The sequence below is a fragment of the Devosia elaeis genome (assembly GCF_001650025.1).
Classification (GTDB): domain Bacteria; phylum Pseudomonadota; class Alphaproteobacteria; order Rhizobiales; family Devosiaceae; genus Devosia; species Devosia elaeis.
This window is the reverse complement of record NZ_LVVY01000074.1, coordinates 1-111,103: the sequence shown is the minus strand read 5'-3', so window position 1 is coordinate 111,103 and position 111,103 is coordinate 1. Positions and strand designations below refer to the sequence as shown.

At 64.6% G+C, this 111,103-nt stretch carries 113 protein-coding genes; 58 read left to right on the top strand and 55 right to left on the bottom strand.

Features of this window, described 5'->3' with window-relative positions; translation table 11 throughout:
- The first annotated feature begins 10 nt into the window (after positions 1–10).
- From A3840_RS07890 to A3840_RS07880, 3 genes are read left to right on the top strand one after another with little or no spacing between them, the layout of a single operon-like run.
- Positions 11–490 (top strand): MaoC family dehydratase, encoded by a 480-nt coding sequence (locus A3840_RS07890; protein ID WP_067454448.1) that lies wholly within the window; start codon positions 11–13, stop codon positions 488–490.
- On the top strand, positions 487–1,044 hold the full coding sequence (locus A3840_RS07885) for a MaoC family dehydratase (protein WP_067454444.1): 558 nt from the start codon (positions 487–489) through the stop codon (positions 1,042–1,044). Before A3840_RS07890 ends, A3840_RS07885 begins: the two co-directional genes overlap by 4 nt.
- Positions 1,045–1,075: 31 nt before the next feature.
- A complete protein-coding gene (locus tag A3840_RS07880; protein WP_067454441.1) occupies positions 1,076–1,420 on the top strand; it encodes a hypothetical protein in 345 nt (114 codons plus the stop codon).
- A 260-nt stretch (positions 1,421–1,680) separates the two neighbouring features.
- Here the strand turns inward: A3840_RS07880 and A3840_RS07875 are convergent, their stop codons facing one another.
- A complete protein-coding gene (locus A3840_RS07875; RefSeq protein WP_067454439.1) occupies positions 1,681–2,166 on the bottom strand; it encodes a hypothetical protein in 486 nt (161 codons plus the stop codon).
- A 171-nt stretch (positions 2,167–2,337) separates the two neighbouring features.
- On the opposite strand from A3840_RS07875, the gene A3840_RS07870 reads away from it, so the two are divergent.
- Together A3840_RS07870 and A3840_RS19665 are read left to right on the top strand one after the other, a co-directional pair.
- Entirely contained in the window at positions 2,338–3,357 is a 1,020-nt protein-coding gene (locus A3840_RS07870; protein WP_067454436.1) for a TerC family protein, read from the top strand.
- Between the two features lie 341 nt (positions 3,358–3,698).
- The gene (locus A3840_RS19665) at positions 3,699–3,875 is read left to right on the top strand and encodes a hypothetical protein (RefSeq protein ID WP_165603145.1); all 177 of its coding nucleotides are present in this window, start codon (positions 3,699–3,701) and stop codon (positions 3,873–3,875) included.
- Between the two features lie 56 nt (positions 3,876–3,931).
- On the opposite strand, the gene A3840_RS07865 is transcribed toward A3840_RS19665, so the two are convergent.
- Positions 3,932–4,537, bottom strand: a complete 606-nt coding sequence (locus tag A3840_RS07865) for a TetR/AcrR family transcriptional regulator (protein ID WP_067454433.1) — start codon at positions 4,535–4,537, stop codon at positions 3,932–3,934.
- A 123-nt stretch (positions 4,538–4,660) separates the two neighbouring features.
- Between A3840_RS07865 and A3840_RS07860 the strand changes: the two genes are divergently transcribed.
- The 3 genes from A3840_RS07860 to A3840_RS07850 all read left to right on the top strand — a co-directional run bounded on the left by A3840_RS07860 (position 4,661) and on the right by A3840_RS07850 (position 6,861).
- Positions 4,661–5,875, top strand: coding sequence for an MFS transporter (locus A3840_RS07860; RefSeq protein ID WP_067454430.1), 1,215 nt, complete (start codon positions 4,661–4,663; stop codon positions 5,873–5,875).
- A gap of 114 nt (positions 5,876–5,989) precedes the next feature.
- On the top strand, positions 5,990–6,382 hold the full coding sequence (locus A3840_RS07855) for a VOC family protein (protein WP_067454427.1): 393 nt from the start codon (positions 5,990–5,992) through the stop codon (positions 6,380–6,382).
- Positions 6,383–6,462: 80 nt separating this feature from the next.
- On the top strand, positions 6,463–6,861 hold the full coding sequence (locus tag A3840_RS07850) for a GFA family protein (RefSeq protein WP_067454424.1): 399 nt from the start codon (positions 6,463–6,465) through the stop codon (positions 6,859–6,861).
- Between the two features lie 370 nt (positions 6,862–7,231).
- On the opposite strand, the gene A3840_RS07845 is transcribed toward A3840_RS07850, so the two are convergent.
- The 5 genes from A3840_RS07845 to petA all read right to left on the bottom strand — a co-directional run bounded on the left by A3840_RS07845 (position 7,232) and on the right by petA (position 10,926).
- Positions 7,232–7,765, bottom strand: a complete 534-nt coding sequence (locus A3840_RS07845) for an adenine phosphoribosyltransferase (RefSeq protein WP_067454422.1) — start codon at positions 7,763–7,765, stop codon at positions 7,232–7,234.
- Between the two features lie 25 nt (positions 7,766–7,790).
- A complete protein-coding gene (locus tag A3840_RS07840) occupies positions 7,791–7,985 on the bottom strand; it encodes a hypothetical protein (RefSeq protein ID WP_067454419.1) in 195 nt (64 codons plus the stop codon).
- A 276-nt stretch (positions 7,986–8,261) separates the two neighbouring features.
- A complete protein-coding gene (locus A3840_RS07835) occupies positions 8,262–9,119 on the bottom strand; it encodes a cytochrome c1 (protein WP_165603144.1) in 858 nt (285 codons plus the stop codon).
- A 14-nt stretch (positions 9,120–9,133) separates the two neighbouring features.
- Complete coding sequence (locus A3840_RS07830) at positions 9,134–10,384, bottom strand: cytochrome b (protein ID WP_067454416.1); 1,251 nt, start codon at positions 10,382–10,384, stop codon at positions 9,134–9,136.
- A gap of 14 nt (positions 10,385–10,398) precedes the next feature.
- Positions 10,399–10,926 carry a ubiquinol-cytochrome c reductase iron-sulfur subunit gene (petA, locus tag A3840_RS07825; RefSeq protein WP_067454413.1) on the bottom strand — a complete coding sequence of 176 codons (528 nt, stop codon included), beginning with the start codon at positions 10,924–10,926 and terminating at the stop codon, positions 10,399–10,401.
- A 234-nt stretch (positions 10,927–11,160) separates the two neighbouring features.
- On the opposite strand from petA, the gene A3840_RS19280 reads away from it, so the two are divergent.
- Positions 11,161–11,625 (top strand): tRNA (cytidine(34)-2'-O)-methyltransferase, encoded by a 465-nt coding sequence (locus A3840_RS19280; protein ID WP_067454488.1) that lies wholly within the window; start codon positions 11,161–11,163, stop codon positions 11,623–11,625.
- Between the two features lie 18 nt (positions 11,626–11,643).
- Entirely contained in the window at positions 11,644–12,516 is an 873-nt protein-coding gene (gene hemF / locus A3840_RS19275) for an oxygen-dependent coproporphyrinogen oxidase (RefSeq protein WP_067454410.1), read from the top strand.
- Positions 12,517–12,519: 3 nt separating this feature from the next.
- On the opposite strand, the gene A3840_RS07810 is transcribed toward hemF, so the two are convergent.
- On the bottom strand, positions 12,520–13,062 hold the full coding sequence (locus A3840_RS07810; protein WP_067454408.1) for a DUF2062 domain-containing protein: 543 nt from the start codon (positions 13,060–13,062) through the stop codon (positions 12,520–12,522).
- Positions 13,063–13,108: 46 nt separating this feature from the next.
- Here A3840_RS07810 and A3840_RS07805 point away from each other — a divergent pair, with 46 nt between their 5' ends.
- The gene (locus A3840_RS07805; protein ID WP_067454403.1) at positions 13,109–14,245 is read left to right on the top strand and encodes an AAA family ATPase; all 1,137 of its coding nucleotides are present in this window, start codon (positions 13,109–13,111) and stop codon (positions 14,243–14,245) included.
- 68 nt (positions 14,246–14,313) lie between these two features.
- A complete protein-coding gene (locus A3840_RS07800; RefSeq protein ID WP_067454401.1) occupies positions 14,314–14,511 on the top strand; it encodes a DUF1059 domain-containing protein in 198 nt (65 codons plus the stop codon).
- Between the two features lie 245 nt (positions 14,512–14,756).
- Here A3840_RS07800 and A3840_RS07795 read toward each other — a convergent pair whose 3' ends face one another.
- The 3 genes from A3840_RS07795 to A3840_RS07785 all read right to left on the bottom strand — a co-directional run bounded on the left by A3840_RS07795 (position 14,757) and on the right by A3840_RS07785 (position 17,338).
- Positions 14,757–15,938 (bottom strand): CCA tRNA nucleotidyltransferase, encoded by a 1,182-nt coding sequence (locus A3840_RS07795; protein ID WP_067454397.1) that lies wholly within the window; start codon positions 15,936–15,938, stop codon positions 14,757–14,759.
- Positions 15,935–16,561, bottom strand: coding sequence for a CoA pyrophosphatase (locus tag A3840_RS07790; RefSeq protein ID WP_067454394.1), 627 nt, complete (start codon positions 16,559–16,561; stop codon positions 15,935–15,937). The genes A3840_RS07795 and A3840_RS07790 overlap by 4 nt, the downstream gene beginning before the upstream one ends.
- A 240-nt stretch (positions 16,562–16,801) precedes the next feature.
- Complete coding sequence (locus A3840_RS07785) at positions 16,802–17,338, bottom strand: GNAT family N-acetyltransferase (protein WP_067454393.1); 537 nt, start codon at positions 17,336–17,338, stop codon at positions 16,802–16,804.
- Between the two features lie 359 nt (positions 17,339–17,697).
- On the opposite strand from A3840_RS07785, the gene A3840_RS07780 reads away from it, so the two are divergent.
- On the top strand, positions 17,698–18,657 hold the full coding sequence (locus tag A3840_RS07780) for a glutathione S-transferase family protein (protein ID WP_067454392.1): 960 nt from the start codon (positions 17,698–17,700) through the stop codon (positions 18,655–18,657).
- 146 nt (positions 18,658–18,803) lie between these two features.
- On the opposite strand, the gene A3840_RS07775 is transcribed toward A3840_RS07780, so the two are convergent.
- The gene (locus A3840_RS07775; RefSeq protein ID WP_082903728.1) at positions 18,804–19,277 is read right to left on the bottom strand and encodes an NUDIX domain-containing protein; all 474 of its coding nucleotides are present in this window, start codon (positions 19,275–19,277) and stop codon (positions 18,804–18,806) included.
- Positions 19,278–19,390: 113 nt separating this feature from the next.
- Here A3840_RS07775 and A3840_RS07770 point away from each other — a divergent pair, with 113 nt between their 5' ends.
- Positions 19,391–20,281, top strand: coding sequence for a metallophosphoesterase family protein (locus tag A3840_RS07770; protein ID WP_067454390.1), 891 nt, complete (start codon positions 19,391–19,393; stop codon positions 20,279–20,281).
- On the opposite strand, the gene arsB is transcribed toward A3840_RS07770, so the two are convergent.
- From arsB to A3840_RS07750, 4 genes are all read right to left on the bottom strand, one after another.
- A complete protein-coding gene (gene arsB, locus A3840_RS07765; RefSeq protein WP_067454388.1) occupies positions 20,278–21,333 on the bottom strand; it encodes an ACR3 family arsenite efflux transporter in 1,056 nt (351 codons plus the stop codon). The two genes, A3840_RS07770 and arsB, sit on opposite strands and share 4 nt — an antisense overlap.
- Complete coding sequence (locus A3840_RS07760) at positions 21,333–21,860, bottom strand: arsenate reductase ArsC (RefSeq protein ID WP_067454385.1); 528 nt, start codon at positions 21,858–21,860, stop codon at positions 21,333–21,335. Before A3840_RS07760 ends, arsB begins: the two co-directional genes overlap by 1 nt.
- Positions 21,853–22,209: an ArsR/SmtB family transcription factor gene (locus tag A3840_RS07755; protein WP_067454382.1), complete on the bottom strand. Its 357-nt coding sequence runs from the start codon at positions 22,207–22,209 to the stop codon at positions 21,853–21,855. Before A3840_RS07755 ends, A3840_RS07760 begins: the two co-directional genes overlap by 8 nt.
- Positions 22,210–22,288: 79 nt before the next feature.
- Positions 22,289–23,503: a D-amino acid dehydrogenase gene (locus A3840_RS07750; protein WP_067454379.1), complete on the bottom strand. Its 1,215-nt coding sequence runs from the start codon at positions 23,501–23,503 to the stop codon at positions 22,289–22,291.
- 189 nt (positions 23,504–23,692) lie between these two features.
- On the opposite strand from A3840_RS07750, the gene A3840_RS07745 reads away from it, so the two are divergent.
- From A3840_RS07745 to murD, 4 genes are all read left to right on the top strand, one after another.
- Entirely contained in the window at positions 23,693–24,661 is a 969-nt protein-coding gene (locus A3840_RS07745; protein ID WP_067454376.1) for a TAXI family TRAP transporter solute-binding subunit, read from the top strand.
- Positions 24,662–24,751: 90 nt separating this feature from the next.
- Positions 24,752–27,397 carry a TRAP transporter permease gene (locus A3840_RS07740; RefSeq protein ID WP_067454375.1) on the top strand — a complete coding sequence of 882 codons (2,646 nt, stop codon included), beginning with the start codon at positions 24,752–24,754 and terminating at the stop codon, positions 27,395–27,397.
- A gap of 78 nt (positions 27,398–27,475) precedes the next feature.
- On the top strand, positions 27,476–28,807 hold the full coding sequence (locus tag A3840_RS19270) for a MurL-like N-terminal domain-containing (RefSeq protein WP_131798272.1): 1,332 nt from the start codon (positions 27,476–27,478) through the stop codon (positions 28,805–28,807).
- Positions 28,797–30,092 (top strand): UDP-N-acetylmuramoyl-L-alanine--D-glutamate ligase, encoded by a 1,296-nt coding sequence (murD, locus tag A3840_RS07730; protein ID WP_067454371.1) that lies wholly within the window; start codon positions 28,797–28,799, stop codon positions 30,090–30,092. The genes A3840_RS19270 and murD overlap by 11 nt, the downstream gene beginning before the upstream one ends.
- Before the next feature lie 448 nt (positions 30,093–30,540).
- Here the strand turns inward: murD and A3840_RS07725 are convergent, their stop codons facing one another.
- Positions 30,541–32,256 carry a hypothetical protein gene (locus A3840_RS07725; RefSeq protein ID WP_067454369.1) on the bottom strand — a complete coding sequence of 572 codons (1,716 nt, stop codon included), beginning with the start codon at positions 32,254–32,256 and terminating at the stop codon, positions 30,541–30,543.
- A gap of 272 nt (positions 32,257–32,528) precedes the next feature.
- Between A3840_RS07725 and A3840_RS07720 the strand changes: the two genes are divergently transcribed.
- The gene (locus A3840_RS07720) at positions 32,529–32,975 is read left to right on the top strand and encodes a hypothetical protein (protein ID WP_067454368.1); all 447 of its coding nucleotides are present in this window, start codon (positions 32,529–32,531) and stop codon (positions 32,973–32,975) included.
- A gap of 246 nt (positions 32,976–33,221) precedes the next feature.
- Here the strand turns inward: A3840_RS07720 and A3840_RS07715 are convergent, their stop codons facing one another.
- The 3 genes from A3840_RS07715 to A3840_RS19660 all read right to left on the bottom strand — a co-directional run bounded on the left by A3840_RS07715 (position 33,222) and on the right by A3840_RS19660 (position 35,114).
- Entirely contained in the window at positions 33,222–33,743 is a 522-nt protein-coding gene (locus A3840_RS07715) for an MgtC/SapB family protein (RefSeq protein ID WP_067454367.1), read from the bottom strand.
- A gap of 74 nt (positions 33,744–33,817) precedes the next feature.
- Positions 33,818–34,864 carry an NAD(P)-dependent alcohol dehydrogenase gene (locus A3840_RS07710; RefSeq protein ID WP_067454482.1) on the bottom strand — a complete coding sequence of 349 codons (1,047 nt, stop codon included), beginning with the start codon at positions 34,862–34,864 and terminating at the stop codon, positions 33,818–33,820.
- A gap of 91 nt (positions 34,865–34,955) precedes the next feature.
- Positions 34,956–35,114 (bottom strand): hypothetical protein, encoded by a 159-nt coding sequence (locus A3840_RS19660; RefSeq protein ID WP_165603143.1) that lies wholly within the window; start codon positions 35,112–35,114, stop codon positions 34,956–34,958.
- Between the two features lie 109 nt (positions 35,115–35,223).
- Here A3840_RS19660 and ade point away from each other — a divergent pair, with 109 nt between their 5' ends.
- Together ade and A3840_RS07700 are read left to right on the top strand one after the other, a co-directional pair.
- Positions 35,224–36,951 carry an adenine deaminase gene (gene ade, locus A3840_RS07705; RefSeq protein ID WP_067454366.1) on the top strand — a complete coding sequence of 576 codons (1,728 nt, stop codon included), beginning with the start codon at positions 35,224–35,226 and terminating at the stop codon, positions 36,949–36,951.
- A 391-nt stretch (positions 36,952–37,342) separates the two neighbouring features.
- Entirely contained in the window at positions 37,343–39,007 is a 1,665-nt protein-coding gene (locus A3840_RS07700; RefSeq protein ID WP_067454364.1) for a tannase/feruloyl esterase family alpha/beta hydrolase, read from the top strand.
- Positions 39,008–39,424: 417 nt separating this feature from the next.
- Here A3840_RS07700 and A3840_RS07695 read toward each other — a convergent pair whose 3' ends face one another.
- The 11 genes from A3840_RS07695 to uraH all read right to left on the bottom strand — a co-directional run bounded on the left by A3840_RS07695 (position 39,425) and on the right by uraH (position 54,750).
- Positions 39,425–41,587 (bottom strand): malate synthase G, encoded by a 2,163-nt coding sequence (locus A3840_RS07695; RefSeq protein WP_067454361.1) that lies wholly within the window; start codon positions 41,585–41,587, stop codon positions 39,425–39,427.
- Positions 41,588–41,776: 189 nt separating this feature from the next.
- On the bottom strand, positions 41,777–43,078 hold the full coding sequence (gene guaD / locus A3840_RS07690; protein ID WP_067454358.1) for a guanine deaminase: 1,302 nt from the start codon (positions 43,076–43,078) through the stop codon (positions 41,777–41,779).
- Positions 43,075–44,301 (bottom strand): urate hydroxylase PuuD, encoded by a 1,227-nt coding sequence (locus A3840_RS07685; RefSeq protein ID WP_067454480.1) that lies wholly within the window; start codon positions 44,299–44,301, stop codon positions 43,075–43,077. Before A3840_RS07685 ends, guaD begins: the two co-directional genes overlap by 4 nt.
- Positions 44,302–44,543: 242 nt before the next feature.
- Positions 44,544–45,629, bottom strand: coding sequence for a BMP family ABC transporter substrate-binding protein (locus A3840_RS07680; RefSeq protein WP_067454355.1), 1,086 nt, complete (start codon positions 45,627–45,629; stop codon positions 44,544–44,546).
- 55 nt (positions 45,630–45,684) lie between these two features.
- A complete protein-coding gene (locus tag A3840_RS07675) occupies positions 45,685–46,614 on the bottom strand; it encodes an ABC transporter permease (protein ID WP_067454351.1) in 930 nt (309 codons plus the stop codon).
- Positions 46,611–47,690 (bottom strand): ABC transporter permease, encoded by a 1,080-nt coding sequence (locus A3840_RS07670; RefSeq protein ID WP_067454349.1) that lies wholly within the window; start codon positions 47,688–47,690, stop codon positions 46,611–46,613. Before A3840_RS07670 ends, A3840_RS07675 begins: the two co-directional genes overlap by 4 nt.
- Positions 47,690–49,204: an ABC transporter ATP-binding protein gene (locus A3840_RS07665; protein WP_067454346.1), complete on the bottom strand. Its 1,515-nt coding sequence runs from the start codon at positions 49,202–49,204 to the stop codon at positions 47,690–47,692. The genes A3840_RS07670 and A3840_RS07665 overlap by 1 nt, the downstream gene beginning before the upstream one ends.
- A 1-nt stretch (position 49,205) precedes the next feature.
- Positions 49,206–50,063, bottom strand: a complete 858-nt coding sequence (xdhC, locus tag A3840_RS07660) for a xanthine dehydrogenase accessory protein XdhC (protein ID WP_067454343.1) — start codon at positions 50,061–50,063, stop codon at positions 49,206–49,208.
- Positions 50,064–50,214: 151 nt separating this feature from the next.
- Entirely contained in the window at positions 50,215–52,545 is a 2,331-nt protein-coding gene (gene xdhB, locus A3840_RS07655) for a xanthine dehydrogenase molybdopterin binding subunit (protein ID WP_067454342.1), read from the bottom strand.
- Positions 52,546–52,771: 226 nt separating this feature from the next.
- Positions 52,772–54,238, bottom strand: a complete 1,467-nt coding sequence (xdhA, locus tag A3840_RS07650) for a xanthine dehydrogenase small subunit (RefSeq protein WP_067454341.1) — start codon at positions 54,236–54,238, stop codon at positions 52,772–52,774.
- Positions 54,239–54,399: 161 nt separating this feature from the next.
- Positions 54,400–54,750: a hydroxyisourate hydrolase gene (gene uraH / locus A3840_RS07645; RefSeq protein WP_067454339.1), complete on the bottom strand. Its 351-nt coding sequence runs from the start codon at positions 54,748–54,750 to the stop codon at positions 54,400–54,402.
- A gap of 153 nt (positions 54,751–54,903) precedes the next feature.
- Here uraH and puuE point away from each other — a divergent pair, with 153 nt between their 5' ends.
- Complete coding sequence (gene puuE / locus A3840_RS07640; protein ID WP_067454336.1) at positions 54,904–56,322, top strand: allantoinase PuuE; 1,419 nt, start codon at positions 54,904–54,906, stop codon at positions 56,320–56,322.
- On the opposite strand, the gene A3840_RS19655 is transcribed toward puuE, so the two are convergent.
- Together A3840_RS19655 and A3840_RS07635 are read right to left on the bottom strand one after the other, a co-directional pair.
- The gene (locus tag A3840_RS19655; protein WP_165603142.1) at positions 56,319–56,495 is read right to left on the bottom strand and encodes a hypothetical protein; all 177 of its coding nucleotides are present in this window, start codon (positions 56,493–56,495) and stop codon (positions 56,319–56,321) included. The two genes, puuE and A3840_RS19655, sit on opposite strands and share 4 nt — an antisense overlap.
- Positions 56,496–56,628: 133 nt before the next feature.
- Positions 56,629–57,087, bottom strand: coding sequence for an SRPBCC family protein (locus A3840_RS07635; protein ID WP_067454479.1), 459 nt, complete (start codon positions 57,085–57,087; stop codon positions 56,629–56,631).
- 50 nt (positions 57,088–57,137) lie between these two features.
- Between A3840_RS07635 and A3840_RS07630 the strand changes: the two genes are divergently transcribed.
- From A3840_RS07630 to A3840_RS07610, 5 genes are all read left to right on the top strand, one after another.
- The gene (locus A3840_RS07630; protein ID WP_067454333.1) at positions 57,138–57,470 is read left to right on the top strand and encodes an ArsR/SmtB family transcription factor; all 333 of its coding nucleotides are present in this window, start codon (positions 57,138–57,140) and stop codon (positions 57,468–57,470) included.
- A gap of 100 nt (positions 57,471–57,570) precedes the next feature.
- Complete coding sequence (locus A3840_RS07625; protein ID WP_067454330.1) at positions 57,571–58,689, top strand: baeRF8 domain-containing protein; 1,119 nt, start codon at positions 57,571–57,573, stop codon at positions 58,687–58,689.
- Positions 58,690–58,762: 73 nt separating this feature from the next.
- Positions 58,763–59,581, top strand: coding sequence for a bifunctional allantoicase/(S)-ureidoglycine aminohydrolase (locus A3840_RS07620; RefSeq protein WP_067454321.1), 819 nt, complete (start codon positions 58,763–58,765; stop codon positions 59,579–59,581).
- A gap of 3 nt (positions 59,582–59,584) precedes the next feature.
- On the top strand, positions 59,585–60,079 hold the full coding sequence (locus A3840_RS07615) for an ureidoglycolate lyase (RefSeq protein WP_067454316.1): 495 nt from the start codon (positions 59,585–59,587) through the stop codon (positions 60,077–60,079).
- Between the two features lie 83 nt (positions 60,080–60,162).
- On the top strand, positions 60,163–60,924 hold the full coding sequence (locus A3840_RS07610; protein ID WP_067454313.1) for an META domain-containing protein: 762 nt from the start codon (positions 60,163–60,165) through the stop codon (positions 60,922–60,924).
- Positions 60,925–60,934: 10 nt separating this feature from the next.
- Here A3840_RS07610 and A3840_RS20140 read toward each other — a convergent pair whose 3' ends face one another.
- Entirely contained in the window at positions 60,935–61,063 is a 129-nt protein-coding gene (locus tag A3840_RS20140) for a hypothetical protein (protein WP_281180560.1), read from the bottom strand.
- 160 nt (positions 61,064–61,223) lie between these two features.
- Here A3840_RS20140 and otsB point away from each other — a divergent pair, with 160 nt between their 5' ends.
- Positions 61,224–62,015, top strand: a complete 792-nt coding sequence (gene otsB / locus A3840_RS07605; protein WP_067454307.1) for a trehalose-phosphatase — start codon at positions 61,224–61,226, stop codon at positions 62,013–62,015.
- 44 nt (positions 62,016–62,059) lie between these two features.
- Positions 62,060–63,472, top strand: a complete 1,413-nt coding sequence (locus tag A3840_RS07600; protein ID WP_067454302.1) for an alpha,alpha-trehalose-phosphate synthase (UDP-forming) — start codon at positions 62,060–62,062, stop codon at positions 63,470–63,472.
- 421 nt (positions 63,473–63,893) lie between these two features.
- Here A3840_RS07600 and A3840_RS07595 read toward each other — a convergent pair whose 3' ends face one another.
- The 4 genes from A3840_RS07595 to A3840_RS07580 form a co-directional block, all read right to left on the bottom strand.
- The gene (locus A3840_RS07595; RefSeq protein WP_245676569.1) at positions 63,894–65,333 is read right to left on the bottom strand and encodes a DEAD/DEAH box helicase; all 1,440 of its coding nucleotides are present in this window, start codon (positions 65,331–65,333) and stop codon (positions 63,894–63,896) included.
- Between the two features lie 475 nt (positions 65,334–65,808).
- Positions 65,809–66,600, bottom strand: a complete 792-nt coding sequence (locus A3840_RS07590; RefSeq protein WP_067454297.1) for a molybdopterin-dependent oxidoreductase — start codon at positions 66,598–66,600, stop codon at positions 65,809–65,811.
- Complete coding sequence (locus tag A3840_RS07585) at positions 66,597–67,451, bottom strand: cytochrome b/b6 domain-containing protein (protein WP_067454292.1); 855 nt, start codon at positions 67,449–67,451, stop codon at positions 66,597–66,599. The genes A3840_RS07590 and A3840_RS07585 overlap by 4 nt, the downstream gene beginning before the upstream one ends.
- 74 nt (positions 67,452–67,525) lie before the next feature.
- Entirely contained in the window at positions 67,526–68,176 is a 651-nt protein-coding gene (locus A3840_RS07580; protein ID WP_067454473.1) for a ThuA domain-containing protein, read from the bottom strand.
- A gap of 223 nt (positions 68,177–68,399) precedes the next feature.
- On the opposite strand from A3840_RS07580, the gene A3840_RS07575 reads away from it, so the two are divergent.
- Both A3840_RS07575 and A3840_RS07570 read left to right on the top strand, forming a co-directional pair.
- Complete coding sequence (locus tag A3840_RS07575; protein ID WP_067454289.1) at positions 68,400–70,004, top strand: bifunctional metallophosphatase/5'-nucleotidase; 1,605 nt, start codon at positions 68,400–68,402, stop codon at positions 70,002–70,004.
- Between the two features lie 166 nt (positions 70,005–70,170).
- On the top strand, positions 70,171–70,596 hold the full coding sequence (locus tag A3840_RS07570) for a hypothetical protein (protein ID WP_067454286.1): 426 nt from the start codon (positions 70,171–70,173) through the stop codon (positions 70,594–70,596).
- Positions 70,597–70,680: 84 nt separating this feature from the next.
- Here the strand turns inward: A3840_RS07570 and A3840_RS07565 are convergent, their stop codons facing one another.
- On the bottom strand, positions 70,681–70,932 hold the full coding sequence (locus A3840_RS07565) for a GlsB/YeaQ/YmgE family stress response membrane protein (RefSeq protein WP_067454283.1): 252 nt from the start codon (positions 70,930–70,932) through the stop codon (positions 70,681–70,683).
- Positions 70,933–71,098: 166 nt separating this feature from the next.
- Between A3840_RS07565 and A3840_RS07560 the strand changes: the two genes are divergently transcribed.
- Positions 71,099–71,590, top strand: a complete 492-nt coding sequence (locus tag A3840_RS07560) for a hypothetical protein (protein WP_067454280.1) — start codon at positions 71,099–71,101, stop codon at positions 71,588–71,590.
- Positions 71,591–71,816: 226 nt separating this feature from the next.
- Here the strand turns inward: A3840_RS07560 and A3840_RS07555 are convergent, their stop codons facing one another.
- The 6 genes from A3840_RS07555 to A3840_RS07530 all read right to left on the bottom strand — a co-directional run bounded on the left by A3840_RS07555 (position 71,817) and on the right by A3840_RS07530 (position 78,423).
- Positions 71,817–72,860, bottom strand: a complete 1,044-nt coding sequence (locus A3840_RS07555; protein ID WP_067454273.1) for a Gfo/Idh/MocA family protein — start codon at positions 72,858–72,860, stop codon at positions 71,817–71,819.
- 211 nt (positions 72,861–73,071) lie between these two features.
- On the bottom strand, positions 73,072–73,860 hold the full coding sequence (locus A3840_RS07550; RefSeq protein WP_067454270.1) for a ThuA domain-containing protein: 789 nt from the start codon (positions 73,858–73,860) through the stop codon (positions 73,072–73,074).
- Between the two features lie 168 nt (positions 73,861–74,028).
- Positions 74,029–75,033, bottom strand: coding sequence for an ABC transporter ATP-binding protein (locus A3840_RS07545; RefSeq protein ID WP_067454267.1), 1,005 nt, complete (start codon positions 75,031–75,033; stop codon positions 74,029–74,031).
- A 12-nt stretch (positions 75,034–75,045) separates the two neighbouring features.
- Positions 75,046–75,891 (bottom strand): carbohydrate ABC transporter permease, encoded by an 846-nt coding sequence (locus tag A3840_RS07540; protein WP_067454264.1) that lies wholly within the window; start codon positions 75,889–75,891, stop codon positions 75,046–75,048.
- Positions 75,891–76,871 carry a carbohydrate ABC transporter permease gene (locus A3840_RS07535; RefSeq protein ID WP_067454262.1) on the bottom strand — a complete coding sequence of 327 codons (981 nt, stop codon included), beginning with the start codon at positions 76,869–76,871 and terminating at the stop codon, positions 75,891–75,893. The genes A3840_RS07540 and A3840_RS07535 overlap by 1 nt, the downstream gene beginning before the upstream one ends.
- A 283-nt stretch (positions 76,872–77,154) precedes the next feature.
- Positions 77,155–78,423 (bottom strand): ABC transporter substrate-binding protein, encoded by a 1,269-nt coding sequence (locus A3840_RS07530; RefSeq protein WP_067454259.1) that lies wholly within the window; start codon positions 78,421–78,423, stop codon positions 77,155–77,157.
- Positions 78,424–78,916: 493 nt separating this feature from the next.
- On the opposite strand from A3840_RS07530, the gene A3840_RS07525 reads away from it, so the two are divergent.
- From A3840_RS07525 to A3840_RS07515, 3 genes are all read left to right on the top strand, one after another.
- A complete protein-coding gene (locus tag A3840_RS07525; protein ID WP_067454256.1) occupies positions 78,917–79,933 on the top strand; it encodes a substrate-binding domain-containing protein in 1,017 nt (338 codons plus the stop codon).
- 96 nt (positions 79,934–80,029) lie between these two features.
- Complete coding sequence (sseA, locus tag A3840_RS07520; RefSeq protein WP_067454252.1) at positions 80,030–80,863, top strand: 3-mercaptopyruvate sulfurtransferase; 834 nt, start codon at positions 80,030–80,032, stop codon at positions 80,861–80,863.
- 204 nt (positions 80,864–81,067) lie between these two features.
- Positions 81,068–81,472 (top strand): VOC family protein, encoded by a 405-nt coding sequence (locus A3840_RS07515; protein ID WP_067454249.1) that lies wholly within the window; start codon positions 81,068–81,070, stop codon positions 81,470–81,472.
- Here the strand turns inward: A3840_RS07515 and A3840_RS07510 are convergent.
- The gene (locus A3840_RS07510; RefSeq protein WP_067454246.1) at positions 81,469–82,146 is read right to left on the bottom strand and encodes a class I SAM-dependent methyltransferase; all 678 of its coding nucleotides are present in this window, start codon (positions 82,144–82,146) and stop codon (positions 81,469–81,471) included. The genes A3840_RS07515 and A3840_RS07510 overlap by 4 nt on opposite strands.
- Positions 82,147–82,395: 249 nt before the next feature.
- Here A3840_RS07510 and A3840_RS07505 point away from each other — a divergent pair, with 249 nt between their 5' ends.
- Positions 82,396–83,118 (top strand): DNA helicase, encoded by a 723-nt coding sequence (locus A3840_RS07505; RefSeq protein ID WP_067454243.1) that lies wholly within the window; start codon positions 82,396–82,398, stop codon positions 83,116–83,118.
- 76 nt (positions 83,119–83,194) lie between these two features.
- On the opposite strand, the gene mmsB is transcribed toward A3840_RS07505, so the two are convergent.
- From mmsB to chvE, 3 genes are all read right to left on the bottom strand, one after another.
- Positions 83,195–84,472, bottom strand: a complete 1,278-nt coding sequence (gene mmsB / locus A3840_RS07500; RefSeq protein ID WP_067454239.1) for a multiple monosaccharide ABC transporter permease — start codon at positions 84,470–84,472, stop codon at positions 83,195–83,197.
- A complete protein-coding gene (gene mmsA / locus A3840_RS07495; protein WP_067454471.1) occupies positions 84,469–86,001 on the bottom strand; it encodes a multiple monosaccharide ABC transporter ATP-binding protein in 1,533 nt (510 codons plus the stop codon). Before mmsA ends, mmsB begins: the two co-directional genes overlap by 4 nt.
- A gap of 275 nt (positions 86,002–86,276) precedes the next feature.
- The gene (gene chvE / locus A3840_RS07490) at positions 86,277–87,353 is read right to left on the bottom strand and encodes a multiple monosaccharide ABC transporter substrate-binding protein (protein ID WP_109442297.1); all 1,077 of its coding nucleotides are present in this window, start codon (positions 87,351–87,353) and stop codon (positions 86,277–86,279) included.
- Between chvE and A3840_RS19405 the strand changes: the two genes are divergently transcribed.
- The 13 genes from A3840_RS19405 (at position 87,331) to A3840_RS07435 (ending at position 99,268) form a co-directional block, all read left to right on the top strand.
- Entirely contained in the window at positions 87,331–87,519 is a 189-nt protein-coding gene (locus A3840_RS19405) for a hypothetical protein (RefSeq protein WP_131798271.1), read from the top strand. The two genes, chvE and A3840_RS19405, sit on opposite strands and share 23 nt — an antisense overlap.
- A 275-nt stretch (positions 87,520–87,794) precedes the next feature.
- Positions 87,795–88,541 (top strand): FadR/GntR family transcriptional regulator, encoded by a 747-nt coding sequence (locus A3840_RS07485; protein ID WP_067454236.1) that lies wholly within the window; start codon positions 87,795–87,797, stop codon positions 88,539–88,541.
- A 26-nt stretch (positions 88,542–88,567) separates the two neighbouring features.
- The gene (locus A3840_RS07480; protein ID WP_067454233.1) at positions 88,568–89,521 is read left to right on the top strand and encodes a sugar-binding transcriptional regulator; all 954 of its coding nucleotides are present in this window, start codon (positions 88,568–88,570) and stop codon (positions 89,519–89,521) included.
- A 265-nt stretch (positions 89,522–89,786) separates the two neighbouring features.
- Positions 89,787–91,097 carry an ABC transporter substrate-binding protein gene (locus A3840_RS07475; RefSeq protein WP_067454231.1) on the top strand — a complete coding sequence of 437 codons (1,311 nt, stop codon included), beginning with the start codon at positions 89,787–89,789 and terminating at the stop codon, positions 91,095–91,097.
- Positions 91,098–91,316: 219 nt separating this feature from the next.
- Entirely contained in the window at positions 91,317–92,189 is an 873-nt protein-coding gene (locus A3840_RS07470; RefSeq protein WP_067454228.1) for a carbohydrate ABC transporter permease, read from the top strand.
- Positions 92,190–92,375: 186 nt separating this feature from the next.
- Complete coding sequence (locus A3840_RS07465) at positions 92,376–93,206, top strand: carbohydrate ABC transporter permease (RefSeq protein ID WP_067454227.1); 831 nt, start codon at positions 92,376–92,378, stop codon at positions 93,204–93,206.
- A 200-nt stretch (positions 93,207–93,406) separates the two neighbouring features.
- The gene (locus A3840_RS07460) at positions 93,407–94,402 is read left to right on the top strand and encodes an ABC transporter ATP-binding protein (protein WP_067454224.1); all 996 of its coding nucleotides are present in this window, start codon (positions 93,407–93,409) and stop codon (positions 94,400–94,402) included.
- A 208-nt stretch (positions 94,403–94,610) separates the two neighbouring features.
- Entirely contained in the window at positions 94,611–96,083 is a 1,473-nt protein-coding gene (locus A3840_RS07455) for a mannitol dehydrogenase family protein (protein WP_067454220.1), read from the top strand.
- A 55-nt stretch (positions 96,084–96,138) separates the two neighbouring features.
- Complete coding sequence (locus A3840_RS07450) at positions 96,139–97,722, top strand: FGGY-family carbohydrate kinase (protein ID WP_067454217.1); 1,584 nt, start codon at positions 96,139–96,141, stop codon at positions 97,720–97,722.
- A gap of 102 nt (positions 97,723–97,824) precedes the next feature.
- Positions 97,825–97,992: a hypothetical protein gene (locus tag A3840_RS19650; RefSeq protein ID WP_165603140.1), complete on the top strand. Its 168-nt coding sequence runs from the start codon at positions 97,825–97,827 to the stop codon at positions 97,990–97,992.
- Positions 97,993–98,082: 90 nt separating this feature from the next.
- Positions 98,083–98,241, top strand: a complete 159-nt coding sequence (locus A3840_RS07445; RefSeq protein WP_067454214.1) for a DUF3309 family protein — start codon at positions 98,083–98,085, stop codon at positions 98,239–98,241.
- A 233-nt stretch (positions 98,242–98,474) separates the two neighbouring features.
- Complete coding sequence (locus A3840_RS07440; RefSeq protein WP_082903725.1) at positions 98,475–98,834, top strand: ElaB/YgaM/YqjD family protein; 360 nt, start codon at positions 98,475–98,477, stop codon at positions 98,832–98,834.
- Between the two features lie 2 nt (positions 98,835–98,836).
- On the top strand, positions 98,837–99,268 hold the full coding sequence (locus tag A3840_RS07435; RefSeq protein ID WP_067454212.1) for a hypothetical protein: 432 nt from the start codon (positions 98,837–98,839) through the stop codon (positions 99,266–99,268).
- Positions 99,269–99,275: 7 nt separating this feature from the next.
- Here A3840_RS07435 and A3840_RS07430 read toward each other — a convergent pair whose 3' ends face one another.
- The 3 genes from A3840_RS07430 to A3840_RS07420 all read right to left on the bottom strand — a co-directional run bounded on the left by A3840_RS07430 (position 99,276) and on the right by A3840_RS07420 (position 102,448).
- Positions 99,276–100,184, bottom strand: a complete 909-nt coding sequence (locus A3840_RS07430) for a diacylglycerol/lipid kinase family protein (protein ID WP_067454209.1) — start codon at positions 100,182–100,184, stop codon at positions 99,276–99,278.
- A gap of 1 nt (position 100,185) precedes the next feature.
- Positions 100,186–101,604, bottom strand: coding sequence for a sensor histidine kinase (locus tag A3840_RS07425; RefSeq protein ID WP_067454464.1), 1,419 nt, complete (start codon positions 101,602–101,604; stop codon positions 100,186–100,188).
- Between the two features lie 91 nt (positions 101,605–101,695).
- On the bottom strand, positions 101,696–102,448 hold the full coding sequence (locus A3840_RS07420; RefSeq protein WP_067454207.1) for a Crp/Fnr family transcriptional regulator: 753 nt from the start codon (positions 102,446–102,448) through the stop codon (positions 101,696–101,698).
- A 128-nt stretch (positions 102,449–102,576) separates the two neighbouring features.
- Here A3840_RS07420 and A3840_RS07415 point away from each other — a divergent pair, with 128 nt between their 5' ends.
- Entirely contained in the window at positions 102,577–102,957 is a 381-nt protein-coding gene (locus A3840_RS07415) for a response regulator transcription factor (protein ID WP_067454204.1), read from the top strand.
- On the opposite strand, the gene A3840_RS07410 is transcribed toward A3840_RS07415, so the two are convergent.
- Both A3840_RS07410 and A3840_RS20135 read right to left on the bottom strand, forming a co-directional pair.
- Positions 102,945–103,499, bottom strand: a complete 555-nt coding sequence (locus A3840_RS07410) for an RNA polymerase sigma factor (RefSeq protein ID WP_067454203.1) — start codon at positions 103,497–103,499, stop codon at positions 102,945–102,947. The two genes, A3840_RS07415 and A3840_RS07410, sit on opposite strands and share 13 nt — an antisense overlap.
- A gap of 3 nt (positions 103,500–103,502) precedes the next feature.
- The gene (locus A3840_RS20135; RefSeq protein WP_425388840.1) at positions 103,503–103,706 is read right to left on the bottom strand and encodes a NepR family anti-sigma factor; all 204 of its coding nucleotides are present in this window, start codon (positions 103,704–103,706) and stop codon (positions 103,503–103,505) included.
- Positions 103,707–103,876: 170 nt separating this feature from the next.
- Between A3840_RS20135 and A3840_RS07400 the strand changes: the two genes are divergently transcribed.
- Both A3840_RS07400 and A3840_RS07395 read left to right on the top strand, forming a co-directional pair.
- Positions 103,877–104,671 (top strand): response regulator, encoded by a 795-nt coding sequence (locus tag A3840_RS07400; RefSeq protein ID WP_067454198.1) that lies wholly within the window; start codon positions 103,877–103,879, stop codon positions 104,669–104,671.
- Positions 104,672–104,785: 114 nt separating this feature from the next.
- Positions 104,786–104,950, top strand: a complete 165-nt coding sequence (locus tag A3840_RS07395) for a DUF1328 domain-containing protein (RefSeq protein WP_046142315.1) — start codon at positions 104,786–104,788, stop codon at positions 104,948–104,950.
- Positions 104,951–104,996: 46 nt separating this feature from the next.
- On the opposite strand, the gene A3840_RS07390 is transcribed toward A3840_RS07395, so the two are convergent.
- Positions 104,997–105,788: a YdcF family protein gene (locus A3840_RS07390; RefSeq protein ID WP_067454195.1), complete on the bottom strand. Its 792-nt coding sequence runs from the start codon at positions 105,786–105,788 to the stop codon at positions 104,997–104,999.
- A 145-nt stretch (positions 105,789–105,933) separates the two neighbouring features.
- Here A3840_RS07390 and A3840_RS07385 point away from each other — a divergent pair, with 145 nt between their 5' ends.
- From A3840_RS07385 to A3840_RS07360, 6 genes are all read left to right on the top strand, one after another.
- A complete protein-coding gene (locus A3840_RS07385) occupies positions 105,934–106,731 on the top strand; it encodes an ABC transporter ATP-binding protein (RefSeq protein WP_067454461.1) in 798 nt (265 codons plus the stop codon).
- A gap of 64 nt (positions 106,732–106,795) precedes the next feature.
- The gene (locus tag A3840_RS07380) at positions 106,796–107,548 is read left to right on the top strand and encodes a transporter substrate-binding domain-containing protein (protein WP_067454191.1); all 753 of its coding nucleotides are present in this window, start codon (positions 106,796–106,798) and stop codon (positions 107,546–107,548) included.
- A gap of 155 nt (positions 107,549–107,703) precedes the next feature.
- Positions 107,704–108,516, top strand: coding sequence for an ABC transporter permease subunit (locus A3840_RS07375; protein ID WP_067454188.1), 813 nt, complete (start codon positions 107,704–107,706; stop codon positions 108,514–108,516).
- A complete protein-coding gene (locus A3840_RS07370) occupies positions 108,516–109,250 on the top strand; it encodes an ABC transporter permease (RefSeq protein WP_067454186.1) in 735 nt (244 codons plus the stop codon). Before A3840_RS07375 ends, A3840_RS07370 begins: the two co-directional genes overlap by 1 nt.
- 7 nt (positions 109,251–109,257) lie before the next feature.
- Entirely contained in the window at positions 109,258–109,557 is a 300-nt protein-coding gene (locus A3840_RS07365; protein WP_067454184.1) for an MTH1187 family thiamine-binding protein, read from the top strand.
- Positions 109,554–110,693: a succinylglutamate desuccinylase/aspartoacylase family protein gene (locus tag A3840_RS07360; protein ID WP_067454182.1), complete on the top strand. Its 1,140-nt coding sequence runs from the start codon at positions 109,554–109,556 to the stop codon at positions 110,691–110,693. The genes A3840_RS07365 and A3840_RS07360 overlap by 4 nt, the downstream gene beginning before the upstream one ends.
- Positions 110,694–111,103: the final 410 nt, after the last annotated feature.

The following is a 111,103-nucleotide window of genomic DNA, read 5'->3' as shown; positions in this document are numbered from 1 at the left end:
GGGCAAGCGAATGACCAATCCCGTCACCAAAGATCGGCGCCATTTCGAGGATCTTTCGCCCGGCGAAGTCATCGACCTGGGCAAGACCCAGGTCAGCCGCGAGATGATCACCACCTTTGCCGGCGAATTCGACCCCCTCCCCTTCCATCTCGACGAAGACGCCGCCAAGGCGAGCCTGCTGGGCGGGCTGGCATCCAGCGGCTGGCAGACCGGCGCGCTCAGCCTGCGCATGCTGGTGGATAATTTCCTGTCCAAGATCGCGTCCTGCGGCGGCCTCGGCTTCCGCAATCTCAAATGGAAGAACCCGGTCATGGTGGGCGACATTATCGGCGGCACGGTGACCATTGCCGAGCTCCGCCGTTCGTCCAGCCATCCGCAATGGGGCATCGTTACCCTCGATTTCGACATGCGCAACCAGCACGGCAAGCCGGTGCTGACCATGCGGCTGGCCAATCTGGTGGAATGCCGCGACCCGGGAGCCCCGGCATGACCCGCTGGTTCGAGGACATCGTCATCGACGAACCCTTTCCCCTGGGCAGCCACACTTTCAGCGCCGAGGAAATCATCCGCTTCGGCCGGGCCTATGATCCGCAATATTTCCACACCGATCCGGACCTGGCCAAACACAGCCATTTCGGCGGCCTGATCGCCTCGGGCTGGCACACGGTGAGCGTGGGGCATCGCAAGATGGTCGATGCGCTCTTCGCCGAGGAAGAGCGCCTGCGCGGCCTCGGCCAGGAGCCGGGCGTTTCGGGCCCCTCCCCCGGCGTCAATTCCATGGACTTCAAGGCCCCGGTGCGCCCCGGCGATACGGTGACCTACCAATTGGTGGTGACCGACAAGCGCCGTTCCAATTCCATTCCCGGCTGGGGCCTACTGTTCAACCGGCTCACCGCCACCAACCAGCATGGCGACCTGGTCTACGAGGCCGACCTGGTCGGCTTTTCCAAGCTGCGCGATTATCGCATGCCCTGGCGGCTGACACTGTTGCTCGCCCTCACCAGAGTGCCTGTTCTCGGGAAACTGATCCGGCGCGGCTCTTGAAACCGCTCCGGCGCATCGGCACTCTGCCTGCATGCGCCGATTCGCCCTTGCCCTCGCCCTCACCGCCCTTTCCGCAGCCCCTGCCCTGGCCCAGGTCTATCAGGGTAATTGGAGCTGCCGCGACGCCAGTACCGAGCGCGTCGGCATCCTCACCCTCTATGGCCAGGCCTATGGCTGGGCCGCCCGCGCCGCCGGCGATCCCAATTCGGGCTCGGGCACGCTGACCCCCTACCAGGACGGCGTCGGCCTCAATGACGGCAATCTGCGGGCCAAGGGCAATGTCCAGGCCGTCCGCGTGGTGAACGACCCGACCCACGGCGTGGCCCTGCAAATGGAAACGCCCGAAGCCATCGTCATGCTCTGCACGCCGCGATAGCCTGAATCGACATTCAAGATTTGCCAAGTGGATCGAGAGCCCCGATCCAGTCCCCTCCCCCTTGAGGGGAGGGTTAGGGTGGGGGTTCTGAACCATCAAGCGCTTATACCCCCGTTGAGTCGGCGGACAGTCCAGCACCCCCACCCCGGCCCTCCCCTCAAGGGGGAGGGTGCAGATCGGGGCTCACCAAATTCGGTGGAACACTGAATGTCGATTGGCCCTGGCCGGTTTCATATCTGCCGCCTCGCGGTTCCGGACGCTCAGCGCATCATTTCCGGGAGATGTTCGGCAATCTCGGCGGCGTCGAACACGGCCAGCGCCTCGCGCGCCTTGGCGGCATAAGATTCGGAAACCCCAAAACCCTCACCCGGCAGATGGAGCCGCCCCTCGCAGAAGACGAAGATGTCCGTCTCCTGCCGGATCGTGGACGCCCCGGAGACATAGATGGGCGCCGAATAGCTGAACTCTGTCGTGGTAATGGCATAGGCATCGGGCGCGACCACCACCAGCCGGGACGCCGATCGCCCCATCTCGCCGTAATCGACACGAACCATTTCGACCGAGCCGGCTTCGTCCGGCCAGATTTGCCATTCCCCGCCCTCGGTCGAGCCGATTTCAGTGACGTCAATAGAAACGCCGGGTTCGGTTCCCGGCGGCGCATCGAGGCGCACGAACAGCGCCTCGTTACAGGCCAGAACAGGCGAGGCCGTCAGGGCCAGCAGGGTTGAAGCAGCCAACAGGTTCATGGCTGCACGTTACGTCTCCAAAGGCCGACCGCGCAATGCCGCGGCAGCGGGGGGTTGAAACTTTCCGGCAATTCGCGCATTTTCATGGGGCAGTGCCGGGCCCCTCTGGTCATAGCCCCTTGCTATGGCGATGTCGGAACTGCTCCAACTTTTCATGGAGAAGGTCCGGCGATGGAATCGCTTGTTGCCGCCCTATCGGGCGATTTTCTGGGTACACCCGTCTATTTCTGGATCGCGTTCATTTCGATCGTGATCGGCCTGCTTGTCTTCGACCTTGGCATCCTGCATCGGGATGAGCATGAGATCGAAGCCAAGGAGAGCCTGCTGCTCTATGGCATGTATGTCTGTATTGCCCTGGCCTTCGGCGCCTGGGTCTGGTTCCAGCGCGGCGCACAGGCGGGCCTGGAATTCTATACCGGCTACCTGATCGAGCAATCGCTGGCGATGGACAACATGTTCGTCATCGCCACCATATTCGGCTTCCTCGGCATTCCCCGGCTCTACCAGCACCGCGTGCTGTTCTGGGGTATTCTCGGCGTGATCCTGTTCCGCGCCGTGCTGATCGGCGTGGGCGCCGCCCTGGTCAACAATTTCAACTGGGTCCTGTTCTTCTTCGGCGCCTTCCTGGTGTTCACCGGCATCCGCATGTTCAGCCATTCCGACGATGAGCCGAACATGGACGACAACAAGATCCTGAAATTCCTGCGCAAGCGCTTCCGCATCACCAATACGCTGCGCGGCCGCAATTTCACCGTCCGCGAGCCCGATCCCAAGACCGGCAAGGTCGTCCTGTGGCTGACCCCGCTGGCCGTGGCCCTGATCATGGTCGAGATCGTCGACCTGATCTTCGCCGTCGACTCGGTGCCGGCCGTCTTCGCGGTGACGCAGGACACCTTCATCGTCTACACCTCCAATATCTTCGCCATTCTCGGCCTGCGGGCGCTCTATTTCGCGCTGGCCGCGGCGATGAACCGCTTCCGCTACCTGCAGATCTCGCTGGCGATCATCCTGGTGCTCATCGGCATCAAGATCTTCCTCGTGCCGCTGCATATCCACATCGACACCCTGCTCTCGCTGGTGGTGACCATCTCGATCCTGGCCGGTGGCGTGCTGTACTCGCTGTGGAAGACCCGCAACGAGCCCAATATCAGCGCCGAAGAGGACCCCAAGACGGGCCAATTGGAGCCCTAAGCGGCATCTGCGAGCGCAATTCGGAAAGGGCCGGCGGTTGACGCCGGCCCTTTTGCCTGTCTATGGTCCGCCCATATCTATGGAGGTTCGCACCGAAATGAACTGAGAACTCGCCCCGGACGCCCGACCTTTTGCCGTTCCGCGCCTTGCGCGTGACCGGCTTATATCGGCTGCGCAGTTCGGCGAGATCGACAGATCAGGTGCCTATCCGGCTTGAGCCGGCGACCTCGTTTCCTGCCCATCCCCGGCGTCCTCCCAAAACCGCTTCACCGCGCGGCTTTCCGCGCCTGTTTCATTGCAGCCAGCCCGCAGCCCCCTGCCGGGCGGGAAGGATTTTCCTCATGCCCAAGAACCAGTTCCAGCGTCCGCTGCCCATCCGCCACAACGGCAATGTGCCGCGCCACGGCAAGCCATTGCCGCCAAGCAGGATCGAAACCCCGCATGCGGCCCAGCCCCGGCGGGAAAAGGACGCGCTGCCGCCGCTCCAGACCCTGCTCGCCCGCAGCAAAAGTCCCTGACACCAACGGCCCCGGCTTCGGCCGGGGCCGGCAAGGGCCGTCGCCGATGGCGGCGGCTAGTCCCGTCCGGATTGCGCGCGCCGCAAGCCTTCGACAAGGCGGCGATATCCGGCGCAGGCGCGTTCGACAGCTTGCGGGGGATCTTCGGAATTGGCGATCCATGTCGCGCAATAGCTCGATGCCCCGGCCAGCATGCGCGCCGTCGCCTCGGTATCCATGTCCACGACGAGGCCTTGCGCAAGTAACCGGTCGAGGCCTTCCCTGATGGCGGTGATACAGCCATTCGTGGTCGGCCAGCTGGCCGGGTCGCCCAATATTGCCGGGCCGTCCCGCAGGACGATCCGACTGATCTCCGGCTCCAGCGCCATTTCGATATAGCCGATCCCGTCCTGTATGAACGCTTCCCAGGCATCCGGCGCCTTGGCCGCCCGCTCCTTCAGGCGGACCGTCATTTCGGCATCGATCTGCGAGACAACGGCTTCGAACAGGCCCTTCTTGTCCCCGAAATGGTGGTAGAGCGCGCCGCGCGTCAGGCCGGCCTTGGCGGTGAAATCGTCCATCGATGCCTGCGCATAGCCGATCTCGGCAAAGGCCTTGCGCCCCGCCGCCAGCAATTTCGCCCGCGTCTCGGCGATCATCTCGCTTCTGGTCTTGCCTGCCATGACACCTCACTGACATACGCTTCGTATGTGAATTGACATACGAAGCGTATGTGTCTACGCATTCGCATACGCCGCGTATGAACTCAGATAGGTCGCGGTGCTGTAAATGTCGAGGATTTTGACATGCCCAACCCCTATTCCGAGATTTTTCGCGCCAAAGGCGCCAAGGGCTTCGCGGCCGCCGGCTTCCTGGCCCGCATGCCCATGGCCATGGCGCCTATCGGCATCGTCGCCATGCTCTCGCAGGCCCATGGCGAATATTGGCTGGCCGGCGCGGTATCGGCCACCTATGCGCTGGCCAATGCGCTGATCGCCCCGCAAATCTCCCGTGTCGTGGACCGCGTGGGGCAAAGCGCAGTGCTGCTGCCCACCACGCTGGTTTCGGTCATCGCCTTTTCCCTGCTCATCCTCTCGGTCAACCAGGACTGGCCGGTCTGGACCCTCTATGCGACGGCGCTGGCCGCCGCCATCATGCCCAGCTATCCGGCCATGATCCGGGCCCGCTGGAGCGCGCTGTTCCGCAACCGCCCCGAGCTCAATACCGCGTTCGCCTTCGAATCGGCGGCGGACGAACTGGTCTATATCGCCGGCGCCTCGCTTTCGGTCGGGCTCAGCGTGTCGCTGTTTCCCGAAGCCGGCATGATGGCGAGCACGGCCGCCCTGGCCATCGGCAGCCTCGCCTTCATCGCCCAGCGCTCCACCGAGCCAGCGCGCGGCCCGGCCATGCCGATTTCGAACGGCTCGGCCATAAGGCAGCGCCCGGTGCAGATCATCACCCTGGCCCTGGTCTTTGTCGGCATGATCTTCGCCACCGCCGAAGTCAGCGCCGTGGCCATCACCGAATCGCTCGGCGAACCGGGCGCGGCCGGCATGGTCATCGGCGTCTATGCGGCGGGCTCCTTCGTGGTCGGGCTCATCGTCGGCGCGATGAACATCGCCATGCCGCTCCACCGGCAATTGGCCATAGCCATCGGCACGGTCGCCGTCACGGCCATCCCCCTGCTCTTCGTCACCACCATTCCGCTCCTCGCCTTCGCGATCTTTGTCAGCGGCGTGGCGATCTCGCCCACCTTCATCACCGCCTTCGGACTCATCGAGCGGCGGGTGGCCGCCGCCATGCTGACCGAAGGGATCACCTGGGTAATGACCGGGATCGGCATCGGCATGGCCTTCGGCGCCTTCACCGCCGGCTGGGTGGTGGACACCTATGGCGCCCATAACGGCTTCTGGGTCTCGGTCATTGCCGGCTTTCTCGCCCTGGGCACCGTGCTGGCCGGCCAGGCGCAATTGGGTGGCAAGCCCGCTTGCCCCGTCGCCGCACCCTGCCCGGCCGCCTGAAACCGCGCCCTTCAGGCCCATAAAAGGGGGCCGGCACCGCGTCCGGCCCCTTGCACCTTTCTTGCCGCAATTTCCCGTTAACCAAATCGCAGAACGACATGAGGAGATCGGCAGATGGGTGCCATCCACGAAATCGTCTTCGACTGCGAGGAACCGAAAATCCTGGCCCAGTTCTGGGCCGAACTGCTGGAAGGCTATGCCGTCCGGCAGCCGGACATGACCAGCGCGGCCCTGAGCCAGGCCCTGGGTATCGACCCGAGCGAGCCGACCACCCTGATGGTCGATGGGCCCGGCCCCTCGCTCTGCTTCCAGAATGTCGACGGCCAGCGCCCCGACAATAATCGGGTGCATTTCGACGTGGAGGTGGCCGACCGCGCCGCCGAGGTCGAAAAGCTCAAGCAGGCCGGCGCCAGCGTCGACCGCGTCCTGCCCACTTATACAGTGATGCGCGATCCCGAAGGCAACCAGTTCTGCCTGGTGGACCGCCGCGAAGCCATGGCGGCCTGACCGGCGCCATTTGACCCGTGCTGACATGAGCTGTCAGCGCGCAATGGCAAGGGTGGTGCAAGCCAATCGGAGTTTGCCCCATGACCCTCACCGCCACCTGCCATTGCGGCGCCACCCGCATCGCCCTGCCCGAGCATCCGAGCGCGGCCAAATCCTGCAATTGCAGCTATTGCGCCCGCACCGGCGCCGTCTGGGCCTATTACCAGCCGGGCCAATTGCAATTCCTCTCGCAGGACGCCGATGCGGTCTATTCGCCCAGCGGCATGAACAACCATCATTTCTGCAGCAAATGCGGCATGCAGACCTGGGGCGATTCACCCGATTGGGCCTCGATGTACAATGCCGACGGCACGCCCAAGGATGGCAATCCCAATGCCATGCCGGTCGACCGCGTCTATGCGGTCAACCTCAACCTGGTCGACGATCTCGACTGGTCCAAGGTCACGGTCGAGCAAATGGACGGGCGGAACAATTGGTAGCAGGCGGGCCGCGATGATGGATACCCGCCCCTAAGATGCAATACCAGTAGACCTGAGCCCGTCGAAGGAGGCAGTGTTCACTTTGGACGCTCGTACTCCTGCTGACCTATCGGCTCTTGGTCACCCTCCCCCTTGAGGGGAGGGCAAGCAGAGCTTTGGTCCGCAGGACCTTAGCGACGCTCGGGTGGGGGTGCTGCGGCTTCAGGAAAACGGCGCCTTCGCGGCTGCCTCCGACACCCCCTCCCCAGCTCTGCTAGGCTCCAAGGAGCCAAGCTGCGCTACCCTCCCCTCAAGGGGGAGGGTGGGAAGGAGCCGAGGTCTCTGCGCACTATAAAGCGTCCAAAGTAAACACTGCCGTCGAAGGGCGCCCCTAATGCCCCTCGAAGGCCATCAATGAAGTGACCCGGACACCTTCGGCTTCCAGTTTGGCGGCGCCGCCGATATCGGGCAGGTCGATGACGAAGGCGGCATTGTCGCACAGCGCGCCGGTGCGCCGCAGCAGCCCCGCGGCAGCGATCGCGGTGCCGCCCGTGGCGATCAGGTCGTCGACCAGCAGCACCTTGTGCCCGGGCCCGACCACGTCGGCATGGATTTCGATCGTATCCACGCCATATTCCAGCGCGTAATTCTGCCCGATGGTCTCCCCGGGCAGCTTGCCCTTCTTGCGGATCGGCACGAAGCCGGTGCCCAGCGCGATGGCCACGCCCGCCCCGAAGATGAAGCCGCGCGCCTCGATGCCCGCCACATGGGTGATGCCCTGCCCGCGATAGGCGGCGGCGATCCGCTCGACGCTGTCCCTGAACCCTTCGGGATGCTCGATCAGCGTGGTGATGTCCCGGAACAGAATGCCCTTTTTGGGATAGTCCGGGATCGTGCGGACGAGCGACTTCAGGTCGAGCGACATCGATGGCCTTGAGATGCGTGAAGGATCAGGATTTGTTGCGGCCGAGCAGATGCCGGGCCAGGACGCCGGCATTATAGGCGGCGTTGCGTGTGGTGGTGATCGCGGTCTCGCGCGCCTTGGGATTGTTGACCACGGCCTGCACGCCCGCCCGCACCGCCGGATGGCGGCTGACGGCAAGAGCAGTGCTGACCACGGTAACGGCCAGGCGAATAGCGGACATCGCATTCCCTCCAACACCGGAATGAGGCGAATATCGTGGCAACGGCGCCGCTTGGCAAGGGCTTCACGCCATTGCGCGGCACCCATTTCGCTGCAAACGAAAGAGGCCCCGAAGGGCCTCTTGAATTTACCGGGGCTCAGTGCATGCCCTGCGAGCATAGCTCTTCGGGCCTGACCTCAACCGGAGGCTCGGTGCATGCCCTGCGAGCATAGCTCTTCGGGCCTGACCTCCTAAAATCGCCCCACTGGGGCGATTTTGCCGCGAAGCGGCCGGAGGTCAGTGCTCGATACCGGCCCAGAGCTTGCGCTTGGTGGCGTACATCATGCCGGCGAACAGCACCAGGAACAGCAGGACCACGAAACCGGTCTGCTTGCGGCTCACCAGGTGCGGCTCGGCCATCCACATCATGAAGGCCGAAACGTCGGTCGAATATTGCTCCAGCGTCTCGGGCACCGTCACGCCGTCTTCGCCGGGCGTATAGGTGATCTGACCGTCCGCCAGCGGCGGGGCCATGCCGATGGCGTGGCCGGGGAAATAATCGTTGTAGTACTGGCCGGGGCTGAGCTGGAAACCTTCCGGCGCCGTCTCGGGCACATCCTCGTGGTAGCCGGTGAGCAGCGCGTGGATATAGTCCGGGCCGCCTTCCTGATAACCGGTGAAGTAGTTGAACATCCAGGTCGGGAACGGATCGGCGACGCCGCGGGCCTTGGCCAGCACCGAGAAGTCCGGCGGCAGGGCGCCGCCATTGGCATCGCGTGCTTCCTGATCATTGGCGAAGGGCGAGGGCCAGCGGTCGGCCGCAACGGCCGGGCGCATGCCGCCTTCGGCCGTGGGATCGGCCACGTCATATTCGGCCGCCAGCGCCTTGACCTGCTCTTCGGAGAAGCGCGGGCCACCGGGTTCGCTGAGGTTGCGGAAGGCCATGAGGCGCGCGCCGTGGCAGCTGGCGCAGACTTCGCGGAACACCTGGAAGCCGCGTTGCAGCTGGTTCTGGTCATAGGTGCCGAAAATACCGGCAAAGCTCCAATTGACCCGTTCCGGATGCGCACCCGCTTCGGCGGCCTGGGCCGAACCGGCGGCGGACAGGCCCATGATGGCGGCCAGGGCGGCGACGATGATCTTGTTCTTGAACATGATTGTCACCCCGATCACGCGTGAGCCTTGCCGAGAACGCTCTCGGAGATGGATGTCGGCAGCGGCTTGGGCGTTTCGATCCGCGACAAGACCGGCAGCACCACCAGGAAGTAGATGAAGTAGTAAGCGGTGCAGACCTTGGCGAGCGTGGTGTAGATGCCCTCGGCCGGCTGCGCACCCAGATACATCAGGCCGATGAAGTTGAGCACGAACAATGCGTAGAACCACTTGAACAGCGGGCGGAACGTGCCCGAACGGACCTTGGACGTATCGAGCCACGGCACGATCAGCAGCATGACCATCGCGCCGCCCATGGCGATCACGCCGCCGAGCTTGGAGTCGATGAACAGCACGTTGAAGTCGATGGCGCGCAGGATCGTGTAGAAGGGCAGGAGATACCATTCGGGCACGATATGGGCCGGCGTCACCTGGCTGTTGGCCATGATGTAATTGTCCGGGTGACCCAGGATGTCCGGCGCGAAGAACACGAACCAGGCGAACGGGATCATGAACAGCACCATCCCGAACAGGTCCTTCATCGTATAATACGGATGGAAGGGAACGGTATCGCGGCTGTCCTTCACCTCGACGCCGACCGGGTTGTTATTGCCCGGCACGTGCAGCGCCCAGATATGGAGCACCACCACGGCGGCGATGATGAACGGCAGGAGGTAATGCAGGGAGAAGAAGCGGTTGAGCGTCGGATTGTCGACGGCGAAGCCGCCCAGCACCAGCTGCTTGATGTTCTCGCCGACCAGCGGAATGGCCGAGAAGATGTTCGAGATCACCGTGGCGCCCCAGAAGGACATCTGGCCCCAGGGCAGGATGTAGCCCATGAAGGCGGTGGCGGTGGTGAGCAGGAAGATGACGACGCCCAGGATCCAGAGGATTTCGCGGGGGGCCTTGTAGGAGCCGTAGAACAGGCCGCGGAACATATGGATATAGAGAGCCACGAAGAACATCGAGGCGCCCACCGCGTGGGTGGCCTGGATGATGCGGCCGCCATTGACGTCGCGGCGGATATGCTCGACCGAGTCGAAGGCCATGGCCACGTTCGGCGTGTAATGCATGGCCAGGATGATGCCGGTGACGATCTGCACGCCCAGGCACATGACCAGGATGGCGCCGAAGGTCCACCAGTAATTGAGGTTCTTCGGCGTGGGGAAGTCCATCAGGTGCTCTTTGGCGAAGCGGACGACCGGCAGGCGGTCATCGAGCCACTTCTCGACGGCATTTCCCGGGGTATAGGTAGAATGTTCGGACATCGGAAAAGCCCCCACTAACCGATCTGGACCAGCGTATCGCTGATGAATTCATAAGGCGGCACGACCAGGTTCAGTGGCGCGGGACCGCGACGGATACGGCCGGCCGTGTCGTAGTGCGAGCCGTGGCACGGGCAGAACCAGCCATCGAAATCGCCGGATTCGCCGACCGGGACGCAGCCCAGATGCGTGCAATTGGCGATCATGATCAGCCATTGCTCGTGGCCCGGCTTGGTGCGCTGCTCGTCGGTCTCGGGATCCTTGAGCTCGCTCAGCGGGACCGCCTTAGCTTCCTCGATCTCGGCCGCCGTGCGGTGCCGCACGAAAACCGGCAGGCCGCGCCAGGTAATGGTCACCGACTGCCCTTCGGGAATGGCGCCCACATTGAACTCGATGGTCGCCAGGGCCAGGGTCGAGGCGTCCGGATTGAGCTGGTTGATCAAGGGCCAGACCACGGCTGCGGCGCCAACGGCGCCGACGGCGCCCGTGGCGACATAGAGAAAGTCCCGCCGGTTCGTGGATGAGTGTTCTGCTTGCGTGGCCAAGGTCCGTATCCCCGTACGATGCACAAATGACGGGGCCGGCTCCGGCGTGCTCGTCCGCATATGCAGAATCGATCCGCCGGCCGCCCTCAAGCGGCCCGTCAGGTAGCGTCCTTTTTGCACTGTCATCCGAACTTGTCCAGTGCGCGCACCGTGACAGTGCGCAAGTGCGACACTATACCCAAGCCGGGCCCGGATTCCGGGCGCTTCATCTGGTGCGGAGCAAGCATATTGGCCATCGACCTCGCCCTCTACCAGCCCGACATCGCCGCCAATACCGGCACGTTGCTGCGGCTGGGCGCCTGCATGGGGGTTCCGGTTCATGTCATCCACCCGGCCGGATTCGCCATCAGCCAGCGCAATCTGGCCCGTTCGGGCATGGATTATCTGGATCGCGCGGCCCTGGTGGAGCATGCCAGCTTCGCCGCGTTTCGCGCCTGGCAGCAGCAGGAAGGCCGGCGGCTGGTCCTGTTGACCACCAAGGCCTCGGGCTCGGCCTATGCCGCCACCTACGCGCCCGGCGACGTGCTGTTGCTCGGCCGCGAAAGCGCCGGCGTGCCCGATGACGTGGCCGACCTGGCCGATCTGCGCGTGCGCATTCCGATGCGCCCCGGTTTGCGCTCGATCAATGTCGCGCTGGCCGGCGCCATGGTACTCGGAGAAGCCATGAGACAGATTGGCGACTTTACACAGCTTTCTTGAAGGTCCATTCCCCCCGCCATGACCCTGCCAGCCGATATCGACACCAAGAAATCCACCGCCAGCGCCTGGTTCCGCACCCTGCGCGACCGCATCCATGCCGAATTCGAGACCATCGAACGCGAGGTCGCCGGCCCCCATGCCGACAGGGCGCCGGGCATTTTCGAGCGCACGCCCTGGGATCGCGCCGGCGGCGGCGGTGGCGAGATGGGCATGCTGCATGGCCGGGTCTTCGAGAAGGCCGGCGTCCATATCTCCACCGTGCACGGCCATTTCAGCGAGGATTTCGCGCGCCAGATGCCCGGCACCGAGGCCGGCACCGCATTCTGGAGCTCGGGGATCTCGCTCATCGCCCATCCCTGGAACCCGCATGTGCCGGCCGTGCACATGAACACGCGCATGATCGTCACCGGCAAGCAATGGTGGGGCGGCGGCGCCGACCTGACGCCGGTGCTCGACAATCGCCGCAATCAGGACGATCCGGACACGCTGGACTTCCACGCCGCCATGAAGGCCGCCTGCGCGGGACGCCAGGGGGTCGATTATGAACGCTTCAAGACCTGGTGCGACGAATATTTCTTCCTGCCGCACCGCAACGAGCCGCGCGGCACCGGCGGCATCTTCTACGACCACTTCAATTCCGGCGACTGGGACGCCGATTTCGCCTTCACCCGGGCGGTGGGTGAGGCCTTTCTCGACATCTATCCCAAGCTGGTCCGCCGCAACTTCGAAAAGAGCTGGACCGACGCCGAGCGCGAGGAACAATTGATCCGCCGCGGCCGCTATGTCGAATTCAACCTGCTCTACGATCGCGGCACCACGTTCGGCCTGAAGACGGGTGGCAATGTGAACTCGATCCTCTCCTCCATGCCGCCGGCGGTGAAATGGCCCTGAGGTCTATTTCCGCGCCAGCCGCGCGGCGCGGGCGGCGCGGAAACGCCCGACCAGCCAGCGGACCAGGACATAGGCGATGAGATAGGTCATGACCGCCAGCGGGAGCGAGCCGATCAGCGTGGTGCTGAAAGTGGGCCAGATGGCCTCGAATTCGGATGAGATCAGCCCATGCGGCAGCTTTCCGGCCACCTCATGCACGATTTCCGCCTCGCCCGGGCTCATGCCGCCACCGCCGCGCATCCAGTCTCCCAGCCCATAGCCGGCGGCGACGAAGAGCGGGAAGGTGAGCGGATTGCCCCAGAGCGCGCCGATGGCCGCCGCCAGCAGGCTTCCGCGCGTGAGGAAGGCCAGGACCAGGCCGAGCAGGAAATGCAGGCCGAACAGCGGCAGCATGGCCACCGCCGCTCCCGCCGCGACACCGGCGGCCACGGCATGGGGGCTGCCGGACATGCGCAGCACCCGCTTTTGCAGATAGATGAAGTAGCGCCGCAGGCCCATGCGCGGCCAGATCCGGTCCCAGGGTGACATCGCTCTGCGTTTTGTCATAATTCAATCATTGCGCCGGCCGGCGCCCTTCAGACAGGCAGAGCGCATGTCCCTGGCCGATCTCGATATTACGGGCTACCGCTCGATCAAGTCCATCCGCTTTCCCCTGCGGCGGCTGACCGTCCTGGTCGGCGGCAATGGCGTGGGCAAGACCAATCTCTACCGGGCGCTGGAAATGGTGCGCGCCGCGGCGACGGGCGAACTCACCCTGGCGCTGGCGCGCGAGGGCGGCCTGGCCTCGGCCATGTGGGCGGGACCGCGCCGCGTCAACGAGGCGCCGCGCCTACGCTTCGAAGTGGGGCTCGACACCATCCTGCCCAATGATGACGAAGCCGCCTTCCTGCCGCGCTATGCGGTGGAGGTGGGGTTCGGTGATTCCAAATATCAGGCGGTCTTTGCCGAAGAACCGCAGATCAAGGCGGAAAGCCTCGTCCTGCCCGGACGGCGCGCGGTGACCCTGCTCGAGCGCAAGGGCCCCGCCGCCCACTATCGCGACGAGGCCGGACGCATGCGCCCGCTCGACCAGCCCCTGCTGGCGAGCGAAACCGCCCTTTCGGCCCTGCGCGGCACCCTGCCCGAGCTGGACGCCATCCGCCATCTCCTGGGCGCCTGGCGCTTCTATCATGGCTTCCGCACCGACCGGGATTCGCCGCTGCGACGGCCCGCTCTGGCGGTGACCGCCCCCATGCTGGATGCCGATGGCGGCAATCTCGGCGCCGTCTTCGCCACGCTCCGCCATATCCGGGGCGACAGCGTCGATCTCGACGCGGCCATCGACCAGGCCTTTCCCGGCGCCCGGCTCGAAGTGCCGCCGCCGGGCCGCAATGCCGCCTTCGCCATGGTCTTCCCCGACCTGCCCCGGCGCAGCTTCGGCGCCGAAGAATTGTCGGACGGCACGCTGCAATTCCTGGCGCTGCTCGGCGCCCTCCTGGCCTATCGCCCACCGCCCTTCATCGCGCTCAACGAGCCCGAAGCCTCCCTGCATCCCGACCTGCTGCCGGCGCTGGCCCGCGCCATCGCCCGCGCCGCCGAGCGCAGCCAGGTCTGGGTGGTGACCCATTCCACCATCCTGGCCGATGCCATCACCGCGGAGACCGGCATCCTGCCGCGCCAGGTCATCCGCCGCGATGGCGCCACCTGGCTCGAAGGCCTGTCCGATATCGGCATCTTCCCCGACGAATAGGGAACCCCGGCCGCGCCGGCACGTTCATGCCGATGCACCAATGCGGATGAATTCAAGGAGGTTCGGCCATGAAACGCTTTGATTCGGGCACGCTTATCCCCGGCTCCACCTGGCACGCCCAGGCGGAAACGGAAGCGGAAGTGGTTCGCCGCGCCGTGGAAAACATGAAGAATATCAACGGCGAAACCGAAGTGCGCCCCGAAATGATCGAGCGCATCAAGGAGCGTATCGTCGATGTCGACGATGCCGGGAAGACCCGGCACTAGTTCGTTTTATCTTTGCCCGGAAGGACCGGCAGACGTCCCCCCGAGGCCCTGCGGATGGCTCGTTTCGGGCCAAACGTGAAAGAGCCGGTGCAACCTATCCGCCGCTTCCACCGCTCGTCACCCTCTCCACCGCTCGTCACCCTCGGGCTTGACCCGAGGGCGTTTTCGGCATCGCAAGAGCCCTCGGGTGAAGCCCGAGGGTGACGACCTGTGCTGAAAGGCGCCGCCGGCGACCAGACCCGATACTAGTCCAAAGCCTGCACCGTCCCTAGCAGGCTTTCCGGGTCGAGGGTGAAACCGCTCTCGACCCATTTTCTTTCCAATTGCTGCAGGATCGCGCCCAATTCCGGGCCCGGCTGCATGCCGCGGGCCACCAGGTCCTTGCCGCTGACCGGCAGGGGCGCCACCGGCAGGCGGCCCAGGTCGCGCGCCGTCTCGGCCAGCAATTCGCGGGGCCAATCGGCCCGCGCCGCGGCCACCGCCAGCCCTTCCACGGCATCCTCGGCAAACCGGTAGGCCGCCCAATTGGTCTGCCCGTCGGCGAACAGCCGCGCCGCCTCGGCGATCCGCGCCGCCTGCTCGATCACCGCATTGGACAGGCGCCAATCGGCCTGGACCGCCTCCAGCCCCTCTGGAAACAACAGCGCCAGCCGCGCCGCAGCGCCTTGCCCGCCGAGCTGCTCGTAGCGCCGCAGCGCCTGCAGGGCCGCTTCGTCAAGCGCCACCAGCCGGATAGCGGTCATCGCGCCGATGGTCAGAGCAATCTTGGGCAGTGCCAGCATGCGCAGCATTTCGCCTCCCACCCGCTCGCGCGACAAATGGCCGAGCCGGCCCACCGCGTCGCGGCAGGCGGCGAGCCCATCGGGATCGAGATGCTGGTCGCCATGGCTGGCGGAAAACCGGAAGAAGCGATAGACGCGCAATCCGTCCTCGGCGATCCGCTTTCCGGCATCGCCGATGAACCGCACCCGCCCATTGATCAGATCGCCGGCCCCGCCCAGCGGATCGAACAGCCGGCCATCGGCGCCGCAATACAGCGCATTGAGGGTGAAATCGCGCCGCTGCGCGTCTTCCACCCAATCGGTGCCGAACGCCACCTCGGCATGGCGGCCATCGGTCGTCACGTCGCGGCGCAAAGTGGTGACCTCGACACTGGTTTCTCCCAGCCGCAGCGTCACCGTGCCATGGTCGATGCCGGTGGGATAGGCAGCGATTCCCGCCGCCCGCGCCTTCTGCATCACCGCCACCGGCAGCAATTCGGTGGCCATGTCGATATCGCTTCTGTCGCGGACCCGCCCGACCAGGCTGTCGCGGACAATGCCGCCCACGGCCCGCGTCCGCCCCGCCGCCCCGTCCAGGGCCGCGAAAATCGCCTGCACCTCCGGCCGCTCCAGCCATTCGGCGCCGTCCAGCCGGTCGGGGATCATGCGGTCACCTCGCCCAGCGCCAGATCGCGGAATTTCCGCGTCAGATTGGCGGTGATCCCCCAGATAACATGCCCGTCATGGTCGATCTGCCAGGTCGAATGCTCCTTGCCGCCCCGGCTGATGCGGTAGCGGCCATAGGTCCTGGCATCGAGAATGCGCGACAGCGGCACCTCGAAGACCGAGTGCACCTCGCCCGGATTGGGCACGAAGGGCCCGCTGGGATCGATTTCGGCCACCACCGGCGTGATCAGGTAATTGGTTCCCGTATAATAGGTCGGCATATAGCCCAGGACGCTGGCATCGCCCGGCGCCATGCCCACTTCTTCATTGGCCTCGCGCAGGGCGGCCGCCGCGGCATCCGCATCGGTTCGGTCCACCTTGCCGCCGGGAAAGGCCACCTGCCCCGAATGCGCCCGCAGGTCCGGCGAGCGCTCGGTATAGAGCACGGTATGCCCCTCCGGCCGCCGCACCAGCGCGATCAGCACCGCCGCCGGCACGGGCGGCCGCGAGAACGGCGTCAGCGGGTTCCAGTCCGGCACCAGCTCCTCGGCCGGTGTCAGGGCGGGCGGCTCCCGCAGGAGCCGCGCCGCCAGAATCTCGATGATGTCGGTATCGATGGTCAAAAGGGCACTCGAAAACAAGGACGCGCCAAGTCTATGACACGGCGCGCGTCGTGACACCCGTTTTTCGATGCCCGACGGCGTCGAGTGAGTACTCATCCCCAGAGCCACCGGCCCGGCCCCCCCTTGACGGGGGAGGATGGGAGGGGGTGCGGGGAGCCCGATTTCCGAGCGCGGGAGCACCCCTCCCCAGCCCTCCCCGTCAAGGGGAGGGTGCCGCATCGAGCTTGGCCAAGCGAAAAGCTAGAACGCCGCAATCGTGCCCTTGAGCGATTTGGCCAGGCTCTTGTCCTCGGAGAGCAGCAGCACCCGCGTCGGGTCGACCGGCCCGGGAAACTGGATATTGCCCGGCGTGGTGATGTCCCAGCCCAAAGGACAATAATAATCCTGGTCGCCCACCAAAAGCACGAAACTGCCCTCCCCGCGCGCCAGCGCCCGCTGGCTGACTTCGCGCGCCAGCAGCTTGCCCGCGCCGCGCTTGCGGAAATTGGGATGGGTGGCCAGCGGCCCCAACAGATAGCCCTTGCGCCTGCCCACGCTGATCGGCGTCATCCACACCGAGCCGCAGGGCGTGCCGTCGACTTCGGCGATGAGGCTCAGGCTCGGATCGATGGGAAAGCGCTCCCGCACCCGGAAGGCCGTGCGTGCAAACCGGCCGGGGCCGAAGGCGATGGCTTGCAATTCCTCGACAAAGGCGTCGTCGGCGGGGGTGGCGGGCCGCACATAGGGTTGGCCGGCAAGCGGGGTGGACGCGGCCTCGGCCGCAACGAGCGTGGTCATCTGGGCAATCCGGAAAAGGTGTGCAGAACAATTGCGGTCAGCCCTCGGGCCTTCCGCTCGAAACGACCGCCTAGGGTCGTCGGTTCACTCGCAAAACCTTCACCATCCTGGACGCCTCCACGTCTGAATCCGCATTAGCACCGGCATGGCCGGCCGTAAATGGGAATATGGGACTCATGCCGCTGAATTCCTCCGACGCGCCGTTGCTGTGCCCCAAATGCATAACGCACTGTTACTCCAGAACGGCCTTTTCGCATCCCGGTCCCGCCCTTAGGTAGGAAGCCAGCACCGCAACCGTTGCGGCTCGCCGGGATTTCACTCCCCGAAGCCGACAGCAAGATGACCGAAAGGGGTCCGACATGGGACAATTGATCGACGGCAAATGGTCCACCCAATGGTATGACACCAGCAAGACCGGCGGCAAATTCGTGCGCAGCCAGGCCGGCTATCGCAACTGGATCACCCCGGACGGCGCGCCCGGCCCTTCCGGCACCGGCGGTTTCGCCGCCGAACCGGGCCGTTATCACCTCTATGTGTCGCTGGCCTGTCCCTGGGCGCACCGCACCCTGATCTTCCGCAAGCTCAAGAACCTCGAAGACCTCATCTCGGTCTCCGTGGTGTCCCCGAAAATGCCGGACGAGACCGGCTGGAGCTTCAAGAAGGCGGAAGGCTCGACCGGCGACGCCCTCTTCGGCAAGGATTATCTCTGGCAGGTCTATACCGAGGCCGATCCCCATTATACCGGCCGCGTCACCGTGCCGGTGCTGTGGGACAAAAAGACCGGCACCATTGTCTCCAACGAGAGCAGCGAAATCATCCGGATGTTCAATTCGGCCTTCGACGAATTGACCGGCAATGGCGAGGATTATTACCCGCAGGACCAGCGCGAGGCGATCGACGCCATCAATGCGCGCGTCTATGACGACATCAATAACGGGGTCTACAAGGCCGGCTTCGCCACCACCCAGGAAGCCTATGACGAGGCGGTCTCAAAGCTGTTCGCGGCGCTGGACTGGGTCGAGGGCCTGTTGGGCGAAAACGCCTATCTCACGGGCGAGAGCATCACCGAGGCCGATTGGCGGCTCTTCACCACCCTGGTGCGCTTCGACGCCGTCTATGTCGGCCACTTCAAGTGCAACCGCAAGCGCATCGCCGACTATCCCAACCTCTCGCACTATCTCAAGGCGCTCTACGAGGTTCCGGGGGTCAAGGAAACGGTCGATCTCGACCATATCCGCACCCATTATTACTGGAGCCACACCACCATCAACCCGCACCGCATCGTCCCCATCGGCCCGGAATTGCCGTTTCTGGATTGATTGGCCGCTTCGGCTCCTGCGCCCCTCTCCCCTTGGGGGAGAGGGGCGGGGTGAGAGGGCCTTTCGGCAAGCAATGAGCGAGTGGAAGGCCCCCTCACCCGGCGCTGCGCGCCGACCTCTCCCCCAAAGGGAGGGGCAAAAGGCCCTCAATAGCCCCAGATCGTCCGCTTCTCGAGGCCATCGAAATATTCGTCGATCCTCTGGCTGGTGGCCGGCGTGACCCCGCTGGGCAGGGCATGGCGGTCGAACCAACCGATTTCGGCGATCTCGAAACTGCCCGCATGATCGAATTCCTTTTCGAAATTCGTGCAGATGAAGAAGGCGACATGGTCGCGGTTCGTGACGCTGCTGGAATTGTGATAGATCGCGAAAAGCTGCATCGGCCCCACCGGGCGATAGCCGGTTTCCTCCAGCGCCTCGCGGGCGCCCGCTTCCTCCACGGTCTCGCCCGGGCTCACCCCGCCGCCGGGAAATTGCCAGCCGGGAATGTGCCGGTGGCGGATGAGCAGCACCTTGTCGCCGTCCACCATCATCACCCGCGCCCCCACGGTCATGCGGAGCCACAACCCCTTGAGCGTGAGAAACACCTTGGCCCGGACGCGCTGGAAACGATTCATCATCGGCTTGGCTCCCTGTTGACCGCCACCGCTATCAGAGCTTTGTGCGCGACAAAATCATGTCCATGCACGATTGACCGTTTTCTTGGCCTTTTCCTTCTGGCAAAACCGCCGCGATGATCACCCTCGCCCATATTTCCGACATTCACCTGTCCCCGCTGCCCTCGATCGGCCTGCGCGATCTGTTCGGCAAGCGCCTGACCGGCTTCCTCAACTGGAAGCTCAAGCGCCATGGCGAGCTCAACAGCGAGACGCTGGTGCGTCTGGTCCAGCACATGCAGGGGCAGAAGGCCGATTTCACCGCCGTCACCGGCGACCTGACCAATCTGGCCCTGCCCGCCGAAATCGAACGCGCCGGCAATTGGCTGCAAAGCCTGGGCGGCAGCGACAATGTCGCCGTCTGCCCCGGCAATCACGATGCCTATGTGCCCGGCGCGCTCGAAGGCGCGCAGAGCGCCTGGGGCGATTACCTCAGGGGTGAGACGCTGGAAGGCCAGGCCTTTCCCTTCGTCCGCCGCGTGGGCGACCTGGCGATCATTTCCTGCTCCAGCGCCGTGCCGACCCCGCCCTTCCTGGCCATCGGACGCTTCGAGGAAAAGCAGGCGGCGCGCCTGGGCCGCATTCTGAAACTGCTCGGCGATGCCGGCTATTTCCGCACCGTGCTGATCCACCATCCGCCCAATGCCGAATTGCAGCACCCCTCCTTCGGGCTCAAGGGCCACCGCGTCTTCCGCCAGGTCATCGCCGAGCACGGCGCCGAGCTGATCCTGCACGGCCACACCCATCGCTCCTCGATCCACCATATTCCCGGCAAGGATCACGAAGTCCCGGTCATCGGCGTCGCCGCCGCCAGCGCCGCCCAGGGCGGCACCCTGGACGATCCAGCCCGCTACAATCTCTTCCGCATCGAAAAGGCCGGCTCGGGCTGGCATTGCACCATGCGCGAATTCGGCTTCCAGCGCCTGGGCCAGGACATCGTCATGCGCATGCAGATGCGCATCTACTAGCGCAGGTCGCCGGCCGCGCGGCGCACGGCGGCGCCGGCTTCATACCAGCCCTTGCTGCGGTTCACGATCCAGACCACCGACAGCATGACCGGCACCTCGACCAGCACGCCGACCACCGTCGCCAGGGCCGCACCGGAATTGAAGCCGAAAAGGCTGATGGCGGCGGCCACGGCCAGCTCGAAGAAATTGGAGGCGCCGATCAGCGCCGAGGGACCGGCGACGCAATGCTGTTCGCCGGAAGCCCGGTTGAGCAGATAGGCCAGTCCTGAATTGAAATAGACCTGGATCAGGATCGGCACCGCCAGCAGCAGGATGACATTGGGCTGGGCGATGATCTGCTCGCCCTGAAAGCCGAACAGCATGATCAGCGTCAGCAGCAGGGCGCCGATCGAGACCGGCTGCAGCACGGCCAGCACCTTGTTCATCCGGTCGATGCCGCCATTGGCGAGCAGCCAGCGCCGGTAGAGCTGCGCGGCGATAACCGGCACCACGATATATAATCCCACCGACAGCAGCAGCGTGTCCCATGGCACGGTGATGGCGGACAATCCGAGCAGGAGACCGACGATGGGCGCGAAGGCAATCACCATGATGGCGTCGTTGAGCGCCACCTGGGACAGGGTGAAATGCGGCTCGCCCCGGGTCAGGTTCGACCAGATGAAGACCATGGCCGTGCACGGCGCCGCGGCCAGGATGATGAGGCCGGCAATATAGCTTTCGATCTGGGTTTCCGGCAGCAACGGGCGGAACAGCCAGCCGATGAACAGCCATCCCAGCAAGGCCATGGAAAACGGCTTGATCGCCCAGTTGATGAACAGGGTGACGCCGATGCCGCGCCAATAGGTCCCCACCTGGCGGAGCGCCATGAAATCGATGCGCACCAGCATCGGAATGATCATCAGCCAGATCAGCACCGCCATCGGCAGGTTGACCCGGGCATATTCGAGCCCGGCCAATCCGGCGAACAGGGAGGGCAGGAAATGGCCGGCCGCGACGCCCACCACGATGCAGAGGGCGACCCACAGGGTCAGGTAACGTTCGAAGACGGACATCAGGCGGCGCCGGTGCTCGAACCGGTCGTGCCGTCCATTGCGCCAATGCCCTTCAGCCTGGAGGTCAGCGCCATCCGATCGATCGTCTCCAGCGGCAGACTCATGAACACGGCGATGCGATTGCGCAAATAGCCCAGGGCGTCCTCGAAGGCGGCTTCCTTCTTGAAATCGGGGCCATCGACCGCCGCAGGATCCGCAATGCCCCAATGGGCCGTCATGGGCTGCCCAGGCCATAGGGGGCAGGCCTCGCCGGCGGCATTGTCGCAGACAGTGAACACGAAATCCATTTTCGGCGCCCCGGGCGTCGCGAACTCGTCCCAGGTTTTCGAGCGCAGCCCCTCGGTGGCGATGCCCGCCTTGCCCAGGGTTTCGAGGGTCAGGGGATGCACCGCGCCCTTGGGCGTGGAACCGGCGGAAAAGCCCCGGAACCGGCCGCCACCGACATGGTTGAGCAGCGCCTCCCCGAGAATGGAACGGGCGGAATTGCCGGTGCACAGGAACAGGACATTATAGACGCGATCAGACATGGCTCGTTTCCTTGGGAGCGCAACAGGGGGTCAGTTCGGCAACCAGAGGCGCGCACAATTCCGGACGCCCTCCGCAACAATCATGGATCAGGAAGCTCGTGATCTCGCGCACCCGGTCGACCAGGGCCCGGTAGACGATCGACCGGCTCTGCCGCTCGGCCTCTATCAACCCGGCGCGGGCCAGGATCGCCAGATGCGAGGACATCGTATTCTGCGGCACGCCCAATTGGCTGGCGATTTCGCCCGCCGGCAGGCCTTCCGGCTCATGCTGCATCAGCAGGCGAAAGGTCTCCAGCCGCGTGGGCTGGGAAAGGGCGCCGAAGATATCGAGGGCTTCTATCTGTTCCATATATCGACGAATATCGATATATCTGGCGAGCGTCAAGACGCCTCCGGCCACGCCGATGGGGAAACGAGTTAGCGTGCCGCTAGGCGCCGGCGCGCCCCGCCACGTCCCGGGCGATGCGGTCGGCCGAGCCGAGGGCGAGCGTGAAGCCCAGCGCGCCATGGCCGACATTGAGCAGCAGATTGTCCGCGACCCCGCTGCGGCCCAGTATCGGCCGCCCCGTGGGCGTTGCCGGGCGCTGGCCGGCCCAGAGCCGGGACTGGGCCCAATCCGCCGCGTCGGGAAAATCGTGGCGCGCATCCGCCAGCAATTGGCCGACACGCGCCTGGTCGATGTCGAGATTGTGCCCCACCAGGTCCGCGGCGCCGGCCAGCCGCAGCGTCGATCCGAGCCGCGCATAGACGACCTTGCGCTTGGCGTCGGTAATGCTCACCGATGGCGCCGCCGCCGGCACCGCGACGGGCGCCGTGGCGCTATAGCCCTTGAGCGGATAGATGGGCAGGTCGAGCCCCACGCTCCGGCCCAGGCGCCGCGAATCCACGCCCGCCGCCAGCACGACCAGGTCCGCCTCCAGCATGCCCTTGTCCGTATGCACGGCCTTGATCGTCCGCCCCTCGCGGACCAGCCCCTTCACCTCGGTCTGCAGCATCAGCGCATCGGCATCGAGCAGCCGCGCCATGCCCTGGGTGAAGAGATAGGCATCCCCCGCTTCGTCGCCGGGCGAGAACAGCCCGCCTACCAGCCGCTCGGCAATCGAGGCCAGGGCCGGCTCGATTTCCAGGCATTGTTCGGTGGAGACCGCGCGTTTGTCGGTGCCGCTCAGCGCCTGCTGCTCGGCATAGAGCCGGGCGGCGGCAAAGCTCTGTTCGCCGGAATAGACCACGAGCTTGCCCGTCTGCGTCCACTCAAAGGGGATCGCCCGCAGCGCCGCATTCTCGTGCAGGATTTTCTTGCTGCTCTCGGCCAGCGCGCCGAGTTCGTCGATGGTGCGCCGCGCCCGCTCGGGCGTGCAGGCGGCCAGGAACTGCATCAGCCAGCGATATTGGAACAGATCGAATCCGGGCCGGAACTGCACCGGGGAAGCGGGATCGGTGAGCAGCTTGGGCAATTGCGCCCAGACCGAAGGATCGGCCAGCGGGGCGACATAGGAATAGCTGAGCTGGGCGCCATTGGAAAAGCTCGCGCCGGTGCCGACATCGGCGGCTTTGTCGATCAGGCGGACCTTGTGGCCGTCCTGCGCGAGCCGCCAGGCGGTGCTGACGCCAACCACGCCCGCGCCGATTACGATGATATCCATTGCGTTAATTCCATAGGCAAAAATTGCGTCGCATCCGCCGTTTCAGCACGAAATTGCTCGAACTCTGTCAACTTTGCGCGGTCGCGGCTTGCGGCAGGGGGAGATTCCCTGTTCTATTAAATCAGTGACCCCGGAGGTCCAATACAGAAGGCTGAACTTAGCCCACCATCAGGAAGGAAAAAATTTCCCATGACGAAGCCGTTCATTGTCTCCGCCATCGCCGCCGCCGCTCTTATGGGTAGCGCGGTTCCTTCGATTGCACAGCAGCAATTCATTACTATCGGCACAGGCGGCGTAACCGGCGTTTATTATGCCGCCGGCGGCGCGATCTGCCGTCTGATGAACGAGACCCGGGCCGAGCACGGCTTCCGTTGCTCCGTCGAATCGACGGCCGCCTCGGTGTACAATCTCAATGCCATCCGCCAGGGCGAGCTCGATTTCGGCGTCACCCAGACCGACGTGATGTTCCACGCCGTCAACGGCGAAGTCGCCTTTGCCGATCAGGGTCCGTGGGACGGCATGCGCTCGGTCTTCTCGCTCCACCCCGAGCCCTTCACCCTCGTCGCCCGCGCCGATGCCGGCATCGAGAGCTTCGAGGACCTGGCTGGCAAGCGCGTCAATATCGGTGCGCCGGGCTCCGGCACGCAGACCTCCATGGACATCATCCTGGATGCGGCCGGCATGTCGCGCGACGATTTCGCGCTCACCTCCGAACTGCGCCCCGATGAGCACGGCCCGGCCCTGTGCGACAACCAGATCGATGCGTTCATCTATGGCGTCGGCCATCCCTCGGCCAATATCGCCGACCCCACCACCACCTGCGGTGCGCAGCTCATTCCGCTCCAGGGCGACTATATCGACGGCCTCGTCGCCGAATATCCCTATTACGCCAATGTCACCATTCCGGGCGGCACCTATGCAAATAACGACGAGGACACCGCCACTTTCGGCGTCCTGGCCGCGCTGGCGGTTTCGGCGGACACCCCCGATGACGCCGTCTATGCGCTGGTGAGCTCGGTGTTCGAGAATTTCGACACCTTCAAGTCCCTGCACCCTGCCCTGGCCAATCTGAACGAGCAGGCAATGGTTTCCGACGGGCTTTCCGCGCCCCTGCATCCGGGCGCCGAGCGCTATTACCAGGAACGCGGCTGGCTCTAATCCAGCCCCACCGGCCTGACCTTCTCCGCGGCGACCCTTCCAGGGCCGCCGCTTCTCTCTTTCGCTTCGTCGCGCTCTCCGGATATCGCCATGTCAGATCAGCACAGCTCCGCCGCCGCCGCTTCGACAGATAAGCCCGATGCCGAGGCCCTGGCCCGGCTGGTCGCCGAGGCGGATACCGGCGGTCGCGAGCCCCGGAGCAAGGCGGCGCGGACTGTATTGTTCATGACGGCGCTGGCCTGGGCCCTGTTCCAGCTCTGGTATGCCTCGCCCCTGCCCTTCCAGTTGCGCATCGGCGTTTTCAACGCCACTGAAGCCCGCGCCATCCACCTGGCCTTTGCCCTGTTCCTGGTCTTTGCCGCCTATCCCGCGACCAGGAAGGCGCCGCGCGATTATGTGCCCTGGTATGAATGGCTGCTCGGGCTGCTGGCGGCAGGCTGTTCGCTCTATATTTTCCTGTTTCAGGCCGATCTCGCCCGCCGGCCGGGCCTGCCCACCAGCGTCGATATCGTCGTCGCCGTCATCGGCGTGGTCATGCTGCTGGAGGCGGCCCGCCGCGCCCTGGGGCCGGCGCTGCCGATCGTGGGCATCCTCTTTCTCTGCTATGCCTTTTTCGGCCCCTACCTCCCCGATCTCTTCGCGCATCGCGGCGCGTCGATTCCCCGCGCCGCCACGCAATATTGGCTGACTTCGGAAGGCGTCTTCGGGGTGGCGCTGGGCGTCTCCACGGCCTTCGTCTTCCTCTTCGTCCTGTTCGGCTCGCTGCTGGAGCGCGCCGGGGCGGGCAATTACTTCATCAAGGTGGCCTTCGCCTTGCTGGGCCATTTCCGCGGCGGCCCGGCCAAGGCCGCCGTGCTCGGTTCGGCCGCCACCGGCCTCATTTCCGGCTCCTCGGTCGCCAATGTGGTGACCACCGGCACCTTCACCATTCCGCTGATGAAGCGCGTGGGCTATCCCCCGGTCAAGGCCGGCGCCATCGAGGTGTCCGCCTCGGTCAATGGCCAGATCCTGCCGCCGGTCATGGGCGCGGCGGCATTCCTCATCGCCGAATATGTCGGCATTCCCTATTCCGAGGTCGTCCGCCACGCCATCATCCCGGCGCTGCTGACCTGTATTTCGCTGTTCTATGTCGTGGACATCGAGGCGCGGAAGTACAATCTGACGGGCCTGCCGCGCAAGCGCTACCGGTCCCGCCTGATGAGCGTCGCTCTCTTCGGCATGACCGCCGCCGCCTTCGTCATCTTCTGCTGGTTCGTCGGCATCGCCCTGGGCTGGACCCGCGACGTTTTCGGCCCCGCCGCGAGCTGGGCTGTCGCCATCGGCACCCTGCTTCTCTATCTCGCCCTGCTGGCCGCGCGCGCCCGCTTCCCCGATCTGGACGACGACGATCCCAACAATCCCGATCTGGTCCTGCCGGATACGGCCAAGGTCGCCCCCACCGGCATCCATTATATCCTGCCGGTCTTCATCCTCGTCTGGTGCCTGATGGTGGAGGAACTCTCCCCCGGCCTTTCGGCTTTCTACGGCACCTGTGCGCTGATCTTCCTGGTCGTCACCCAGAAACCGCTGATCGCCCTGTTCCGGCGGCAGCGCGACGTGCTGGCCCCCTTGCGCGCCGGCTTTGTCGACCTGCTCGAAGGCCTGGTCACCGGGTCGCGCAACATGGTGACGATCGCCATCGCCACCGCCGCCGCCGGCATCATCGTGGGCACCGTGGCCCTCACCGGCATCGGCTTGGTGATGACGGAAATCGTCATTTCGATCTCCGGCGGCAACCTGCTGGTCATGCTGCTCATGACGGCCGTGATCTGCATGGTGCTGGGCCTGGGCATGCCGACCACCGCCAATTACGTGGTCGTGGCCACGCTGATCGCGCCGGTCATCGTCGAGGTCGCCGCCCTCAATGGCCTGGCCGTCGCCCTGGTCGCCGTCCACCTCTATGTGTTCTATTTCGGCCTCATGGCCGACGTGACCCCGCCGGTGGGCCTCGCCTCCTTCGCCGCCTCCGCCATTTCGCGCGCCGATCCTGTCCGCACCGGCGTCCAGGCCTTCCGCTACGAAATGCGCACGGCCATCCTGCCGCTGATCTTCATCTTCAACCACCAATTGCTGATGATCGGGGTCACCTCCTGGTGGGGCCTGGGCCTGACCGTGCTCATGTCGTTGATCGGCATGCTGATGTTCGTCTCGGTGACGCAGCAGGTCTTCATTTCCCGCAGCCGCATCTGGGAAACCGTGATGCTGCTCGTCGCCAGCTTCATGCTCTTCGTGCCGGGCCAGGTGATGGACCGCATCGTGCCGCCCACCATTCCGGCCCCGGCGTCCGAAATCGCCGAGCGCGCCGCCCAGGTGCCGGCGGGCCAGTTCCTCACCGTGGAATTCTCCGGCATCGACATTTCCGGCAATGATTACAACCGGGTCGTGCGCCTGCCCATGGGCGAGCCCGCCGACGGCGCGACGCGCCTCTCCAATGCCGGCATCCAGGTCGTCGAATTCGCCGGCGAGGCCCAGGTCACCAATGTCCGCTTCCGCAGCCAGGCGGAACGGCTGGGCGTGGTCATCGGCGACACGGTCTCGGCCGTGATGGTGACCAATCCGAACCGCCCGCCCCAGGAACTGATCTTCATTCCCGCTCTGCTGCTGATTGGCGCCGTCGCCGGCCTGCAATGGCGCCGGCGGGCCTGGGACCAGCCGGGCATGCCCAGGAAGCGCGAGGCAACCAGCCCCGCATCATAGGCAAAACGGGGCCGCAAGGCCCCACTCCCGCCACACGCGCAAATCACCTATATGGAGGAGACAGCCAGCGAGTTGCCCGTGACCGAAACCTTCCGCATCGACCGTCCATCCTTCGACCCGGCCACGGGCGAGGCCCGCTTTCCGTACCGGCTGAACGATCTCGCCTTCACCGAAGTGCTGACCCTGCCCCGGGGCGCCGGTACCGCCGCGGCCGGCTCGCCCGCCTTTGCCAAGCTGCTCGGCCTCACCGCCCTGGTCCTTGGCGTCTCCTATTTCAAGCTGCGCGCCCCCCTCGACATCACCGCGCCCGATATTCCGCTCACCGCCGCCGAGCGCGCCTTCGTCATCGATGTCTACGAGAACGGCCTGGGCGAATTCTATGCCCGCAACGAACTCACCCGCTTCGGCAAGCTGACCCTCACCGCGCCCGACGATGCCGAGGAGCGCAAGCCCGCCCTCGACCTGCCCGATCGCACCCTGCTGCCCATCGGCGGCGGCAAGGACAGCCTGGTCAGCGTCGATCTGCTCACCCATACCGGGGTGGATTTCACCCCCTTCGCCGTCAATCCCAAGGGCCCGATCCTCTCCTCGGTCGAGGCCATCGGCACGCCTCCGCTCTATGTCACCCGCGTGCTCGATCCCGAAATGATCCGGCTGGGCAAGGAGGCGGGCTATTACAATGGCCACGTCCCCTCCACCGCCATCAATTCCATGATCGCCGCGCTCTGCGCCCTGCTCTACGGCTATAGCCAGATCGTGCTCTCCAACGAGCGCTCGGCCAGCGAGGGCAATGTCATGTTCGATGGCCGCGAGACCAATCACCAATATTCGAAATCCCTCGGCTTCGAATTGCTGATCGCCGATACGCTCGCCAATGCCACTGGCGGCGCGCTCAAATATTTCTCCCTGCTCCGCCCCTATTCGGAAGCGCGCATCGCCTCGCTCTTCACCCATAGCGACAAGTTCGACGCCGTCTTTTCGAGCTGCAACCGCAATTTCCGCCTCACGGGCAATGATGGCCCGCTCTGGTGCGGGGAATGCCCGAAATGCCATTTCGTGTTCCTGATCTTCGCCCCCTTCATGGCCAAGGACCGGCTCCTGCGCATTTTCGGCAAGAACCTCTTGGACGAGCCGGCCAATGAGCAATCCTTCCGCGAACTGGCGGGCCTCACCGGGCAGAAGCCGTGGGAATGCGTCGGCGAAATCCTCGAGGCCGCCGCCTGCTTCTACACCCTCACCCGCCACGCCGATTGGCACGAAGCCCGGATCGTCAGCGCCATCAAGCCCGATCTCTTCGCCCAATATGGCGAGGAAAAATTGCAGCTCGCCATGGCCGAATGCCTGACCGACAGCCGCGACCACCACATTCCCCCCGCGCTCGCCGCCAAGGTCGCCGCCTATGCGGTTTGAAGAACCGGTCCTGCTCTATGGCGCGGGCAAGGAAGCCCTTTCCACCCGCGCCTTCCTCAAGGCGCGCCAGCCCGATTTGAAAGTCTTCGTCGCCGTCGATAGCGGCAGCGCCGATATTCCGGACACCGAGCAGATCGCCATCGACGACCTGCCCGCCGCCATTCACGGCCACCGCTTCGGCCTCATCGTCAAAAGCCCCGGCGTCTCGCGCTACAAGCCCATTTTCAGCATCGCCGCCGCGGCCGGCATTCCGGTGACGTCCAACCTCAATCTCTGGGGCGCCGCCTATCGGCATGGCCACACCCTGATCGCCATCACCGGCACCAAGGGCAAGTCCACCACCGCCACCCTCACCCATCTGATGCTGGTCCATTCCGGCCTGGATGCGGGCCTGGCCGGCAATGTCGGCCTCGCCCCGCTCGACATCGCCGACAGCCATGCGCTCATCGTGCTGGAACTCTCGAGCTACCAGACCGCCGACATGAATTTCCTGCCCGATATCGCGGCGATCACCAATCTCTATCCCGAACATGTCGATTGGCACGGCTCGGTCGAGCGCTATTACGCCGACAAGCTGCACCTGATCGACCGCGAGGGCAGCTTTGCCGTCGCCCTCGGCGCCGCTGCGCGTGGCAATGCGCTGGTGGCCCGGGCCGTGCGCGATCATCGGCGCCTGCTGCGCGACCTGACGCCGGAAGAAGACCTTGCCATCGAGCACGCCGCCGCCCATTCCCGGCTGCGCGGCGCGCATAATCTCGACAATGCCCGCCTCGCCGCCCAGATCGCACTCGGCGCCGGCGGCACGCTCGACGGCATCCTCAAGGGCATCGCCGCCTTCCGCCCCCTGCCCCACCGGCTGGAGGAGCATGTCTTCGGCGGCGTCACCGTGGTCAATGATTCCATCTCCACCACGCCCGAAGCCACCAAGGCGGCGCTCGCCGCCTATCCCGGCCGCCGCATCGCCCTCATCGCCGGCGGGCATGAGCGCCAGCAGGATTATGCCGAACTGGCGGGCCTGCTCGCCCAGCGCGGCGTCACCATTCTGGTGACCCTGCCGGTCACCGGGGAGCGTCTGGCGCAGGCGGCCGCCGGCCTGAACGCCGATATCGCCATCATCCAGGCCCCCGATCTCGATTCCGCCATCGGCGCCCTGAAGCTCCGGCGCGACCGCTTCGACACCATCATCCTCTCCCCCGGCGCCCCCTCCTATAATCAGTTCAAGAATTTCGAGGAACGCGGCGCCCGTTTCGTCGCCCGCTGCCGGGACGTATTCGGAGCGGGCTGAGACGGCCAGATCGTTCCACTCTGAACTGAACCATCAATAGACCTCACCCTGAGCCCGTCGAAGGGCGAGGTCGTGGCCGCCAATCCCAGTGTGCCCGACCTCGTGGTTCGACAGGCTCACCATGAGGTCTTCCGGGCATTTTACCGGTCATTCCCATGTCGGCTCGACCCTGGAGCAGTCCACATTCAGCTGGAATCCCATCTCTTTGCTTCCCTCACCTTAAGAGGAACCACCCCCACCCACCGCTCGTCACCCTCGGGCCTGACCCGAGGGTTCTTTGTTTTTGGGTGTATCGCAAACGCCCTCGGGTCAAGCCCGAGGGTGACGATCCGGATTGGGTTAGATACCCTTAAGCCCGAGGAGGACGATCCCGATTGGGTTAGATCGCGGCTCCCTCACCCTGAACAGGCAGAGCGATAGAACCGTGTCCGTTTAAACGTGAAACGATCTAAAACCCCGCATTGAGCGCAGCGGGCGGCACGCCGGCCGAGAGCAGGGCCACGCGCATGTCGCGCAGCAGCGTCTCGTTGCTGATGCGCTGGCGCAATTGCGTCAGGATACCCCGCGCCCGGAAGCTCGACAGATCGAGCACGCGCGGCAGGTAGCGGTTGACCACGTCGGCATCGCCCAGCCCCTGTCCCGCCATCACCGCCAGCACGGGGCCGAGCTCCCGGTCGGCCTCGGCATAGATGCCGGCATATTCGACCGCGCGCCGATATTGGCCCAGACGCAGCGCATCCAGCGCCGGCACGCAGAAATACCAGGCCGGCGGCTCCGGACTGTCGGCGATCAGCGGTCCGGCGAGCCGCGCCGCCGCGTCCAGCCGACCCATGAAGGCGAAATGCCGGGCCCGGGCGGCAATGGCATCGGTATTGGAGGGATTGAGCTGATAGGTGGTGCTATAGGCCGCCTCCGCCTGGTCGTGCTGGCCGACCAGCTCGAAGAACCGCGCCCGCTGCTCCCAGACAAAGGCGCTGACCGGCGCCAGCAGCACCGCCTCGGCCAGCATGTCTCCGGCCCGGCTGAGCCGTTCTGCGGCGCTGCCGTCGCCCGGGCCGGTTTCCGCCACGAGGCTCGCCAGCGCGGCCAGCGCCTGCCCGCTGCCCCGCGCGCGATCGCCCAGCGCGACGAAGCAGGTCTGCGCCCGCTCGGCGCTGACCGTCGAACCGCTCTCCCGATAGAGGTCGAACAGCACCCGGCAGAGATAAGGGCTTTCCCGCCCCTCCAGCGCCGTTCCGTCCGCCGCCAGCGCCCGGGCGGCGCGATGCAGCGGGCCGCGCGGATTGCCCAGCACCAGGCTCAGCCGGTCGGAAATCTGATTGAGCAGGTCCGCGCGCCGCAGATCCTCGCCATCCAGCGCGATGGCCTGGTTCCAGACCACGTTGTCGCTCGCGGTCTCGGTGAGGATGGCGCTGTATTGCAGGCCGCCCGCCTCGCGCCGGACGATGCCGCTGAGCACGTAATCGTCCGTGTTCTGCCCATCCGTCGCGGCGGCGCCGCCGCCATAATGCACGGCAATGGTCTCGAAATGCTCGAGATCGGTCACCAATTCGATGGCAAGGCCCGCCGCCATGCCCAGATCGGCGATATTCCCGGTCAGGCTCTGGAATTCGGTGACGGTCACCGAGGGCCGCTCCAGCGGCCCGACGGCGTCGCCATTGGCGCCGTTCCGCCAGGCCCAGCTGGAATAGGCAAAGGCCAGGATGGCGCCGGCAAGGGCAAACCCGGCCAGGACGAACCAGGTCGCGGGCAGCCCGCCTTTCCGATCCGGCCCGGCCGGCACAGGCGCTGCACCCGCGCCCCGCGCCTCATCTTCGCCCGCAATCCACCGCACGAATTCGGGCACATAGCGGCCGGTCGGCAGGGCGATCCGCACGGCCTCTCCCGCCCCGTCCTCCTGGTAAAATCGCGTCAGCAATCCGCGCAGGCGCCGCGCCTGTACCCGCACGATCGGATCGGTTTGCGGATCGAAATCGGCCGGACGGCCGAACACGTCCACGGCGATGGAATAGGCCTTGATCGATTGCGCCTCGCCACGCAGCTTGCGCTCCACGATATAGGCGAGAAACTTCGCCAATTGGCCCGACCGCGCGATTTCCGGCCAGCCCAGCAGGCGCTGCAGAGCTGCGGCCACTTCCTCATCGCGAGGCTCGCCATCGGACACGGAATCCCCTCCTGACCCCGGCCAATAGTGACTCTTTACATGTAAATTACAACCCGGCTTACATCCGGTTTACGCCCTTTTGCCTGTGCGGCCGCGCGCGCATGCGTCATAGGCGGGGATGTTCATGTCACCTCCCTGACATGTTTTCCTGGCGGAAGGCCCCGCCCGGACAGTTTCTACACCGATATGGACCGCTCCTGCCCGGCGCTATCGTGCCTGGAAGGATTTGTTTTTCCAGGCGTTCCCGCGCGGCGCGGGATTTGAGGTGCTCCTTGCAAGCGGACCTTTCCGACCCGCCCTTTATCGCGCTGATCGATGACGATCATCATTCGGCGCATCTGCTGACGCGCATGCTGGCCGCCCAGGGGGCGCCCGCCATTCGGCATTTCGAAACCGCGGAAGCAGGCGCAGCGGCGCTCGCCGCCATATTGGGCGATCACCAGGCCACCTGGCCCGGCCTCGTCATCGTCGATCTCAAGGCCCATAGCGGCGCCAATCTCGACTTCGCGGCGCGCCACCACGCCATGTTGCGGCAAAAGGGTGTTCCGCTTGCCGTCATGGCCCCGCCGCTCGACCGCGCCGGCCGCCAGCTGCTGCACGATGCGGGCGTGGCCGCCGTATTTTTCCGCCAGCCCGAACTCGACGCCTATCGGCGCGAGGCGGCGGCGATCGTCGATTTCTGGGCGCGCCAACAGCGCCTGGATGCCATTGGCATGTAACGCCTGCGTCCACAGGTTGCATGCCATAGGCGGAGAGAGAGACCGCGACCCGGCCCGGCCGGCGCGCATTCCCAGGTGCCTCTCTTCGCCCTCCCACCGGTCGGCAGTCTGCACCGCTGCCGGGCCGAATGCGCGGATGGGTCCAAAGACGTCCGCGCGGGGCAACGGATACGACACCTCCCGGTCGTGTCCGTACGGGGGGAGAAGCCGGGCGCTGCCGCGTATGTCCCTTACGCAGGGCGCGCCTTACGGCTTCTCCCCGCGGCCCATCGCATCGGGCCCCGGATCGCCCTTGTGCCCCAGAACCTTGTGCGAAAAGGCGCGCAGGGCCGCCAGCACCAGGATGGCGAACAGCGCCACCGCTCCCGCCACGATGTAGAATCCGAGCGCGGTGGCCACGCCTACGGCCCCGGCCAGCCACATGCCCGCCCCGGTGGTCAGCCCCTGCACATTGCGGCCGCTGCGGAAGATCGCCCCGGCCCCGAGAAAGGCGATCCCGGCGGTCACCGCTTCCACCGCGCGGATCGGGTCGGCCTGCGGTCCCTGCGGCCCGCCTTCGATCGTATGGAAGATTTCGAAGGAAAGGATGGTGAACAAGGCCGCCGCCACCGCCACCAGGATATGCGTCCGCAATCCCGCCTCGGCGGTGTTGACCTCGCGCTCGAAGCCGATCATGGCGCCGAAAACGGCCGCCATGAGCAGCCTGAGGGCGATGATGTGCTGGGGAAGATAGGTTTCGACCAGTCCGAAAGAATTGCCGACATCCATGAGGGGGAACCCGAAATCGTGACGCTGCCTTCACAACACCGCCGGCGGCCGCAGGTTCCTCCCCCGCCCTTGCGCTAGTCGGCCACCCGGATTTGCAGCTTCACGTCGCTGGGCCGCGCCTCCACGGCCCGCTCGAAGGCCTTGATCGAGTCCTCGAAGGCGAAGGTTTCCGAGATCAGCGGCTTCAAATCCACCTTGCCCGAGGCGATCAGCGCGATGGCCCGATCATATTGATGGGCATAGCGGAACACGTTCTCGATCCGGATTTCCTTGACCGAGGCGCCGGCAATATCCACCGCCACCGGCTCGACCGGCAGCCCCACCACCACGATGGCGCCACCGGGGCGGGGCACGTCCATGATCGTCTGCCAGGCCTTGGGCGATCCGGAGCATTCGAACACCACATCGGCGCCCCAGCCCTCCGTCAGCCGGCCGATCTCGGCGGCCAGGTCCTGTTCGCGGATATTGACCGGAATGATCCCCTCATATCGCGCCGCGATGTCGAGCTTGGGCTGGGCCAGGTCCGCCACGATGACGCGGGCGCAGCCACCGGCCAGCGCCGCCAGCGCCACCATGGTGCCGATCGGCCCCGCCCCGATGACCACGGCAATGTCCCCGGGCTGGATCCGCGCCTTGCTCGCTGCCTGCATGCCCACCGCGAAGGGCTCCACCATGGCGCCTTCGGCAAAGCTCACATTGTCGGGCAATTTGAAGGTGTAATTGGCCGGATGCACCACTTCGGCCGTCAGCACGCCATGCACCGGCGGCGTGGCCCAGAACTGTACCGCCGGATCGACATTATACATGCCCAGCCGGCTGGCGCGCGAATTGGCATCGGGCACGCCCGGCTCCATGCAGACCCGGTCGCCCACCTCGAGACGGCGCACCCCGGCCCCCACTTCCACCACCGTGCCCGCCGCCTCATGGCCGAGCACCATGGGCTCGCGCACGACGAAGGGGCCGATGCGCCCATGGGTATAATAATGCACGTCCGAGCCGCAGACCCCCACGGTGTGGATGGCGATCCGCACCATGCCGGGCCCGACCTCGAGCGGCAGCTCGATATCGCGCAAGGCCAGTTCGTGTTGACGTTCCAGCACCAGGGCACGCATCTTGGCCATCGCTTCCTCCTCACCAGGCCCGGCGAGCATTAGCGCATCGCCTGGGCAGATGCCAGAGAGGAGCTGTGGCGAAAGGCGGAATGCCGGCCCGTCAGGCCTGGGCCGGCTGCATCACCTGGAACACGATGAAGATCGCGGCGAAGACGAGGACGATCAGGATCAGCGAGATCGTCAGCACGCGCAGGTTCATCTTGCGCGGATTGGCCTGGCGCACTTCGGTCGTGTTCTTGTTGGGATCGTAGGTTTCCATTCAAAACTCCCGCATCTCTCGAAAGCCAACGCCTGCCATGCGCCCCGGTTCCCTCCCCCGCGCGCTTGCGGGGGCTTGACGGCGCCCGGGCGGCGATGAAGGCTCTCGCATGACCAAGCACTCCTCTTCCCCCGCGCCCGCCCTTCTCACCCGCATGATCCTGGCTGGCCAGGGCAAGGCCCCGGCCGACCTCGTCATCCGCAATATCGGCCTGCTCGACGTCATCACCGGCGCCGTGACCCAGACCGATATCGCCATCGTCGCCGACCGCATCGTGGGCACCCATGCCCGCTATGAGGGAGAGCGGGTCGTGGACGGCACCGGCCGCTTCGCCGTGCCCGGCTTCATCGATACCCACCTGCATATCGAATCGTCCCTGGTCACCCCGCTGGAATTCGACCGCTGTGTCCTGCCCCATGGCGTCACCACCGTGCTCTGCGATCCGCACGAAATCGCCAATGTGCTCGGCGCCGAAGGCATTCGCTACTTCCTCGACAGCGCCGAACGCACCATCATGGACGTGCGGGTCAATCTCTCCTCCTGCGTCCCGGCCACGCCCTTCGAAACCGCCGGCGCCCGGCTCGAAATCGACGATCTCCTGCCCTTCCGCAGCCATGCCAAGGTCGTCGGCCTGGCCGAAATGATGAATTTCCCCGGCGTGCTCAATGCCGATCCGGGCATCATCGCCAAGCTCGTCGCCTTCCAGGACGGCCATATCGATGGCCACGCCCCCCTGCTGCTCGGCCAGGCGCTCAACGGCTATCTCGCCGCCGGCATCCGCACCGACCACGAGGCCACCTCCGCCGCCGAGGCGCGCGAAAAACTCGCCAAGGGCATGGCCATCCTCATCCGCGAAGGTTCGGTGTCCAAGGACCTGCAGGCGCTGGCCGAACTCCTCGATGAAAACACCTCGAGCTTCGTGGCCCTCTGCACCGATGACCGCAATCCGCTCGACATCGCCGAGGAAGGCCACCTCGATTCGTCCATCCGCCGCCTCATCGCCATGGGCCGGCCCCTGCACCATGTCTATCGCGCCGCCAGCCATTCCGCGGCCCGCATTTTCGGGCTCGGCGATCGCGGCCTCCTCGGCCCCGGCTGGCGCGCCGATATCGCCATCCTCGATTCCCTCGAGGAGTGCCGCGTCTCGGACGTCATCGCCGCCGGCCGCCTGGTCACGCCCGAACTCTTCGACACGCGCGAAGCAGTCGCGCCGGTCGGCCTGCACTCGATGAAGGCCAGTCCCGTCACCGCCGATGCCTTCATCACCGAGCCTCGGCCCGGCCAGAATCGCGTCCCCGTCATCGGCGTCCGCCCCGGCCTGATCCTCACCTTCCGCGAGGAGGCCAGCCTCGCCAGCACCGAAAAGGGCCTCCTGCCCGATATCGACGCCGACGTGATCAAGGTCGCGGTCATCGAGCGCCACGGCAGGAACGGCAATATCGGCCGCGCCTTCGTCACCGGCTTCGGCCTCAAGCGCGGCGCCATCGCCTCCTCGGTCGGCCATGACAGCCACAACATCACCGTGGTTGGCGCCAATGACGCGGACATGGCCGCCGCCGTCAATCGCCTGATCGAACTGGGCGGCGGCTTCGCCGTGGCCGAGAACGGAAAAATCACCGCCGAGCTCGCCCTGCCCATTGCCGGCCTCATGAGCCTCAAGAGCTTCGAGGAGGTCGCCCACGATCTCCATCGCCTGCGCGACGCCGCCAAGGCCCTCGACTGCATCCTGCCCGAACCCTTCCTCCAGGTCGCTTTCCTGGCCCTGCCCGTCATTCCCCATCTCAAAATGACCGATCGCGGCCTGTTCGACGTCGACAGGTTCGATTTCGTGAGTTGATTTGCCGACACAACGCCGCGCTGGAAGACAGCTCGTCTCGAGTGTGCCGGCCCCCCCTCCCATCCTCCCCCATCAAGGGGGAGGTGCCGCATCCAGTCTGGGGCAAGTTTTTTGCCCGACACCGGCCCCACCTCCCCCTTGATGGGGGAGGTAGCGCAGCTTGGCCGGCAGGCCTAGCGGAGCTAGGAGGGGGTGCTTCCGCGCAACAGCGTTAGAGATCAAGCACCATGCCGCCCATCCCCCTCCCCAGCCCTCCCCGCAAGGGGGAGGGTGCCACATCGCGTTTGTGGAAACATCCACACACGCCGGCTGCCAACCACCCCCATATTGCAAAAATAGTTATCCTGCATAACAATCATCCCCGCATCAACGCATGCACAGGGAGGAATGAATGCGCTCGATCTGGAGAAATTCCGTCGCGTTCGCGACATTGTTTGCGGCCGCCGGCCTGGCCGGCACCGTCACGGCCCAGGCCATGGACTGCGCCGATATCGCCGGCCACGATTTCGGCATCGCCGATCTGGTCATTGCCGAAGCATTGGCGGAAGCGGCGGGCGAGAATGTCCCCGTCGATCATTGCCTTGTGCGCGGCCATATCGCCGAGCGCACCGGCATTGATGGCAATACCTACCGCATCCGCTTCGAATTGCGCCTGCCCGATGAATGGAATGGCCGGTTCGTGCATCAGTTCAATGGCGGCAATGACGGCGCCGTCGTCCCCGCCATGGGCAATCTGATGAATGGCGATCCCGCCGATTCCGCCCTGGCCCGCAATTATGCCGTCGTCTCCAGCGATGCCGGCCATGATGGCGAAGCCCATCCCGAAGCCGGGCTGGCCGGCGGCGCCCGGTTCGGCTTCGATCCCCAGGCGCGCAGCGATTACGGCTATGCCGCAATCATCAAGCTCAATCCCGTGGCGACAAAGATCGTCGAGGATTATTACGGCGAGGACATCGCCTATAGCTATGGCGTCGGCGGCTCCAATGGCGGCCGCCATGCCCTGGTGCAGGCCACCCGCTCGCCCGAGGCCTTCGACGGCATTCTCGCCGGCTATCCCGGGTTCAACCTGCCCCGCGCCGCCGTCCAGCATGCCTGGGACGTGCAGAGCTTCCATGCCGTCAATGGCGATATCCGCAAGGCCTTCACCCCCGAGGATCTGCAACTGGTCGGTGACGCCGTCGTCGCCGCCTGCGACGGCTTCGACGGGCTGGAAGACGGCATCATTGCCGATAGCGCCGCCTGCCAGGCCAGTTTCGACATTGCCGCGCTCACCTGCGAAGCGGCCGGCAGCAATGCCTGCCTCAGCCCCGAACAGGTCGAGGCCCTGCGCCGCATCCACGCCGGCCCCACCAATTCGGCCGGCGAAAAGCTCTATACCAATTGGGCCTGGGATCGCGGCATCGCCAGCGGCGATTGGCGCTTCTGGAAGCTGGAAAGCCCCATTCCGCCCTGGGACAATCTCCCTTTGATCGCCACCATGGGCGCCTCATCGCTGGCCGCGATCTTCTCCAATCCGCCGGTCGAGGTCGGCGGCGATCCGGCTGCTTTGCTGCAATTCCTGCTCGATTACGATTTCGACGCCGATGTCACCATCGATGCCCCGGACGCAACCTTCGCCGAATCCCCCATGGACTTCATGGCCCCCACCGATACCGACGATCCGTTCATGGCCGAATTCCACCAGGCGGGCGGCAAGCTGATCGTCTTCCACGGCGTCAGCGATCCGGTCTTTTCGGTCATGGACACCATGGCCTGGTATGAAAAGCTCGATGCCAATCACGATGGCAAGGCGCGCGATTTCGTCACCTTCTACACCGTGCCCGGCATGGGCCACGGCTCCGGCAGTCCCGCCACCGACAAATTCGCCGCCTTCGATGCACTGGTCGACTGGGTCGAAAACGGCACCCGGCCCGAACACCTGGTCGCCGAAGTCACCCCGGACAATCAATATGTCCCCGACATGATCGGCATCACCCGCAAGCTCTGCCCCTATCCGGCAGTGCCGCGCTATAAGGGCGGCGAAGAAGCAAGCCACGAAAGCTTCGCCTGCGAATAGCGGGTCAAGGCCAACGCCGGCCTCCACCTCCCCCTTGATGGGCTTCGAGCCGTCCCTCAGGGCAAATCTCTCCGGTGGAGAGATTTGAGGGGAGAAGGCCATGAGCGCTATGCGCGAATGGCGGAGCGCAGCTTGGCCGAAGGCCTAGCGGAGCTGGGAGGGGGTGCTCACACGCACCGACCACCGGCACCTTGCCGCCATCCCCCTCCCCAGCCCTCCCCTTGAGGGGTGTTTACTTGGGGCGCACCAATACGTGAATTTTCACGATGTCATCCCCGCGAAAGCGGGGACCTCCGTTACCGATACAGGAACTGCAAACAGGGGTTCCCGCTGTCGCGGGAATGACCCCATGGGCAAGCAAAGCCTCCAAAGTAGACGCCACATCGCGTTTGCCCGGCAATCCCGTCCAAGGTAGCCCTACTTCCTGTCGCGCGCCTTCACCTTGCGCCGCGCCGCATGCAGCAGCGGTTCGGTATAGCCGCTGGGCTGGTCGGCCCCATGCAGCGCCAGGTCCAGGGCCGCCTGGAAGGCCACCGACTGGAAATTCTCGGCCATCGGCCGATAGATCGGATCGCCTTCATTCTGCCGGTCCACCACGGAGGCCATGCGCTCGAAGACCGAGGTGACCTCGTCGCGGCTCACCAAGCCATGGCGCAGCCAATTGGCCACCGCCTGCGAGGAAATCCGGCAGGTGGCGCGGTCTTCCATCAGTCCGACATTGTTGATGTCCGGCACCTTGGAACAGCCCACGCCCTGCTGCACCCAGCGCACCACATAGCCCAAAATCCCCTGCGCATTGTTTTCCAGCTCGCGGATGATGTCCTCGCGGCTCAGCGAATAGGGCACCTGCACCGGCATGGAGAACAGATCCGCCAGCGGCGGCAGGGTCTGGTTGTGGCGGCGCTTCTGCGCCTCGAACACGTCGACCTGGTGATAATGCAGCGCATGCAGCGTCGCTGCCGTGGGCGAGGGTACCCAGGCCGTATTGGCCCCGGCATTGGGATGGCCGATCTTGGCCTCCAGCATTGCCGCCATGTCGTCGGGCCGCGCCCACATGCCCTTGCCGATCTGCGCCCGGCCCGAAAAGCCGGTCTCCAGCCCGATCAGCACATTGCGGTCCTCATAGGCGGCCAGCCAGCGTTCGCTCCTGATCTCGTCCTTGCGCAGCACCGCGCCGGCTTCCATCGCGGTGTGGATTTCGTCGCCGGTCCGGTCCAGGAACCCGGTATTGATGAAGAAGACGCGGCTCCGCGCCGCATGGATCGCCGCCTTGAGATTGGCCGAGGTGCGGCGCTCCTCGTCCATGATGCCGATCTTGATCCGATTGGCCGCGAGGCCCAGGAACCGCTCCACCGAAGCGAAGATGGCGCAGGCGAATGCCACTTCCTCGGGCCCGTGCATCTTGGGCTTGACCACATAGATCGCCCCGTCGCGGGCATTGGCGCCCTTGTCGTGCAGCGCGCAGAGCGCGGTCAGCGCCGCATCCATCAGCCCCTCGCCCACCGGCTTGCCGTCCAGCAGCACCGCGTCGGTGGTCATCAGGTGCCCGACATTGCGCACCAGCAGCAGCGAGCGGCCTTTCAGCACCAGCGGCTTGCCCAGAACGTCCTTGTAGCTGCGATCGCCCTTGAGCTTGCGCGTCACCTGGCGGCCGCCCTTTTCGAACGTGTCCTCCAGCGTGCCCTGCATCAGGCCCAGCCAATTGCGATAGACGCCGACCTTGTCCTCGGCATCCACCGCCGCCACCGAATCCTCGCAATCCTGGATCGTGGTCAGTGCCGCCTCGACGATGACATCGCTGAGCCCGGCCTTATGCGCCTTGCCGATCTCCGTATCCGGCGCGATGACCAGAACGACGTGCAGGCCATTGTGCTTGAGCACGATCTCGCCTGCATTTTCCGTGCCGCCATAGCCCACGAAGGCATCCGGATCGCGCAGACCCGTCCGGCCGATGGAGGTATCCACCACCAGCATCCGCGTCTCGCCGTCCTTGACGATGTGATAGCCCGTCGCGTCCCTGTGGCTGCCGCCCGCCAGCGGGAAACTGGCATCGAGGAATTCCGCCGCCCTGGCGACCACGGCCGCCCCCCGCGCCGGATTATAGCCCTGGCCCGGCGCCAGATCGCCATCGCGGCTGATCGCATCGGTGCCGTAAAGCGCGTCGTAAAGGCTGCCCCAGCGGGCATTGGCGGCATTGAGCGCATAGCGCGCATTGGAGACCGGCACCACCAATTGCGGCCCGCACAGTGACGCGATTTCCGGGTCCAGCCCCTCGGTCTCGATGGCAAAATCGCCCGGCTCCTCCACGAGATAGCCGATCTCGCGCAGGAAGGCCTCATAGCCCTCCGGATTGTTGCCCACCGGCCCATTGGCCCGGTGCCAATCGTCGATCTGCCCCTGCAATTGGTCGCGCCTGGCCAGCAATTTCGCATTGGTCGGCACATGCTCGGCCAGCATGGCGGCAAAGCCGCTCCAGAACTGTTCGGCGGCAATACCGGTCCCCGGCAGGGCTTCCCGCTCGACAAAATCCACCAGCAGCGGATGCACGGAAAGGCCGGATTTCGTCTGATATTCAGTCATGGGGGAGCCTTCTCAACTCAATGCGGAGGTGGCCCGATTTCTCTCCTCCGTCACCACCCGGCTTGTCCGGGTGGTCCATGGGAAGTCTGAACGTCGCTGGATTGCCCGGACAAGCCGGCAATGACGACAATCTGGAAATCAGGTCCCTGAAAGTAAGACGATCCAAGCTTTAGAACAGCCCGGGCACCCTCACAACCCGCCTAAAGTTGACTTCGCCCTTGCGCCGGCCACATAGACTTCCGCCACCGCCCGGTCGTCGCCCAGCGTCTGCAGCAGGAACAATTCGTCGGCCAGGCTCTCCACATTGGCCATGCGCATCCGCATCATCGGCGTCGCCCGCGCGTCGAGCACGACCAGGTCCGCCGCCCGCCCCGGCGCGATGGAGCCGATGGTCTCCTCCAGCCCCAAGGCCTCGGCATTGCCCCGCGTCGCCATGTGGAACGAGGCGAAGGGATTGAGCCGTTGCCCGCGCAATTGCAGCACCTTGTAGCCCTCGTCCAGCGTCCGCAACATGGAGACGCTCGTGCCCCCGCCGATATCGGTGGCAATCCCGATCCGCACCCCGTTGTTCAGCAGCCGCTCGCGGTCGAACAGTCCCGAGCCCAGGAACAGGTTCGAGGTCGGGCAGAACACCGCCACCGCTCCGGTCTCGGCCAGCACCCCGGTCTCGCGATGGTTGAGATGGATGCAATGGCCCAGCAGCGTCCTCGGCCCCAGCAGCCCATAATCCTCATAAATCCCCGTATAATCGGGACTGTCCGGATAAAGCTCCATCGAATAGGTGATCTCGGCGTCGTTCTCGCTGAGATGGGTCTGCACGTAGCAATCGGGATGCTCGGCCACCAAGGCCCGCGCCGCCTCGAGCTGGGCCGGGCTCGAGGTGATGGCGAAGCGCGGCGAGATCGCATAAAGCGCCCGCCCCCGCTGGTGCCAGCGCGCGATCAGCGCCTTGCTGTCGTCATAGCCGGACTGGGCGCTGTCGCAGAGCCCCTCGGGCGCATTGCGATCCATCATCACCTTGCCGCCGACCATCAGCATGTTGCGCCTTTGCGCCTCGGCGAAAAACGCATCCACCGAACGCGGATGGCTCGAGCAATAGGCCACCGCGCTGGTCGTGCCGTGCCGGATCAGCGCGTCGTAAAAATCCACCGCCACCGCATCGGCATGGCCCTGCTGGGAGAATTTCTGCTCCTCGATGAACGTATAGGTGTTGAGCCATTCCAGCAGCGAGCCGGCATAGGCCGCCATCATCTGGCTCTGCACGTAATGCAGGTGCAGGTCGATGAAGCCCGGCAGGATCAGGTTGGGCCGGTGGTCGATGATCACCGCGCCCGCAATATCGGCCTCGGCGAAATCCCCCACGGAAACGACGACGCCGTCCTCGATCCCCACCGCGCCGTCTTCGAGATAGAGATAGCTTTCCGCATCGTCGAACCCCAGCGGCGCCCGCGAAAAACTCAGCACCCGCCCGCGCAGAATGGTCCGGCTCATGAGCCCGTGCCTTCCCGATACCATTGCACCAGCAGCGCCCGCTCCTCAGCGCTCATCCCCGTGACATTGCCCGGCGGCATGGCATGGCTCCACCCCGCCTGGATGGCGATCTCATGGGCATGGTTGGCAATGGCCGCGTCATTGTCGAGGACCACGTTTTTCGGCGCCTGGTAAATCCCCTCCCAGGCCGGCTCGGCCGTATGGCACATGGCGCAGCGCGTCTGCACCACGAGGCTCGCCTCGGCAAAATGCTCGGTCGCCATGAACCGCTCGCCGCTGGCATTCGCCAGGGCCTCGTCCCCCGCCCCCGGCAGTTTCGGCGCCGTGGACAGCCAGGCGATCACCAGCATCAGGATCACGGCCACGGCCCAGGTCCAGTGCGGATTGCCCTTCCGCGCATGCCGCGTGTTGAAATAATGCCGGATGACCACGCCGACCAGGAAGATCAGCGAGGCGATGATCCAGTTCCACTGCGTCGCGAACGCCAGCGGATAATGGCTACTCAGCATGAAGAAGATCACCGGCAGCGTCAGGTAATTGTTATGCAGGCTGCGCTGCTTGGCAATTCTGCCATATTTGGCGTCGGGCACCCGCCCGGCCTTGAGATCGGCCACCACGATCTTCTGGTTGGGAATGATGATCATCGCCACATTGGCGGTCATGATCGTGGCGGTGAACGCCCCCATATGCAGCATGGCCGCGCGGCCGGTGAAAAGCTGCGTATAGCCCCAGCTCATGGCGACCAGGATCGCGAACAGCACCAGCATCAGCCCGGTGGTCGATTGCCCGATCGGCGACCTGCACAGCGCGTCGTAAAGCAGCCAGCCCAGGACGATCGAGCCGGCCGACAACAGGATCGCCACCCAGCTCGGCACGTCCAGCACATTGCGGTCCACCAGGAACAGGTCCGCGCCCACATAATAGAGCAGCACCAGCAGCATCGCCCCGGAAAACCAGGTCGCGTAGCTTTCCCATTTGAACCAGGTCAGGTGCTCGGGCAGGAATTCGGGCGCCACCAGATATTTCTGGATGTGATAGAAGCCCCCGCCATGCACCTGCCATTCCTCGCCATGCGCCAGCGGCGGCAGGCTCGGCGTCTGCCGCAGGCCCAGGTCGAGCGCGATGAAATAGAAGGACGAACCGATCCAGGCAATGGCGGTCACCACATGCAGCCAGCGTACGGCAAACATCGCCCATTCATAGAAGATTGCCAGATCGCCCATCATCGTCTCCTCATCCACCGGCCCTCCCCTCTCCCCTTGTGGGAGAGGGTGGATCGCGCAAAGCGCGAGACGGGTGAGGGGTATCTTTCCACGCACTCAATGTTCGCGGGCAGATCGTCACCCCTCATCCGCCCTTCGGGCACCTTCTCCCACAAGGGGAGAAGGCCAACCACCCAACTCTGGCGGTCGACAAAAGGGGGCGGGCATGAACCCGCCCCCTCTATTTACATCAACCAGCCAGCTTACGCCGGCGGAATGACGCCTTCGACATACCAGTCCATGCTGAGCAATTCCTCGTCCGTCAGCGTCACGCCGGCGGCGACACGCTCGGTGCCGGTATGGTCGTTGATCGGGCCGGTGAAGATGTGCAGCGAGCCGTCGATCTGGCCCTGCTTGACCGCTTCGGCGGCGGCGACCACGTCTTCAGGCACTTTCGGGCCATAAGCGCCGATTTCGACTTCGCCCTCGGCCAGGCCCGGCCAGCTGTCCTTGCTTTCCCAGGTGCCGTCGATCACCGCCTGGGCGGTCTTGACGTAGTGCGGGCCCCAATTGTCGATGATCGAGGTCAGCTGGGCATTGGGCGCGAAAGCGCTCATGTCGGCGCCTTGGCCGAAGCCGCCGACAATGCCGCGTTCCTCGGCGACCTGCAGGGCGGCCGGGCCGTCCGTGTGCTGGGCGATCACGTCGATGCCCTGGTCGATCATGGCGCGGGCCGCGTCGGCTTCCTTGGCCGGGTCGTTCCAGCTCGACAGATAGACCGGGGTGATGGTGAATTCGGGGTTCACCTTGCGGGCGGCCAGCACGAAGGCATTGACGCCCATCACCACTTCGGGGATCGGGAACGAGCCGATATAGCCGGCCTTGCCGGTCTGCGACAGATGCCCGGCCACGGTGCCGCACACGGCGCGGCCTTCATAGAAGCGGGCATTGTAGGTGCCCACATTGGCCGAGCGCATATAGCCGGTGGCATGCTCGAAGGTGATGTCGGGGAATTGCTCGGCCACCTTGATCACCGAATCGCCGAAGCCGAAGCTGGTGGCGAAGATCAGCTTGCAGCCCTGCTGGGCCAGCTCGCGCAGCACGCGCTCGCAATCGGGACCCTCGGGCACGTTCTCGACATAGACGGTTTCCACCGCGTCGCCGAGCTGCTCTTCGAGATAGAGCCGGGCCTGGTTATGGGCATAGTTCCAGCCATTGTCATTGATGGTGCCGACCAGGACGAAGCCGATCTTGAGCGGTTCGGTCTGGGCGAAGGCGCGGGAGCCGAGCAGCGGCAGGGCGGCTGCGACGGCACCGGCCTTGAGCATGGTGCGACGGTTGAGCGTCATGGGGTTTCTCCTGAGTGACGGGGCTCGTTGATCAAGGCGGTCATTGGGCGCCACCTCAATTGCTGGGCAGGAACGGCCTGCCGAGGCAGGCCGGTGCGTTGGAGGATGCATCGCGGCGGATGGAGATCAGCACCAGCACCACGATAGTTGCGAGATAGGGCATGGCCGCCCACAGTTCGGACGGGATGGACGACAGCGGCCCGCCGCCGGCCTTGGCGTAAAGCTCCATGGTCATGACGAGGCCGAAGAGATAGGCCCCCGCCAGCAGCCGGAACGGCTTCCAGCTGGCGAACACCACCAGGGCCACCGCGATCCAGCCGCGCCCCGCCGTCATGCGCTCGGCCCATTGCGGGGTCAGCAGCAGCGGGAAACAGGCGCCCGCAATGCCGGCCATGGCGCCGCCAAAGGCCACCGCCGCATAGCGCACCCCGATCACCGAATAGCCGATGGAATGGGCCGAAAGATCGTTCTCGCCCACCGCGCGCAGGATCAGCCCGGCCCGGGTGCGCTTGAGGAAGAACCAGACCACCACCACCATGATCAGCGAGAAATAGACCAGCGCCGAATAGCCGAACAGCACCCGCCAGACCGGATGGGTGGCCAGTTCCGCCGGAAACAGCGGCCCCAGCAGCGTCACCGGCCGGGCTGAATAGCCCTGCCCCGCCAGGGCCGAAAAGCCGGTGCCGAAAATGGTCAGCGCCAGGCCTGTCGCGGTCTGGTTGGCCGAAAGGCTGAGCGTGAGGAAGCCGAAGATCATGGAGGCGGCAACGCCCGCCCCCGCCGCGCAGACAATGGCGAGGTAATGATTGCCGGTGGTGAAGGTGACGACGAAGGCGGTGATCGCCCCCACCAGCATCATGCCTTCGACGCCCAGGTTCAGCACCCCGGATTTTTCCACCACCAGTTCGCCGAGCGCCGCGATCAGGATCGGCGTCGAGGCGCCCACGACGGTGATGATGATGGCGATGAGAAGTTCGGTGCTCATGCCCGCGCCTCCCCCTGTGGCGCCACCCGCTTGAGGCGGTAGCGCACCAGGATATCGCCGGCCAGCAGGAAGAACAGCATCATCGACTGGAAGATGCCGCTGGCCGAGGATGGCAGCCCGATGGTCGTCTGCGCCACTTCCCCGCCCACGAAGGTGATGGCCATGATGATGCCGGCAAAGATCACCCCCAGCGGATTGAGCCGCCCGAGAAAGGCGACGATGATGGCGGTGAAGCCGTAATTGGTCGGAAAGCCGGGCACCATGCGCTGGAAGGGTCCCGACACTTCCAGCGCCCCGGCAAAGCCGGCCAGCGCGCCGCTCAGCAGCAGGGCCAGCCAGATCGTCTTGTTTTCCGAAAAGCCGCCATAGCGGGCGGCATGGGGCGCCGAGCCCACCACCTTGACCTGGTAGCCGAACACCGAGCGCGACATGACGAACCAGGCGACCAGCGCCACGATGATCGCGATGGGCACCCCGGCATGGACGATGGTGCCGGGAACGATATTGGGCAGCAGCGCCTCGGAGGCGAAGCGCCGCGTCTGCGGAAAGCCCATGCCCATCGGGTCCTTCCAGGGCGCGCGGACCAGGTAATAGATCAGCTGCACCGAAGCATAGGTCAGCATCAGCGATGTCAGGATTTCGTTGACGTTGAGCCGGGTCTTGAAGAAGGCCGGAATGGCGGCATAGGCCGCTCCGCCGAGGAAACCGGCGACCATCATGGCCGGCAGGATCCAGAACCCGCCCATGCCATGGGTCAGCAGCGCCACCCAGGTCGCCGCCAGCCCGCCCATGATATATTGCCCCTCGGCGCCGATATTCCACACATTGGCGCGATAGGCGATGGACAGCCCTACCCCGATGATGATCAGCGGCGAGGCCTTGACCGCCAGGTCCTGCCATTTCAGCGAATTGGTAATCGGGGTCAGGAAGATTTCCCGCACCGCGCCGACGCCGTCATAGCCGATGGCCGAAAAGATGATGGCCCCAAAGAACATGGTCAGCAGCACCGCGATCAGCGGTGCCGAATAGAGCACGACCCTGGACGGCTCGCGGCGCTTTTCGAGACGGAACTGCATCACGCCGCCGCCTCCCCGTGCACGCCGCCCATCAACAGGCCGATTTCCTCGACGCTGAAATCCTTGACCGGCCGCGCCGCGCTCAATTCGCCCATATTGATCACTGCCAGTGTGTCGGCCAGCGCCCGCAATTCATCGAGATCCTGGCTGATGACCACGATGGCCGAGCCCGCCGCCGCCAGGTCGACCAGCGCCTGGTGGATGGCCGCCGCAGCGCCCGCATCCACGCCCCAGGTCGGCTGGCTCACCACCAGCACGCTCGGCTTCTGCAGGATTTCCCGACCCATGATATATTTCTGCAAGTTCCCGCCCGACAGCGAGCCCGCCGTCGAGGCCGGACCCAGGGCCTTGACGGCGAAATCGGCGATCACCCGGCCGGTATAGGTCCTGGCCGCGCCTGAATTGATCAGCCCCATCACCACCATGCCCAGCCGGTCGCGCGCCGTCAGCACCGAATTGTCGCTCAGCGAGAAATCTCCCACCGCCGCATGTCCGTTGCGCTCCTCCGGCACCGCGCAGAGGCCATGCCGCCGCCGCTCGGTCGTATCCATGCCGCCGATGCCGAGCCCGTCGATGCTGATCGCGTCGCGGTCGTCGCTGCGCACTTCGCCCGAGAGCGCATCGAGCAATGCGTTCTGTCCATTGCCCGCCACCCCGGCAATGCCGAGGATTTCCCCGGCCCGTACCGTGAAGCTCACATTTCGCACCGGAATGTCAAAATGGCCGGTGCTCAACGTTGACAGTCTGTTAACCACAAGCTTCGGAGTGCCAAAGCTGCGCCCCTCCGGTTTGACGATATCCTTGAGCCCGCTGCCGATCATTTTCTCGGCCATGGAGCGGCTCGTCTCCTGCTTGGGATCGCAGGTATCGACCAGCTTCCCGCCCCGCAAAATCGTCGCCACATCGCATAAGGCTTTGATTTCGTGGAGTTTATGCGAAATATAGAGGATCGAGCATCCCTCCGCCGCCAGCTTGCGCAGCACGGTGAACAATTGCTCCACCTCCTGCGGCGTCAGCACCGAAGTCGGCTCGTCCATGATCAGCAATTGCGGGTTCAGCAGCAAAGCGCGAACGATTTCAATGCGTTGGCGCTCGCCCACCGACAAGGTCGCCACCGTCCGATGCGGGTCCAGCGCCAATCCATAGGTCGCCATCACCTCCCGGATTCGCGCCTCCAGCTCCCGCGAGGGCACCTTGGCATCCATGCCCAGCGCGATATTTTCCAGCACCGTCAGCGCCTCGAACAGCGAAAAGTGCTGGAAAACCATACCGATACCGAATTTGCGCGCCGCCTTCGGATTGGGCACGACCACCGGCTCGCCATTCCAGCGGATTTCGCCGGCATCGGGCTGCATGATCCCGTAAATCATCTTGACGAGGGTGGATTTGCCCGCCCCGTTCTCGCCGAGCAGCGCATGGATTTCGCCGGGCTTTACCGCGAACGACACATTGTCATTCGCCAGAACCCCTGGAAATTGCTTGGTAATTCCGCTCAGCTCAAGCCGGTTGGGCATATCAATGTCCACTCGCCACCCCCATGTTCCTGGGGGTGGGCACATGCTCGACAGACGCTTCCCGTTCCCCAATGTGGACCATAATCTCGGCTGCCGCCAGTGCCGCAATCACCGAAGGTCGTTTATCCCCAAGCCCTTGCGCCCCGATCGGCAGAACCAACCGCTCCAGCAGTGCCGGATCGCCGCCCTGCTCCACGAACCAGCGCGCGAATTTCCCTCGCTTGGTTCGCGACCCGACCATGCCGACATAGCTTGCGTCTTTCCGCGCAAGTGCTTCATTGGCAATGAGAAAATCCAGCGCGTGGTCATGGGTCACGATGACGAAGGCGCTGCCGGACGGCGCCGAACGCACCAAAGCCTCGGGCATCGCCACGCGCCGAAAGGGAATAAAGGGCGCCAGCAGGTCCAGTTCGTCCTGCCGCGTATCGATCACCTCGACCCGCACCGGCAGCAGCGCCAGGATTTGCGCCAGCACCCGCCCGACATGTCCGGCTCCGAAAATATAGACGTGGCAAGCCTTTGCTTCTTCGGCCGCCATCCGCTCGGCCAGCTCCCGGCGCAGCGCCTGGTCCGCAAATCGCAGCCCTACCTTGACCCGCCCACCGCAACACTGCCCGATTTCCGGGCCCAGCGGCACATCCATGACCGCCTCGGCGCGGCCCTCGGCGATCAGGCGGCGCGCATGCTCGATCACCATATATTCCAGCGCCCCGCCGCCGATCGTACCGAAAATAGCCTCCTGGCCCACCAGCATGAACGTCCCCTGCTCGCGCGGCGATGAGCCCCGGACAAAGGTGAGTTCGCAGGCAATCACATCGGGATTTGCGGTGAGGAAATTGGCGAGATCGGTGGCGCTCATCGCAAGCCCCCCTCACCCCAGCCCTCTCCCCGGAGGGGCGAGGGAGTCTGCTCAGTGATCGGGGCTCGATATTGCCAAACCCGCAATCGATCCCCTCGCCCCTTTGGGGAGAGGGCTAGGGTGAGGGGTCTACAGGCGTGGCCCACCAACTTCACCCCCGCGCCTCCCGCTTCATCCGCTCGACGCCCATCAGCACCCGCTCCGGCGTCACCGGCGTATCGAGCCGGGGCGCCACCCGATAATCCGCAACGCTCGCCACGGCCATGCCCAGCGCCTCGACCACGCTGATCGCCAGCATGAAGGGCGGCTCGCCCACCGCCTTGGACCGCCCGATGGTCGGCTCGCGATTGACCGACCATTCCGCCAGTTTCACGTTGAAGACCGGCGGAACATCGGAGGCCAGCGGGATCTTGTAGGTAGAGGGCGCATGGGTTCGCAATTGCCCCTTGTCGTCCCAGACCAGTTCCTCGCTCGTCAGCCAGCCCATGCCCTGGATGAAACCGCCCTCGATCTGGCCGATATCGATGGCCGGGTTCAGCGACTTGCCCACATCGTGCAGGATATCCACCCGATCCACGTTATATTCGCCGGTCAACGTGTCCACGCTCACCTCGCTGACCGAGGCGCCATAGGCGAAGTAATAGAAGGGATGTCCCTTGCCGGTGGCGCGATCCCAGTGGATTTTCGGCGTCTTGTAGAAACCGGCGGCGGAAAGCTGCACGCGGTTGAGATAGGCCGAGGCGCAAAGCTCGGCGAAGGGCACGAATTCGCGCCCGATCGTCATGCCGCCCTGCACCCAATGGCAATCACTTTCTTCGGCCTGGTAGAGCTTGGCCGCATGGGCCAGCAGGCGCGCCTTGATCTGCTCGCAGGCATCCCAGGCCGCCATGCCGTTGAGGTCGGAGCCGGACGACGCCGCCGTAGCCGAGGTGTTGGGCACCTTGCCGGTCGAGGTCGGCATGATCTTGATGTTGTCGAGATTGACGCCGAACGCATCGGCCACCACCTGAGCGACCTTGATATAGAGCCCCTGCCCCATCTCGGTGCCGCCATGGCTGAGATGGATCGAGCCATCCTTGTAGACATGCACCAGCGCCCCGGCCTGGTTGTACCAGGTGGCGGTGAAGGAGATGCCGAACTTCACCGGCGTCAGCGCGATGCCTTTTTTCACCACCGTGCTGGTCTTGTTGAAATCAATGATTGCCTTGCGCCGCGCCTGGTAATCGGACGAGGCCTCGAGCTCATCCACGACGCGGTGGACGATATTGTCCTCCACCACCTGGTGATAGGGCGTCACATTGTCCTTGTCGGTACCGTAGAAATTGGCCTTGCGGATATCGAGCGGATCCTTGCCCAAGGCATAGGCGATGTCCTCGATCCACCGCTCCGCCCCCATCATGCCCTGCGGCCCGCCAAAGCCGCGGAAGGCCGTATTGGACACGGTATTGGTATAGAGCGGCTCCGAGCGCACCCGCACCGCCGGATAGAAATAGGCATTGTCGGCGTGGAACAAGGCCCGGTCGGAAACCGGGCCGGACAGGTCCGAGGAAAACCCGGCCCGCGTGCCATAGACGGCATCGACGGCGAGAATTTTGCCGCTCTCGTCATAGCCGACGTCGTAGTCGACGACGAAATCGTGCCTTTTACCGGTAGACTGCATATCGTCGTCCCGGTCAGGGCGGATCTTGCAGGCGCGGTTCCATTTCTTGGCCGCCAAGGCGGCAACCGCCGCGAAGAGATTGCCCTGCGTTTCCTTGCCGCCGAAGCCCCCGCCCATGCGGCGCACATTGACCGTCACCGCATTGTGCCGGATGCCCAGCACCGCCGCGACCATCAATTGCACTTCGCTCGGATGCTGGGTGGAGGAATGGATCACCACATCCTCGTCCTCGCCCGGCACCGCCATGGCGATCTGGCCTTCGAGGTAGAAATGGTCCTGCCCGCCGATGGCGATGGCGCCCTGGAGCCGCCGCGGCGCCGCCGCGAGTCCCGCCTCAACCTGACCCCGCTCCAGCTTCAACGGCTCGGTCACCAGCCTGCCGCCAGCAGCCTGTGCAGCGCGGACATCGGCAATCCAGTCAAGGTCGGCATAGTCGATTTTCGCCAATTGCGCCGCCCGCCGCGCCGCGTCACGCGTTTCGGCGATGACCGCAAAGACCGGCTGCCCCCAAAACTGCACCTTGCCCACAGCGAAGATCGGCTCGTCATGCTTGTGGCTGGGCGACACATCGTTCTCGCCCGGAATGTCTTCCGCCGTCAGCACGCCGATCACCCCCGGCGCTGCTCGCACTGCCGAAAAATCCATCGAGACGATCTCGGCATGCGCCCGGGTGGAAAGCCCGAGATAGGCATGCATCGTGCCCACGGGCTCGATCATGTCGTCGATATATTCCGCCGTCCCGGTGACATGCTTGGGGCCGCTGTCATGGCGGGTGCCGGTGTGGAGGACGGCGAGATTGATAGGGGCTTCGTGCTTGTTCATGCGAAAGCCCCCTCACCCCAGCCCTCTCCCCGAAGGGGCGAGGGAGCCAGGTCGGCGATTTTGACACGGCCCAGCACCAAACTGGATCGGTCCCCTCGCCCCTCCGGGGAGAGGGCTAGGGTGAGGGGTGCTGCGCTGGCCACAATCGCAGGAAGAAACCCCTCATCCGCCCTTCGGGCACCTTCTCCCTCAAGGGGAGAAGGGAAGTGCGGTCCAAGCTCAACCATCACGCCACCTCCCGCTTCAGCCGCTCGCCCTGCCCCTGGGTCTCCAAGAAAAACCGCTTGAGCAGGTTCTGCGCCGCCAGCAGCCGGTATTCGGCCGAAGCGCGCATGTCGGAAATCGGTTGATAATCCTCGGCGAAAGCCGGCAGCACCGTTTCGACGCTGTCCATCGTCCAGGGCTTTCCGACCAAGGCCGCCTCGACCGCCCGCGCCCGCTTGGGCGTCGCCGCCATGCCACCAAAGGCGATGCGCGCCATGCCCACAATGCCGGCATCGTTGACGAAGACGCGAAACGCGCCGCACAGCGCCGAGATATCCTCTTCGCGCCGCTTGGAAATCTTATAGGTCGCGAATGTTTCTCCCGCCGGCAGCAACGGGATGGTGATGCTTTCCACGAATTCGCCCGGCTGGCGGTCCTGTTTTCCATAGGCCAGGAAATAGTCTTCCAGCTTGATCTCGCGCCGATGCTCGCCCCGGCGCAGATGCAGCTTGGCGCCCAGCGCAATGAAGGGGGGCGGCGTATCGCCGATGGGCGAACCATTGGCAATATTGCCGCCGATCGTGCCCATATTGCGCACCTGTTCGCCCGCGAAGCGGTTCCACAATTCCCCCAATTGCGGGAAATTGGCCTGGATGACCGGCAGCGCCTCCGAATAGGTCACCCCGGCATAGAAGCGCACTTCGCTGTCGTTTTCGGCGATCCGCTTCAATTCCGGCAGGTGACCGATAAAGATGACCGGCCCGATGCGGCGCATGAATTTGGTGACCCACAGCCCCACATCGGTCGAGCCCGCCACGATCCGGGCCTCGGGATTCTCCGCATAGAATGCCGCGAAATCGTCGAGGCTGGCCGGAATGATGATCCGGTTCTCCCCCGTGCCGACCTCGACCCGCCGCCCGTCATGGATCGCCCTGATCCTGTCTTTCACCGCAATGCGCTCGGCCCAGAGCGGATCGCCCTGCGGCTGGCCATAGCTGGAAATCGCCTGGCCGGCGCGGATGATCGGCGCATAGCCGGTGCAGCGGCAGAGATTGCCCTGCAGCGCTTTTTCGATGGCGTTGCGCGACGGATCGGGATCGCGCATCCAGAGCCCGTAAAGGCTCATGACGAAGCCCGGCGTGCAGAACCCGCACTGGCTGCCATGATGATCGACCATGGCCTGCTGCACCGGATGCAACGCGCCGTTCTCGCCGCGCAAGTGCTCGATGGTCACCACATGCGTGCCATGGAGACTCGCGACGAAGCGGATACAGGCGGTCACTGAATCATAGATGATCTCGTCGCCCGCCAGCCGCCCGACCAGAACGGTGCAGGCTCCGCAATCGCCTTCCGCGCAACCCTCCTTGGACCCGCGCAGGCGCCGCTCCAGCCTCAGCCAATCGAGCAGGGTCAGATCGGGCGCCACATCGGTGAGACTGATCTCCTCGCCATTGAGCAGGAAGCGGATGGCGTTTGCGACTTCGACCATCCTAAAGCCCCCTCACCCTAGCCCTCTCCCCGGAGGGGCGAGGGGACGCAGGAACCGATAGCGCAGCATCATTTGAAACTTGGGGGCCGTAGCCGTCGCCCCCTCGTCCCTCCGGGGAGAGGGCCGGGGTGAGGGGCCTATTGGCAAACATGAACGCCATCTCAACTCCCCCGATAGGTCGAATAAGCAAATGGGCTGACCAGCAGCGGCACGTGGTAGTGCCGGTCTTCCGATATGGTGAAGCGGATCGGCACGACATCGAGGAAGGGCGTCTCGATCTCCACCCCCAGCCGCTCGAAATATTGCCCCACATGGAAGCGGATTTCGAATTCGCCCTGCTGGAAATCCTCGTCCAGCAGCGGCCGGTCCACGCGGCCATCCTCGTTGGTATAGCTGTCGAGCAGGTGATGGGTGTGGTCGCCATGCACGAAATGCAGTTCCAGCCGCATGCCGCGCGCCGGCTTGCCCTGCATGGTGTCGAGTACGTGTGTCGTCAGGCGACCGCCCGCCATGCTGCTGCTCCCAAAATCGTCCCCTGGAAAGAGATTATCGTATCAGCCCGGCGGCGCAATGCACATTTTTTACCAGATGGTCCATTTTTGGGCATCTTGTTTGCGGCCATCGGCGCGCTAGACTTGCGCCATTGCGACGCCAAGAGAGTTTCGATGAACCGCTATCCTCGTGACATGCACGGTTACGGCCAGACCCCGCCCCACGCCAATTGGCCCGGCGGCGCACATGTGGCGGTGCAATTCGTGCTCAATTACGAGGAGGGGGGCGAAAACAACATTCTCCATGGCGACGCCGCCTCGGAAGCCTTTCTCGTGGATGTGCTCGGCGCCGCGCCCTGGCCCGGCCAGCGCCACGCCAATGTGGAATCGATGTATGAATATGGCGCCCGGGCCGGCTTCTGGCGGCTGCATCGGCTGTTCACCGAAGCCGGTCTGCCGGTCACCGTCTATGGTGTCTCCTCTGCCCTGATGCGCGCCCCGACCCAATTGGCCGCCATGCAGGAGGCCGGCTGGGAAATCGCCAGCCACGGCCATAAATGGGTGCAGCACAAGGACATGGCGCCGGACGAGGAACGCCGGGAGATCGCCGAGGCCATCCGCCTGCACGAGATCGCCACTGGCGCCCGTCCGCGCGGCTGGTATACCGGCCGCTCCAGCCTCAACACCATCGATCTCGTCGCCGAGGCCGGCGGCTTCGCCTATATCTCCGACACCTATGACGACGACCTGCCTCACTGGCGGGTTATCGGCGGTCAGCCGCAGCTCATCATCCCCTATTCGCTGTCCACCAACGACATGCGCTTCGTCACCGCGCCAGGCTTCGACAATGGCGAGGAATATTTCACCTTCCTCAAGGACAGCTTCGATTGCCTTTATGCCGAAGGCCAGGCCGGCGCGCCGAGGATGATGTCCATCGGCCTGCATTGCCGCCTAGTCGGCCAGCCCGGCCGCTTCCAGGGCCTCAGGAAGTTCGTCGACTACATCCAAGGCTTCGAGAAGATCTGGGTGCCCACACGCCTGGAGATTGCCGAGCATTGGGCCCGCGAACATCCCTATATCGCGCCCGAAACCATTCCTAGCCAGCTCGGTAAGGACGATTTTGTCGCCCGTTACGGCTCGATCTTCGAGCATTCCCCCTGGATCGCCGAGCGCGCCTGGGAGGCGGAAATGGGCCCGGCCAACGACAATGCCGTCGGGCTCCATTTCGCGCTCCGCAGCCAGTTCCGCATGGCGACGCCGGAGGAGCGGCTGGCGGTGCTGCGCGCCCATCCCGACCTTGCCGGCAAGCTGGCCGCCGCCAAGCGCCTCACCGCGGATTCAACCGCCGAACAGGCCTCGGCCGGGCTCGACGCCCTCACCGACGCGGAGCGCGAAAACTTCACCGCGCTCAACAAGGCCTATGTCGAAAAGTTCGGCTTCCCCTTCATCATCGCCGTGCGCGATCACACCAAGGCGTCGATCCTGGAGAATTTCCGGCGCCGCATCGCCAATACGCCGGAGGAGGAATTCGCGACGGCCTGCGGCCAGGTGGAGCGGATCGCCCTGCTGCGGCTCAAGGCGCTGCTGCCCTAGCCATCCTGCCCAATGGACCTGTCGCCGGCCGCCGCTTCGTCCCGCTCCAGCCCGAACAGGATGGCGAGCATAGCCAGCCAGGGCAGGTTGTGCTGCACCCAATGGTGTTCGATGCCGCCGATATTGAGAAGCAGGTTACGCATCCGCCCAGCATAGGCGGAAAAATTGAACAATCGGTAACCCTAATCAGCCCCTAAGACGCATCATCCACACGCGCAGCTTGGCGGCATCAAGCCATGCCGAATAGACCTCTTGGGGCGTGAAGCTGGCGGAGTCGTGCCGCGCAACCAGCACTAACCATATCCGTCACTTGTAGAAGCCGTCGCGCAGGTTGATGCCGTGCTCGATCCAGACGCGCATGGCGCAGAGCATGCCAGTCCAGCCTTCGCAATTGCTATAGGACGCCTTCTGGCCCGCTTCATTCTCGCGCCATCCGGCTTCATGAATCTGAACCAGCGTGCGCCCCGCCTCGATCGCCTCGAAGCGCATGGTCACAATGGTCTCGTAAGTGCCCGCCGGATCGCCGTCTTCCGGCGCTTCCCAGCGCAGCACGATGCGCTGGTCCGGCACCACCTCGACGACATGGACCGGAAAGGCGCCGGGAAAATCGTGAAAGTCCCAGGTGACGGTCGCGCCGGTTTCCAGCCGACCCTGCGCGCCGCCCGTGGTGAAATATCCCGAGAGCTTGGCTGGGTCGGCCACCGCCTCGAACACCTCGTGCACCGGGCGGGAAATGCGCCCGCTTACCGTGAATTCATAGGCCATTTCCACCTCCTCGGCTTGACCACAGGCATTATATGTTATAAATCTATAACATGTCAAATGACGAAGCGGACGACCTGATTTTCAAGGCTTTGAGCCATCGCGTGCGGCGGCGCATTCTCGACCATCTCAAGGCCGAGCCGCGCACTACCGGCATGTTGTGCAAGCTCTTTCCCGAGCTCGACCGCTGCACGGTGATGCAGCATCTCAACGTGCTCGAGGAGGCCGGCCTGGTCATTCCCGAAAAGCGCGGCCGCGAGCGCTGGAACCATCTCGACGCTCTGCCGGTCCACGCCATTCACGAACGTTGGATCGGCCCATACGCGGCCTATGCCGCCGCCATGCTGAGCCGGCTCAAGACGGGCATGGAGGTGCCGGCCGGCTGATCACGCCAAAGTCAGCCGCCGCGCCCGCCCCGGCCGAAACCACTATTGCCCCAGCCCGTTCCCCTTCCACACGCCGCCGTGATGAAAGGAACGATAAGGCATGCTTTATGTCGATATCCCCACCCTTAAGGACCTCGCCAATCTCCGCGCCAGCCGCGACGAGGCCAGCGTTTCGATCTATCTCGAAACCACCCCGCTGACCCAGGATATCGAGAAAAGCAGGATCGCCTTCGGCAATCTGGGCAAGGAGGCCTTGTCGCAACTGGCTGATGCCGGCCTCGACAAGCGGCGCCTGGCCAGCCTGATCGAGGAGCTGGACGACCTGGCCGACGACGACGACTTCTGGCGCCGCCAGGCCCATAGCCTCGCCGTCTTCGCCACACCCGACAGCATCCGCACCTTCCGCCTCGCCAATCGGCTCATCGATATGGCGGAAGTCTCCGACCGCTTTCATTTGAAGCCATTGCTGCGCGCCGTCACCTTCCGCAACGCCGCCCATGTGCTGGCCGTCTCGGAAAACCAGGTCCGGCTGGTGGAGATCGCCGCCGATCTGCCCCCGGCCGAAGTCGATGTGCCCGGCTTTCCCAGGGGCGCGGCCGATGCGGTCAACAAATCGACGATCAACGACCGCTCTCACAGCCGCCGCATCCATGGCTCGGAAGGCCAGAAGGTACAGCTGACCAAATATATCCGCCGCATCGACGCCGCCCTGCGTCCCATCCTGGCGGGGCAGGACCTGCCGCTGATATTGGCGGCCACCGAGCCGGTCGCCTCCCTGATGCGCTCGGTCAGCGGCCTGGATTTCGAACCGGACATCATCGCGGGCAGTCCCGACCGGCTCGCCGAGGCCGAGCTTGCCGATGCCGCCCGCCAGGTGCTGGATGCCCGCTATGCCCGCAAGCTCGCGGATTTCTCCACGCTTTTCGACACCCGCGCCGGTCAGAACCGCGCGACCACCGACCTCTCCGACGCGGCCCGTGCCGCCACTTTCGGTGCCATCGACACGCTTCTGATCGACATCGACAGCGTCGTCCACGGCCTCGTGGACGAGGACACCGGCGCCATCGCCTTTTCCGAAGCGCCCGACGCCGTCGATTACGGCATCGTCGATGAGATCGCCGGAAGGGCGCTGGCATCAGGCGCCAATGTCATGGCGGTGCGCCACCAGGACCTGCCGCGCCAGGGCGATCTGGCCGCCATCCTGCGCTACCCCGTCTAGCCAAGTCCCCCGACTTCCCGCTAAGGATTGGGCGGCGGCCAGGTGTTGCCGCCCAGCATTCGACAAGCGAGCCATGGCTTCCACCTACGCCTCCCCGCCCGCCGGCCTGCCCGGCCAGATGTCGCTCCATACCGGCCGCGCCGTATTTACCGAAGCCTATGCGCTGATCCCGGCCGGCGTGATGCGGGACATCGTCACCTCCTATCTGCCCCATTGGCGCGACACGCGCCTCTGGGTCATCGCCCGGCCGCTAAGCGGCTTTGCCGAGACCTTCTCGCAATATATCGTCGAAGTCCTGCCCGGCGGCGGCAGCGAAAGGCCGGAGCAAAACCCCGAGGCCGAAGGCGTGCTTTTCGTGGTTGCGGGACAAGTAACGCTGACCCTTGCCGGAGAAACCCATCTGCTCGAGGAAGGCGGCTACGCCTTCCTGCCGCCCGGCGCGTCATGGAGCCTGGTCAACAAATCCACCGCGCCGGCCCGCTTTCATTGGGTGCGCAAGCGCTACGAGGTCGTGGACGGCATCGAAATCCCTCCACCCTTCGTCGCCAACGAGCAGGACGAACCCATCCGCTGGATGCCGGACACCAACCAGACCTGGGGCACCACGCGCTTCGTCGATCCCGCCGACACCCGCCACGACATGCATGTGAACATCGTCACCCTGGAGCCCGGCGCCGTCATCCCCTTCGAGGAAACCCATGTGATGGAACATGGCCTCTATGTGCTCGAGGGCAAGGCGGTCTATCGGCTCAATCGTGACTGGGTGGAAGTCGAAGCCGGCGATTTCATGTGGCTGCGCGCCTTCTGCCCCCAGGCCTGCTATGCAGGGCCGGAGCGCTTCCGCTATCTGCTCTACAAGGACGTCAACCGCCACGCCAAGCTGCCCTTCTGAGCCATGCAGGATCGTCTCATCCGGATCGAGCCGCTGACGCCCCAGGCCTTCGCCCCTTTCGGGCAGGTCATCCAGACCGAGGGCGCGCGCCATTATCCCATCAATGCCGGCATGACCGAGCGCTACCACGATCTGGCGCGGGTCGAGCTGGGTGGCGTCCATCCCAGGCCGCTCATCTCCATCTTTCGCGGCCAGCCCTATGCGCTGCCGCTGGACCTTGGCCTGGTGGAACGGCATCCGCTCGGCAGCCAGGCCTTCTATCCGCTCTCGGACAATCCCTGGCTGGTCATCGTCGCCGAGGACGAGGCCGGCACGCCCGCCCGCCTCCGCGCCTTCCGCCCCGCGCCGGGCCAGGGCGTCAATATTGCCATGAACACTTGGCATGGCGTGCTCACGCCGCTGGAACGGGAAAGCGCTTTCTTGGTCGTCGATCGCGGCGGGGAGGGCGACAATCTGGAAGAATATCGCTTCGAGCTGCCATGGCGGATCGAGGGCTGAAGCTCTAATAACCCTGATTTTCGTCTTTGCTCGCATCCCTTTGGCCCCTGCGGTAGTTTCTCTGCAAATGCAGGGAGAAAGCCATGTCCGTGCTGAAGCTCATCCATGTCGTCCTGGCGCTGCTCCTGCTGGCGGGTTCGGCCATGGCCGATAACCTCACGCTCAGTGGCACGGTCACCTATCGCGAGCGCATCGCCCTGCCCCCTGGCGCGCAATTGCGCGTCACGCTCGTCGCCCTGCCGGATGGAAGGCCGATTGCCGGCGCCTCGGCAACCATCCCCGCCATCGGCCAGGTGCCGCTGAACTATGCGCTGAATGTGCGGACGAAGCTGTCGACCGGCCCCTATGGGCTGGTGGCCGAAATCCGTGGCGGCGGCCGCATCCTGTTCCGCAATGCCCAGCCCGTCCCCGTCGATCCGGCCATGCCGGCCCCGGTCGATATTCTCGTGCGATCGGTGCCCGGCCATCCGGTCCTGCCCCCGGTCCAGCCGCCGCCCATGCCCTCCGGCGATCTGCTCGATGTCCTCTGGACCGTAACCAGCATTGGCGGCACCCCCGTTACCGGCAGCCGCCCGCCCACACTTTCCATCGCCTCCGACCTGCGCGCAGGCGGCCATGCGAGTTGCAACAGCTATTTCGCCGAAGCCAGCATGACCGGAAATCGGCTCGTCTTCGGTCCCGCCGCGGCCACCCGCATGGCCTGCGCGCCCGAGCTCATGGCCCAGGAAAATGCCTATCTGTCGGCTTTGGCCGCGGTGACCGGCTTCGAGATCGATGGTGACAGCCTGCGCCTGCTCGATGCCGCCGGCGTCGCGCTGGTCGGCCTCGTCCGCAGCGGGGATTGAACGGCGGGCCCTATTCGCCGAGCACCAGCTCCGGCATATAGGTGCTGCGGGGCACCTCGGCCATGGAAGCGGCAAAGGTCAGCGCGCTGATCGTCAGCGCCAGCAGCGCTCCGAGCATGATTTGGGACAGGCCCTTCATTCCGCCGCCAATGCCTCGCTGATCACCTGCCGACGCCCTGCGATACGCGATCCACATCCCGGCGCAAATCCCGTCCGGCGCATGCCAGCCATGTGCCCCGAACCTTTTTGCCGCCCCGGCGTTGCAATGACTGGCTATCAATGTAACCAAGGGAGTCGCCATGTCCGACCCGATTGCTCACGCTGGCGGCGCGGTTCCGTTGCTGGCCGTATTCACCGATTTCGACGGCACCCTCGTCGAGATCGCCGAGACGCCCGATGCCATCGATGTGCCGTCCGGGCTGACCGAACGCATCGATCGCGCCCTGCACGATTTCGACCATGCCTTCGCCGTGCTGACCGGCCGCGAGATTGCAGACATCGACCGCTACCTTTCCCCCCTGCAATTGCCGGTGGCCGGCGCCCATGGCGCCCAGCGCCGCCGCGCCGACGGCACGCTGGAAGAGGTCGACCAGGCCATCATCGAAGGCGCCGACGCCATTGCCCAATCGCTGCAGGCCCTGGCCATGACCAATCCAGATCTCCTGATCGAGGCCAAGGATGGCGCCGTGGCCATGCATTTCCGCCAGGCCCCTGAAATGGAGGAAGCGGTGCACCTGGCCATGCAGGAAGCGCTGCTCGATCACCCCCAGTTCACCCTCGTGCCCGGCAAGATGGTGCTGGAAGCCCGCCCCGTCGGTTTCGACAAGGGCGCGGCCCTGCGCGCCTTCATGCAGGAAGAGCCCTTTGCCGGCCGCACGCCGATCTTCATCGGCGATGACCGCACCGACGAGGATGCCTTCCGCGCGGCCCAGGAATTGGGCGGCGTCGGCATCAAGCTCGGCTCGGGCGAAACTGCCGCCCGCATGCGCATCGCCAATGTGGCCTCGGTCTATGCGCTGCTCGAAGGCCTGGGCGGCCTCGCCCATCGCCACCAGGACGCCGCCCCGATCGTCACCGACACCGCCCATTGAACGCCACGCCGATCCCGAAAAGCAGCAAAGGAGCCAGAGAACCCATGAGTCGCATCGTTGTCGTATCCAACCGCACACCCGGCAAGGGCCCCGTCGCCGGCGGGCTTGCCGTGGCCTTGCGCAAGGTACTGAGCGAACGCGAAGGGTTCTGGTTCGGATGGTCCGGCAAGCTGACCGATCAGCCTTCCAAGGAGCCGCGCTTCGAGGATATCGACGGGCTCAAGGTCGCCCAGGTCGATCTGACCCGCGACGATCACCACGCCTATTATGCCGGCTTTTCCAATTCCATCCTCTGGCCCAGCTTCCACCTGCGGCTCGACCTCGCCACCATCGAAAGCCATTGGTACGAAGGCTATCGTCGGGTGAACCAGCAGTTCGCCCGGGCGCTGCTGACGCTGATCCGCCCCGACGACATCATCTGGGTGCATGATTATCACCTGATCCCCCTCGCCTCGGAACTGCGCAATCTGGGCGCCCGCAACCGGATCGGCTTCTATCTCCACATCCCCTTCCCCACTGCCGATGCGCTCTACGCCATCCCGCACCATGAGGAATTGATGCGCGACCTCTCGCGCTATGACCTTGTCGGCATGCAGGCCAAGCGCGATGTCGCCGCCTTCACTGAGTTCGCCGAGCACCAGATGCCCTCCACCTTTGGCGGGCATCGCAGCGAGACCATCGATTTCAGCCGCACCGAGGTGGATTCCTTCCCCATCGGCTCGGACCCGGACGCCTTCGCCCGCCTGGCCGTCAGCCCGGCCGGCACCAAGATGATTCACCGCATGAAGCGCTCCCTCGGCGATCAGCGGCTGATCCTGGGCGTCGACCGCCTGGACTATTCCAAGGGCCTGCCCCAGCGCGTGGAAGCCTATGAAAAGCTTCTCGCCAACAATGCCCGCCTGCGCCGCTCCGTCCACTTGCTGCAGGTGGCCCCGCCTTCGCGCGACAGCATCAAGGAATATCAGGAAACCAGCGACACGCTGGACGCCATGTGCGGCCGCGTCATGGGCCATTTCGCCGAGCCCGACTGGCAGCCTCTCACCTATGTGAAGCGCGCCTATGGCCAGCCCAGCCTTGCCGGCCTCTACCGTCTGGCCAGGGTCGGGCTGGTGACGCCCCTGCGCGACGGCATGAATCTGGTGGCACACGAATATGTCGGCTCCCAGGACCCCGCCGATCCGGGCGTGCTGGTGCTGTCCCGCTTTGCCGGCGCCGCCGAGATTTTCCCCGAAGCGCTGCTGGTCAATCCCTTTGATACCGACGAAACCGCCGAAGCCCTGCGCATCGCCCTCGACATGCCGCTGGACGAGCGCCTGGATCGCTGGCAGGCACTGATGCAGGCCGCCCGCGCGCACAATGTCGACAATTGGGCCATCAGCTTCCTCGACCGCCTGGCGCCGGACACCATGCAGAAATCCAGCAGCCGCGACATTCTCTATCTGGCCTCCGTGGCTTAGCGCGCAACGGGTTCGACGGGAGCGTTTGCCGCAGCATCCCCGTCGTCATTGCCCGGCTTGTCGGGCAATCTATCTTCACACATCGCGACCGCTATGGATCACCCGGACAAGCCGGGTGATGACGATTGGGGGATGTGTTTACTTTGATCACCCTCCCCCTTGAGGGGAGGGCAAGCAGAGCTTTGGTCCGAAGGACCTTAGCGACGCTCGGGTGGGGGTGCTGCGGCTTCGGGAAAACGGGGCGTTCGCGGCTGTCTCCGCCCCCCTCCCCAGCTCTGCTAGGCTCCAGGGAGCCAAGCTGCGCTACCCTCCCCTCGTGAGAGGGCGCGGGCGCTAGAGCCGCAGCCGTCAAAACCTGAACCCCTCTAGGACTTCCGGAATCAACAAACAAAAAGGGCGGTCCCTCGGGACCGCCCTTTTCTTATGCGTTTGCCGAAGCGCGGCGGGCGCGGCCAGCGTCGCGCTGGCCCTTGGTCCAGCGCGGCTTGCCGCTCTTGGCGCCGGGCTTGCCGCCGATGACCTTGCCGGTCTCGGAATCGCGACGCACCATCTTGGCCTGCGCCGGACGCTCGCCATTGGCCGGCGCCGCGGCCTTGGTCCGCTCGCCGCCGGGGCGCGGCGTGTTGAACTTGCGCGGCTTGGCCTTGGGATTGCGCGCCGTGCGAGCTCCGGCGGGAGCGCCCGGTGCATTCCGCGCCCCGCGGGGCGCCGGCGCTTCCTCCACCAGGTTGACGTCGCCGGAGACCGGCAGCGTCCGGCGGATCAGCCGTTCCACGTCGCGCAGCTTGCTCTTTTCGGTGCCGTCGCACAGCGTGATGGCAATGCCCGAAGCGCCGTTGCGGCCGGTGCGGCCGATGCGGTGCACATAATTTTCCGGATCGTCGGGCAATTCGTAATTCACCACATGGGTGATGCCGGTGACGTCGATGCCGCGCGCCGCGATATCGGTGGCGACGAGAATGCGCACCGAGCCATTGGCAAAGCCCTTGAGCGCCGCCTGGCGCGCATTCTGGCTCTTGTTGCCATGGATGGCGGCGGCCTCATGCCCGTCGATGGCCAGGTTCTTGGCCACGCGGTCGGCGCCATGCTTGGTGCGCGAAAAGATGATGACGCGCTCCATGCCTTCCTTCTCGTCGGCGAGCAGGTCGTTCAGCACGCCGCGCTTGGCCTTGGAACCGGACATGATCACCCGCTGGTCGATCTTGACCACGGTGGAGCCCTGCGGCGCCGCCTCGACCTTGATCGGCTCCTTCAGCAGCGTCTTGGCCAGGTCTTCCACTTCCGGCGCCATGGTGGCGGAGAACAGCATGGTCTGGCGACGCAGGCCGATCTGCCTGGCAATGGCGCGCACCGGGGCGATGAAGCCCATGTCCAGCATGCGGTCGGCCTCGTCCAGCACCAGCCAGCGCGTTTCATTGAGGCGGATCTTGTTGTCGTCCATCAGATCCTTGAGACGGCCGGGCGTGGCCACGACCACATCGACGCCCTTGGCGATCTTGCCGACCTGATGGTAGCGCGACACCCCGCCCAGAACGAGCACGGTATCGAGCTTCATCTTCGAGCCCGCGAACTTGCGGATATTCTCGTCGATCTGCACCGCCAGTTCGCGCGTCGGCGCCAGGATCAGCGCGCGCGTCGTCATCGGCCGGGGCCGGCCGGTCAGGCCCAGAATGCCGGCCAGGATCGGCAGGCCGAAGGCCGCCGTCTTGCCCGAGCCAGTCTGGGCAATGCCCAGCATGTCCCGGCCCTCGAGCAATTTGGGAATGGCCTGGCTCTGGATTTTTGTGGGCTCGGTGAAGCCGCCGGCAGTCAGGCTGTCGGTAATCAGGCTCGGCAGGCCGAGGGAAATGAAATCGTTCAAACTCTTGTCTTTCATGTCGCGCGAAACCGCGCATGCGCCCTGCCGCACCTGCGGCGAGCGCGTCTTCAATATGCAATCGGGCGATAGGGATTATCGCGCGGGTGCTGGCTCAAAACCCGGACTGCTTGGAGCGTCTTCAGAAAAAGTGGGAACCGGTTTTTCGGTTCGAAGACGCGACCACTGAAACAGTCTCCGGGCCGACTCCGCCGCTCACCGCGTAAGTAAGAAGAGAAGTCCATCGACGGTCATTTTGCCGCGACGTGGGGCACATATGGGGGAGAAGCGCGAAAAAGGCAAGTGTGGCGGGCGCATGGGAGGGGTGCAGGCCCCGCCTCGAGCACGATGCGGCACCTCCCCCTTGACGGGGGAGGATGGGAGGGGGCGCTGGAGCCCCGATGTCCGAGCGGGTGATCCCCCCACCCCAGCCCTCCCCGCAAGGGGGAGGGTGCTGCGCCGGTGAATGCCACAAGCTCAACTAAATCCCCCCGTACCAATCATACCCGTTGTCCTCCCAATAGCCGCCCTTGCCCCGCCCGAACGGGCTGAGATCGTCCACGATCTCGATCGTGTGCAGATATTTGGGTTGCTTGTAGCCCAGCGCCCGCTCGATCCGCAGGCGCAGCGGTGCGCCATTGCTGACCGGCAGCACCTCGTCGTTGAGCCCATAGGCCAGGATCGATTGCGGGTGATAGGCGTCCACCAGGTCCGAGCTGGTATAATAGAGAATGTCGCCCGAAACCGTGCGCTGGATATTGTCGAAGCAATGATAGACGGCGAAGCGCGCGCCCGGCTTCACCCCCGCCTGATCCAGCACCGGCCCCAGCGGCGTGCCGGTCCATTTGGCGATGCAGCTCCAGCCCTCGACGCAATCGTGGCGGGTGATCTGCGTCCGGCTCGGCATATTGCGCAATTCGGCGAGGCTGAAGCTCACTTCCCGCTCCACCATGCCCTTGATGGTCAGCCGGTAGGGTTCGAAATTGGCCTGCCGCAGGAACATATATTCGGGCGTGCTCGGCTCGGTCGAGCCATTGGGCTTCATGCCCTGCCGGATTTCGCTTTCGGCATATTCGCGCGCCAGCACCTGGTCGCCGATCAGCGCGCGCTGCGCCGAATAGGTCAGCACATTGGCCTGTTCAATTACTTCCCGCACCGGATTGCCGCGCTGCGCCAGGAAATCGAACTGGTTGCAGCCCGACAGCACCAGCCCCGATCCTGCCGCGGCCGAGCCGAGCAGGAAGCGGCGGCGATTGACGATCAGCCGGCTCATGGCCTGTCTCCCTGCTCGCGTGGCGTGCCGGGCGCGGTGCGATACCAGCCGGTGATCATCGAGCGCAATTGGTTGAGCGGCCCGGCCAGCAACACCATGACGATATGCACGATGAAGAACAGAACCAGCAGCACCATCACCCCGAAATGGATGGTCCGCGCCGTCTGCCGCCCGCCGAAAAGATCGAGCAGCCACGGCCAGGCGGCATCCATGCCCGGGCTCATGGTCAGCCCGGTGAGCACGATCAGCGGGAACAGGATGAAGAACACGATGAAATAGCTGAGCTTCTGCAACGGCGAATACAGCCGCCCGTGATGCAGCCGAAACCGGGCGTGGTCGGCCAGGTCGCGCGGCAGGCCGGCCACGTCACGGCCACCGGGCAGGATGTCGCGCCGCAAATGCCCATTGATGAAGCTGGCGAGGAACCAGACGAACAGTGCGCCGACGAAAATCCAGCCGAAGAAGAAATGCACCACCCGGCCGGTCGCCAGGTCGCGGAAGGAGGGAATGGTCACCGCGCCCGGAAAGGCCGTATAGACCGGGCTGGCCTGCGGTCCGCTCATCCCCAGCACGCCCGTCGTGTCATAGGTCTGCCCGAACAGGATGGTGCGCCCGCGCGGCCCTTCGGGCGTATTCACCGCCCCGATGCGCAGCAGCGCATTGTCGTATTCGAAGCCGCTTTCCTGCCCCACATAGAGGGCGGGATGGGCATTGAAGATTTGCAGCCCCGAGAGCAGCAGGAAGAACAGGCAGATCGCCCAGACCCAATGGGTCACCCGCGTCCACACCGATTGGCGATAGACCAGCGGCCCCTTGGCCGCCGGCAGCTTCGTCGCATCATCCAGGCTCATGTCGCGTGCCTCCCGCAAGCGATACGATGCCAAAACCCTTTCGGTTTCAACTCACCTTGCTTTGAGAACGGCGACTAGCCCTCCTCGCGCGCCGCCCAGTTGATGCCCCGGCGCAGGATCGTCGCCATGTTGGGATTCTCGAATTCCTTGACGCTGTGGCCCAGCGTCATGTGGAAGACGCGGCCCTTGCCATGCCGGCGCTTCCAGGCCACCGGCATCACCACGCCCTCGATCCAGGGCGCATGCTCGCCGCTGAACGTCGTCGTCGCCAGCACCTCGTTCGAGGGGTCGACATGCATGTAATATTGCTCGGACGTATAGGGAAACGACTTGATCCCCGCCATGATCGGATCGTCCGGCTTGGCCACGTCCACCGTGTAGTCGATGATATTGCCCGGATGGGCCACCCATTGCCCGCCCACCATGAACTGGTATTCGACCGAATCGCGGAACGCGTCGCTCATGCCGCCGTGATGCCCGGCCAGGCCCACCCCGTTCTCGACCGCCTTGGTGAGGTTCTCCACCTCCTCCTTGGCGATCTTGCTCATCGTATAGATGGGGATGATCAGCGACAGGTCGTGAATGGCCGGATCGGCAAAGGCGCTGGTTTCCGTGGCCGTCCGGACCGAAAAGCCGTCCTCGTGCAGCCAGCGGCGATAGATGGAGGCGCATTCCTCCGGATCATGACCTTCCCAGCCACCATAGACGATCAAAGCACTGCGCATGAGCATTCCCCGCAAATCAAGCGGGCGGAGAATACCCTACTGGTTCAGTATTGAAACCCCGTGCCGATCACAGTGCGAACTTGCTGCACACGGGGACGAAATTTGACCAAAAGGTCCACTTTCGTCCGTCATAAATTGCTGTTTTACTGCATTCGACGCAGGCGCCTGCCAACTGTCCCGGCATGACGGCGACGTCGAACGCAAAAGCAAAGGGAAAACAGGGATGAAAAACCTATTGCTGGGCGCCACTGCGCTCACGCTCTGTGCCGGCTTCTCAAGCGCGGCCTATGCCGAGTTCACGCTCAATATCCTGCATATCAACGATTTCCATTCCCGCTTTGGCCCGATCACCAGCTCGGATTCCAATTGCGATGTCGAAACCGATGCCGCCGGCGAATGCTTCGGCGGCATTGCGCGCCTCAAGACCGCGATCGACGCCAAGCGCGCCGAACTCGAAGGCCAGAACGTCGTCCTGGTCGATGCCGGCGACCAGTTCCAGGGCTCGCTGTTCTACACCCAGTACCGCAGCGAGATCATCGCCGAATTCGCCAACGATCTCGGCATCGAAGTGATGGCCGTGGGCAATCACGAATTCGACGACGGCCCCGAGGAACTCGCAAAACTGCTCGATGCCGTCGATTTCCCGATCATCTCGGGCAATACCAATGTCGAAAACGAACCGCTCCTGGCGGGCCGCATTCCCGGCACGTTCGTGCTCGAGGTCGGCGGTGAGCAGATCGGCTTCGTCTCGGCTCTCGCCGAAGATACCGATGAAACCTCCTCGCCCGGCGACAATGTCGAATTCGAGGATACCTTCACCAGCCTGCGCGCCCAGGTCGATGCGCTGACCGCTGCCGGCGTCAACAAGATCATCGCCCTCACCCATGTGGGCTATACGCAGGATTTGCAGATCGCGGCCAATGTGCCGGGCATCGACGTGATCGTTGGCGGCCATTCGCACACGCTCTTGTCCAATACCGAGGAAGGCGCCGCCGGCCCCTACCCCACCCTGGTCAACAATCCCGATGGCGTCGAAGTCCCGGTCGTCACCGCCTATTCCTATGGCAAATATCTCGGCGACCTGGTCGTCACCTGGGATGATGAAGGCAATGTGACCTCCGCCGACGGCGCCCCCATCCTGATGGATGCCTCGGTCGAGCCCCATGAGGCCTATGTCACCCGCCTGGCCGAACTCGAAGAGCCGATCCAGGAATTGATGGCCCAGGTCATCGGCACCACCACCGAAGCCATCGATGGCTCGCGTGAAACCTGCCGCGTCATGGAATGCACCATGGGCAACCTAGTCGCCGATGCCATGCTCGATCGCGTGGCCGACCAGGGCGTCACCATCGCCATCCAGAATGGCGGCGGCCTGCGCGCCTCGATCGATGCCGGCGAGATCACCATGGGCGAGGCGCTGACCGTCCTGCCCTTCTCCAACACGCTGGCCACTGTCGAAATTTCCGGCGCTGACGTGATCGACGCGCTTGAAAACGGCGCTTCCGACATCGAAAACGGCGCCGGCCGCTTCTCGCAGGTCGCGGGCCTCAAATACAGCTACACCCTGTCCAAGCCCGCCGGCGAACGCATCAGCGACGTCATGGTCCGCTCCGGCGACGACTGGGTCCCGATCGACGAGGAAGCCACCTACAAGATCGCCACCAACAATTACATGCGTGGCGGCGGCGACGGCTACGGCACCTTTGCCGAAGGCGACAATCCCTATGATTTCGGCCCGCCGCTGGAGCAGGTGCTGGCCGATTACATCGCCAAGCAGGGCGGCGAATACACGCCCTATACCGATGGCCGCATTACCGTCATCGAATAGACCCTGCATAAAGGGCACGGAAGGGGCGCTTCGGCGCCCCTTTTTCGTTTCGGAACTGCGTTTGCCCGAACTTCACCCAATTCCTGACGCAACTTCGACATGATTGCGGGACAGTCACTCACGGTCTCGTGAAGAGACCCAACCCCTTGACGCAAAAGAGTTCCCAATGAAGCCCTTTGCCATCGCCGCAACCCTGGTTGCAACGCTGACCCTGGCCGCCTGCGGCAACGCCCCCGACCAGCCCGCCGAGACCGCGACTCCGGCCGCCCAGACCGAAACCATTCCCGAGGCCGATCCTGCGCCGTCCGAAACCCCGGCCGAAGCGCCCGCCGCGACGCCGTCCGTTTCCGTCGACGTGCCCGCCGGCACCATGGTGCCCGGCACCGAGATGACGGTCGAAGAGGCCGTCGAGAACGTGCAGCAGCAGGTCAACGAAATGCAGCTGACCGACGAGCAGAAGCAGCAGGCCGTTGCCGACGCCCGCACCCAGGCCGAACAGGCCGCCCGCGCCGCCGGGCTGAGCGACGAGCAGGTCAAGCAGGCCGGCGACGCCGCCGAGCAGGCCGCCAAGACCATGTTTGGCATCGAATAATATGCGAGAGCGCTCCGCCTTCGGGCGGAGCGCCATCCCGGTTGGATACCGGGATCATGGCCGCGGTTTATGGAACCTGCCGGCTCAGGCGCGACGCGCCAATTGTCCCCAGATCAGCAGGATGATGACCGCACCCACGATGGAGGCGATGAAGCCTGCGCCGTCGCCGGGATTGTACCAGCCGATCTGCTGGCCCAGCCATGTCGCCAGGACCGAACCGACGATCCCCAGGACCGTGGTGAGGATGAAGCCCGAGGGCTTGTTGTCGCCCGGGGTGATCCACTTGGCGATGAGGCCGGCGAAGAATCCGATGATGATGGCCCAGAGAATGGACATGCTGACGCTCCTTGTATCGATGCCCGAATAAGTCGGGTCGGCCCGCCCGGTTGCAGGCCGATCACGATTTTCCCTTTTCTTCCGATTGTGAACGAATGCACGCAACCTGAATGGGATGCCCACGTTATTGCGGTCCGAGGGGCGTATGCAACTAGGAGTAAAGACAATGAAGAAGACCATGACCGCCATTTCCATCGCTGCCCTGCTCAGCGCCGGCTCCTTTGCCGTCGCACAGGATGCGGGGGTCGGCGTCGACGCCGGTGCCGGCGTTTCGGTGGATAGCCCGGCCGGGAGTGCCCAGGTCGGCACCGATGCAAACGCCAATGCCAATGCTGGCAATTCCGACAACACCTATGGTTCGGTGATCTCCTCGATTTCCGGCTCCGCCGATGTGGATTTGAGCGCCATCACCGATGAATCCAAGGTGACCATCGTGCTGCTGTCCTCGCTGCAGGGCAATGCGGCGACCGAAGCCTCGGCGCTCGATGAGGCCCTGTCGGCCGGTGCCGAGGGCCAGACCACGCTGCATGCCAATATCGAAGGCAACGAAACCATCAAGGCCAAGCTCGAGGCCGAAGGCTACGCCGCCTCCGACGTGGTCGCGGTCAAGTCCAATGCCGATGGTTCGCTCATCGTCTATGTGGACGATCGCGCCTGATCGCCCTCGTCCAAAAAAGGCCCCGGCACTGCGCCGGGGCCTTTTTGTTTGAGCCGTTGCACACAGCCCAGAACGTTTCATGTCGAGCTTAAACGGCAATCCCCATCGTCACCACCGGGCTTGTCCCGGTGGTCCATGCCCGCGGCTAAATGGATTGCCGGGACAAGCCCGGCAATGACGATAAAAACGGATCGGAAGCGACTGGCGCTTCAGCGCAGACTGCCCTCTAAACCACGTGTTCCATGCGGTCCCGGTCGGTCACCGTGCCCAGGTCCAGCACTTTCTGGATATTGGTGGCGTGGCGGAAACTGGGTTCGAGATTGCGGCCCATGCGGCAGGCATCGACGAAGCGCTGGTAATTGGTCGGCACGGGATCGACCTCCACCTCGGTCCAGGTCCCGGTCTCCACATCTTCCCCCAGGCAGGTGAAGAGCTTGGACCAGTCGTGCCGATGCTGCACTTCCAGCGAGCCTTTTTCGCCATAGACTCGCAGCCGCAATTCGTTGAAATGCCCCGTCGCCCAGCGCGTGGCATGGATCACGCCCAGCGCCCCGTTCTCCAGCTGCGCCGTCATGGCGAAGCTGTCATTGGCGTCCAGGTCATATTCGCCGATTCTGTTGCCTTCGGCCTTCTCGAAGGTCTCCAGCCGACAGAACACTTTCGAGAAATCGCTGCCCGCGCCATAGGCGGCGAAATCGAGGATGTGCACGCCGATATCGCCGAGCACACCGTTCGAGCCGTGCTTCTTGGAGAGCCGCCACAGCCACTGGCTTTCCGTGCGCCAATCGCCCCAGGCCTTGGAGACCAGCCAGCTCTGCAGATAGCTCGCCTCGAAATGCTTGACCGACCCCACCTGGCCCGATGTCACGATCTCGCGCGCCTTCTGCAATTGCGCGACATTGCGATAGGTCAGGTTGACCATATTGACCAGGCCCAGCCGCTCGGCCGTCTCGGTCATTTCCAGCGCCCGCGCATGGTCCGTCGCCAGCGGCTTTTCGCAGAAGACATGCTTGCGGGCCGCCAGGGCCGCCATGGTGGTTGGGTAATGCACGCTGTCCGGCGTCACATTGGCCACCGCGTCGAACTCGCCCCAGGCCAGGGCCGCATCGAGCGAACCGAAACCGCGCTCGATATTGTGCGCGGCGCAGAACGCTTCCACCCGCGCCGGATCGACGTCGACGCCGCCCGCCAGGGTCACGCCCTCGATGGAGGCGAAATTCTTGGCATGCGTATTGGCCATGCCGCCGGTTCCCAGAATGAGGATCCGCATAGTTTTATTCCTTGGGCACCCAGCCCGCTTGCAATGTATAACGGTCCATTCCTCCGGGGAAATGAACCGCATTCTCAACCATCGTCATCACCCGGCCATCCTCGGGCCTGACCCGAGGACCGGGTGATCCATCTTTCTTACGACTCTCCCGGCCCGATGGATTGCCCGGACAAGCCGGGCAATGACTATGAACGTGAGAAATGGGAAGCCGCTAGGCCTTCACTTCACCCGCATGATCGCTCGCCGACAGCTTGGCGCCGCGTTCCTCGATCTTCTCGATCGCCTCGCCCACCGGCGTATTCGGCGCCTTCATCAGATGGCTGTGGCGCTGCCCGCTATAGGCCCAGTTGACCGCATTGCGCAGCACCTGGCCCACATTGGCGTCGTGATAGGTGGGATAGGTTTCGTGGCCGGGACGGAAATAGAAGATATTGCCAGCGCCACGCCGATAGGTCAGCCCGCTCCGGAACACTTCCCCGCCCTGGAACCAGGAGACGAACACCGTTTCCAGCGGCTCCGGCACGGTGAAGGGCTCGCCATACATTTCCTCGTATTCGAGCTCGAAATAGGGCGGCAGGCCCTTGGCGATGGGATGGCCGGGATTGACCACCCAGAGCCGTTCGCGCTCGCCGGCCTCGCGCCAGTGCAGATTGGCCGGCGACCCCATCAGGCCCTTGAACACCTTGGAATGGTGCCCCGAATGAAGCACGATCAGGCCCATGCCCTGCCAGACATGCTCCATGACGCGCTTGACCACCGCGTCGTCGACCTTGTCATGGGCGGCGTGGCCCCACCAGATCAGCACGTCGGTATTGGCCAGCGCCTCCTCGGTGCAGCCATGCTCGGGCTCCTGCAGGGTCGTGGTCCTGGTCGTGATATTGGGATCCGACGCCAGCAGCGCCGCGATCTGGTTATGCATCCCCTTGGGATAGTTTTCGGCAACGACCTTGTTCTTCTGCTCGTGAACGTTCTCGCCCCACACCAGGGTACGGATGGCCATGATAATCTCCTGCTAGAAGCGGCAAGGGAGGATGCCGCTGTTTAAACTGGGCGCCTGTCCGCGAAAGCGGGAACCCCTGCTTGCGCAATCGGCTCCCGCTTTCCGGCGAAGGACACTTTGGGTCAACAAGATGGCGATGCTTTGCACCGCCACCTCAAAAGCACTTGTTCAGCGGATCGGCTTGCCCGCCGCGTCGAACCGGTGGATTTTGTCCTCCATCGGCGAGACCCGCAGCGTCTCGCCGCTATTATATTGCGCGGCCCCTTCCAGCCGCACCACGACTGGCTCCTCTGTGCCCATCTCGAGATAGACATAGGCGTCCGCGCCCAGGTTCTCGGTATGGATCACCGTGCCCTGCCAGATGCCGTCGGGCCGCACCAGCATGTGCTCGCCGCGAATGCCCAGGGTCGTGCAGCCGAAGCTTTCCGCCTTTTCCCCGCCGATGAAGTTCATCTTCGGCGAGCCGATGAACCCGGCCACGAAAATGCTGTCCGGCCGCTCATAGAGTTCCATGGGCGTGCCGACCTGCTCCACGATGCCGTCGCGCAACACGCAGATGCGGTCGGCCAGCGTCATCGCTTCGACCTGGTCATGCGTCACATAGATCATGGTGACGTCGTGCATGCCCTCATGCAGCTTGGCGATCTCGATACGCGTCGCCACGCGCAAGGCGGCGTCGAGATTGGAGAGCGGCTCGTCGAACAGGAAGACTTTGGGATCGCGGGTGATCGCGCGGCCGATGGCCACGCGCTGGCGCTGCCCGCCCGAAAGCTGCTTGGGCAGGCGGTCGAGATATTCGCGGATTTGCAGCATGTCCGCCGCCTTTTCCACGCGCTGGCGGATTTCCTCCTTGCCGTGGCCCTTTTCCAGCGTCAGCCCGAAGGCCATGTTCTCGTAGACCGTCATATGCGGATAAAGCGCATAGGACTGGAACACCATGGCGATGCCGCGCTTGGACGGCGCCAGGGCGTTGACCACCTTGCCGTCGAACAGCATTTCGCCCGAAGTGATGTCCTCCAGCCCCGAGATCAGCCGCAGCAGCGTGGACTTGCCGCATCCCGAAGGGCCGACAAAGACCATGAATTCGCCCTTCTTGATCTCCAGGTCCACGCCCTTGATGACGTCCACGACGCCGAAGGACTTGCGGATATTGCGCAGCTCGATGCTTGCCATTTTCTTTTTCCCTTAGCCTTTGACGCCGCCGGCCGTCAGGCCCGACACGATCTTGCGCTGGAAGATGAGCACCAGCACCACCAGCGGCACGGTGACCACCACCGAAGCCGCCATGATGATGCCCCACGGAATTTCGAACTGCGACCCGCCCGAGAGCAGCGCGATGGCCACCGGCACGGTGCGTGTCGCATTGGACGAGGTGAAGGTCAGCGCGAAGAGGAATTCGTTCCAGGCGCCGATAAAGGCCAAGAGACCCGTGGTCACCAAAGCCGGCCACATCAGCGGCATGAATACCCGCGTGATGATGACCCAGGGCGACGCGCCATCCACGATCGCCGCTTCCTCGATTTCCACCGGCAATTCGCGCATGAAGGTGGTCAATACCCACACGGTGAACGGCAGCGTGAAGATCGTATAGGAGAAGATCAGCGCCCAGGGCGTATTGTAGATGCCCAGCATGCGGATGACCTCGAACAGGCCGGCCAGCACCGCGATCTGCGGGAACATCGACACCGCCAGGATCGTCATCAGCAACAGGCCCCGCCCCGCGAACCGCACGCGGGACAGCGCGAAACTGGCCGTGACCGCCAGGAACAGCGCCAGCAGCACCGTCACGGTGGCCACGAAGATCGAGTTGAGCAGGTTCTGCACGAAGCTGCCCTGGGTGAACACCTGGACATAATTGTTCCAGGAAATATTGGTCGGCCAATAGGTGACGCGGAACAGGTCCGTGCCGGATTTGAAGCTGGTCAGGATCGCGTAGTAGAACGGGAACACCGAGACCACCACGATGACCGCGACCAGCGCGTAGAACAGCACGCTCTTGGTGAATTTCCAGAGATCGAAAGTCGCGCCCATTACCGGTCTCCCCCGTCGAAGCGCACACGACCCAGCCAGATATAGAGGATGGTCATCAGTGCGATGATCAGGAACAGCAGCGTCGACATCGCCGAACCATAGGCGAAATTGTCGAAGTCGAAGAGGTTTTCGCGCGCCAGCACGCTCATGGTCTTGGTGGCGACGCTATTGGGCGTCAGCACATAGATGAGGTCGAAGATGCGCAGCGCGTCGAGCAGGCGGAAGATGATCGCCACCATCAGCGCCGGCCGCACCAGCGGCAGCGTGATCCTGAAGAACTGCTTGATCGGATGCACGCCGTCGATTTCGGCGGCCTCGTAGATATCCTTGGGGATCATCTGCAGGCCCGCCAGGATGAGCAGCGCCATGAACGGCGTCGTCTTCCAGATATCGACGATCAGCACCGCGGTCATCGCCGTGTCCGGGCTCGCCGTCCAGGCGATCTTGGAGCTGATCAGCCCCAGATTGAGCAGAATATCGTTGATGATGCCGAACTGGTCGTTCAGCATCCAGCCCCACATGCGGGCCGAAACGATGGTCGGAATGGCCCAGGGAATGAGAATGGCGGCGCGCACGATGCCGCGCCCCTTGAATTCGGCATTGAGCACCAGGGCCACGATCATGCCGAGCACGGCTTCCACGCTCACCGAGATCACCGCGAAACGCAGCGTGTTCCATACCGCATTCCACCAGGCCGGATCGACCAGCAGGCCCCGATAGCGCACCGTGCCGCTTTCCAGCACCGTCCAGCGCAGGTAATTGCCGAAACCGATGAATTCGGACCCGTAGAGGTCGGTCAGCGACGCATCGGTGAAGGAAAACCAGATGGATCGCAGCAACGGCCACCCGGCCACCACCGCCAAGGCCGCCATCATCGGCAGAAGGAACCAGCGGGCCGCGGCCACGCGCTGCTTCATCAGTTCCGACCGCTCCGCGCGCCTGGGCGCGGCCATCGCGGTCGACATGGTCTCTGTCGTCATTTGCTTCCCCTGCCGGGTCGTCGCTCTGGACGATTTATTCTTCGCGGAACGGCCGTTCCTTCGCCTCCCTCCCCTTGAGGGGAGGGATTGAGGGTGGGGGTCCATCAGTGGATCGCTGAACCACCCCCTCCCCGACCCTCCCCTCAAGGGGGAGGGAGCGATAGAACCGCTTCCATCAAACGGACCTGATCCGGAACGCACGGCACCAGATCGGCCGTATCTCCTGATCACAAACCCCTCCCGGCGCGAACCGGGAGGGGCTTTTCGGGCGACTGGCGAGGACTTACCAGCCGCTGCCCTTGAGATCGGTCAGGTCGGCTTCGAGAAGTTCGAGATTCTCGGCAGCCGTGCCATTGCCCGAAAGGGTGTTGTGGACCGCGCTCCAGAACAGCGAGGAGACCTCGTTGTAATCGGTCTTGGTCGGAGCGGAGGGACGCGGCACCGCGTTCTGGAAGATTTCCTTCCAGTTGGCCATGAAGGGCGAAGCCTCGAGCACGTCGGCGTCGTCATAGAGCGCCTCGATGGTCGGCAGGTTCGACTGGTTGATGGCGCGTTCCTTCTGCACTTCGGGCGAGGCCAGGAACTTGGCCAGCTCGATGGCCGCTTCCGGATCGGTCGAGTACTTGGAAACCGCGACGTTCCAGCCGCCCAGGGTCGCCGCCGAGCGGGCGCCCTCGCCGTCACCGGCGGGAAGCGGCGCGACGTCGAACTTGTCCTTCACCCCGGAATCGTCGCCATTGCCCAGCGCATAGGCATAGGGCCAGTTGCGCATGAACACCGAATTGCCGAGCTGCCAGACGCCGCGGCTTTCTTCTTCCTGATAGGCCAGATTGCCTTCCGGAGAGATCGTGCCGATCCAGCCCGCGGCGCGGTCGACGGCCGCGGCGGCATTCTCGTTGTTGATCGAGATGGTGCCGTCTGCTTCCACGATCTGGCCGCCGCCATTGGACATGACCCATTCCAGCGCATTGCAGGTCAGCCCTTCATAGGCATTGCCCTGGAACACGAAGCCCCACATGTCCTGGTTGCCTTCGGCCCGCTCGCCATCCATGATTTCCTTGGCGGTCTCTTCGAGCTCGGCCCAGGTGGTCGGCACGGACTTGCCGTACTTTTCCAACAGGTCCGTGCGGTAGAACAGGGCGGGCGCGTCGGTGAAGGCCGGCAGCGCCACGAGCTTGCCGTCCACCGTCTGGGATTCGATGATCGAGGGGAAGTGCTGGTCGACGATATCGGCGGCCGCCTCGGTCAGGTCAAGGAACTGGTCGGCCAGCTGCGGAGCCCAGATCACGTCGGTCTGGTACACGTCGATATCGGTATTGCCGGCGGCGAGCCACAGGCGGTACTGGCCGAACTGGTCGGAGGTCGACGAGGGCATCGGCACCACGGTCACCGTATGGCCGGTTTCGGCTTCGAACTTGTCGAGCTGGCTGCGCAGGAACGCCAGGCCCGTACCGGTATCGCCCGAGACGATCGCCAGTTCGGCGGCCTGGGCCGCACCGGCCACCAGCGTCACGCTCGCCATCATCCCGACGAGCAGCTTCTTCAGAGTCATAGGAAATCCTCCCGAAAGATTCGCGGTTCGGGAAGGCGCGCTGAAACGGCCTTGCGCGACGCTGCGCTTGGCCAGGCCCCCTCCCATGAAAAGCACCCCGCCTGATCCGTTGACCGGTCAGTTTTAAAGCGCTTTGAAGGAAAGGGAACCAGAGACGCCATTTCCTGTCAAGCGGCGCATGCCGACAAATTTAGGAAATTCCGGCCCTACCTGCAAATAGCACATATTGAACAGGCACTTAGCAGAACGCGCCCCGAAAAGTGGTTAAAATCGCCCAATCGCCGCATGATGTACGTACCTCAAGAATTTGAAACGATTTCCCCCTCTTGTCACAAAATTTGAAATCGCTTTGAATGATGTTTGGAGGAGATGGCGGCCAGCCCTGTTCAAAGGACCCCGCCTGCCCTAATGGCAAGGACGAGCCGGTTTATGCTGGGGCCAGGCGGCTGGCATGGCGCACCGGAGCGACGAACCATCCGGGCCGAAAGCCGCTATGAGACTGAAAGATCTTGCCGAGCATCTCGGCCTGTCGCAGACCACGGTGAGCCGTGCGCTGAACGGCTATCCGGAAGTGAACGAAGCCACGCGCCGGCGGGTCGCGGAGGCGGCAAGCGCGCTGGGCTATCGGCCCAATGCCAGTGCCCTGCGCCTGGCCACCGGCCGCGCCGGCGCCATCGGCCTGGTTCTGCGCGGCGCCGACGAGCTGGGGCCGCATATGTCGGAATTCCTTTCCGGTGTCGGCGCCTATATGGCCAATCGCGAGATCGACGTCCTGGTGACCACCGTGGCCAGCCAGCAGGAGGAGCTGGCCGCCTATCGGCGCCTTGCCGCCAGCCAGAAGGTGGATGCGGTCGTGCTGCATTCGCCTACCCTCAAGGACGAGCGCGCCGAATTGCTGCTCGATCTGAAAATCCCCTTCGTCCTGCATGGCCGCACCAATATCGGCCATCCCGTCGCCTGGCTCGATATCGACAATACCGGCGCCCTGGAGCGCGCCACCGGCCATCTCCTCGATCTGGGCCACAGGCGCATTGCCCTGTTCAACGGCCTCAAGGGCCGCACCTTTTCCCAGCATCGCGAGATCGGCTATCTCGCCGCCCTCTCGGCGCGGGGCGTCCCCTTCGATTCAGCGCTCATCGTCAATACCGCCTTCACCGACGAAATCGCCTTCCGCATGGCCCAGTCCATGCTCGAATTGCGCCCCCGACCCACCGCCTTCCTCGCCGGCTCGATGATGACGGCGCTCGGCATTTTCCGCGCCATTCGCCAGGCCGGGCTGGAGCTGGGCCGGGACGTCTCCATGATCGCTCATGACGACGTCTTTCCCTATCTCAACGCCGACAACATGTACCCGACCATGTCGACCACGCGCTCCTCGATCCGCCAGGCCGGCACCCGTATCGCCGAATTGATCGCCCAGGTCCTGGCCGGCAAGCCGGCCGAGGACGTGCACGAACTCTGGCCGGTTGAACTGGTGCTGCGCGAAAGCTCCGGCCCCGCCTCCCCCTGAGCGGGTGAAAGAGCTGGGGCCCTTTCGCAATAGCGCTTGCCCGCACGCCGTCCCCGGCGCTACCCATGAGAGGTCGCGGCCAAGGAGCAAGCGCAAATGATCTCTCCCTTCGTCACGCCGGCCTGGCTGGCCGACCATCTGCACGATCCCGGCCTCGTTGTGGTCGATGCCAGCTGGCACATGCCCAATGCCGCCCGCAATGCCCAGGCCGAATATCTGGATGGGCATATTCCCGGCGCGGTCTTCTTCGATATCGACGGCATTGCCGACACCGATACCGACCTGCCCCACATGCTCCCCGCCCCCGCCGATTTCGCTCGCGCCGTCGGCGCCCTGGGCATTTCGGAGGACATGAAGATCGTCGTCTATGACGAAGTGGGCCTGTTCAGCGCCCCGCGCGTCTGGTGGACCTTCCGCACCTTCGGGGCTGGCGACGTCGTCATCCTCGAAGGCGGAGGCCCCCGCTGGCGCGCCGAACGCCGCCCCATCGAGACCGGCCTGGTCGAGCGCGCGCCCGCGACCTTCCGGCCCCGCTTCGATGCCGCCGCCGCCGTCGATTTCGACAAGGTCGCCGCCCGCTCCCGCGATGGCGCTGCCCAGATCGTCGATGCTCGCCCCGCCCCGCGCTTCCACGCCGAAGTGCCCGAACCGCGCCCCGGCCTCAAATCCGGCCACATCCCCAACAGCCTCAACGTCCCGGTGGGTCTCCTCTCCGAAAACGGCATCCTCAAATCGCCCGAGGCCTTGCGCAGCCTCTTTTCCGAGCGTGGCGTCGATCTTGCGAGGCCGATCATCACCTCCTGCGGCTCCGGCATCACCGCCGTCACCCTCGCCCTCGCCCTCGAACAGGCCGGCGCCCGGGACGTCGCAATCTATGACGGCTCCTGGTCCGAATGGGGCGCCCGCCCCAACGCGGAAGTGGAAAGCTGACCCCTCAACAGGTCCAGCAGCAGACCTCACAGTAGACCTCATCCTGAGCCTGTCGAAGGACGAGGTCGTGGCACCCAAAAGCGGCAACGTTCCCGACCTCGTGGTTCGACAAGCTCACCATGAGGTCTTCCGGGGCGCCGTCAGAGCTGCCGGAACAATCCTCGCCTCCCGACATTCCTCCTGCGCCCAATCCGGAGGAGCATCATGTTCGATCATACCGGCATCGTCGTCACCGATCTCGCCCGGGCCCGCCGTTTCTACGACGCCATCGCCACGGCGTTCGGCCTGCAGACCGCCGATAACGGCCCCGAAGCCTTCCTGTTCGGCAAGAGCGCCGAGGAGCCCATTCCCTATCTCTGGGTCGGCACCACCCGCCCCTCCTATTGGATCGAGGGCTCGCGCGCCGGCATCAACCAGATGCACGTCGCCTTTCGCGCCGAGAGCAAGGCCATGGTCCAGGCCTTTTACCAGGCCGCCCTGGCCCATGGCGGCAGGGACAATGGCGCGCCCGGCCCGCGCCAGGGCGCCGGCGATTATTACGGCGCCTTCGTGCTCGATCCCGATGGCAACAATATCGAAGCCTGCTGCCGGGGCGAGGCGGCGCACTAGCCCGCGTAGGCCACCCAGCCACGAAAGCTCAACCCGGCATAAAAGAGGCTGATCCCCTCGAACCCCGCCTCGGCCAGCATCGCCTCTTCTTCCTCAGGTGGCAGGATGGTCAGTTGCGTGCCCATGGTCCCCAGCGCCCGGTCCAGCGCCGCGCCGCTGGCCGTCCGCCCCTCGGCGAAGCCCGCATGCCGCGCGATCCAGCGCGAGCGCTCCGGCTCCTCCTGCGAAAAACTGATATGGGCCAGGATCAGCGGCGCTCCGGGCCGCAGCCGGCTCCGCAAGTGCCGCAGCGTCTCCAGCCGCTGCGCCCGGCCGATGAAATGAAAGGTAAGGAGGCAGACCGCCCCGTCGAACGGCCCCTCGGGCGCGTCCGCGATATAGCCCTGCTGCAAGTCGATCCGGCGCGCCAGCGGCCCGACCACCTGCCGCGCCAGCGCCAGCATGTCCGCCGAGGGATCCACCCCGTGAAAATGCCAGCCCGCCTGCGCCTCGGCCAGGGCCTTGAGCTCCAGCCCGCCGCCCGCGCCCAGCACCAGCACCCGCCCGTCCGCCGGCACATATTCGCCCAGCAGCAGGGCGGCCATCTTGTGCAGCCCCTCCAATCCCGGCACCTGCCGCGGCGGCCGCTCCACATAACCCGCCGCCGCATGCGCATCGAAAGCAAACTGCGCCATGGACCTCTCCGTCAGAATTCGTAACTTCATTAGTTACACATAAAGCCCCGCCACCCGTCAAGCCCTCACCCTGACCCAACCCGCTCGCGCCGGGCCGGCAGAATCAGCTAGCATCCTTCCGGCGCGGTCCACGCCTCCCCCCTCCGCCGGGAAAGCAGCCCTCCTGCAGGATCATCGTTCCATCGAACCATCCCGTCGTGCGACGGCAAAAGGAGGGATTGCCCAAGCCGGAACGACTGGAGCAATTCGATGCGACTTTCCGCCCCCATCCACCGCCTCAAGCGCGCTGCCAGGATGCAGGCCCGCGACCAGGCCATTCCCCTTCATGCCGCGCTCGACCGCGTGGCCATCGCCGAGGGCTTCGCGAGCTGGAGCCTGCTCGCATCCCGCCATAGGCGGCAGGCCCATGATCCGGCCCGGCTCCATGCCATGCTCCTGCCCGGCGAGCTGGTGCTGATCGCCGCGCGTCCGCACCAGGGCAAGACCGTCCTGGCCCTGCGCCTGGCCCTCGCGGCCATCGCCGTCGGCAACTCGGCTCATTTCTTCTCGCTCGACTATACGCCGCGCGACATATCCGGGGCGCTCTCTGCGCTGCCCGCCGACCTCTCCCGTCACGCCACCGATCTCAATGTCGATTGTTCCGACCATATCAGCGCCGATCACCTCATCCAGCGCCTGGCCTCTGCCCCGCCCCACACGCTGATCGTCGTCGATTATCTGCAATTGCTCGACCAGAAGCGCACCCATCCGCCGCTCCAGCAACAGGTGGAAACCCTCGCCGCTTTCGCCCGCCAGCGCGGGCTGATCGTCGTCTTCATCTGCCAGATCGACCGCACGTTCGACCCGGCCGACGCGCCTATGCCCGGGCCGGCCGATATCCGCCTGCCCAATCCGCTCGATCTCGGCCTGTTCAGCCGTTTCTGGTTTCTGCATGACGGCCATTTGCAGATGGCAGGCGCCGCCACCGCCTGATCAGCCCCACCCTTCCCCCAAAACAAAAAAGGCCGCCGGGTTTCCCCGGCGGCCCTATACGCACCAGCCCGAAATCTCAGGCCGATTTGTTCTTGTTGTAGAGGTCGAAGAACACGGCGGCCAGCAGCACCACGCCCTTGATCATCTGCTGCCAGTCGATATTGACGCCCATGATCGACATGCCGTTGTTCATCACGCCCATGATGAAGGCGCCGATCACCGCGCCGGCCACCTGGCCCACGCCGCCCAAAGCCGAGGCGCCGCCGATGAACACGGCCGCGATCACGTCCAGCTCCAGCCCCTGCCCCGCCTTCGGCGTCGCCGAATTGAGACGGGCGGCATAGATCATGCCGGCCAGCGCCGCCAGCGCGCCCATGATGGCGAAGATGTAGAACGTGGTCCGCTCGGTCTTGATGCCCGAAAGCGCCGCCGCCTTGAGATTGCCGCCCAGCGCATAGATGCGACGGCCGAAGGTCATGCGCTTGGTCAGGAACACGAAGCCCGCGATCAGCACGCCCATCACCACCAGCACATTGGGCAGGCCGCGATAGGAGGCCAGCATATAGGCGAAGAACAGCACCAAAGCCGCGATCACCACGTTCTTGACCACGAACAGGCTGAACGGCTCCACGTCATAGCCGCGCATCTTGCGCCGCGCCCGGGTGCGGATGGAAAAGAACACCATGGCGACCACGGCGGCGATAGCGATCACCATCGTAGTGGTGTGCAGCACCACGTTCTGCCCGTTCTCGGCCAGCCAGGGCATGGTGGTCGGCCCGATCACGTCGGGGATGAACCCGGCCGAGAGCAGCTGGAATTCGGCCGGGAACGGGCCCACCGACTTGCCGGCCAGGATGGCCAGCGACAACCCCTTGAAGATCAGCATGCCGGCCAGCGTCACGATGAAGGCCGGGATGCGGTGATAGGCGATGAGATAGCCCTGCGCCGCTCCGATGGCCGCCCCGGCCACCAGGCATATCGCTCCGGCGACGATGGGATTGGCCAGGAAAGCCAGTTCCGGCGGAAAGCGCCAGCCCACCATCAGCATGGCCGCCAGCGCCCCGATGAAACCGGACACCGAGCCCACCGAAAGGTCGATATGGCCCGCCACGATCACCAGCAGCATGCCCAGCGCCATGACGATGATATAGGAATTCTGCAGGATGATATTGGTCAGGTTCACCGGCTTGAACAGCACGCCATTGGTGAAATACTGGAAGAACAGCATGATGAGGATGAGCGCCAGCAGCAGGCCATAATCGCGCATATTGGCGCGCAATGCCCCGATCAGGGACAATTCGTGGCTCTTGGCCTGATCGGCCGGGGCTCCGGTCGGTACAGTTTCGGTCGTCATGATGCCTTTCCTTCAGCGCGCACGATGGAGCGCATGATCTTTTCCTGGCTCGCCTCGCTGGTCGGCATTTCGCCCACGATGCGGCCCTCGTTCATTACATAGAGGCGGTCGGTAATGCCGAGCAGTTCCGGCATTTCCGACGAGATCACCAGGATCGCCTTGCCCTGCGCGGCGAGCTGGTTGATGATCGTATAGATTTCATATTTCGCGCCCACGTCGATGCCGCGCGTCGGCTCGTCCAGGATCAGCACGTCCGGATTGGCATAGAGCCATTTGGAGAGCACCACCTTCTGCTGGTTGCCGCCCGACAGGTTCCCCGCCACCTGATAGACGCTCGAGGAGCGGATATTGGTCTTCCTGCGGTAATCATTGGCCACGTCGAGCTCGGCCAGATCGTCGATCACGCCCCAGCGCGACACGCCGCGCAGATTGGCGATGGTCGTATTGTTCTTGATGTGGTCGATGAGGTTGAGGCCATAGGTCTTGCGGTCCTCGGTGGCATAGGCGATGCCGTGCCGGATCGCCTTGTCGACGCTGGACGTATCCACCTTCTGCCCGTTGAGCCGCACCTCGCCCGAGATTTTCTGGCCATAGGACTTGCCGAACAGGCTCATGGCGAATTCGGTGCGCCCCGAGCCCATCAGCCCGGCAATGCCCACCACTTCGCCCTTGCGCAGCACGATATCGACATCGCGGATCACCTGCCGGTCCCGATGCTGAGGATGGAACACGTTCCAGTTCTTCACCTCCAGCACCACCTCGCCCACATTGGGGCTGCGGGCCGGGTAGCGGTCATCCAGGGCGCGGCCCACCATCGAGGTGATGATGCGGTCTTCGGTGATATCGGCCTTGTCCATCGTCTCGATGGTGCGGCCGTCGCGGATCACGGTCACCCGGTCGGCGATGCGCGAGATTTCGTTCAGCTTGTGGCTGATGATGATCGAGGTAATGCCCTGCTTCTTGAACTCGAGCAGCAATTCGAGCAGCGCCGCGCTGTCCTTTTCGGAAAGCGAGGCGGTCGGCTCGTCCAGGATCAGCAATTGCACCTGCTTGGAGAGCGCCTTGGCGATCTCGACAAGCTGCTGCTTGCCCACCCCGATATTGGTGATCAGCGTATCGGGATCTTCGTTCAGCCCCACCATGGAGAGCAGCTTGCGCGCCCCGTCGCGGGTCTCGTCCCAGTCGATCACCCCGGTCTTGGCCTGTTCGTTGCCGAGGAAGATGTTCTCGGCGATCGACAGCAGCGGCACCAGCGCCAGCTCCTGGTGGATGATGACGATGCCCTTGTGCTCGCTGTCGCGGATGGAGCGGAAATGCTGCTCCTCGCCCAAATAGATGATCTCGCCCTCATAGGAGCCGTGCGGATAGACACCGCTCAACACCTTCATCAGGGTGGATTTGCCGGCCCCGTTCTCGCCGCATATGGCGTGGATTTCCCCTTCCCGCACATCCAGGTTGACGTCCTGCAACGCCTTGACGCCGGGAAAGGTCTTGGTGATGCCGCGCATCTCCAGAATGGTCTTGGTCATGCTGGTCCTAACTTCGATAGACCCTTGGCCGCCCCGCCACACCAGATCATCACCCTCGAGAGTGATCACCATCGACAGAAATGGCGGCTCCGTCGCATCCCTCCCCCTTGAGGGGAGGGAATGAGGGAGGGGGTCCATCAGCATTCCACTGAACCACCCCCACCCCGGCCCTCCCCTCAAGGGGGAGGGGGCGCAGGAACCTAAGCTTCTGCACCCCGAATTTATCGTCGAAAGGGCCCCGCTGATCGCGAGGCCCTCCCGATCGTTGCAGATTATTACTGCAGTTCTTCGGCCTTGATATAGCCCGAAGCGACGACGCGTTCCTCGTAATTGGTCGCGTCGACCTCATAGGGGGTCAGCAGGATCGAGGGGACGACCTTGACGCCATTGTCATAGGTCTCGGTGTCCAGCCCGCCCGGCTCCTGGCCCGACAGAACGGTGTCGAGCAGCTGCGCGGTGTACTGGGCCAGTTCGCGCGTGTCCTTGAACACGGTCGAATACTGTTCGCCGGCAATGATCGCCTTGACCGAGGGGACTTCGGCGTCCTGGCCGGTGATGATCGGCCAGGACAGGTCGCCCGAGCCATAGCCCACGCCGCGCAGCGACGAGATGATGCCGCGCGAGAGCCCGTCATAGGGGGCCAGAACGCCATGCACCCGGCTGCCGTCCGAGTAATTGGCCGACAGGATATTGTCCATGCGGGCTTGGGCCACCGCGCCGTCCCAGCGCAGCGTGCCGACCACGTCCATGCCCTGCTGGCCGGACTTGACCACGATGTCGCCGCTGTCGATCAGCGGCTGCAGCACGGCCATGGCGCCGTCATAGAAGAAGAAGGCATTGTTGTCGTCCGGCGAGCCGCCGAACAATTCCACGTTCCACGGCTTGTCGTCGGGGAAGCGCTCTTCGAGGCCCTTCACCAGCGAATTGGCCTGCAGCACGCCCACCTGGAAATTGTCGAAGGTGGTGTAATAATCGACATTGGCGCTGTCGCGGATCAGGCGGTCATAGGCCACCACCTTGACGCCCTGGTCGGCGGCCTGCTGCAGCACGGCGCTCAGCGTGGTGCCGTCGATCGAAGCGATCACCAGCGCGTCCACGCCCTTGGTGACCATGTTTTCGATCTGGGCCAGCTGGTTGGGAATGTCGTCTTCCGCATATTGCAGGTCGACCGAATAGCCCATGCCTTCCAGCGCGGCCTTGAGCTCGTTGCCGTCCGAGATCCAGCGCAGCGATGACTGGGTCGGCATGGCAATGCCCACCGCGCCCTTGTCCTGGGCCAGCACGGCGCTGGCGGCGCTGGACATCAGCGCACCGGCGGTGAGCACCGCCATGATCGATTTGAAAAGCTTCACGTCTCGACTCCCTTTGATATTCGAGATGATTTTATCTGGCCCGGGCGAGGATCAGCTCAGGCGGCCGCAACGCGACACCGCATTGCGATGGGTCGGCGCCGCGCGCCGCATCACCATTCCAAACCGCATGAAATCCTCCGGCACCAACGGCTTTGCGCCGTCATGAACCCTCCCAGCCCATGAGCCCGGACGCTAAAATAATCAGATAGGCGTGTAAAGCGTCATCTCTCGCCGTCGCACATTTTTTCGAATCTAGAAGAAAAAACGGAGCCCGGTTGCACGGCTGTTACCGCAGGTCTATGGTCGCGCCGAGCGGCGGCAAAGACACGAAAGCGGGCTGGACAATGGCCCCGAATAACGAAAAGGTATCTGATACCTTTAGGGAGGCGAAACATTAAGACCGGCGATATCCGGCCCGATCGGTCCAGCGCCGCCAATGCGGTGGCCGACGATCTGGCAGACACGATCCTGACCAGCATGGCCCCTGGCACCAGCCTGCCCAGCGAGGCGGAACTGGCCGGCCATTATGCCGTCAGCCGCCTCACCGTGCGCGAGGCGGTCAAGCTCCTGGCCGGGCGCGGACTGGTCGAACTGGCGCGCGGCAAGCGGGCCGTCGTGCGCGAGCCCGATGGCGCCGCCTTTGCCGATTTCCTGCTCTCGGTGCTGCACAACGATTCCAAGGGCCTGTTCGATCTCATCGAGGTGCGCCTGTCCCTCGAAGTGCAGGCCGCCACCCTCGCGGCCAAGCGCGCCAGCCGCGCCGGCATCGCCGCCATCGAAAATGCCCTGCAGGGCATGCGCGACGCCGAGGCGGCCTCCGGCGCCGAAGGCGAGGCGCGGTTCCACGATTTCGATGTCGGCTTCCACGAGGCCGTGGCCCTGGCCAGCGGCAATCGCATCCTTGGCTACCTGTTCGAGGCCATGGCCGGCCCGCTGCGCAACGGCATCCAGATCAGCCGCCAGGGCCATGCCAGCCGCGGCCACAGCCTGGCCGACACGATCGAGCATCACCAGCGCATTCTCGATGCCATCCGCGCCGGCAATTCCCGCGCTGCCGCCGAGGCCATGCGCCTGCATTTGCGGAATACCGAGCGCGACATCGGCACCGCCTTGAGCAATATGGGCAATGTGCCCGCCCCGGGTCCGGCGCGGCAAAGCCCCTTGCGGTCGCGGGCACGATCCGAATAATCGCGCGAAACGCCCGAGGGGATTTCATGGCCGCGCGACAGGACAATTCTGCCACCCGTCTGGACGATGCCGCGCGGGCCGGCTGGCTCTATTACGTCGCCGGCAATACCCAGGAGGAGATCGCCGCCAAGATGGGCATTTCCCGTCAATCGGCGCAGCGCCTGGTCTCCCTGTCGGTCAGCGAGGGCCTGATCAAGGTCCGTCTCGATCACCCCATCGGCCATTGCCTCGACCTCGCCGAGCGCCTGCGCGCCCGATTCGCCCTCGACCATTGCGAGATCGTGCCCTCCGATCCCGCCAGCGCCTCCACCACGATCGGCATTGCCGAAGCCGGCGCCGCCGAGATCGAGCGCACCCTGCGCCTTTCCGAACCCCAGATCATCGCCATCGGCACCGGCCGCACCCTCAAGGCGGCCGTCGAACAGCTCCAGCCCATGGAATGCCCGCACCACAAGGTGGTCTCGCTCACCGGCAATATCGCGCCAGACGGCTCGGCGGCCTTCTACAACGTCATCTTCAACGTCGCCGACACGGTCAAGGCGCGCTCCTTCCCCATGCCCCTGCCGGTCATCGCCTCCTCGGCCCGCGAGCGCGAACTGCTCCATGCCCAGCCGATGATCCGCTCCACCCTCGAACTGGCCGCCCGCGCCAATATCAGCTTCGTCGGCATCGGCCATCTCGGCTCCGACGCCCCGCTCCTGCTCGACGGCTTCCTCACCGAGGCCGAGCAGAAGGCTCTGCAAAAGGCCGGCGCCGTCGGCGAGATTTGCGGCTGGTGCTTCGATGCCCAGGGACGCCTCATCGAAGGCCTCATCAACGACCGCGTCGCCTCCGCGCCCCTGCCCTCGCGCGAAACCGGCCGCGTCATCGCCATCGCCATGGGCGAACGCAAGGCCCCCGCCATCCGCGCCGCCCTGCAGCGCCGCCTCGCCAACGGCCTCATCACCGACGAACGCACCGCCCAATTGCTGCTCGCCTGACGGCCGCCACTCGGCTCCCCCACCGCCGCCGCCCCACAGATCGCCACCCTCCCACCCACGGATCGTCACCCTCGGGCTTGACCCGAGGGCCCTTCCTCACGCGAAAAATCTGCCACTCCACCGAGCATCCGCCCACCCAATCACGCCCTCTGACGCACGTACCGCACAGATTCCGCGATCATCCCGCTTGACGAACCGCGTCAGTTTGGTGAACATCTGCCCACAGCCAAAGCAATTGCTCGCTTCGGCCCTTGGGAGGATATTGATGAAACTGACACCCCTTTTCGCGGGCGCAGCTCTGCTTGCCCTGACCGCGTCGGCCTCGGCCCAGACGCTCACCATCGCCACGGTGAACAATGGCGACATGATCCGCATGCAGGGCCTGTCCAGCGCCTTCACCGAAGAAACCGGCATCGCGCTCAACTGGGTCGTGCTGGAAGAAAACACCCTGCGCCAGAACGTCACCACCGACATCGCCACCAATGGCGGCCAATACGACATCATGACCATCGGCACCTATGAAGCGCCGATCTGGGCGCGCCAGAACTGGCTGAAGCCGCTCGACGGGCTCAGCGCCGATGCCGAATACGATGTCGACGACCTGCTCCCCGCCATTCGCGGCGGCCTCTCCGTCGATGGCAAGCTCTATGCCGCGCCCTTCTACGGCGAGAGCTCCTTCATCATGTATCGCACCGATCTGATGGAGGCCGCCGGCCTCGAAATGCCCGAAGCCCCCACTTGGGAATTTATCGGCGAAGCCGCCCGCGCCATGACCGACCGCGACGCCGACATCAACGGCATCTGCCTGCGCGGCAAGGCCGGCTGGGGCGAGAACATGGCCTTCCTCACCGCCATGTCCAATTCCTTCGGCGCCCGCTGGTTTGACGAAAACTGGGTGCCCCAGTTCGATCAGCCCGAGTGGAAGAATACCCTCGATACCTATCTCGCCCTGATGGCCGATGCCGGCCCCTCCGGCGCCTCCTCCAATGGCTTCAACGAAAACCTGACCCTGTTCCAGCAGGGCAAGTGCGGCATGTGGATCGACGCCACCGTCGCCGCCTCCTTCGTCACCAATCCCGATGATTCCACCGTGGCCGACAAGGTCGGCTTCGCCCTCGCCCCGGACAATGGCCTGGGCAAGCGCGGCAATTGGCTCTGGGCCTGGTCGCTGGCCATCCCGGCTTCCTCGCAGAATGCCGAGGCCGCCGAGCAATTCATCAATTGGGCCACCAGCAAGGATTATCTCGCCCTGGTCGCCGAAAACGAAGGCTGGGCCAACGTACCCCCGGGCACGCGCACTTCGCTCTACGAGAATCCGGATTACCAGGCCGCAGCCCCCTTCGCCAAGATGACGCTGGATTCCATCAATGCCGCCGATCCCAATGCGCCCACGGTCGAGCCGGTCCCCTATACCGGCGTGCAATTCGTGGCCATTCCGGAATTCGCCGGCATCGGCACCAATGTCGGCCAGCTCTTCTCGGCCGCCCTGGCCGGCCAGATGTCCGCCGATGACGCCCTGGCCCAGGCCCAGGACGCCACCACCCGCGACATGACCCGCGCCGGGTACATTAAGTAGCTCTCCAAAGACCTACGCCCGGCTGGGTGACCCTCAGCCAGCCGGGTGCTTTTGAATTTGGTTTCGTACAGATCAAACGGCTCCATCGCCTCCCTCCCCCTTGTGGGGAGGGATTGAAGGTGGGGGTCCGTCAGGTATCCACTGAACCACCCCCACCCCGGCCCTCCCCCCAAGGGGGAGGGGGGAAAGAGCCCCAGCATCCGGCAATGGCGAGATAACATGGCCACCAGACAAACCCGAACCCTCGCCCGCACCATGATGGCCCCCGCCGTCATCGTGCTGTTCATCTGGATGGCCGTGCCGCTGGCCATGACCCTGTGGTTCAGCTTCCAGAATTACAGCCTCATCAACCCGATGATGACCGGCTTCGCCGGCTGGGCCAATTATGTCTATGTCATCGGCGATCCCAGCTTCACCCAGGCGCTGCTCAATACCCTGTTCCTGGTCGGCGGCGTGCTGCTGATCACCGTCATTGGCGGCACCTTCCTCGCGCTCCTGCTCGATCAGCCCATCTGGGGCCAGGGCATATTGCGCATCCTGGTCATCTCGCCCTTCTTCGTCATGCCGCCGGTCGCGGCGCTGATCTGGAAGAACGGCTTCATGCATCCCGGCTATGGCATGCTCGGCCATCTCTGGAAGGCCTTCGGCCTCCAGCCGGTGGACTGGTTCAATCAATATCCGCTGTTTTCGGTTATCGTCATCGTCGCCTGGCAATGGCTGCCCTTTGCGACCCTGATCCTGCTGACCGCCCTGCAATCGCTTTCCGAGGAACAGCGCGAGGCCGCCGAAATGGACGGCGCCAACGCGCTCAACCGTTTCCGCTACATCATCCTGCCGCACATGGCCCGGGCGATCACCATCGTCATTCTCATCCAGACCATCTTCCTGCTCGGCATCTTCGCCGAAATCCGCGTCACCACTGGCGGCGGGCCGGGCTATGCCTCCACCAATATCGCCTTCCTCGTCTTCCGCACCGGCATCCTCAGCAACGACATCGGCGCCGGCTCCGCCGGCGGCGTCATCGCCGTCATCATCGCCAACATCGTCGCCATCTTCCTGATGCGCGCCGTGGGGAGGAATTTGGATGCGTAGGTCCAGCGAGCGCCGGCCCCTCTTCACCTCTCCCTTCGGGGGAGAGGTCGCCCCCCTTGGGGCGGGTGAGGGGGCCTTCCCCAAAACCGACGCGTGGGCAAGGCCCCCTCACCCGTCGCTGCGCGCCGACCTCTCCCCCAAAGGGAGAGGTAAGACAGCGCTCCCCTCCAGCGTCAGGAGCTGAACATGGCCCGCCGCGTCCCCACTTCCACCCGCATCGGCTTCACCATCCTCGCCTGGGCCATCGCCCTGCTGCTGTTCTCGCCGATCCTCTGGACCATCCTCACGGCCTTCAAGACCGAGGCCGAGGCCATCGCCGCCCCGCCGACCTTCCTGCCGGAAACCTTCACGCTGGAAAATTTCGGCGCCGTGCAGGATCGTTCCGACTATATCAAGCACGCCACCAATTCGATCATCGTCTCCTTCGGCTCCACCCTGCTCGGCCTGGTGATCGCCATTCCCGCCGCCTGGTCCATGGCCTTCGCCCCCACCAAGCGGACGAAAGACATCCTGATGTGGATGCTCTCCACCAAGATGATGCCCGCCGTCGGCGTCCTGATCCCGATCTACCTGATCTTCCGCGACCTGCGCCTGCTCGACACGCTGCACGGCCTCACCCTGATCATGACGCTGATCAACCTGCCGATCATCATCTGGATGCTCTACACCTATTTCAAGGAAATCCCGGTCGATATCCTCGAAGCCGCCCGCATGGACGGGGCCGAACTCTGGAACGAAATCACCCATGTCCTCGTGCCCATGGCCATTCCCGGCATCGCCTCGACGCTGCTGCTCAACGTCATTCTCGCCTGGAACGAGGCCTTCTGGACCATCACGCTCACCTCCGGCCGCGCCGGCACGCTGACGGCCTTCATCTCCTCGTTCTCCTCACCGCAAGGCCTCTTCCTCGCCAAACTCTCCGCCGCCTCGCTCCTGGCCATCGCCCCCATCCTGCTGCTCGGCTGGTTCAGCCAGAAGCAGCTTGTGCGCGGCCTGACCTTTGGGGCGGTGAAGTGATGCGAACAGTCACCAATGCCGCGGCTCCTGTGTACCCCTCCCCCTTGAGGGGAGGGGAAGGGGTGGGGGTTCCGGCCTCACAACGAGTCCGGCGCTCGCCAGTCTTCCTGAACCCCCACCCTCATTCCCTCCCCTCAAGGGGGAGGGAGGCGCAGGCGTCACCCGCAGCGCTCTATTTCATCTCTTCGGAGGACTAAACCATGGGCTCCATCTCCCTCTCCCACGTCAACAAGTCCTTCGGCGACGTCCAGGTCATTCCGGATATTTCGCTCGAGATCAACGATGGCGAATTCGTCGTCTTTGTCGGCCCCTCCGGCTGCGGCAAGTCGACATTGCTGCGCCTCATCGCCGGCCTCGAGGACACCACCTCCGGCCATATCAGGCTCGATGGCCAGGACGTCACCGATGCGCCGCCCGCAAGGCGGGGCCTCGCCATGGTGTTCCAGTCCTATGCGCTCTATCCGCATATGAGCGTGCGCGACAACATCGCCTTCCCCCTCAAGATGGCGAAGACCCCTCAGGCCGAAATCGACCGCAAGGTCGATTACGCTGCCCGCACCCTCAACCTCGCCTCCTATCTCGATCGCAAGCCCCGCGCCCTGTCCGGTGGCCAGCGCCAGCGCGTCGCCATCGGCCGCGCCATCGTGCGCGAGCCCAAGGCCTTCCTCTTCGACGAACCCCTGTCCAACCTCGACGCGGCCCTGCGCGTCAACATGCGGCTGGAAATCACCGAGCTGCACCAGCAGCTCAAGACCACCATGATCTACGTCACCCACGACCAGGTCGAAGCCATGACCATGGCCGACCGGATCGTCGTGCTCAATGCCGGCAATGTCGAACAGTTCGGCTCCCCGCTCGATCTCTACAGGAAGCCCGCTAATCGCTTCGTCGCCGGCTTCATCGGCTCGCCCCGGATGAACTTCATCGACGGCGCCGAAGCGGGGAAGCACGATGCCCATTCCATCGGCGTCCGCCCCGAGCACATTCGCCTCTCCACCAGCGAAGGCGCCTGGCAGGGCGTGGTCAACGTCTCCGAGCAATTGGGCTCCGATACCTTCCTCCACGTCCAGACCGATTTCGGCCTCCTCACCGTGCGCACCGACGGCGACCAGACCTTCACCCATGGCGACAAGGTCTGGCTCACCCCCGACCCCAACCGCATCTACAAATTCGACGCGGCGGGCCAGGCGATCTGATGATGCAGGGCACCCAACTATCGGTTCTGCCCACCCTCCCCCTTGAGGGGAGGGTAGCGACGCTAGGGCCAACGGGCCGTAGCAAAGCTGGGGAGGGGGTCCACCGTCTAGTGCGCCTGAAATTCAGCGTCCACGGCACCACCCCCCACCCCAACCCTCCCCCTCATGGGGGGAGGGAGCCGACCGCCCTCGCATCGAGCTCCGCACTATGACCCAACTCTCCATCGCCGCCCTGCCCGCCATCCAAACCGCCGCCACGCCCTCATACAGTCGCGCCGATCTCACCCCCGGCATCGTCCATTTCGGCGTCGGCAATTTCCATCGTGCCCATCAGGCGGTCTATCTCGATGCCCTGTTCAATCGCGGCGAGGGTCGGGACTGGGCCATTATCGGCGCCGGCACCCGCGCCACCGACGCCGCCATGCGCGATGCCCTGCGCCAGCAGGATTGGCTCACCTCCGTGGTCGAGCAGGAGGCCGACACCAGCGCCGCCCACATCACTGGCGCCATGGTCGATTACATCGAGCCCGGCGACAGCCAGGCCGTCATCGCCGCACTGACCGATCCCGCCATCCGCATTGTCTCGCTGACCATCACCGAGGGCGGCTATTACATCGATCCGGCCAGCCAGAAATTCGATCCCACCCATCCCGATATCGCCTGGGATGCGGCGAACTTCGCCACGCCCAAAACCGCCTTCGGCCTCATCCTCGCCGGGCTGGTCAAGCGCCGCGAAGCCGGCATCGCGCCCTTCACCGTAATGAGCTGCGACAATATCCCCGGCAATGGCCACGTCACCCGGAACGCCGTCGCCGGCCTCGCCGCCCTGATCGATCCGGCCCTCGCCGAATGGGTCAAGTCTTCGGTTGCCTTCCCCAATGGCATGGTCGACCGCATCACCCCCGCCACCTCGGAACGCGAGAAAAATCTTCTCGCCGAGCGGTTCGGCATCGACGATGCCTGGCCGGTCTTCTGCGAGAGCTTCAAGCAATGGGTGCTCGAAGACAATTTCCCCGCCGGTCGCCCGGCACTGGAACAGGTCGGGGTGCAATTCGTGCTCGATGTCGCGCCCTACGAGCACATGAAGATCCGCATCCTCAATGGCGGCCACGCCACCATTGCCTATCCGGCCGGGTTGCTCGACATCCACTTCGTCCATGAGGCCATGGAGCACCCCCTCGTCTCCGCCTTCCTCAAAAAGGTCGAGACCGAGGAGATCATCCCCATCGTGCCCCCGGTGCCCGATACCGACCTCGGCGCCTACTTCGCCATGTGCGAAAAACGCTTCGCTAATCCCAAGATCGGCGACACGATCCGTCGACTCGCGCTCGATGGCTCCAATCGTCAGCCAAAGTTCATCATTCCGAGCGCTATGGACAGGGTCAACGCTAACAGTCTGCTCACCGGATTGGCCCTGGTGTCAGCATTCTGGTGCCGATATTGCTACGGCACCACCGATAGCGGCGCAGTCATCGAACCCAACGATCCAAGCTGGGATCGGCTGACCGCCCAGGCCCGGAAAGCGAAGGACAATCCTGCCGCCTGGCTGGAGATGGCCGACATCTATGGCGACCTCGCCAAGGCGCCCGCTTTCACGGAAACTTTCACCAAGTGCCTGAATTTCCTTTGGAAAAACGGCACGGCCGCGACGCTCGAAGCCTATCTCGCAGGCCGCCTCTAGCCCCTCTTGATGGCTTCGGCTATGGTCCGCGCCGGACCGAACAAGAGAGGCCGGCGTGGCGCAAGACCTCCTGGTGGGAGTGGATGTCGGAACGGGCAGCGCCCGGGCAGGCGTGTTCACGCGCTCTGGTAAGTTACTGGGGCGTCACGAAAATCCCATTTCGATGCGGCGCGAAGACGCCAATTTCGCCGAGCATGACAGCACCCAGATCTGGTCCGCCGTCTGCCAGGCCGTCCGCGGCGCCATGGCAAAGGCGGAGGCGGCCCCGGCCGACGTCGCCGGCATAGCCTTCGACGCCACCTGCTCCCTCGTCGTCCTCGACCCGCAGGGCCAGCCGGTTTCCGTCGCCCGCAACGGCGAAAATCGTTGGGATACAATCGTTTGGCTCGATCATCGCGCCCTCGCCGAGGCAGAGGAGTGCACCGCCACCGGCCATGAAGTGCTCGATTATATCGGCGGCGTCATGTCCCCGGAAATGGAAGTGCCCAAGCTGATGTGGCTCAAGCGCCACCTGCCGCAGAGCTGGGCCCGCGCCGGCATGATGTTCGACCTGGCCGACTTCCTCTCCTGGAAAGCCACCGGCTCGCTGGCCCGCTCGCAATGCACCCTCGCCACCAAATGGACTTATGTTCCGCACCAAGCCATTGGCTGGAAAGCTGATTTTCTCGCCGAAGTCGGCCTTGAAGACCTGATCGACAAGGCCGACTTGCCCGAAAAAGCCTCTCCCGTCGGCGCCGATCTCGGCCCCCTTACCGCCGAGGCCGCCGCCCAGCTCGGCCTCACCCCCTCCTGCCGCGTCGGCACCGGCGTCGTCGATGCCTATGCCGGCGCCCTGGCCGAACTCGGCCCGCTGACCGCCGATCCCGCCCGGATGAACCGCCATTGCGCCCTCATCGCCGGCACATCGAGCTGCGTCATGGCCATGTCGACCCAAGATGTTGGAATGAAAGGCATTTGGGGTCCGCATCTCGGCACCATTCTCGACGGCTTCTGGCAACTCGAAGGGGGCCAATCGGCCTCCGGCGCCCTGCTCGACCATATCGTGCGCTGGCATGCGGCCGGGGGCGAGCCGAGTGCCGAACGCCATCGCACCATCTGCGACCGCGTCCTGCAATTGCGCGAGATTGAAGGCCCGGCCCTGGCCGAACGCCTCCATGTCCTGCCCGATTTTCACGGCAATCGCTCCCCCCTCGCCGATCCCAACGCCCTGGGCGTCATTTCCGGCCTCACCCTGGACAGCGATTTCGACAGCCTCTGCCGGCTCTATTGGCGCACCTGCATCGGCATCGTCCTGGGCATCCGCCATATCCTGGACACGATGCGGCAGGGCAATTACGCCATCGATCATCTCCACATCATCGGCGGACACACGAAAAATCCATTGCTGATGGAGCTTTACGCCGACGCCACCGGCTGCACCGTGATCGAGCCGAAGACGCCCGATGCCACGCTGCTCGGCATGGCCATGATCGCCGCCAATGCCGCCGGCCTTTATCCCAGCCTCGAAAGCGCCTGCCTTGCCATGCACCAGGGCGGCACCAGCCGCGCGCCCGATCCCCAGGCGCAGGAACGCTTCTCCCGCGATTACCGCATCTTCCTGGAAATGCTGAAGCAACGCCAGGTCATCGACAGCCTGTAATAGCGCGCCGCGCCGGCTGCCGCGGGCCCGCCCTCGGGAACCAAAATTCATATCGCTCCGTTCTTCTGGCACGCGGCCGATGGACCGCCTTAGGAGACGGACATGAACCAGTTCCAGATCAGAGCCCTTGAAGATGCAGGTCGCACCACCACCGCGTGGGTTCCGGACAGCTTTGATCACCAGCCGCGTTTTGCAGACATCGCCCTGGCGCTGCTGCCCGCCTCGCTGATCCTAGTGGCCGCCACCGCGCTGCTCGTTGCGCTGCTTTAAGCAACAAGACTGGGGCAGCGCCGTCAAAAGCACGCCGCTCCAGGGACAACCGCCGATCGGCGGGCTGTATGAAATCTCTAGGAGGGTTACATGACGCTTGGCACAATTCTTATCATCATTCTCATTCTGCTGCTCATCGGCGCCTTGCCGAACTGGGGCTATTCCCGTGGCTTCGGCTATTTCCCCTCGGGCATTCTCGGCGTTGTCCTGATCGTCGTGCTGATCCTGGTCCTGATGGGCCGCATCTAGCCCATTTCACGCGGCGCGGGCGCCCGGGCAAGGACGTCGCCGCGCCGCCTGCACGCCACAGGCACGTCGAGCTCCCTCAACAATATGTGCCTGGAGCGGATCGGGCAGCGCCCCCCGCTCGATCCGCAACCTTCGTCCCGGCAGGCGCAGTCTTGTCGGGACGGCTTTCGGAAAGCGGCCGGGAACCTGCGCCGGGTTGAGGCATTTTCTTCGTAATCGAAAAGGAGCCCCTTATGGCAACCACCACCGACATGGCCCCCGGCCGCAAGAACCAGACCCCTGCCAGGAGCACCGCTTCCCGGGGTCGCGAGCAGGAACTGGAAGCCCAGGTCAAGCAATTGCAGGACGACCTCAAATCCATCACGGAAACGCTGGGCAAGCTGACTGGCGAAAAGGCCGGCGAGGCCCGCGCCATGGCCGCCGGTGAATTGAAGCAGCTCAAGCGCAAGGGTCAGGATATGCTGCACGATGCCCAGGGCCAGGCCGAAGAGGTCGAGAAGCAGCTCAAGGACACGATCCGCGAAAAGCCGCTGACCGCCGTGGCCACTGCCGCCGGCATCGGCTTCGTGCTCGCCTTGCTCACCCGGCATTGACCATGGGGCTGATCGCGCCGCTCGCGGCCCTGTTCGGTCTTGAGCTGGAAAGCGTCGCGGCCCGCGCCCGGGCCGCGGCCATCGTCTATGGCCTGATTGCGCTTTTCCTGCTGGCCGCCGCCATCTTTCTCACCGTCGCCGGCTATCTGGCGCTGGCCGATTTGTTCAGCCCGCTCATCGCGGCGCTGCTCATGGCCGGCCTGTTCCTGGTTCTGGCCCTGGCGGTCTATGCCGGCATGCTGATCGGGCGTGGACGCACTCGCCGCCATGTCGCCGAACGTCGCCGCGCCAGCGAAACCGGCGCCTTCGTCACCACCGCCGCGCTCACCGCCCTGCCCGCGCTGCTGCGCGCACCAGCCCTGGTGCGCATCGGCCTGCCCGCGGCCGCGATCGCCGCCTTCGCTTTGTTGCGGGACCGCTCCGACGACGAATGAACCCAGGTCAGGCCGCGTCTTCCGCCGGCCTGACCACCGCCATGGCCTGCGCATGGAGTTTGAGCGTGACGCTGGGCTCGAGCGGGATCAGCTCGCCATCGACCACCGCGTGATTGCCGCGCTTGCGCTTGGGAAAGCGCAATACCACTTCGGGCACTTCCGCCTCGCTCACCAGCGCATTGTCTCGCCACCGGCCGGTAAAGACGTCGAGCGCCAGCGCCACCAATTCGCGGCTGCTGGTGCCTGCCGCCAGGTAGACGCCCAGAAGGCCGCTATCGAGCCGCGCCGCCACCGGAATCGGACCATCGCCCAGCGGATTGTTGGAGACGGCAATACCGGATACCACATGCGTCTTGGCGCCCTCCGGCCCCACCAGTTCCACCTCGAAGCGGGGCGGATCGATGGCCGTCGCCAGGATCGCCCGCAGGCTCGCCAGCATCTTGCCCACCCGGTCGCGATAGCTCATGCCGTTGCGGATCCGCACCAGCCGCGCATGGATGCCCACGCCATATTGATGCACGAAGGGCCGCCCATTGGCCGTGGCGATATCGATATTCTCGATCCGCCCCCGCGCGATCGCCACCAGCGCCGCATCGAGATCGAGCGGCATGCCGAGGGCGCGGGCGAACAGGTTCATGGTTCCCGCGGGCAACACGGCCAGCGGCTTGCCGCTGGCATAGGCGGCGGCCGCGGCGGCCGATATCGTACCGTCTCCGCCCCCGGCCAGCATCACGTCGACCGCCTCGGCCGTGGAGGCCTCGGCCAGCGCCGCCTCCACCGCATCGCCGCCGATCACACGGCATTCCAGCGCGTGGCCTTCCTCGGCGAACAGTGCCTCGGCACGCTGGGAGAAATCGTCGAGATCGAGGCTGCGAAGTGTGCCGCCATCCTTGTTGAGAATTGCCCGGAACTGCATGCTAGGCCTCCAATTGCGCTTGGGACGCGCCGGTCAGCCCCGGCAGGGCTATTCTGATCGCCACGCCGCCCGCCGTGGTGCTCTCATATCGGGGTTCGCCCTCGAACTGCCCGGCAAGCTGCCGGACGATCAGCGATCCCAGCCCGCCATCCGTCGCTGCCGGATCGCTCATGCCCACGCCATCGTCGCGCACTTCCAGCACAGGCGTGCCACCCTCGTCGCGGAACAGCCGCACATCGATCGCCCCCCTCCGCCCGCCGGGAAAGGCATGCTTGAGCGCATTGGTGACCAATTCGCCCACCAATATGCCCAGCGTCGTGGCGTCGCGAGCGCTGACATCGATAGGCTCGATAGTGCTGGACAGCGCGATCCGTCCGCCATCGGTCTGCGTCGCCGCGATATCCTCGATGACGGCGGTGAGAAATTCGCTGGCGCTGGCGCTTTCCAGGTCGTCGCCCAGCCGCAGCCGCCGATGCGCCGAGGCGATGGCATGCACCCGGAGCCGCGCCGCCTCCAGCGCATCCCGAACCTCGTCCGAGCGGCTGCGCATCACCTGTAGGGCCAGCAGCGACGAGACCGTGGCCAGCGAATTGCCCACCCGGTGATTTGTATCCTGCAGCAGCGCCTCCACCCGCTGCCGCTCCCGCTCCGCATGGGCGCGGGCAGCTTCGATTTCGTGCGTCCGCTCGGCGACCTGCGCTTCGAGCACTTCGTTCTGGCTGAGCAGGCCCCGGTGGCTGCGCGCCAGGTCGCTCACCTGCCGCTGGGTTCGCGACAAGAGGGCATAGGCCAGGATCGCGGCAGCGACCAGCGCGGCAATCAAGGCCACGACCAGCCCGATCCGGGTCTGCTCCATCTCCTCGTTGCGCGCCGCCAGCTTGAAATCTTCCTCGGCGATGAAATCTTCCAGCGTCTGGTTGACCTCCGCCATCAAGCGCGCGCCCATCCCCGTCTGGGTCAGCGATTGCGCCTCGTTCGCCCGCTCCGTCCTGGCCAGTTCGACCGCGCGTTCCATTTCCGCCATCTTGCCGGCAATATCGTCGGTGATGCCGGCCACGCGCAGGCTCTGGGCCGGATCGTCGGCTGTCAGAGCCAGCAGCGCCTCCACCCGGCTGTCGATGCCGGAAGCGGCTTGCTGGTAGCGTTCGAGAAATTGCGGATCGGCGGTCAACAGAAAACCGCGCTGGCTGGCCTCGGCCTGGCTCAGCGCATGGGTCAGTTCCCGCGCTGCCGTGCGCATGGCATGGCTTTCGACGACGTCGCTGATCTGCCGCCCGATCCCCTGCATCAGCAGCAGCGAGGCCAGGGCTGCCAGGCATACCAGGCCGAGCGACACCCAGATGGCCACCCGCCTCGCGCTGCGGCGCAGCGCCAGGGATGCTTCAACGCTCTTCTCGGTCGCCTCAGCCACAGCACTCATCCCGTCCACCGCACGGATGCCGACCGCCACAACCGGTCTTCAGCCCGGCCAGCATTGGTCAATCGCCATGGCAGGATTGAGGCCGGCATGGCTAGATCAGCGGCCGCTTGCGATCGTGCAGGCCTTCCCAATCGGCGACGACCATCAGCCGCTCGAGATCCAGCACCTCGCAGGCCCCGCCCAGCCAGCGCACCAGGCCCAGATTGCTCAGCTTGCGCAGGGTCTTGTTGGTATGCACGATCGACAATCCCAGCGTATCGGCCACATGCTGCTGGGTCAGGGGCAGCTCGATCCGGGCCGCATTGGGCGCCACCATCCGGGCGCGCTGGTGCAGGAAGCTCAGGAGGTAGGCCGCGCGTTCCAGCGCCGTCCGGCGGCCCAGGCTCAGCAGATGATTGTCCAGCATGCGCTCCTCCTGTGCCGCCAGCCAGGTCACGTCGAAGCCCAGGCCGGGATGGCCGCCGAACAATTCGTCCAGCCGATCGCGCTGGAACACGCACAGCACCAGCGGCGACAGCGCCTCCACCGAATGCTCCATTTCGCCGATCACCGAGCCCTGCAGACCCACCAGGTCCCCCGGCAGCATGTAATTGAGAATTTGACGGCGGCCATCGGCCAGCGTCTTGAAGCGGAAGGCCCAACCGGACAGCAGCGTATAGAGATGCGCGCTATGCGCCCCTTCGGACAGGATGACCGCGCCAGGCTCCGCCGTCATTTCCCCGGTCTTGAAACCGGAGACGAAACGCAGCTCCGTCGGCGTGAAATCGCGGAAGGCCGGCAGGGCGCGCAGCGGGCATTGCTCGCAGGGCACGCGGCGGCCTGTATGGGGAAGAACGAGATTCAAGAAATGACCCGACGCTGAAGGTAAGTCCTCAACGCGCCGCGCTGCGTAGCGTTCCGCATGTCAAAGTTAAATGACAATCCAGAGCTAGCCAGTGCAAATGACGCCTAACTCGGCGAAAGGCGCCCCATATGCTGGCCGGACAACCCGTTCTCATCGTTGAGTCGGAAATCATCATATCGCTGAGCATGCAGGTCGTGTTGCAGGCCATGGGCGCGGGCCATGTCACCGTGCTGACCAGCCCGGAGGAATTTCGTAGTCATGCGAAATTGGCCGCCAACCCTGCCTTGGCCGTCATCGAGGTGGAATCGCGTCGCCGCGACCAGCTCGACCTTGTCCGCGCGCTGCGCGAGGCCGGCATTCCCGTGCTCGGGCTGACGGCAGACAACGGATTGCGAAATGGCATGCCCGATTTCCCGGACACGCCATTCCTGGTCAAACCTGTGCCCGACGAGAGCCTCGTGGAAGCGGTGCTCAGCCTGCTCCGGCAGCAACCGGCTCAGAACGAGTGATTGCCCGAGGTCACCTGCGCGGAAACCGCATCGGGACCGTAATCGGCCTCGCCGCTGATCTGCAGCAATTCGCTCAGCCGCGAACGCGCCCGGCTCACCCGGCTTTTCATCGTGCCTACGGCGCAATCGCAGATCGCAGCCGCTTCCTCGTAGGAAAACCCTGAGGCGCCGATCAGGATGATGGCCTCGCGCTGGTCGTCGGGCAATTGCGACAGGGCCTTCTTGAAGTCTTCGAGGTCCAGCGAGCCATATTGGGAAGGATGCACCGAGAGCCTTTCGGTGAACACGCCGTCGCTGTCCTGCACTTCCCGGCCACGCTTGCGCATCTGGCTGTAGAATTCATTGCGCAGGATCGTGAACAGCCACGCCTTGATATTGGTGCCCATCTGAAAGCTGGATTGTTTCGCCCAGGCCTTCATCACCGTATCCTGGACCAGGTCGTCGGCCTTGTCGTGCTTGCCGGTCAGCGACACGGCAAAAGCTCGGAGGCTCGGCAACGTGGCCAGCATCTCGCGTTTGAACGAGGTTCCTTCGGCGCTCATGGCCTATTCCCCGTCCCGCTGGGTCGTCCCGGTCTGCTGCGCCTTTTCGGCATTGTCCAATTTTTCGAGCAAGTCGAGCAATTGATCCGGCACGCCTTCTTCCTGGACCGCGCCATAAAGCGCGCGTAGGCGCGAGCCGATATCCGAATTCGGCCCGAGACCATCTTCAGCCCGCCCCGGCTGCGTTCGCGCACGTTGCTGGGTCACCCAATTATCCTTTGTCATACTTCAATAGACCGATCAGTCTTGCCATCCCTGGAGGCTGGAAATGCCCCGGTTGCAAAAAAGTTCCAAGCCGGAGAGGAACTTTTCCAATGCTGGCCCGTTTCGGACTGCTGTGAGGTCATATCACAAGCGTCATCTGGGAGATTTCGTCTATGTCTTTGTCCACGCGGATTGCTCCGCACCTGCCCTACCTGCGCCGTTTTTCACGGGCCGTCACGGGATCGCAGACGTCGGGTGATGCCTATGTGGCTGCTACGCTCGAAACTCTTATCGGCGACATTTCGCTTTTCCCCGAGGCCAGCAATGATCGCATCGCGCTCTATAAGCTGTTCTCGGCCCTGTTCTCCTCCTCCGCTGTGAGCGTGCCCCAGCCGGCCTCCAGCTTCGTCTGGGAACAGCGCGCCGCCGCCAACCTCGCCAATCTCGCCCCGCGCCCCCGCCAGGCTTTCCTGCTCGTGGCCGTCGAAGGCTTCACCCATGCCCAGGCGGCCGAAATCCTCTCTGTCTCGGACCAGGAATTCGAAGCCTTGCTCGACCAGGCCTCCCACGAGATTTCGCGCCAGGTGGCCACCGAAATCATGATCATCGAGGACGAGCCGCTCATCGCCATGGATATCGAGCAGATGGTGGAAAGCCTGGGCCATAAGGTGGTCAGCATCGCCCGCACCCACAAGGAAGCGGTGAGCCTGTTCAACCAGACCCGGCCCCGCATGATCCTGGCCGATATTCAGCTTGCCGATGGCAGCTCCGGCATCGATGCGGTCAACGACATTCTCAACACCCATTCGGTGCCGGTGATCTTCATCACCGCCTTCCCCGAGCGCCTCCTCACGGGCGAGCGGCCCGAGCCGACCTTCCTGGTCACCAAGCCGTTCAATCCAGACATGGTCAAGGCCCTGATCAGCCAGGCCCTGTTCTTCGACGACGGCTCTCGCGCCGCCGCCTGAGGCCCCGAAATTTTCTCGAAAAGGCCGGCGCATCGCCGGCCTTTTTGTTTGGGCATCGGAACTCCGATCTTGGCCAAGCGTTTCTAACTCAAGGCAAAATCATGGAGATTCCCCATGCTGTACTATGCTCTCGTCTTTCTGGTGATCGCGCTGATCGCTGGCGTTCTCGGTTTCGGCGGCATTGCCGGCGCCTCGGCAGGTATCGCGCAGATCCTGTTCTTCCTGTTCTTGGCCTTCCTGGTCATCTCGCTGGTCATCGGCCTGTTCCGCAGGACCTGACACCCGATCATCTGAATGAAAAAGGCGCCGCGAGGCGCCTTTTTCATTATGGGCCCGGCAGCAGTTCCGCGCTGCGCCCCGTCCAGTGATAGGCCAAAAGGCCGATCCATTCCCGCACCGCGATCGTCGCCGTCTCCAGGTTCTGGTTGGGATTGGCGATATCAATCCCGAAGCCCTGGTTGCCGGCGCTGCGGTAATCGGTCGGCCAGGGCACGACCTCCACGCCCAATTGACGGAAAATCCCCACCGAGCGCGGCATGTGGAAGGCCGAAGTCACCAACACCACCGCGCCCCCATCCCCCTCGAGCAGGCCCCGCGTGAAATCGGCGTTCTGGGCCGTATTCATCGAGTCCCCCTCCAGCACCAGCCGGTCTTCGGCCACCCCGAAACCAGTGAAGAACCGGCGCATGGTCTCGGCCTCGCTTTCCGTTTCCCCCTGCAGGAAACCGGCGCCGCCGCTCAGGACGATCTTGGCGTCCGGATAGAGCTGCGCCAGCCGCAGCGTGGTGGTCAGCCGGTCACCCGCCTGGTTGAGTTCGGCTACGCCCCGCACCGTGCTTGGCCGCGCCATGGTCGCACCACCCAGCATGATGATCGTTCCCACCTGCTCGGGCGGTTCGACCGGCATCGGAAACCGGTTCTCCAGCGGCTGGATCAGCACATAGCCGAAACTGGTGAAGGCGACGAGAAAGTGCAGCCCCACGCCCAGGCCCAGCGCCGATATCGCCATCCGCCGCCGCCCCCATAGCACTAGTGCAAGGCCCGCCAGCATCAGAAGCAGCACCAGGCTGGTCGGCTGCACCAGAAGCCAGAACACTTTAGAGGCGAGGAAAAACATCGGGCCACTCTCTCCAGCCGTTCGAGGGAAAGCTTTTTCGCTTGCTATCTCACTGGCTTCTGGTTTTCTACCAAACGGTCAAGATTGCCAGCCTCAATAAGGCAATCGTCAGTCAGGAAAGGCGCCTTTCGCGCCCATGGTGAGCATGACGCAAACTGAACCCGTCGTCGCGGGGGCATCGGCGGTTGTCGAACTGCGCAATCTGCACAAGTCCTTCGGCGCCCTCGAAGTCCTCAAGGGCATCTCCTTTACCGCGCGCGAAGGTCAGGTCGTCTCGCTTATCGGCTCCTCCGGATCGGGCAAGTCCACGCTTTTGCGCTGCATCAACATGCTCGAAATCCCCGACCAGGGCGACGTGCTGATCGATGGCGAGCTCATCGCGCTCCGGGGCACCGGTCCCCAGCGCCAGATTGGCGACGAGCACCAGATCCGCCGCATCCGCTCCGAATTGGGCATGGTGTTCCAGTCCTTCAATCTCTGGGCCCACATGACCGTGCTCGAAAATGTCATGGAAGCGCCCCTGATCGTGCAGAAGCGCCAGCGCACCGAGGTCGAGGCCGACGCCCGCGCCATGCTCGACAAGGTGGGGATCGGCGCCAAGGCCGATGCCTATCCCGCCCAATTGTCCGGCGGTCAGCAGCAGCGCGCCGCCATTGCCCGCGCCCTGTGCATCAATCCGCGCGTCATGCTGTTCGACGAGCCCACATCCGCGCTCGATCCCGAACTCGAGGTCGAAGTCCTGCGCGTCATAAAGCTGCTCGCCGATGAAGGCCGCACCATGGTCCTGGTGACCCACGACATGGATTTTGCCCGCTCGGTATCGGACCGCGTCATCTTCCTCCATCAGGGCCTGATCGAGGAGGAAGGCAGCCCCGACGAAGTCTTCGGCGCCACCAGATCGGCCCGCCTCAAGCAATTCCTCAACGCCGCCAGCCATGCTTGAGCGTTGGGAACCGACCCGGAACACCGGGCGCCTAATCACAAGATCAATTGAACGGAGAAACACGATGAAAAAGACCATGCTGGCGGCCGCGGCCGTCCTGGCGCTCGCCACTCCCGCCTTCGCCCAGGAAAGCGTTCGCATCGCCACCGAAGGCGCCTATGCGCCCTGGAACTTCCTCAACGATGCAGGCGAACCCGCTGGCTTCGAAATCGACCTGGGCAATGCCATCTGCGAGACCGCGGGGCTTACCTGCGAATGGATTCTCAATGACTGGGATTCCATCATCCCCAACCTGCTCGCGGGCAATTACGATCTGATCATGGCCGGCATGTCGATCACCGAGGAGCGCCTGGCCACCATCGACTTCACGCAGGATTATTTCCCGCCCGATCCGTCCAAGTTCGTCGCCGCGCCCGGCTCTGACCTCGATTTCTCGGCCCTGTCCGGCGCCCGGATCGGCGTGCAGAGCGGCACGATCCAGGCCGCCTATGCCGAAGAGAACCTGTCCGCGGACAATACCATCGTGTCCTTCGCCACTGCCGACCAGAACATGGCCGACCTGATGGCCGGCAATATCGACACCATCCTGGCCGACGGCTCCTATCTCGAGCAGGTCGTCACGGCCTCCAACGGCGCCATCGAATTCTTCGGTGAGGATATCCTGGTCGGCGGCGGCGTCGGTGCGGGCCTGCGCAAGGACGATGCCGAACTCAAGGCCAAGATCGACGACGCCCTCACCGCGCTCAAGGCCGATGGCACCGTCGACCGGCTGATCGCCCAGTGGTTCGACGGCCAGGGCCCGTACTACGCCGAGTAAGCTGGTTGAGGCGGACCTGCCAGACATTCTCGCAGCATCCGCCTCACCCACAGATCGTCACCCTCGGGCTTGACCCGAGGGCTCTTGCGACGGTCGCAAAACATAACGCCCTCGGGTCGAGCCCGAGGTGACGAACGACGGGTTCAAAAAAGCGCATGCTCGACGACATCGCCTTCTGGGTCGGCTACCTGACCAATGGCAAGCATCTGACCTGGTATGCCAGCTTCCAGTTCACCATCTTCGCCGCCCTCATGGGCGGTGCGCTGGCCGTCGTCTTCGGTCTGACCGGCGCGACGCTGAAGAATTCGCGCTTCCTGCCCTTCCGTCTGGTCGGCTCGTTCTATTCGGCCATCGTGCGCGGCGTGCCCGATGTGCTGTTCTTCCTGTTCTTCCCCCTGGCTTTCGAGCAGGCGGTGGAGTGGATCGTCGCCACCCAGGTCTGTTCGCCCGAAGCCATCGCCGCCCAGACCGCACCCTGGCCGCCCTGCCGGGAAGCCAATTGGTTCCTGGGCACGTTCGAATATCTGATCCTGGCCAGCGTCTCGCTCGGCCTCGTCTATGGCGCCTTCGCCACCAATGTCATCCACGGCGCCATGCGCTCGGTGCCCGCCGGCCAGCTCGAAGCCGCCCGCGCCTATGGCATGAGCGCCCGCCAGGTGCTCTGGCACATCCATATCCGCCAGATGTGGGTCTATGCCCTGCCCGGCCTCTCCAATGTCTGGATGCTGATCATCAAGGCGACCTCCCTGCTCTCGCTGTTGCAGATCGCCGATATCGTGCTCTGGGCCGACCGGCTCGGCGCTCCCAATTTCCTGCCCGCCGTGGGCCTCGTCCATGACGATTGGCGCTGGCGCTATTACCTCGTGCTCTTCGTCTTCTACATCCTCGTCACCTGGCTGTCCGAGCGCGCCTTCGGGGCCATCATGCGCCGCGCCGGACGCGGCATTCTCAGCGAGGCGCATGGCTGATGCAGGGCTTTCTCGACGATCTGGCCATCATGGCCCCGGCGGTGTTGTTCAACATCTATTTCGCCGCCGCCTCCATCCCCATCGGCTTCGTCCTCGCCGTCTTCCTGGCCCTGGGCAAGGCCTCGTCCAATCCGCTCCTCAACCGGTTGTCGCGCGGCTTCATCTATGCCTTCCGCGGCTCGCCGCTCTTCATCCAGTTCTTCATGTTCTATTCCCTGGCCCTCTCGCTCAACATGAGCGTCTGGCGCCCCCTGGGCATTTCCGGCTTCGTGCTGCACCCCCTGTTCATGGGGCCGCTGGTCCTGATGCTGAACACCGGCGCGTATACCGCCGAGATTTTCTATGGCGCCCTGCGCGCCGTGCCCCGCGGCGCCGTGGAGGCCGCCCGCGCCTATGGCATGAGCCGCTCCCAGCAATTCCGCCGCATCATCTGGCCCAACCTTATCCGCCTCGCCTGGCCGGCCTATACCAATGAAGTGGTCTTCCTCTTCCACGCCACAGCCATCGTCTATTTCGCCCTGCCGGTGGTGGGCGCGCAGCGCGACCTGATGAGCACGGCCAAGAACCTGTTCGAACGCGATTTCAACGCCTTCCTGCACTTCCCGGTCGCCGCGCTCTATTTCCTTCTGGTGTCGCTGGTCATTTTCTTCCTGTTCGGCCTGGTCTATCAGCGTCTCATGCGCCACCTGCCGGCCCGCCCGGGCCTGCGCTATGCCCCTAAATGGTTCCGTTAGGCCCGACATGAAGATCATCGCCGATTTCTGCATCGTCCCCATGGGCGCCGGCCCCTCCGTCTCTCGCTATATCCGCGAGGTCAAGGCCGTGCTGGACCAGACCGGCCTCACCCACGAAATGCACGCCAATGGCACCAATATCGAAGGCGAAATGGCCGAGGTCAGCGCCGCCATCGAGGCCTGCTGCGGGCGGCTGGAGGAGATGGGCGTCGAGCGCATCTTCTGCACCATGCATTTCTCCACCCGCACCGACAAAAACCAGAACATGGCCGACAAGCTCTCGGCCCTTGCCGAGCCAGCAAAATGACCTTCCAGCAGCACACCCTGACCCTGCCGGGCGATACGCCGGGCCATTCGACCACGCTCTATTGGTATAGCGCCGGCCCCGAAACCGCCGAAACCAAGGTGCACCTGCAAGCCGCGCTCCATGCCGACGAACAGCCCGGCACCATGGTCCTGCATCACCTGCTGCCTATGCTGCGCGAAGCCGACGCGGCGGGAAAGCTCAGGGCCCGTTTCGTCATCTTTCCCTCGGTCAATCCGCTCGGCCTCGCCACCCGCGTCCTGCGCCGCCATATCGGCCGCTACGATCTCGAAACCGGTGTCAATTTCAATCGCCGCTGGCCCGATCTCTACCCGCAGATCGCCCAGGCTATTGCCGGCCGGCTCACCGCCGATCCAAAAGCCAATATCGCGCTCATCCGCAACGCCGTCCGCGCCTGGCTCGATAGCCAACAGCCGGCAACGGCCGCGCAGAAACTGCGCCTCGCCGTGCTGAAATCCGCGCACGACGCCGACATCGTCCTCGATCTCCATTGCGACGACGAAAGCCTCATCCACATCTTCACCTCGCCCGAACTGATGCCCGGCCTGCAGGATCTCGCTGACCGCATGGGCGCGGCCGCCACCCTCACCGCCGAGGATTCGGGCGGCGGCTCTTTCGACGAAGTCCTGCCCGGCCTCTATCGGAAGGCCCAGCGCGCCCATCCCGATTTGCCCATTCCCATGGGCGCCGAAACCGCGACCCTCGAATATCGCGGCCAGGCCGACACGCACGATGAAACCGGCATCAACGATGCCCGGGGCCTGTTCGACTTCTTCGCCGATCGCGGCCTCATCGACGCCAGCGCGCCCGCAGCCAGGCCCATGCCTGCAGCCACCCCCTTCGAAGCCACCGAAGTCCTCCGCGCCGACGGCCCCGGCCTCCTCGCCTATCGCGTCGGCTTGGGCGACAAGGTGAAGAAGGGCGACATCGTCGCCGACATCATCGCCATGGACGGCCCCCAAGCCTTCCTCGCCCGCACCCCGCTCCGCGCCGGCACCAATGGCTTCATCCTCTCCCGCGCCAGTGCCAAATATACCGTCACCGGCGCCTCCGTCGCCAAGATCGTCGGCACGGAAATCCTGCCCGCAAGAGCCGGCGGCTATCTGCTGGAGGATTGAACCTAGGGCCATCCCGACGCACCGGCCCACACCTCCCCCTTGACGGGCTTCGAGCCGCCCCGCAGGGCAAATCTCTCCGGCGGAGAGATTTGAGGCGAGAAGGCCATGAAAGCTCTGCTCGAATGGCGGGGAACTGTCCCAAGCACCGGACCCAACCTCCCCCTTGACGGGGGAGGTAGCGCAGCTTGGCCGACAGGCCTAGCGGAGCTGGGAGGGGGGTGCCGGCACACTGGGGCCGATGCCACCCCCACCGCTCGTCACCCTCGGCTCGACCCGAGGGTTCTTCCCTGCCGAAGCCTCCCACACACCGCGCCCCCCTCGGGCCTGAGGGCCAGTCCCCACGCGCCCCACCGCATCGGCTCAAGCCCCCGAACGCCCTCGGGTCGAGCAACCGTGGATGGTTAGGCGAA

What these genes read in the sequence shown, in the direction of transcription:
- A3840_RS07890 (WP_067454448.1), top strand. Translation starts at nt 11, where the DNA reads ATGACCAATCCCGTCACCAAAGATCGGCGCCATTTCGAGGATCTTTCG.
- A3840_RS07885 (WP_067454444.1), top strand. Translation starts at nt 487, where the DNA reads ATGACCCGCTGGTTCGAGGACATCGTCATCGACGAACCCTTTCCCCTG.
- A3840_RS07880 (WP_067454441.1), top strand. Translation starts at nt 1,076, where the DNA reads ATGCGCCGATTCGCCCTTGCCCTCGCCCTCACCGCCCTTTCCGCAGCC.
- A3840_RS07875 (WP_067454439.1), bottom strand. Translation starts at nt 2,166, where the DNA reads ATGAACCTGTTGGCTGCTTCAACCCTGCTGGCCCTGACGGCCTCGCCT.
- A3840_RS07870 (WP_067454436.1), top strand. Translation starts at nt 2,338, where the DNA reads ATGGAATCGCTTGTTGCCGCCCTATCGGGCGATTTTCTGGGTACACCC.
- A3840_RS19665 (WP_165603145.1), top strand. Translation starts at nt 3,699, where the DNA reads ATGCCCAAGAACCAGTTCCAGCGTCCGCTGCCCATCCGCCACAACGGC.
- A3840_RS07865 (WP_067454433.1), bottom strand. Translation starts at nt 4,537, where the DNA reads ATGGCAGGCAAGACCAGAAGCGAGATGATCGCCGAGACGCGGGCGAAA.
- A3840_RS07860 (WP_067454430.1), top strand. Translation starts at nt 4,661, where the DNA reads ATGCCCAACCCCTATTCCGAGATTTTTCGCGCCAAAGGCGCCAAGGGC.
- A3840_RS07855 (WP_067454427.1), top strand. Translation starts at nt 5,990, where the DNA reads ATGGGTGCCATCCACGAAATCGTCTTCGACTGCGAGGAACCGAAAATC.
- A3840_RS07850 (WP_067454424.1), top strand. Translation starts at nt 6,463, where the DNA reads ATGACCCTCACCGCCACCTGCCATTGCGGCGCCACCCGCATCGCCCTG.
- A3840_RS07845 (WP_067454422.1), bottom strand. Translation starts at nt 7,765, where the DNA reads ATGTCGCTCGACCTGAAGTCGCTCGTCCGCACGATCCCGGACTATCCC.
- A3840_RS07840 (WP_067454419.1), bottom strand. Translation starts at nt 7,985, where the DNA reads ATGTCCGCTATTCGCCTGGCCGTTACCGTGGTCAGCACTGCTCTTGCC.
- A3840_RS07835 (WP_165603144.1), bottom strand. Translation starts at nt 9,119, where the DNA reads ATGTTCAAGAACAAGATCATCGTCGCCGCCCTGGCCGCCATCATGGGC.
- A3840_RS07830 (WP_067454416.1), bottom strand. Translation starts at nt 10,384, where the DNA reads ATGTCCGAACATTCTACCTATACCCCGGGAAATGCCGTCGAGAAGTGG.
- hemF (WP_067454410.1), top strand. Translation starts at nt 11,644, where the DNA reads ATGACCCTGCCAGCCGATATCGACACCAAGAAATCCACCGCCAGCGCC.
- A3840_RS07810 (WP_067454408.1), bottom strand. Translation starts at nt 13,062, where the DNA reads ATGACAAAACGCAGAGCGATGTCACCCTGGGACCGGATCTGGCCGCGC.
- A3840_RS07805 (WP_067454403.1), top strand. Translation starts at nt 13,109, where the DNA reads ATGTCCCTGGCCGATCTCGATATTACGGGCTACCGCTCGATCAAGTCC.
- A3840_RS07800 (WP_067454401.1), top strand. Translation starts at nt 14,314, where the DNA reads ATGAAACGCTTTGATTCGGGCACGCTTATCCCCGGCTCCACCTGGCAC.
- A3840_RS07795 (WP_067454397.1), bottom strand. Translation starts at nt 15,938, where the DNA reads ATGATCCCCGACCGGCTGGACGGCGCCGAATGGCTGGAGCGGCCGGAG.
- A3840_RS07785 (WP_067454393.1), bottom strand. Translation starts at nt 17,338, where the DNA reads ATGACCACGCTCGTTGCGGCCGAGGCCGCGTCCACCCCGCTTGCCGGC.
- A3840_RS07780 (WP_067454392.1), top strand. Translation starts at nt 17,698, where the DNA reads ATGGGACAATTGATCGACGGCAAATGGTCCACCCAATGGTATGACACC.
- A3840_RS07775 (WP_082903728.1), bottom strand. Translation starts at nt 19,277, where the DNA reads ATGATGAATCGTTTCCAGCGCGTCCGGGCCAAGGTGTTTCTCACGCTC.
- A3840_RS07770 (WP_067454390.1), top strand. Translation starts at nt 19,391, where the DNA reads ATGATCACCCTCGCCCATATTTCCGACATTCACCTGTCCCCGCTGCCC.
- arsB (WP_067454388.1), bottom strand. Translation starts at nt 21,333, where the DNA reads ATGTCCGTCTTCGAACGTTACCTGACCCTGTGGGTCGCCCTCTGCATC.
- A3840_RS07760 (WP_067454385.1), bottom strand. Translation starts at nt 21,860, where the DNA reads ATGTCTGATCGCGTCTATAATGTCCTGTTCCTGTGCACCGGCAATTCC.
- A3840_RS07755 (WP_067454382.1), bottom strand. Translation starts at nt 22,209, where the DNA reads ATGGAACAGATAGAAGCCCTCGATATCTTCGGCGCCCTTTCCCAGCCC.
- A3840_RS07750 (WP_067454379.1), bottom strand. Translation starts at nt 23,503, where the DNA reads ATGGATATCATCGTAATCGGCGCGGGCGTGGTTGGCGTCAGCACCGCC.
- A3840_RS07745 (WP_067454376.1), top strand. Translation starts at nt 23,693, where the DNA reads ATGACGAAGCCGTTCATTGTCTCCGCCATCGCCGCCGCCGCTCTTATG.
- A3840_RS07740 (WP_067454375.1), top strand. Translation starts at nt 24,752, where the DNA reads ATGTCAGATCAGCACAGCTCCGCCGCCGCCGCTTCGACAGATAAGCCC.
- murD (WP_067454371.1), top strand. Translation starts at nt 28,797, where the DNA reads ATGCGGTTTGAAGAACCGGTCCTGCTCTATGGCGCGGGCAAGGAAGCC.
- A3840_RS07715 (WP_067454367.1), bottom strand. Translation starts at nt 33,743, where the DNA reads ATGGATGTCGGCAATTCTTTCGGACTGGTCGAAACCTATCTTCCCCAG.
- A3840_RS07710 (WP_067454482.1), bottom strand. Translation starts at nt 34,864, where the DNA reads ATGGCCAAGATGCGTGCCCTGGTGCTGGAACGTCAACACGAACTGGCC.
- A3840_RS19660 (WP_165603143.1), bottom strand. Translation starts at nt 35,114, where the DNA reads ATGGAAACCTACGATCCCAACAAGAACACGACCGAAGTGCGCCAGGCC.
- ade (WP_067454366.1), top strand. Translation starts at nt 35,224, where the DNA reads ATGACCAAGCACTCCTCTTCCCCCGCGCCCGCCCTTCTCACCCGCATG.
- A3840_RS07700 (WP_067454364.1), top strand. Translation starts at nt 37,343, where the DNA reads ATGCGCTCGATCTGGAGAAATTCCGTCGCGTTCGCGACATTGTTTGCG.
- A3840_RS07695 (WP_067454361.1), bottom strand. Translation starts at nt 41,587, where the DNA reads ATGACTGAATATCAGACGAAATCCGGCCTTTCCGTGCATCCGCTGCTG.
- guaD (WP_067454358.1), bottom strand. Translation starts at nt 43,078, where the DNA reads ATGAGCCGGACCATTCTGCGCGGGCGGGTGCTGAGTTTTTCGCGGGCG.
- A3840_RS07685 (WP_067454480.1), bottom strand. Translation starts at nt 44,301, where the DNA reads ATGGGCGATCTGGCAATCTTCTATGAATGGGCGATGTTTGCCGTACGC.
- A3840_RS07680 (WP_067454355.1), bottom strand. Translation starts at nt 45,629, where the DNA reads ATGACGCTCAACCGTCGCACCATGCTCAAGGCCGGTGCCGTCGCAGCC.
- A3840_RS07675 (WP_067454351.1), bottom strand. Translation starts at nt 46,614, where the DNA reads ATGAGCACCGAACTTCTCATCGCCATCATCATCACCGTCGTGGGCGCC.
- A3840_RS07670 (WP_067454349.1), bottom strand. Translation starts at nt 47,690, where the DNA reads ATGCAGTTCCGTCTCGAAAAGCGCCGCGAGCCGTCCAGGGTCGTGCTC.
- A3840_RS07665 (WP_067454346.1), bottom strand. Translation starts at nt 49,204, where the DNA reads ATGCCCAACCGGCTTGAGCTGAGCGGAATTACCAAGCAATTTCCAGGG.
- xdhC (WP_067454343.1), bottom strand. Translation starts at nt 50,063, where the DNA reads ATGAGCGCCACCGATCTCGCCAATTTCCTCACCGCAAATCCCGATGTG.
- xdhB (WP_067454342.1), bottom strand. Translation starts at nt 52,545, where the DNA reads ATGAACAAGCACGAAGCCCCTATCAATCTCGCCGTCCTCCACACCGGC.
- xdhA (WP_067454341.1), bottom strand. Translation starts at nt 54,238, where the DNA reads ATGGTCGAAGTCGCAAACGCCATCCGCTTCCTGCTCAATGGCGAGGAG.
- uraH (WP_067454339.1), bottom strand. Translation starts at nt 54,750, where the DNA reads ATGGCGGGCGGTCGCCTGACGACACACGTACTCGACACCATGCAGGGC.
- puuE (WP_067454336.1), top strand. Translation starts at nt 54,904, where the DNA reads ATGAACCGCTATCCTCGTGACATGCACGGTTACGGCCAGACCCCGCCC.
- A3840_RS07635 (WP_067454479.1), bottom strand. Translation starts at nt 57,087, where the DNA reads ATGGCCTATGAATTCACGGTAAGCGGGCGCATTTCCCGCCCGGTGCAC.
- A3840_RS07630 (WP_067454333.1), top strand. Translation starts at nt 57,138, where the DNA reads ATGTCAAATGACGAAGCGGACGACCTGATTTTCAAGGCTTTGAGCCAT.
- A3840_RS07625 (WP_067454330.1), top strand. Translation starts at nt 57,571, where the DNA reads ATGCTTTATGTCGATATCCCCACCCTTAAGGACCTCGCCAATCTCCGC.
- A3840_RS07620 (WP_067454321.1), top strand. Translation starts at nt 58,763, where the DNA reads ATGGCTTCCACCTACGCCTCCCCGCCCGCCGGCCTGCCCGGCCAGATG.
- A3840_RS07615 (WP_067454316.1), top strand. Translation starts at nt 59,585, where the DNA reads ATGCAGGATCGTCTCATCCGGATCGAGCCGCTGACGCCCCAGGCCTTC.
- A3840_RS07610 (WP_067454313.1), top strand. Translation starts at nt 60,163, where the DNA reads ATGTCCGTGCTGAAGCTCATCCATGTCGTCCTGGCGCTGCTCCTGCTG.
- A3840_RS20140 (WP_281180560.1), bottom strand. Translation starts at nt 61,063, where the DNA reads ATGAAGGGCCTGTCCCAAATCATGCTCGGAGCGCTGCTGGCGCTGACG.
- otsB (WP_067454307.1), top strand. Translation starts at nt 61,224, where the DNA reads ATGTCCGACCCGATTGCTCACGCTGGCGGCGCGGTTCCGTTGCTGGCC.
- A3840_RS07600 (WP_067454302.1), top strand. Translation starts at nt 62,060, where the DNA reads ATGAGTCGCATCGTTGTCGTATCCAACCGCACACCCGGCAAGGGCCCC.
- A3840_RS07590 (WP_067454297.1), bottom strand. Translation starts at nt 66,600, where the DNA reads ATGAGCCGGCTGATCGTCAATCGCCGCCGCTTCCTGCTCGGCTCGGCC.
- A3840_RS07585 (WP_067454292.1), bottom strand. Translation starts at nt 67,451, where the DNA reads ATGAGCCTGGATGATGCGACGAAGCTGCCGGCGGCCAAGGGGCCGCTG.
- A3840_RS07580 (WP_067454473.1), bottom strand. Translation starts at nt 68,176, where the DNA reads ATGCGCAGTGCTTTGATCGTCTATGGTGGCTGGGAAGGTCATGATCCG.
- A3840_RS07575 (WP_067454289.1), top strand. Translation starts at nt 68,400, where the DNA reads ATGAAAAACCTATTGCTGGGCGCCACTGCGCTCACGCTCTGTGCCGGC.
- A3840_RS07570 (WP_067454286.1), top strand. Translation starts at nt 70,171, where the DNA reads ATGAAGCCCTTTGCCATCGCCGCAACCCTGGTTGCAACGCTGACCCTG.
- A3840_RS07565 (WP_067454283.1), bottom strand. Translation starts at nt 70,932, where the DNA reads ATGTCCATTCTCTGGGCCATCATCATCGGATTCTTCGCCGGCCTCATC.
- A3840_RS07560 (WP_067454280.1), top strand. Translation starts at nt 71,099, where the DNA reads ATGAAGAAGACCATGACCGCCATTTCCATCGCTGCCCTGCTCAGCGCC.
- A3840_RS07555 (WP_067454273.1), bottom strand. Translation starts at nt 72,860, where the DNA reads ATGCGGATCCTCATTCTGGGAACCGGCGGCATGGCCAATACGCATGCC.
- A3840_RS07550 (WP_067454270.1), bottom strand. Translation starts at nt 73,860, where the DNA reads ATGGCCATCCGTACCCTGGTGTGGGGCGAGAACGTTCACGAGCAGAAG.
- A3840_RS07545 (WP_067454267.1), bottom strand. Translation starts at nt 75,033, where the DNA reads ATGGCAAGCATCGAGCTGCGCAATATCCGCAAGTCCTTCGGCGTCGTG.
- A3840_RS07540 (WP_067454264.1), bottom strand. Translation starts at nt 75,891, where the DNA reads ATGGGCGCGACTTTCGATCTCTGGAAATTCACCAAGAGCGTGCTGTTC.
- A3840_RS07535 (WP_067454262.1), bottom strand. Translation starts at nt 76,871, where the DNA reads ATGACGACAGAGACCATGTCGACCGCGATGGCCGCGCCCAGGCGCGCG.
- A3840_RS07530 (WP_067454259.1), bottom strand. Translation starts at nt 78,423, where the DNA reads ATGACTCTGAAGAAGCTGCTCGTCGGGATGATGGCGAGCGTGACGCTG.
- A3840_RS07525 (WP_067454256.1), top strand. Translation starts at nt 78,917, where the DNA reads ATGAGACTGAAAGATCTTGCCGAGCATCTCGGCCTGTCGCAGACCACG.
- sseA (WP_067454252.1), top strand. Translation starts at nt 80,030, where the DNA reads ATGATCTCTCCCTTCGTCACGCCGGCCTGGCTGGCCGACCATCTGCAC.
- A3840_RS07515 (WP_067454249.1), top strand. Translation starts at nt 81,068, where the DNA reads ATGTTCGATCATACCGGCATCGTCGTCACCGATCTCGCCCGGGCCCGC.
- A3840_RS07510 (WP_067454246.1), bottom strand. Translation starts at nt 82,146, where the DNA reads ATGGCGCAGTTTGCTTTCGATGCGCATGCGGCGGCGGGTTATGTGGAG.
- A3840_RS07505 (WP_067454243.1), top strand. Translation starts at nt 82,396, where the DNA reads ATGCGACTTTCCGCCCCCATCCACCGCCTCAAGCGCGCTGCCAGGATG.
- mmsB (WP_067454239.1), bottom strand. Translation starts at nt 84,472, where the DNA reads ATGACGACCGAAACTGTACCGACCGGAGCCCCGGCCGATCAGGCCAAG.
- mmsA (WP_067454471.1), bottom strand. Translation starts at nt 86,001, where the DNA reads ATGACCAAGACCATTCTGGAGATGCGCGGCATCACCAAGACCTTTCCC.
- A3840_RS19405 (WP_131798271.1), top strand. Translation starts at nt 87,331, where the DNA reads ATGATCGATTTGAAAAGCTTCACGTCTCGACTCCCTTTGATATTCGAG.
- A3840_RS07480 (WP_067454233.1), top strand. Translation starts at nt 88,568, where the DNA reads ATGGCCGCGCGACAGGACAATTCTGCCACCCGTCTGGACGATGCCGCG.
- A3840_RS07475 (WP_067454231.1), top strand. Translation starts at nt 89,787, where the DNA reads ATGAAACTGACACCCCTTTTCGCGGGCGCAGCTCTGCTTGCCCTGACC.
- A3840_RS07470 (WP_067454228.1), top strand. Translation starts at nt 91,317, where the DNA reads ATGGCCACCAGACAAACCCGAACCCTCGCCCGCACCATGATGGCCCCC.
- A3840_RS07465 (WP_067454227.1), top strand. Translation starts at nt 92,376, where the DNA reads ATGGCCCGCCGCGTCCCCACTTCCACCCGCATCGGCTTCACCATCCTC.
- A3840_RS07460 (WP_067454224.1), top strand. Translation starts at nt 93,407, where the DNA reads ATGGGCTCCATCTCCCTCTCCCACGTCAACAAGTCCTTCGGCGACGTC.
- A3840_RS07455 (WP_067454220.1), top strand. Translation starts at nt 94,611, where the DNA reads ATGACCCAACTCTCCATCGCCGCCCTGCCCGCCATCCAAACCGCCGCC.
- A3840_RS19650 (WP_165603140.1), top strand. Translation starts at nt 97,825, where the DNA reads ATGAACCAGTTCCAGATCAGAGCCCTTGAAGATGCAGGTCGCACCACC.
- A3840_RS07445 (WP_067454214.1), top strand. Translation starts at nt 98,083, where the DNA reads ATGACGCTTGGCACAATTCTTATCATCATTCTCATTCTGCTGCTCATC.
- A3840_RS07440 (WP_082903725.1), top strand. Translation starts at nt 98,475, where the DNA reads ATGGCAACCACCACCGACATGGCCCCCGGCCGCAAGAACCAGACCCCT.
- A3840_RS07435 (WP_067454212.1), top strand. Translation starts at nt 98,837, where the DNA reads ATGGGGCTGATCGCGCCGCTCGCGGCCCTGTTCGGTCTTGAGCTGGAA.
- A3840_RS07430 (WP_067454209.1), bottom strand. Translation starts at nt 100,184, where the DNA reads ATGCAGTTCCGGGCAATTCTCAACAAGGATGGCGGCACACTTCGCAGC.
- A3840_RS07425 (WP_067454464.1), bottom strand. Translation starts at nt 101,604, where the DNA reads ATGAGTGCTGTGGCTGAGGCGACCGAGAAGAGCGTTGAAGCATCCCTG.
- A3840_RS07415 (WP_067454204.1), top strand. Translation starts at nt 102,577, where the DNA reads ATGCTGGCCGGACAACCCGTTCTCATCGTTGAGTCGGAAATCATCATA.
- A3840_RS07410 (WP_067454203.1), bottom strand. Translation starts at nt 103,499, where the DNA reads ATGAGCGCCGAAGGAACCTCGTTCAAACGCGAGATGCTGGCCACGTTG.
- A3840_RS07400 (WP_067454198.1), top strand. Translation starts at nt 103,877, where the DNA reads ATGTCTTTGTCCACGCGGATTGCTCCGCACCTGCCCTACCTGCGCCGT.
- A3840_RS07395 (WP_046142315.1), top strand. Translation starts at nt 104,786, where the DNA reads ATGCTGTACTATGCTCTCGTCTTTCTGGTGATCGCGCTGATCGCTGGC.
- A3840_RS07390 (WP_067454195.1), bottom strand. Translation starts at nt 105,788, where the DNA reads ATGTTTTTCCTCGCCTCTAAAGTGTTCTGGCTTCTGGTGCAGCCGACC.
- A3840_RS07385 (WP_067454461.1), top strand. Translation starts at nt 105,934, where the DNA reads ATGACGCAAACTGAACCCGTCGTCGCGGGGGCATCGGCGGTTGTCGAA.
- A3840_RS07380 (WP_067454191.1), top strand. Translation starts at nt 106,796, where the DNA reads ATGAAAAAGACCATGCTGGCGGCCGCGGCCGTCCTGGCGCTCGCCACT.
- A3840_RS07375 (WP_067454188.1), top strand. Translation starts at nt 107,704, where the DNA reads ATGCTCGACGACATCGCCTTCTGGGTCGGCTACCTGACCAATGGCAAG.
- A3840_RS07370 (WP_067454186.1), top strand. Translation starts at nt 108,516, where the DNA reads ATGCAGGGCTTTCTCGACGATCTGGCCATCATGGCCCCGGCGGTGTTG.
- A3840_RS07365 (WP_067454184.1), top strand. Translation starts at nt 109,258, where the DNA reads ATGAAGATCATCGCCGATTTCTGCATCGTCCCCATGGGCGCCGGCCCC.
- A3840_RS07360 (WP_067454182.1), top strand. Translation starts at nt 109,554, where the DNA reads ATGACCTTCCAGCAGCACACCCTGACCCTGCCGGGCGATACGCCGGGC.